Source organism: Asticcacaulis sp. P2_C5 (assembly GCF_056404555.1).
Genome location: NZ_JBFUDU010000009.1, coordinates 1 through 115,343, shown reverse-complemented (window position 1 = coordinate 115,343; position 115,343 = coordinate 1). Strand labels below are relative to the sequence as shown.

Annotated in this window: 95 protein-coding genes and 8 tRNA genes (1 of these 103 running past the window's edge); 70 read left to right on the top strand and 33 right to left on the bottom strand. The window is 59.5% G+C overall.

The features are described from left to right. The 8 genes from parE to AC1DXO_RS16695 form a co-directional block, all read right to left on the bottom strand. Positions 1-367, bottom strand: the 5' end (the start) of a protein-coding gene (gene parE / locus AC1DXO_RS16730) for a DNA topoisomerase IV subunit B (RefSeq protein WP_476979306.1). The gene continues 1,718 nt to the left of window position 1, outside the view; only the first 367 of its 2,085 coding nucleotides appear in the window; its start codon is at positions 365-367; its stop codon lies off the left edge, out of view. Between the two features lie 131 nt (positions 368-498). Next, a complete protein-coding gene (locus AC1DXO_RS16725; RefSeq protein ID WP_476979305.1) occupies positions 499-1,149 on the bottom strand; it encodes a TorF family putative porin in 651 nt (216 codons plus the stop codon). A gap of 394 nt (positions 1,150-1,543) precedes the next feature. Then, complete coding sequence (locus AC1DXO_RS16720) at positions 1,544-2,188, bottom strand: TorF family putative porin (RefSeq protein WP_476979304.1); 645 nt, start codon at positions 2,186-2,188, stop codon at positions 1,544-1,546. Positions 2,189-2,469: 281 nt separating this feature from the next. After that, complete coding sequence (locus AC1DXO_RS16715) at positions 2,470-3,918, bottom strand: ammonium transporter (RefSeq protein ID WP_476979303.1); 1,449 nt, start codon at positions 3,916-3,918, stop codon at positions 2,470-2,472. Positions 3,919-4,310: 392 nt separating this feature from the next. Further along, on the bottom strand, positions 4,311-5,717 hold the full coding sequence (gene glnA, locus AC1DXO_RS16710; protein ID WP_476979302.1) for a type I glutamate--ammonia ligase: 1,407 nt from the start codon (positions 5,715-5,717) through the stop codon (positions 4,311-4,313). A gap of 40 nt (positions 5,718-5,757) precedes the next feature. Then, positions 5,758-6,096 carry a P-II family nitrogen regulator gene (locus AC1DXO_RS16705; RefSeq protein WP_476979301.1) on the bottom strand — a complete coding sequence of 113 codons (339 nt, stop codon included), beginning with the start codon at positions 6,094-6,096 and terminating at the stop codon, positions 5,758-5,760. Between the two features lie 738 nt (positions 6,097-6,834). Beyond that, positions 6,835-7,095 carry a hypothetical protein gene (locus AC1DXO_RS16700; protein ID WP_476979300.1) on the bottom strand — a complete coding sequence of 87 codons (261 nt, stop codon included), beginning with the start codon at positions 7,093-7,095 and terminating at the stop codon, positions 6,835-6,837. Positions 7,096-7,288: 193 nt separating this feature from the next. Then, a tRNA-Leu gene (locus AC1DXO_RS16695) sits at positions 7,289-7,373 on the bottom strand. A 213-nt stretch (positions 7,374-7,586) separates the two neighbouring features. On the opposite strand from AC1DXO_RS16695, the gene AC1DXO_RS16690 reads away from it, so the two are divergent. Then, the gene (locus tag AC1DXO_RS16690) at positions 7,587-8,810 is read left to right on the top strand and encodes a hypothetical protein (RefSeq protein ID WP_476979299.1); all 1,224 of its coding nucleotides are present in this window, start codon (positions 7,587-7,589) and stop codon (positions 8,808-8,810) included. Positions 8,811-9,241: 431 nt separating this feature from the next. Here AC1DXO_RS16690 and AC1DXO_RS16685 read toward each other — a convergent pair whose 3' ends face one another. Beyond that, positions 9,242-11,401 (bottom strand): KAP family P-loop NTPase fold protein, encoded by a 2,160-nt coding sequence (locus tag AC1DXO_RS16685; protein WP_476979298.1) that lies wholly within the window; start codon positions 11,399-11,401, stop codon positions 9,242-9,244. A 426-nt stretch (positions 11,402-11,827) separates the two neighbouring features. On the opposite strand from AC1DXO_RS16685, the gene AC1DXO_RS16680 reads away from it, so the two are divergent. The 7 genes from AC1DXO_RS16680 to AC1DXO_RS16650 all read left to right on the top strand — a co-directional run bounded on the left by AC1DXO_RS16680 (position 11,828) and on the right by AC1DXO_RS16650 (position 21,078). Continuing rightward, the gene (locus AC1DXO_RS16680) at positions 11,828-12,385 is read left to right on the top strand and encodes a DUF1579 domain-containing protein (protein WP_476979297.1); all 558 of its coding nucleotides are present in this window, start codon (positions 11,828-11,830) and stop codon (positions 12,383-12,385) included. Positions 12,386-12,563: 178 nt separating this feature from the next. After that, entirely contained in the window at positions 12,564-13,685 is a 1,122-nt protein-coding gene (locus AC1DXO_RS16675) for an NAD(P)-dependent alcohol dehydrogenase (RefSeq protein ID WP_476979296.1), read from the top strand. Between the two features lie 9 nt (positions 13,686-13,694). Then, complete coding sequence (locus tag AC1DXO_RS16670; protein WP_476979295.1) at positions 13,695-14,582, top strand: alpha/beta hydrolase; 888 nt, start codon at positions 13,695-13,697, stop codon at positions 14,580-14,582. A 236-nt stretch (positions 14,583-14,818) separates the two neighbouring features. Further along, positions 14,819-17,263 carry a TonB-dependent receptor gene (locus tag AC1DXO_RS16665; protein WP_476979294.1) on the top strand — a complete coding sequence of 815 codons (2,445 nt, stop codon included), beginning with the start codon at positions 14,819-14,821 and terminating at the stop codon, positions 17,261-17,263. Positions 17,264-17,350: 87 nt separating this feature from the next. Further along, entirely contained in the window at positions 17,351-18,814 is a 1,464-nt protein-coding gene (locus AC1DXO_RS16660; RefSeq protein ID WP_476979293.1) for an aldehyde dehydrogenase family protein, read from the top strand. 60 nt (positions 18,815-18,874) lie between these two features. Then, positions 18,875-20,026, top strand: coding sequence for an NAD(P)-dependent alcohol dehydrogenase (locus AC1DXO_RS16655; RefSeq protein WP_476979292.1), 1,152 nt, complete (start codon positions 18,875-18,877; stop codon positions 20,024-20,026). 80 nt (positions 20,027-20,106) lie between these two features. Next, the gene (locus AC1DXO_RS16650) at positions 20,107-21,078 is read left to right on the top strand and encodes an AraC-like ligand-binding domain-containing protein (protein ID WP_476979291.1); all 972 of its coding nucleotides are present in this window, start codon (positions 20,107-20,109) and stop codon (positions 21,076-21,078) included. 30 nt (positions 21,079-21,108) lie between these two features. Here AC1DXO_RS16650 and AC1DXO_RS16645 read toward each other — a convergent pair whose 3' ends face one another. Continuing rightward, positions 21,109-21,513 carry a helix-turn-helix domain-containing protein gene (locus AC1DXO_RS16645; protein WP_476979290.1) on the bottom strand — a complete coding sequence of 135 codons (405 nt, stop codon included), beginning with the start codon at positions 21,511-21,513 and terminating at the stop codon, positions 21,109-21,111. A 153-nt stretch (positions 21,514-21,666) separates the two neighbouring features. On the opposite strand from AC1DXO_RS16645, the gene AC1DXO_RS16640 reads away from it, so the two are divergent. From AC1DXO_RS16640 to AC1DXO_RS16620, 5 genes are all read left to right on the top strand, one after another. Next, positions 21,667-22,857, top strand: coding sequence for a serine hydrolase domain-containing protein (locus tag AC1DXO_RS16640; RefSeq protein ID WP_476979289.1), 1,191 nt, complete (start codon positions 21,667-21,669; stop codon positions 22,855-22,857). 41 nt (positions 22,858-22,898) lie between these two features. Next, on the top strand, positions 22,899-23,855 hold the full coding sequence (locus AC1DXO_RS16635) for a GyrI-like domain-containing protein (protein ID WP_476979288.1): 957 nt from the start codon (positions 22,899-22,901) through the stop codon (positions 23,853-23,855). A gap of 62 nt (positions 23,856-23,917) precedes the next feature. Then, entirely contained in the window at positions 23,918-25,144 is a 1,227-nt protein-coding gene (locus tag AC1DXO_RS16630; protein WP_476979287.1) for an SMP-30/gluconolactonase/LRE family protein, read from the top strand. A gap of 40 nt (positions 25,145-25,184) precedes the next feature. Continuing rightward, positions 25,185-25,973 carry a DoxX family membrane protein gene (locus AC1DXO_RS16625; protein WP_476979286.1) on the top strand — a complete coding sequence of 263 codons (789 nt, stop codon included), beginning with the start codon at positions 25,185-25,187 and terminating at the stop codon, positions 25,971-25,973. A gap of 228 nt (positions 25,974-26,201) precedes the next feature. Next, positions 26,202-27,458 carry a dicarboxylate/amino acid:cation symporter gene (locus tag AC1DXO_RS16620; protein ID WP_476979285.1) on the top strand — a complete coding sequence of 419 codons (1,257 nt, stop codon included), beginning with the start codon at positions 26,202-26,204 and terminating at the stop codon, positions 27,456-27,458. Here AC1DXO_RS16620 and AC1DXO_RS16615 read toward each other — a convergent pair. Then, on the bottom strand, positions 27,445-28,038 hold the full coding sequence (locus AC1DXO_RS16615) for a hypothetical protein (RefSeq protein WP_476979284.1): 594 nt from the start codon (positions 28,036-28,038) through the stop codon (positions 27,445-27,447). The two genes, AC1DXO_RS16620 and AC1DXO_RS16615, sit on opposite strands and share 14 nt — an antisense overlap. Before the next feature lie 123 nt (positions 28,039-28,161). Here AC1DXO_RS16615 and tig point away from each other — a divergent pair, with 123 nt between their 5' ends. Together tig and AC1DXO_RS16605 are read left to right on the top strand one after the other, a co-directional pair. Continuing rightward, positions 28,162-29,505, top strand: a complete 1,344-nt coding sequence (tig, locus tag AC1DXO_RS16610; RefSeq protein ID WP_476979283.1) for a trigger factor — start codon at positions 28,162-28,164, stop codon at positions 29,503-29,505. A gap of 124 nt (positions 29,506-29,629) precedes the next feature. Then, complete coding sequence (locus AC1DXO_RS16605; protein ID WP_476979282.1) at positions 29,630-30,748, top strand: alpha/beta hydrolase; 1,119 nt, start codon at positions 29,630-29,632, stop codon at positions 30,746-30,748. Here the strand turns inward: AC1DXO_RS16605 and AC1DXO_RS16600 are convergent. From AC1DXO_RS16600 to AC1DXO_RS16585, 4 genes are read right to left on the bottom strand one after another with little or no spacing between them, the layout of a single operon-like run. Beyond that, positions 30,745-31,236, bottom strand: a complete 492-nt coding sequence (locus AC1DXO_RS16600; protein ID WP_476979281.1) for an SRPBCC family protein — start codon at positions 31,234-31,236, stop codon at positions 30,745-30,747. The genes AC1DXO_RS16605 and AC1DXO_RS16600 overlap by 4 nt on opposite strands. A gap of 10 nt (positions 31,237-31,246) precedes the next feature. After that, the gene (locus AC1DXO_RS16595; RefSeq protein ID WP_476979280.1) at positions 31,247-31,708 is read right to left on the bottom strand and encodes a GyrI-like domain-containing protein; all 462 of its coding nucleotides are present in this window, start codon (positions 31,706-31,708) and stop codon (positions 31,247-31,249) included. An 11-nt stretch (positions 31,709-31,719) separates the two neighbouring features. After that, positions 31,720-32,202 carry an SRPBCC family protein gene (locus AC1DXO_RS16590; RefSeq protein WP_476979279.1) on the bottom strand — a complete coding sequence of 161 codons (483 nt, stop codon included), beginning with the start codon at positions 32,200-32,202 and terminating at the stop codon, positions 31,720-31,722. A gap of 12 nt (positions 32,203-32,214) precedes the next feature. Further along, the gene (locus AC1DXO_RS16585) at positions 32,215-32,571 is read right to left on the bottom strand and encodes an ArsR/SmtB family transcription factor (protein WP_476979278.1); all 357 of its coding nucleotides are present in this window, start codon (positions 32,569-32,571) and stop codon (positions 32,215-32,217) included. 177 nt (positions 32,572-32,748) lie between these two features. Between AC1DXO_RS16585 and AC1DXO_RS16580 the strand changes: the two genes are divergently transcribed. Together AC1DXO_RS16580 and AC1DXO_RS16575 are read left to right on the top strand one after the other, a co-directional pair. Beyond that, complete coding sequence (locus tag AC1DXO_RS16580; RefSeq protein WP_476979277.1) at positions 32,749-33,114, top strand: hypothetical protein; 366 nt, start codon at positions 32,749-32,751, stop codon at positions 33,112-33,114. A 146-nt stretch (positions 33,115-33,260) separates the two neighbouring features. Continuing rightward, the gene (locus tag AC1DXO_RS16575; protein ID WP_476979276.1) at positions 33,261-33,893 is read left to right on the top strand and encodes an ATP-dependent Clp protease proteolytic subunit; all 633 of its coding nucleotides are present in this window, start codon (positions 33,261-33,263) and stop codon (positions 33,891-33,893) included. 215 nt (positions 33,894-34,108) lie between these two features. On the opposite strand, the gene AC1DXO_RS16570 is transcribed toward AC1DXO_RS16575, so the two are convergent. Continuing rightward, positions 34,109-34,756 carry an HAD-IB family hydrolase gene (locus AC1DXO_RS16570; RefSeq protein WP_476979275.1) on the bottom strand — a complete coding sequence of 216 codons (648 nt, stop codon included), beginning with the start codon at positions 34,754-34,756 and terminating at the stop codon, positions 34,109-34,111. A gap of 274 nt (positions 34,757-35,030) precedes the next feature. On the opposite strand from AC1DXO_RS16570, the gene clpX reads away from it, so the two are divergent. From clpX to AC1DXO_RS16545, 5 genes are all read left to right on the top strand, one after another. Then, positions 35,031-36,293, top strand: coding sequence for an ATP-dependent Clp protease ATP-binding subunit ClpX (clpX, locus tag AC1DXO_RS16565; RefSeq protein WP_476979274.1), 1,263 nt, complete (start codon positions 35,031-35,033; stop codon positions 36,291-36,293). A gap of 83 nt (positions 36,294-36,376) precedes the next feature. Further along, a complete protein-coding gene (locus tag AC1DXO_RS16560) occupies positions 36,377-37,444 on the top strand; it encodes a class I SAM-dependent methyltransferase (protein WP_476979273.1) in 1,068 nt (355 codons plus the stop codon). Between the two features lie 214 nt (positions 37,445-37,658). Beyond that, positions 37,659-40,052 (top strand): endopeptidase La, encoded by a 2,394-nt coding sequence (lon, locus tag AC1DXO_RS16555; protein ID WP_476979272.1) that lies wholly within the window; start codon positions 37,659-37,661, stop codon positions 40,050-40,052. A 381-nt stretch (positions 40,053-40,433) separates the two neighbouring features. Then, on the top strand, positions 40,434-40,709 hold the full coding sequence (locus AC1DXO_RS16550; protein WP_476979461.1) for an HU family DNA-binding protein: 276 nt from the start codon (positions 40,434-40,436) through the stop codon (positions 40,707-40,709). 103 nt (positions 40,710-40,812) lie between these two features. Beyond that, positions 40,813-40,888, top strand: a tRNA-Val gene (locus tag AC1DXO_RS16545). Positions 40,889-41,376: 488 nt separating this feature from the next. Here AC1DXO_RS16545 and AC1DXO_RS16540 read toward each other — a convergent pair. From AC1DXO_RS16540 to AC1DXO_RS16530, 3 genes are all read right to left on the bottom strand, one after another. Beyond that, on the bottom strand, positions 41,377-42,288 hold the full coding sequence (locus AC1DXO_RS16540) for an endonuclease/exonuclease/phosphatase family protein (protein ID WP_476979271.1): 912 nt from the start codon (positions 42,286-42,288) through the stop codon (positions 41,377-41,379). Positions 42,289-42,370: 82 nt separating this feature from the next. After that, a complete protein-coding gene (locus AC1DXO_RS16535; protein ID WP_476979270.1) occupies positions 42,371-45,625 on the bottom strand; it encodes an autotransporter outer membrane beta-barrel domain-containing protein in 3,255 nt (1,084 codons plus the stop codon). A gap of 349 nt (positions 45,626-45,974) precedes the next feature. Next, positions 45,975-46,051: transfer RNA gene (locus AC1DXO_RS16530), tRNA-Asp, on the bottom strand. A gap of 364 nt (positions 46,052-46,415) precedes the next feature. On the opposite strand from AC1DXO_RS16530, the gene ndhC reads away from it, so the two are divergent. The 19 genes from ndhC (at position 46,416) to AC1DXO_RS16435 (ending at position 65,124) form a co-directional block, all read left to right on the top strand. Continuing rightward, entirely contained in the window at positions 46,416-46,793 is a 378-nt protein-coding gene (gene ndhC, locus AC1DXO_RS16525; protein ID WP_476979460.1) for an NADH-quinone oxidoreductase subunit A, read from the top strand. Next, entirely contained in the window at positions 46,763-47,344 is a 582-nt protein-coding gene (locus tag AC1DXO_RS16520; protein WP_476979269.1) for a NuoB/complex I 20 kDa subunit family protein, read from the top strand. Before ndhC ends, AC1DXO_RS16520 begins: the two co-directional genes overlap by 31 nt. Positions 47,345-47,359: 15 nt before the next feature. Further along, positions 47,360-47,962, top strand: coding sequence for an NADH-quinone oxidoreductase subunit C (locus tag AC1DXO_RS16515; protein ID WP_476979268.1), 603 nt, complete (start codon positions 47,360-47,362; stop codon positions 47,960-47,962). A gap of 88 nt (positions 47,963-48,050) precedes the next feature. Beyond that, on the top strand, positions 48,051-49,265 hold the full coding sequence (locus AC1DXO_RS16510) for an NADH-quinone oxidoreductase subunit D (RefSeq protein ID WP_476979267.1): 1,215 nt from the start codon (positions 48,051-48,053) through the stop codon (positions 49,263-49,265). Further along, the gene (locus AC1DXO_RS16505) at positions 49,262-49,672 is read left to right on the top strand and encodes a hypothetical protein (protein ID WP_476979266.1); all 411 of its coding nucleotides are present in this window, start codon (positions 49,262-49,264) and stop codon (positions 49,670-49,672) included. The genes AC1DXO_RS16510 and AC1DXO_RS16505 overlap by 4 nt, the downstream gene beginning before the upstream one ends. 85 nt (positions 49,673-49,757) lie before the next feature. Next, positions 49,758-50,423 carry an NADH-quinone oxidoreductase subunit NuoE gene (gene nuoE / locus AC1DXO_RS16500; protein ID WP_476979265.1) on the top strand — a complete coding sequence of 222 codons (666 nt, stop codon included), beginning with the start codon at positions 49,758-49,760 and terminating at the stop codon, positions 50,421-50,423. Then, positions 50,423-51,736, top strand: a complete 1,314-nt coding sequence (gene nuoF / locus AC1DXO_RS16495) for an NADH-quinone oxidoreductase subunit NuoF (protein ID WP_476979264.1) — start codon at positions 50,423-50,425, stop codon at positions 51,734-51,736. Before nuoE ends, nuoF begins: the two co-directional genes overlap by 1 nt. A gap of 8 nt (positions 51,737-51,744) precedes the next feature. After that, positions 51,745-52,167 carry a TM2 domain-containing protein gene (locus tag AC1DXO_RS16490; protein WP_476979263.1) on the top strand — a complete coding sequence of 141 codons (423 nt, stop codon included), beginning with the start codon at positions 51,745-51,747 and terminating at the stop codon, positions 52,165-52,167. A 73-nt stretch (positions 52,168-52,240) separates the two neighbouring features. Further along, positions 52,241-54,301, top strand: coding sequence for an NADH-quinone oxidoreductase subunit NuoG (gene nuoG / locus AC1DXO_RS16485; RefSeq protein WP_476979262.1), 2,061 nt, complete (start codon positions 52,241-52,243; stop codon positions 54,299-54,301). A gap of 11 nt (positions 54,302-54,312) precedes the next feature. Continuing rightward, positions 54,313-55,386, top strand: coding sequence for an NADH-quinone oxidoreductase subunit NuoH (gene nuoH / locus AC1DXO_RS16480; RefSeq protein ID WP_476979261.1), 1,074 nt, complete (start codon positions 54,313-54,315; stop codon positions 55,384-55,386). Next, entirely contained in the window at positions 55,383-55,874 is a 492-nt protein-coding gene (gene nuoI / locus AC1DXO_RS16475; protein WP_476979260.1) for an NADH-quinone oxidoreductase subunit NuoI, read from the top strand. The genes nuoH and nuoI overlap by 4 nt, the downstream gene beginning before the upstream one ends. A gap of 16 nt (positions 55,875-55,890) precedes the next feature. After that, entirely contained in the window at positions 55,891-56,505 is a 615-nt protein-coding gene (locus tag AC1DXO_RS16470) for an NADH-quinone oxidoreductase subunit J (protein ID WP_476979259.1), read from the top strand. Beyond that, entirely contained in the window at positions 56,502-56,810 is a 309-nt protein-coding gene (gene nuoK, locus AC1DXO_RS16465; RefSeq protein ID WP_476979258.1) for an NADH-quinone oxidoreductase subunit NuoK, read from the top strand. The genes AC1DXO_RS16470 and nuoK overlap by 4 nt, the downstream gene beginning before the upstream one ends. 69 nt (positions 56,811-56,879) lie before the next feature. Then, on the top strand, positions 56,880-58,940 hold the full coding sequence (gene nuoL, locus AC1DXO_RS16460; protein WP_476979459.1) for an NADH-quinone oxidoreductase subunit L: 2,061 nt from the start codon (positions 56,880-56,882) through the stop codon (positions 58,938-58,940). Between the two features lie 17 nt (positions 58,941-58,957). Further along, a complete protein-coding gene (locus tag AC1DXO_RS16455; RefSeq protein WP_476979257.1) occupies positions 58,958-60,472 on the top strand; it encodes an NADH-quinone oxidoreductase subunit M in 1,515 nt (504 codons plus the stop codon). A gap of 14 nt (positions 60,473-60,486) precedes the next feature. Continuing rightward, on the top strand, positions 60,487-61,920 hold the full coding sequence (gene nuoN, locus AC1DXO_RS16450) for an NADH-quinone oxidoreductase subunit NuoN (protein ID WP_476979256.1): 1,434 nt from the start codon (positions 60,487-60,489) through the stop codon (positions 61,918-61,920). 12 nt (positions 61,921-61,932) lie between these two features. Beyond that, positions 61,933-62,694 (top strand): biotin--[acetyl-CoA-carboxylase] ligase, encoded by a 762-nt coding sequence (locus AC1DXO_RS16445; protein WP_476979255.1) that lies wholly within the window; start codon positions 61,933-61,935, stop codon positions 62,692-62,694. Continuing rightward, positions 62,678-63,451 carry a type III pantothenate kinase gene (locus tag AC1DXO_RS16440; RefSeq protein WP_476979254.1) on the top strand — a complete coding sequence of 258 codons (774 nt, stop codon included), beginning with the start codon at positions 62,678-62,680 and terminating at the stop codon, positions 63,449-63,451. The genes AC1DXO_RS16445 and AC1DXO_RS16440 overlap by 17 nt, the downstream gene beginning before the upstream one ends. Positions 63,452-63,453: 2 nt before the next feature. After that, entirely contained in the window at positions 63,454-65,124 is a 1,671-nt protein-coding gene (locus AC1DXO_RS16435) for a ribonuclease J (protein ID WP_476979253.1), read from the top strand. Between the two features lie 379 nt (positions 65,125-65,503). On the opposite strand, the gene phaC is transcribed toward AC1DXO_RS16435, so the two are convergent. Further along, the gene (gene phaC / locus AC1DXO_RS16430; protein WP_476979252.1) at positions 65,504-67,252 is read right to left on the bottom strand and encodes a class I poly(R)-hydroxyalkanoic acid synthase; all 1,749 of its coding nucleotides are present in this window, start codon (positions 67,250-67,252) and stop codon (positions 65,504-65,506) included. Between phaC and AC1DXO_RS16425 the strand changes: the two genes are divergently transcribed. The 11 genes from AC1DXO_RS16425 (at position 67,233) to AC1DXO_RS16375 (ending at position 74,283) form a co-directional block, all read left to right on the top strand. Beyond that, positions 67,233-67,619 (top strand): hypothetical protein, encoded by a 387-nt coding sequence (locus AC1DXO_RS16425; protein WP_476979251.1) that lies wholly within the window; start codon positions 67,233-67,235, stop codon positions 67,617-67,619. The two genes, phaC and AC1DXO_RS16425, sit on opposite strands and share 20 nt — an antisense overlap. 174 nt (positions 67,620-67,793) lie before the next feature. Then, positions 67,794-68,249: a hypothetical protein gene (locus AC1DXO_RS16420; protein WP_476979250.1), complete on the top strand. Its 456-nt coding sequence runs from the start codon at positions 67,794-67,796 to the stop codon at positions 68,247-68,249. 178 nt (positions 68,250-68,427) lie between these two features. Further along, a complete protein-coding gene (gene glpX / locus AC1DXO_RS16415) occupies positions 68,428-69,402 on the top strand; it encodes a class II fructose-bisphosphatase (RefSeq protein WP_476979458.1) in 975 nt (324 codons plus the stop codon). 36 nt (positions 69,403-69,438) lie between these two features. Further along, positions 69,439-71,301 (top strand): single-stranded-DNA-specific exonuclease RecJ, encoded by a 1,863-nt coding sequence (gene recJ / locus AC1DXO_RS16410; protein WP_476979249.1) that lies wholly within the window; start codon positions 69,439-69,441, stop codon positions 71,299-71,301. Between the two features lie 74 nt (positions 71,302-71,375). Then, a tRNA-Glu gene (locus AC1DXO_RS16405) sits at positions 71,376-71,450 on the top strand. Between the two features lie 258 nt (positions 71,451-71,708). Next, positions 71,709-72,281: a cold-shock protein gene (locus AC1DXO_RS16400; protein WP_476979248.1), complete on the top strand. Its 573-nt coding sequence runs from the start codon at positions 71,709-71,711 to the stop codon at positions 72,279-72,281. A gap of 140 nt (positions 72,282-72,421) precedes the next feature. Continuing rightward, positions 72,422-72,928, top strand: coding sequence for a DUF192 domain-containing protein (locus AC1DXO_RS16395; RefSeq protein WP_476979247.1), 507 nt, complete (start codon positions 72,422-72,424; stop codon positions 72,926-72,928). 114 nt (positions 72,929-73,042) lie between these two features. Then, positions 73,043-73,119: transfer RNA gene (locus AC1DXO_RS16390), tRNA-Pro, on the top strand. A gap of 338 nt (positions 73,120-73,457) precedes the next feature. Then, positions 73,458-73,534 (top strand) — tRNA-Pro (locus AC1DXO_RS16385). A gap of 351 nt (positions 73,535-73,885) precedes the next feature. Next, complete coding sequence (locus AC1DXO_RS16380; protein WP_476979246.1) at positions 73,886-74,191, top strand: ETC complex I subunit; 306 nt, start codon at positions 73,886-73,888, stop codon at positions 74,189-74,191. Between the two features lie 15 nt (positions 74,192-74,206). Next, positions 74,207-74,283: transfer RNA gene (locus tag AC1DXO_RS16375), tRNA-Arg, on the top strand. A 45-nt stretch (positions 74,284-74,328) separates the two neighbouring features. On the opposite strand, the gene sseA is transcribed toward AC1DXO_RS16375, so the two are convergent. Together sseA and AC1DXO_RS16365 are read right to left on the bottom strand one after the other, a co-directional pair. Then, complete coding sequence (sseA, locus tag AC1DXO_RS16370) at positions 74,329-75,192, bottom strand: 3-mercaptopyruvate sulfurtransferase (RefSeq protein WP_476979245.1); 864 nt, start codon at positions 75,190-75,192, stop codon at positions 74,329-74,331. Continuing rightward, entirely contained in the window at positions 75,167-76,591 is a 1,425-nt protein-coding gene (locus tag AC1DXO_RS16365; protein WP_476979457.1) for a cryptochrome/photolyase family protein, read from the bottom strand. Before AC1DXO_RS16365 ends, sseA begins: the two co-directional genes overlap by 26 nt. 62 nt (positions 76,592-76,653) lie before the next feature. On the opposite strand from AC1DXO_RS16365, the gene AC1DXO_RS16360 reads away from it, so the two are divergent. From AC1DXO_RS16360 to AC1DXO_RS16350, 3 genes are all read left to right on the top strand, one after another. Further along, positions 76,654-77,430, top strand: coding sequence for a glycosyltransferase family 2 protein (locus AC1DXO_RS16360; RefSeq protein WP_476979244.1), 777 nt, complete (start codon positions 76,654-76,656; stop codon positions 77,428-77,430). Positions 77,431-77,434: 4 nt separating this feature from the next. Next, on the top strand, positions 77,435-78,352 hold the full coding sequence (locus tag AC1DXO_RS16355; RefSeq protein WP_476979243.1) for a lysophospholipid acyltransferase family protein: 918 nt from the start codon (positions 77,435-77,437) through the stop codon (positions 78,350-78,352). An 86-nt stretch (positions 78,353-78,438) separates the two neighbouring features. Further along, complete coding sequence (locus AC1DXO_RS16350) at positions 78,439-79,578, top strand: DUF3089 domain-containing protein (RefSeq protein ID WP_476979242.1); 1,140 nt, start codon at positions 78,439-78,441, stop codon at positions 79,576-79,578. Between the two features lie 688 nt (positions 79,579-80,266). Here the strand turns inward: AC1DXO_RS16350 and recG are convergent. Continuing rightward, positions 80,267-82,333, bottom strand: coding sequence for an ATP-dependent DNA helicase RecG (recG, locus tag AC1DXO_RS16345; protein WP_476979241.1), 2,067 nt, complete (start codon positions 82,331-82,333; stop codon positions 80,267-80,269). A 68-nt stretch (positions 82,334-82,401) separates the two neighbouring features. On the opposite strand from recG, the gene AC1DXO_RS16340 reads away from it, so the two are divergent. Then, positions 82,402-82,677, top strand: a complete 276-nt coding sequence (locus tag AC1DXO_RS16340; protein ID WP_476979240.1) for an FAD assembly factor SdhE — start codon at positions 82,402-82,404, stop codon at positions 82,675-82,677. Positions 82,678-82,688: 11 nt separating this feature from the next. Continuing rightward, positions 82,689-86,180, top strand: coding sequence for a transcription-repair coupling factor (gene mfd, locus AC1DXO_RS16335; RefSeq protein WP_476979239.1), 3,492 nt, complete (start codon positions 82,689-82,691; stop codon positions 86,178-86,180). A 267-nt stretch (positions 86,181-86,447) separates the two neighbouring features. Here the strand turns inward: mfd and AC1DXO_RS16330 are convergent, their stop codons facing one another. Then, a complete protein-coding gene (locus AC1DXO_RS16330; protein ID WP_476979238.1) occupies positions 86,448-87,776 on the bottom strand; it encodes a GGDEF domain-containing protein in 1,329 nt (442 codons plus the stop codon). 37 nt (positions 87,777-87,813) lie between these two features. Next, positions 87,814-88,068 carry a sulfurtransferase TusA family protein gene (locus AC1DXO_RS16325; protein ID WP_476979237.1) on the bottom strand — a complete coding sequence of 85 codons (255 nt, stop codon included), beginning with the start codon at positions 88,066-88,068 and terminating at the stop codon, positions 87,814-87,816. A 79-nt stretch (positions 88,069-88,147) separates the two neighbouring features. On the opposite strand from AC1DXO_RS16325, the gene AC1DXO_RS16320 reads away from it, so the two are divergent. Continuing rightward, a complete protein-coding gene (locus tag AC1DXO_RS16320; RefSeq protein ID WP_476979236.1) occupies positions 88,148-88,756 on the top strand; it encodes a hypothetical protein in 609 nt (202 codons plus the stop codon). Here AC1DXO_RS16320 and AC1DXO_RS16315 read toward each other — a convergent pair. After that, on the bottom strand, positions 88,737-89,642 hold the full coding sequence (locus AC1DXO_RS16315) for a LysR family transcriptional regulator (RefSeq protein ID WP_476979235.1): 906 nt from the start codon (positions 89,640-89,642) through the stop codon (positions 88,737-88,739). The genes AC1DXO_RS16320 and AC1DXO_RS16315 overlap by 20 nt on opposite strands. Before the next feature lie 104 nt (positions 89,643-89,746). Here AC1DXO_RS16315 and AC1DXO_RS16310 point away from each other — a divergent pair, with 104 nt between their 5' ends. Further along, positions 89,747-90,607, top strand: a complete 861-nt coding sequence (locus AC1DXO_RS16310) for a pirin family protein (protein WP_476979234.1) — start codon at positions 89,747-89,749, stop codon at positions 90,605-90,607. A gap of 105 nt (positions 90,608-90,712) precedes the next feature. Here the strand turns inward: AC1DXO_RS16310 and AC1DXO_RS16305 are convergent, their stop codons facing one another. From AC1DXO_RS16305 to AC1DXO_RS16290, 4 genes are all read right to left on the bottom strand, one after another. Beyond that, positions 90,713-92,086, bottom strand: coding sequence for a glycoside hydrolase 5 family protein (locus AC1DXO_RS16305; protein ID WP_476979233.1), 1,374 nt, complete (start codon positions 92,084-92,086; stop codon positions 90,713-90,715). A gap of 299 nt (positions 92,087-92,385) precedes the next feature. Next, on the bottom strand, positions 92,386-92,988 hold the full coding sequence (locus tag AC1DXO_RS16300; RefSeq protein ID WP_476979232.1) for a TfoX/Sxy family protein: 603 nt from the start codon (positions 92,986-92,988) through the stop codon (positions 92,386-92,388). Positions 92,989-93,056: 68 nt separating this feature from the next. Continuing rightward, complete coding sequence (locus AC1DXO_RS16295; RefSeq protein WP_476979231.1) at positions 93,057-93,944, bottom strand: class I SAM-dependent methyltransferase; 888 nt, start codon at positions 93,942-93,944, stop codon at positions 93,057-93,059. After that, positions 93,941-95,203, bottom strand: coding sequence for a solute carrier family 23 protein (locus AC1DXO_RS16290; RefSeq protein WP_476979230.1), 1,263 nt, complete (start codon positions 95,201-95,203; stop codon positions 93,941-93,943). Before AC1DXO_RS16290 ends, AC1DXO_RS16295 begins: the two co-directional genes overlap by 4 nt. 153 nt (positions 95,204-95,356) lie before the next feature. Between AC1DXO_RS16290 and AC1DXO_RS16285 the strand changes: the two genes are divergently transcribed. From AC1DXO_RS16285 to AC1DXO_RS16250, 8 genes are all read left to right on the top strand, one after another. Then, a tRNA-Ser gene (locus tag AC1DXO_RS16285) sits at positions 95,357-95,446 on the top strand. Between the two features lie 216 nt (positions 95,447-95,662). Further along, positions 95,663-96,232, top strand: coding sequence for a hypothetical protein (locus tag AC1DXO_RS16280; RefSeq protein WP_476979229.1), 570 nt, complete (start codon positions 95,663-95,665; stop codon positions 96,230-96,232). A gap of 2 nt (positions 96,233-96,234) precedes the next feature. Continuing rightward, positions 96,235-96,996 carry a hypothetical protein gene (locus AC1DXO_RS16275; RefSeq protein WP_476979228.1) on the top strand — a complete coding sequence of 254 codons (762 nt, stop codon included), beginning with the start codon at positions 96,235-96,237 and terminating at the stop codon, positions 96,994-96,996. 433 nt (positions 96,997-97,429) lie between these two features. After that, positions 97,430-98,242 (top strand): septal ring lytic transglycosylase RlpA family protein, encoded by an 813-nt coding sequence (locus tag AC1DXO_RS16270; RefSeq protein WP_476979227.1) that lies wholly within the window; start codon positions 97,430-97,432, stop codon positions 98,240-98,242. A 141-nt stretch (positions 98,243-98,383) separates the two neighbouring features. After that, entirely contained in the window at positions 98,384-99,040 is a 657-nt protein-coding gene (tmk, locus tag AC1DXO_RS16265; RefSeq protein ID WP_476979226.1) for a dTMP kinase, read from the top strand. Further along, entirely contained in the window at positions 99,037-100,029 is a 993-nt protein-coding gene (locus AC1DXO_RS16260) for a DNA polymerase III subunit delta' (RefSeq protein ID WP_476979225.1), read from the top strand. The genes tmk and AC1DXO_RS16260 overlap by 4 nt, the downstream gene beginning before the upstream one ends. An 18-nt stretch (positions 100,030-100,047) precedes the next feature. Further along, a complete protein-coding gene (locus AC1DXO_RS16255) occupies positions 100,048-100,836 on the top strand; it encodes a TatD family hydrolase (protein ID WP_476979224.1) in 789 nt (262 codons plus the stop codon). Then, complete coding sequence (locus AC1DXO_RS16250; protein ID WP_476979223.1) at positions 100,833-101,657, top strand: MBL fold metallo-hydrolase; 825 nt, start codon at positions 100,833-100,835, stop codon at positions 101,655-101,657. The genes AC1DXO_RS16255 and AC1DXO_RS16250 overlap by 4 nt, the downstream gene beginning before the upstream one ends. Here the strand turns inward: AC1DXO_RS16250 and AC1DXO_RS16245 are convergent. Next, positions 101,638-102,714, bottom strand: a complete 1,077-nt coding sequence (locus tag AC1DXO_RS16245) for a flagellin N-terminal helical domain-containing protein (RefSeq protein ID WP_476979222.1) — start codon at positions 102,712-102,714, stop codon at positions 101,638-101,640. The genes AC1DXO_RS16250 and AC1DXO_RS16245 overlap by 20 nt on opposite strands. A gap of 148 nt (positions 102,715-102,862) precedes the next feature. Next, on the bottom strand, positions 102,863-104,845 hold the full coding sequence (locus tag AC1DXO_RS16240; RefSeq protein ID WP_476979221.1) for an O-linked N-acetylglucosamine transferase, SPINDLY family protein: 1,983 nt from the start codon (positions 104,843-104,845) through the stop codon (positions 102,863-102,865). 370 nt (positions 104,846-105,215) lie between these two features. On the opposite strand from AC1DXO_RS16240, the gene AC1DXO_RS16235 reads away from it, so the two are divergent. Continuing rightward, a complete protein-coding gene (locus AC1DXO_RS16235; protein WP_476979220.1) occupies positions 105,216-106,223 on the top strand; it encodes a UDP-glucuronic acid decarboxylase family protein in 1,008 nt (335 codons plus the stop codon). 70 nt (positions 106,224-106,293) lie between these two features. Further along, positions 106,294-114,426: a beta strand repeat-containing protein gene (locus AC1DXO_RS16230; protein WP_476979219.1), complete on the top strand. Its 8,133-nt coding sequence runs from the start codon at positions 106,294-106,296 to the stop codon at positions 114,424-114,426. A gap of 196 nt (positions 114,427-114,622) precedes the next feature. On the opposite strand, the gene AC1DXO_RS16225 is transcribed toward AC1DXO_RS16230, so the two are convergent. Further along, positions 114,623-114,907: a hypothetical protein gene (locus tag AC1DXO_RS16225; RefSeq protein WP_476979218.1), complete on the bottom strand. Its 285-nt coding sequence runs from the start codon at positions 114,905-114,907 to the stop codon at positions 114,623-114,625. 281 nt (positions 114,908-115,188) lie between these two features. On the opposite strand from AC1DXO_RS16225, the gene AC1DXO_RS16220 reads away from it, so the two are divergent. Beyond that, positions 115,189-115,343, top strand: a 155-nt coding sequence (locus AC1DXO_RS16220) for a helix-turn-helix domain-containing protein (RefSeq protein WP_476979456.1), incomplete at its 3' end; no start/stop codon positions are given.

Genomic DNA, 115,343 nt, shown 5'->3' with positions numbered 1-115,343 from the left:
CGTCACGGACGCTGAGATAACCATCGGCGTCGTACTCAACCCAGATCGACTTAGCGTGATTGGCCACCGCCTCATCCATCGCATTGTCGAGGACTTCGGCAAACAGGTGGTGCAGCGCCTTTTCATCCGTGCCGCCGATATACATGCCGGGGCGCAGGCGGACGGGCTCCAGACCCTCCAGCACCTCGATGCTGGACGCGCTGTAGTTCGAATCGGTCGTGTGCGGTACGGGTTCGGGCGGTTTCACGGGATTGGATGCGACCAGTTTGGGCTCGGAACGTTTAGGCGCCGGTGTTTCGGCCGGCGGTGCACTTGGCGATTCTGGGCCCGGATTGAACAGATTGGGTTGGGGAGTCGTGGACGTCATAAACTCTACAATGCAGTGATTCGTTTCAGATCAAGTAGATCAAACACAGAACTTCGCAAGGGTATAAACAAGAAAAAGGCCGCAGATCCCGGGGACCTGCGGCCGATTATTTTCAGCAGAAGCTGAGTGGCTTAGAAAGCGGCCTTCAGCGTGGCGTACAGGTTGTTCGGCAGCTTGGAGGCTTCCGAATAACGCACGTCCAGCGACAGGTGCTCGTTGATGGCGTAAGCAACACCGGCGTTCCAGGTCGTGTAACCAGCGGCTTCATAGTTGCCCATGGCGCCCGAGACGGACCACTTGTCGGTGATCGGATAAGCAGCGTTCACTTCGTAGTACGGATCTTCCAGGGTTTCGCTGGGGAGATAGAAGGCGGCGCCGATCGTGCCCTTGCCCATCGGGTGGCTAACGGCGGCCTTCAGTTCGCCGACGTTGAAGTCGCACGCGTCGCACTGGCCGGGATAGGTGTAGTAGATGATGCCGAAGTCGAAGGCGAAATCGCCGGCCGAAGGGGTCAGGCCCATATACAGGTCGAGTTCCGTGTTGGCCGTATCCGGACCGAAGTCAACGTTCGAACCCCAGGCGCCGGCATAGAAGATACCCTTTTTGTAGTCGACGCCGCCTTGCAGCGCGCCACCGTCACCGTTTTGCGAAACGCCGCGCCAAACGTAGTTGTTGGTCAGTTCGATGTTGTAGCTCAGGCTGCCGGCATCATCTTGGGCCATAGCAGCCCCGGCAAACAAAGCGCTGATGGCAACAGCGGCGACAAGAAGAGTCTTTTTCATGGTTAGAATCCCAGTTCCTTGGTTACAGCCGGCTTAACACGGATCCGGCATTTGTTCAGTTTAGGCGTGTTGGTAAAACCCAGATTAATGTAGCAAAAAAACCGGCCCGGTATAGTCCCCACTGGTCGTTTCGCAACGCTTTGATGCAAATTTACCACGTCTAATTCAAGGGTTTACGGCGATTCTATCGCCCGGCCAAAACACACCTGACAGGTGAAAGCCGATCTCCGTGTAACCGTCCGGAGCCGGAGGTTTTTCAGCCTCGGCAAATATTGTCATATAAAATTCAATAAAAACAACACCATTTTGGTGCGCCGCGGTATCGCAGGCGCGAAAAGGCCCAGCCCGTCCCAAAACGCGGGACGGGCTGGGCCGGAACAAAAGGGCCCAAAAATTAGAATGCGGCCTTAAGCGTCACAGCAATCCGTGGCTTCGAAGGCGTGATCCATTCCGGAATATTTGTGTCCGAGAATCGGCCATCGATCGAAAACTTGGAGGAGATTGCGTAGGTCAGGCCGATATTGCCGGTCGAGTACTTGGCGCCGCCCAGATTCTGTTCACCCAGGGCGCCCGAAACGCTGAGCTTGTCGGTGATCGGATACGAGCCGTTCACTTCGTAATAGGTGGTCGAGCCATAGTCGAGGTTGTCGTAGAAGGCGGCGCCGATCGTGCCCTTGGGCAGGGCGTAGGTGACAGCGGCCTTGGCTTCGGTCGAGTTCAGACCATCGACGCCGTACTGGTAGGTGATGACACCGACATCGAACGTGAACTTGTCGACGACCGGCTTGATGCCGGCATAGAGGTCGACTTCATAGGTGTGGCCGAACGAGACGTTCGACGCCCAGGTGCCAGCGTAGAACATGCCGTTGGAATAGTCGATGCCGCCCGAAATGGCGCCGTCGCCATCGGTTTGGCTGATGCCGCGGAAGACGTAATCATTGGTGGCAGCCAGGTTGTAGCTGACGGTGCCTTCGGCCGAAGCGGAACCGGCGACGGCAATGGCGGCCACCGCAGCGACGGCCAACAGGAACTTTTTCATTTTTTCATCCTCAGATGGGAGTTGTGTGCCAAACCCGATCCGAAGCGCTTCCCCTGCGTCGTCTTATGTAATCTTTTGCAGTGCAGCGAGATTTACATAAATATGACAGTCTTCCAAGGGGTGTGGCCAACTAACCCATAACTGTGCCCAAAAGTACACACGCCTTGTGACTAACTCGCCGCATCGGTGAGCTGACCGCTTATCCACAAACAAAAACAGGGCGCTTCCGAAGAAGCGCCCTATCTCTTTTGTGCAACAGTTTATGATTGGGTTAAGTAGGCTTAGTGATCCATGACTTCGTCGTGTTGCGACGCGTCCAGACCCGCTTCTTCGTCCGCTTCCGAAACCCGCAGGCCGGTCGTGAACTTGCAGATGATCAGGATGAGGAGCGTACCGACGGCAGACCACAGGATGGTGACGCCGAGGCCGAAGAGTTGCTTCATGACCTGTTCCATGCCGTGGCTGCCGAGCGAGTTGACAGCCGGATCAGCCAGGAAGCCGGTCAGGACAGCGCCCAGGAAACCGCCGGCGCCGTGGATGCCGAAAGCGTCGAGCGAGTCGTCATAGCCCAGCAGCTTCTTGATCCAGGTAGCCGAGATGTAGCAAACCGGACCAGCCAGCAGACCACAGATCATGGCGCCCATCGGATTGACGAAACCGCAGGCCGGGGTGATGACGACGAGGCCAGCGACCATGCCCGACAGAATGCCGACCAGCGAAGGCTTGCCGCGGAAGATCCATTCGACGACCTTCCAGGAGATACCGGCCAGGCAGGTGCAGAGGATGGTGTTCAGCAGAGCGGCCGAAGCGATACCGTCACCCGACCATTCCGAACCGGCGTTGAAGCCGATCCAGCCGACGAACAGCAGCGAAGCGCCGACCATGATGAAGATGACGTTGTTCGGCGCCATGTTTTCCGAGCCGTAACCCTTGCGGCGGCCGAGGAACAGAGCAGCGACGAGACCAGCCACACCTGAGTTGCAGTGAACGACGGCGCCACCGGCGAAGTCGAGGACACCCTTTTGAGCGAGATAACCACCGCCCCAGACCATGTGACAGATCGGCGCGTAAACGATGATCGACCACAGAACCATGAACAGCAGCAGGCCCGAGAACTTCACACGTTCGGCGAAGGCGCCGGTGATCAGGGCAGGGGTGATGATGGCGAAGGTCAGCTGATAGGCGATCCAGGTATATTCCGGGATCGTCGGCGTGACACTGTAGGCCGTTGTCGGCGTGACCGCTTTCAGCAACAGATTGTCGAAGCCGCCCATAAACAGGTTCACGGTCTCAGCCGAGAACGGACCGATTGCAGAGGCGTTGACACCGAAAGCCATCGAATACGAAATGGCCCACCACACAACCGCGACCACACAGGTCACAGCCACGGACTGGGTCACCGTCGCAACGATGTTCTTACGACGCACCATACCGCCGTAGAACAGCGCCAGACCCGGGAGGGTCATCATCAGCACCATGGCGGTACAGAAGATCAGATAGGTCGTATTGGACGTATCCAGCGCGAGTTCTTTTTGGGATCCCAGCAAAGCGGGCGCTTCGACAGCAGCAGGAGCAACCGCTTCCTCAACCGACGCAGCGGCTTCGGAAACGGCAGCTTCGGCCGAGGCGGGCGCCGCGTCCTGGGCAAAAGTAACACTGGCAGCGGGGGCCACCAGAAGAAGAGCAGCGACCGCAGCGGCTACTCTGGAGAATTTGGTCCACGTTTTCAAAGTATCCCCCTTGGATAAGTGGATATTGCACGTGCTCACAGTGCCGTGACTTCGGGGGATCGCAAAGAAGTTTGTGAGGTTAACAAAGCATCAAGCCGGAACGCAGGGAGCTTTGCGTCATTTATGTGTCAAAATGTGGCCTGTGAGGCCGTAAACCCCACATTTTGATGTCGTTGAAAATGAAACTATTTTAGTTGCCGCGGAAACTTAAAATCGCATATCGTTTGGGAAACGATTACGCTGCGCTGCAATATGAAAACAGGCCGCCCTTATATGGGGCGGCCTGTAGCAGATAGGAACCGAAGTGGCAAGCCGCAAGGGCCGGCCGGTGATTCGGAAACTTTATATTCGTCCGGAAGACCAAGGCATGGTGCCCGGTCTTCCGGCCGAACCTAGCACTTGTAGTACATCTCGAATTCGATCGGATGCGGACGCAGTTCGAGGTTCATGACTTCTTCCATCTTCAGGTCGATGTAGGAATCGATGAAGTCGTCGTCCATGACGCCGCCCTTTTTCAGGAAGGCGCGGTCCTTGTCCAGGTTTTCCAGGGCTTCACGCAGGCTGCCGCAGACTTCCGGGATGTTCTTTTGCTCTTGCGGGGGCAGGTGGTACAGGTCCTTGTCCGCCGGTGCGCCCGGATCGATACGGTTTTCGATACCGTCGAGACCGGCCATCAGCAGGGCGGTGAAGGTCAGGTACGGATTGCCCATCGGATCGGGGAAGCGGGCTTCCAGGCGCTTGCCCTTCGGCGACGACACCCACGGAATACGGATCGAGGCGGAACGGTTGCGGGACGAATAGGCCAGCTTGACCGGGGCTTCGTAACCCGGGACCAGGCGCTTGTAGGAGTTGGTCGTCGAGTTCGAGAAGGCGTTGATCGCCTTGGCGTGCTTGATGATGCCGCCGATGTACCACAGGCACATGTCGGACAGGCCGGCATACTTGTCGCCGGCGAACAGGGGCTTGCCGTCTTTCCAGATCGACTGGTGAACGTGCATGCCCGAACCGTTGTCACCGAACAAGGGCTTGGCCATGAAGGTGGCCGTCTTGCCATAGGCATGAGCGACGTTCTGCACGACGTACTTGTAGAGCTGCAGGCGGTCGGCCATGGTCAGCAGGTCGGAGAACTTCAGACCCAGTTCGTGCTGGGCGGGCGCCACTTCGTGGTGGTGCTTTTCCGGCTCCATGCCCATTTCGCCCATGACGGCCAGCATTTCGCCGCGCAGATCCTGGCACGAATCGATCGGATTGACGGGGAAGTAGCCGCCCTTCGGGCCAGGGCGGTGGCCCATATTGCCTTCAGGATAGACCTTGGCCGAGTTGTGCGGGAATTCGGTCGAGTCGAAAGCGTAGCCGGTATTGTCCGGGGTGATCGACCAGCGCACGTCGTCGAAGATGAAGAATTCGGCTTCAGGACCGAAATAGGCGATATCGCCCACGCCGGCCGACTTGAGGTACGACAGGGCCTTCTTCGAGATCGAGCGCGGATCGCGGTTATAGGGATCGTTGGTGTCGGGATTCACGACGTCGCAGAACAGGAACAGGGTCGTCTGCTGATAGAAGGGGTCGATATAGGCCGTCTTCAGGTCGGGACGCAGCTTCATGTCCGAATCGTTGATCGCCTTCCAGCCGGCGATCGACGAACCGTCGAACATGGTGCCGTCATCGAGGAAGTCGGTATCGACCAGGTCGATATCGAAGGTCACGTGTTGCAGTTTGCCGCGCACGTCGGAGAAGCGAACGTCGACATACTTGACGTCCTTGTCCTTGATGAGCTTGAGAATGTCGGCAGATGTCATATTTTGACGCCCCATGAAGCCAGTGAATTATTGAAGAGGTCTAGACCGCCTGCGGCCCGGACTCTCCGGTTCGGATGCGAACGACGTCGGTAACGTCGCTCACGAAGATTTTGCCGTCGCCGATCTTGCCCGTGCGCGCCGCGGTCTGGATGGCCTCCAGGGCGGCGGGAGCAAGGTCGTCGGCCACGACCAGTTCGATCTTGATCTTCGGCAGAAAATCAACAACGTATTCGGCGCCTCGGTAAAGCTCCGAGTGACCTTTCTGGCGGCCGTAGCCCTTGGCCTCCAGTACAGTCATCCCTTGCACCCCGATTTCCTGAAGGGCTTCCTTCACTTCATCGAGCTTGAAGGGTTTAATGACGGCTTCTATCTTTTTCATGAGCTATCCATAAAACTTTTAGACCGTTCAACGTCGTAACTTGTTTGCATTGCGCAAGATTGCAAGCCGTTTCGATAAGGAAAGGCTCACATGGCTGTAAAAAACGATTACGATGCGTGAACGCACGGGCTCCGGCTTTAGACCCGGCAGGGCCTAATTTCAAAGGGAAATTGCGTTTTAACTCAGATTCGCCGTGCACAAAGGGAAAATTTACCCGAATCGCTCCGCGCCGCACCTCACAACGGGATATCCGGTCTCAATTGCAATTATCCTGGCGCCCTGTGGCCCTACAGTCGCGCCATCAACGGCGATCTCCGCGGCATTGCTGCGCTGCGGTGGAGTGTCGACGCCATATTGAATTGCCTCTTCCCGTCACTTTACGGGGAGAGGCCGGCGCGGCGCGCCGGGTGAGGGGCATTCTACTACAGGTGCAACTGTCTAGTCAGCGGGCCGGTTGCCCCGCCCCACCCACCGAGTGGTATAGGTCTTTGTTTTTCTTATACTCCACCGCCACGCGGGGGAGCGGGGCGCCCCGTGGCGTGGCGCGGCGCTCGCGCCTCTTCGGCGCGTAAGCCGTGACGGTGGGGGGCTTATCGTCTGCGCATCCTGTCTGGACAGTTTCAACTAGCCAGTCCTCCACCGTAGCGAAGCGTTACGGGGGAGGTGTCGCCGCTTGTCGGCGACGGAGGGGGGCAACTCCGCTACATAGGCAACGGTTCGGTCGACGGCCTCCAATGCTCAACGCCGCTTGGACTCCGGCGGATCATTAAATACCGGCCCGTAATCACTGCGAAGACCGGCCTTACGCACCGCTTCCAAACTGAGAATCGACAGAATCTTCGGCACGTCACCATGGCCGGGGAGGGGGCGGGCGTCGATGTCGTAACGATGCTCTCCGACGTTAAAGGCGGCTAGGTTCTGCGGATCCTTATGGGCCTGAAGCGGCTGGTCTATGCCCTCGACCTGGACCCAGGCACTTTCGTAGAGACGGAAACTCATGACAACTCCACCAATGTAAAGGGCGCCTTGAACGTCATCGGTGACCGTTTCAAAGACGGACTGCAGCCCACTGTATCAGGAAAACTGCGGCGCGGGCGCATTAAGCGCCAATGCGTATCTTATGGGGTGCGCGTGACGATTCGGTAAGCCCGCCGGCGCCCGGCAATTTTATTTATTCCTGGCTCTGAAAAGATGGTGCGGATGAGAGGACTCGAACCTCCACGCCTTGCGGCGCTGGAACCTAAACCCAGTGCGTCTACCAGTTCCGCCACATCCGCAGGTCCAAGCCGCGGTTCTTGGCTGAAAGTGGCAAAGAGGTCAAGGGAATGATACGGTGGGAGGTGCCAATAGCGGGGAATAAGTACGGAAGTCCAACAAACTGTCACCGTAATTCCATTCGCAATTCCGATACCGGAAAGGCGATTCAATGCATATACTTGGACTGGTCGCTGTGATCAGTTTCCTGTTTTACTCAGCCATTTGAGAGTGCGATGAATCTCCTAGAATCCCTCGGCGCAACGCAGGTCGATCTATCCGAACTGAGCGATTTGCTGTTGCGGTTCTACGGCCACGCGTCCTACCCATCGGACAGACAAGTGACCTTTGGGCGCGACCACGACGCCTGCGCGCTACAACTCATTTTCTCCAAGAGGGGTGCGTTGACGGGCCTTACGAGGGGACCCGATTTGCGTGATGGTGATTTAGACGCCATCCGCCAACTTATTGCCGACGAACTCCTCGCACCGGGGCCAACGCTTGTGGCACGAATAATCGGATTTTCTGCCTTCCCAACCACTGGCTATTTCCGGTGGGGTGATGATTTTCAGATTGTCCCCGTGCCTTCCGAGGCCCCGAAACCCGATCAGTTTATTGCCGAGCATCCGTTCATCTTTGAAGCCAAGATTTCCGGCCCCCTGCAAATGCTTGTAACCATGAAGCGCGGTTCAAAACGGCTGCGCAAGCTGGAACTTGCCCTCACACCGCTTATGGCTCTTGGCTTCCATTTTCAGAGCGCCAGCGGCCATAAAAATTGGGTGTACGGTTCCACCGAGCACGGCGTCGGCCCCAGCCAATATCGACAAGCGGGTTACTGGTATGAAGGCTTCTCAGGCATGTCCAATGACTTCACGCCCCTCGACGGGTTAGAACCAATGCCTGCGCGGCCATTCCAGGACTTCTACACAGGAAACTATATCACCGTTGGCGACGTGCATCATATTTCGGATTCTTTGGAAATTGCTCTCCATCAACTCAGCATGTTGCCCGAACTGGCTTGGGAAAAATATGAGCGGGCCGCATTCTGGTATCAGAACGCGCGGGACAGTTGGAAGCGATCACGATCAGCTAGTTACAACGCCTTTGTATGCGCGATAGAGGCGCTGATGCCGCCTGGCATGGATGAGCGCTGCGGAACCTGTAATCAACGAACCGGCAAGGGACCGACCGCTCGTTTCCGTGAGTTTTTAGACGAATACGTCCCGCCGCATCCAAGCGACGCACGCACCCGATCCGAATTCTACCGCGTACGCTCGCTCCTGGCTCACGGCAGCATTGTCCTTGAAGACGATCTCAATACGTTTTCGATGTCCGTTCGTGGCGCCGACGAACAAACCCGCCTTCGCGACCTCAGTTGCCTAGTGCGTATCGCTATCTACAACTGGCTGATGCACCAGCCATATGTAGCGGCACCGTCTGCTGCGGGAACGAATCAGTAACGATTTCCGCCCGCCATTCAGCAGGCGCTGCTTTGTCTGACATAAAGGGCGGCGATGGCCAGTGCATCTTATTCGGTCCGTTGTGGCAGAGAGAACGCGACTCAGGCATAAACTTTCGGAACTTACGGAGGATACCCATGCGTAAAACGTTGGCCCAACGAATGAAGCCGGACGCTTTTGAACGAAAGCATAGCTCCGAAATTCAGCATACTGAGAAGGCATTAGAGGTTTTACGGTCTGAGATCGTTCTTTGGGGGGAAAGCAACGCCAGAATCCTAAGTTACATTGACGGATTGCTTGACGATGTCGAAAATGGACACGGGTCTCTCCAAGAAGTTAAGGACGAGGTTAAAACTCTCGCTCATTACGTCCAAAATCAAAACCGACAGTTAGCTGAGATCAATTGAACGGTAACAAGAGTGGCATTTGCGCTAATCATGGTCTCTGCTACGGCTTTCGAGTGCATCGAGAAACACTTGAACAGCATGGACATCTTCCTCAGAGTGCTGTTTTTCTCGCACGATCCTCTCTAATCCAGCTTTGAATAAGGCTTGGTCAAAAAGTTCGGTGTCGCCTGGTAGTGTCGCGCGAATGTTCCTTTTCGCTACCCGATCATTTAGGCCGCCGCTAAATCCACCCATACCCTGAGACCAAGATTCGCTTGTTAACGCCTTCGCTATGGCAATAAGCGCAGCATCCTCTTTCATGGCCTCTGAAAGCCATGCTTTCATTTCTGTGCCGTTGTCATCGCTAAACTCGCGCCAGCGGTAGATGTTTGAAAACAGGTTGTTGCTTTGGATAAGAGCGCCGCCGGTCGCTGCTTCCCGCAACCTTGCCAAAGCCCGTTGCTTTAAATCCGCGATAGCATCAGGCGAAACCAGACATTTTTCGTGGGGATTGTTAGCCGGTTCGCCATCACGCTTAACGTAATCACAAACGGCTGAATCAACGAAGTCCACTAACCAATCAAGTGATGCACGCCCGAGAGCAGCTTGATAAAGGGTAGTGCGCTCTTCAATGGAAAAACGATCTTCCGTCAGTCGCCTCATGAGCCAGTGAACCCTAAGCGGCGTATTTCCGAACGAGAATCCTTTCTCTGAATCTTGATCGTGACTTATTTCATCAACGATGGCGAACACTCCAGCCAGAAAAGGCGTGACTTTGTCCTTTTCAATCTGCCTGGCGTGCGAAGTGAGTTCATCAAGAAGCACAGGCACCATAGTTTTTCCGCTTTTACGTAAGCGATGGCTCGCCCCACGAAATGCCCCTTTGACAAATTCGATGTCGTCCGCCTTATCAATAATTTCCTGCAATTCCTTTGTCGGAATAGCTTCTTCGCTCAGTGACAGCCTGAAATAAGTGTCAAAATGCTTACCGACACAAACGCGTCGCGCTGCATCCCACTGCCGGGTGAACCCGCCGTCATAAATGACTTCCTCTAAGGCTGGGAACAAGCGTAGGAGAACAACCCTGGCCGTGTCTCTATGTGTTGGATCAAGTTGCTCAATAAAGCGGTTAAACCTCGCTTCGTTTCGATAATCCTGGCGATTGAAACCTGTCGATCCTGTGACGATTTCTTTGCTCAATTTGATCGCATTGTAAAGCTTCGGCTCATATAGCCGTAGAGTTTCCAGCGCCACAAAATCGGCCTTGTCGATCTCATTGTTCACAGCCGCCCAAGTCACGGTCATAGCATTTATCAGCCTCGTAACGTGCCTCGGCGTCAGAAGGAACGGCGCTACAGCATCATAAAAGACATTCATAAAGCGTACGATTTCGATATCGGCAACCGGCCCGCAAATGCGCTCTACCCCCGCCAATAACGCATTGTTTAGATCAGTCTGTATGGGTGATGGCAGTTCAAAGCTGGCCTGTATTATCTTCTCTAGGAAATGCGGGCCTTCAGACGGATAACGCTGCTGAACGGCGGCATCCGCCAGTTCACGGTCGAAAACGAGTAGGTACATCACATTCGGCAAACGTCCTGCCGACTTTACCAATCGAAAGATGGCAAGTGCTTCGTCGGCTGAGAGTCGGTCTATATCATCAATTATGACCAGAAAACGCTGCTGCTGCTCCTGCAATACTTTCGATAATTTCGCAAAGGTCTTTTCTAAAGGATCTTCCTCAGGGAAAAACCGCTTAGTAAAATCAGCGCCTCCGCTGACAAGTGGCCCTAACAGGCCTCCTCCGGGTGCGAAGGATACCGCGGCTCCCAATACCGGACCTGCCTGCAGCATGTGCTTACCCAGCGCCGGGATCAAATTTTTGAACTTCTCGCCGAGGGTCACTTTTAGCGTGCTGTTGAGTTCCTGAAAAAACGCCAGCGTCAGCGCTTCTTCGCCCCGGTACCACCAGCATTTGAAATCCAGGATAGATAGCTTTGAACCGCTCTGCGCATCCAGTTCATTGCGAATAAGATTAATCGCGCTGCTTTTCCCAGCCCCCCATGCACCGTTGATCGCTATTGTTGTCCCGATGGGGGCCGATATATCTTGGATGCTTTTAGCGATTGCTCGGGCAAATGGCAAAATGCCGTATTGATCGTCGTTCGCGGTTTCAATCGGACTGTCGTTAAAGAATCGAGACATCGCACAGCTCCCGTTTTTTTCTTTGTGATACCTGTCCGCCGAAGCGACAAGAGTAAGTGTAAAAGATTTGCGCACTATTAGGGCGTGTCCATTCTCAATCGCCTTGATATCTCGGCTATGGCGCTTAGCCCCTTGCGCCCGCGGGGAGCTGGAATGAACGATGCACGACCGTCGTTGGCTATAAAATGGCAGCAACGGATTACATGACAGGTTATCAATTGCACAATTAGTGGTGATCAAACAGGTTTCGCCGCGCCCCGCATCTGGTGCGGGTCGGCACATTCCTGACGTACCTTGACAGGTATCCCATGCCATAACGGCCAGATGAGCAGGCCGAAGGTGAAACCTTGCCTCGCCATCAGCTCTCGGCGTCGATTTGGCGACTGTGTTCGCGCTCGCCTTCGCTGTTGCAGATAAGGACGTTAAATGAAGTTTGCTCTCACACCGCTCGCGCTTTCGGCGCTTCTCGTCGGAGTCACTACGACCTCGACAAAGGCGGAGTCGCCGCCCGCTCCGCCGGTTGCGCAAACGGCTTCGCATGATTTCGACTTCGAGGTCGGGCGGTGGCGCGTCCACCATCGCATCCTCCGAAACGGCCAGTGGATTGCATTCGATGGCGTTTGCAGCGACCGACTCGCCGTCGACGGCAGTGTGAATATCGAAGAACACACCTTCAATCGGCCCGCCGGCGTGACCTATGGCGTGGCCGTGCGAGCGTATGACCCACAGACCGGCACCTGGGCGATCTGGTGGATCGACTCGCGACAACCGCATTCGCCCATGGATCCGCCCGTCATCGGCCGCTTTGAAAATGGCGTCGGACGTTTTTATTCCGAAAGCACTGTCGACGGACATACGACGCGAACACGCTACACATGGTCCGACATCACACATGAGACTGCGCGCTGGGAACAGGCCACGTCCGAGGACGACGGGCAGACCTGGGCGACCAACTGGATCATGGACTTCGAGCGAATTTCTTGAGCGGACCGACCTCCACGGGGTTGCACCGCCATCCAACCTTTCCGGACTGCGAAATGTTTGAATAGATTTCGTATTTGACCAAATGATTTTCGCATTTGGCCAAGATGATTCTGCTGCCACAGGATAAAACATGACCTGAAACGCGACGTGCAGACGATCGCGGTCAGGGAGCCTTTTCATGCAGATCACGGCCGCTGTCGCTCGCGTTCAGGGCGGACCTCTATCCCTTGAAACCCTGACGCTCGAGGCACCGAGGGACAACGAGATCCTGGTCAAGGTCACGGCGACCGGCGTGTGCCATACCGATCTGGTCGTCCGCGATGGCAAGTTGCCGACGCCCTTGCCGGTTGTGCTGGGTCATGAAGGGGCGGGTGTCGTCGCCGCAGTTGGCCGCACCATCACCAAGGTGAAGGTCGGCGATCCCGTTGTCATGACCTTCAATGCCTGCGGCCGTTGCCCCAGTTGCCAGGACCATCACGTCAGCTACTGCCACGAATTTTTCCCACGCAATTTCTTTGCGATGCGCAGCGATGGCACCAGCGCCTTGTCGAAAAATGGCGAGACCGTCCACGGCAATTTCTTCGGCCAGTCGTCCTTTGCCACCTTCGCCATCTGCCATGAGATCAATGTCGTCAAGGTGCCGGACGACGTGCCGCTGGACCTGCTGGGCCCATTGGCCTGCGGTATCCAGACCGGCGCAGGCGCCGTGATGAACGCCTTGAAGGTCGGCGCAGGCAAGTCGTTCGTCGTGTTCGGCACCGGGTCGGTGGGGCTTTCGGCGGTAATGGCAGCAAGGGTCGTGGGCGCGGCGACCATCATCGCTGTCGATATGAACGACGACCGGCTGGCCCTGGCGAGAGATCTTGGGGCGACGCATGTCATTAATCCCGGCCAGAATCCCGGCAAGTCCGATGCCGTCGAAGAGGTGATGAAGATCACCGGCTACGGTGTCAATTTCGCGCTCGACACGACCGGGCTGCCCACCGTCATCCGCTCAGCGGTGTTGAGTCTCGCCCCCATGGGCGCTTGTGGCATATTGGGCGCTTCGCCGCCCGACTGGGATATCAGCCTCAACGAGACCCACTTCATGAGCGGCGGGCGCCGGCTGCAGGGCATTGTCGAGGGCGAGTCCGATCCGGACATCTTCATTCCCATGCTGATCGATCTGTATAAGCAGGGGCGTTTCCCCTTCGACCGCCTGGTGACCTTCTACGGGCTCGACGAGATCAATGACGCCATCCACGACTCGGAAAGCGGCAAGACCATAAAACCCATCGTGCGCATGGCGGCGGCGGAGTAGGCGGAACCCATGTCCAGGCAACAACTCGACTTCATTCTGCGCATTGCCGCGGAAAACCCACCGCCGGAGGGCGCGACGCCCGACCAATTGCGCGCCTGGTTCGAAGCCAGCAATGCCCAAACGCCCGTCGCCGGCCATTGCCATATCGAGCGCGTGCCATGCGGACCCGTGGGTGGCGACCTGATTCATCCTTTCGGCGGCGATGAAACGAAACTGATTATCTATTATCACGGTGGCGGCTTCGTCTTTGGCTCCAGCCGTTCGCACCGGGTGATCGCGACGCACCTGGCCAGGGCAGCCGGTTGTCCCGTCCTGGCGCCGGACTATCGGCTGGCGCCGGAATATCCGGCGCCTGTCGCCCATGACGACGCCTATGTCGCCTATCAGTGGGCGTTGAACAAGGCCGGCGCGCCGGTGAAGGTCGCCTTGGCCGGGGATTCCGCCGGCGGCAACCTGGCCCTTGCGACAGCTGTCCGGGCGAAAGCGGCCGGAGATCGCCTGCCCGAGGCGCTTGTACTGATGTCGCCGGCGCTCGACCTGGCGGGGGAAGGCCAATCGCATCGCTCGGTGACGGATGCCCCGCTGCTCACCCCGCAACTGATGGCGATATTCAATGCCTGCTATATCGGCGACGGCGACCGCAAATCAGCGGCCGTGACGCCATTTTATGCCGACTTCAGCGGCCTGCCGCCCGCCCTGGTCCACGTCGGCAGCCGCGAGATCCTACGGGACGATTCCGTCACCGTCGTCGAGCGCCTGAAAAAGGCCGGGGTGCCCGCCGAGCTCAAGATCTGGGACGGCATGTGCCATTCCTGGCAGTTGTTCGCACCTATGCTCGATGAGGGTATGGCGTCAATCGACGAGGCCGGCGACTTTATCAAGGCCCGGTTGGCGTAACCCCAAGGGGTGTGGCCGGCGGCCATTGTGACAATCACGCATACACGTTTCGTTGCCCCGGGGCTCAATCATGAGCCCCGGGGCAACCCGTGCGCGCGCGGCGCCACCATCGCTGCCCTGGTAAATTCCATTCCCGAATTTCGTTTTTGACCAAGTCATTTTCGCATTTGCCCAAGACGACTGCGTGGTCGGAGAATAAATATAACTCATAACTAATAAGCACAGGGAAAAACACAATGCTCGTCCATTTGTCATGGAAGCGCCGGCTTCTTCTCACCTCGACCATTCTGGCGGCGCTGGCCGCTTCGCCCTATCTTGCGCATGCCCAAGACACTACCCAAGCTTCTGGCCAAAACGCGATGCAATCCAGTTCGGACGACCAGGTCATCGAGGTCGTCGTCACCGCGCAGAAGCGCAAGGAAAACGTCCAGTCGGTGCCGATTGCCATCACCGCCCTTAGCGCAATGGCGTTGCAGGACCGCGGCCTGACCAATGTCACCCAGATTTCCGACCTGTCGCCCAATATCCATATCGACAACGCGTCGCCCTTCGCCGGTTCGTCGCAGATCGTCAGCGCCTATGTTCGCGGCATCGGCCAGAACGATTTCGCGTTTAATATGGAGCCCGGCGTCGGACTCTATGTCGATGGCGTCTATTTCGCCCGCACGGTCGGCGCCGCCCAGGACCTGCTCGATATCGACCACGTCGAAATCCTCAAAGGGCCGCAAGGCACGCTTTTCGGCCGCAATACGATCGGCGGCGCCGTCAGCGTCGTCACTGCGGATCCGAAAAACAGTTTCGACTTCAAGTCCGAAGTCACAGCCGGCGCCTTCAGCCGTCTCGACGCGCGCGTCACGGTCGATATACCTCTGATCGACAACAAGCTCCTGTCGTCGGTGTCATTTTCGTCGAAGACCCGGGACGGTTACCAGAAACGCATCGCGTTTCCGGGTGCCTCGGCCTATGACACGGATCTCGGCAGATTCTACACCTCGGAGGCGCCAGGCGGCGACGACCGTCAGGGCAATGAAAATGCCCAGACCCTGCGCGCCAAGCTGTTATGGATCGTGTCCGACTCTTTCCGGCTGAACCTGTCGGTCGACGGCACCCGCGCCCGGGAAGAAGCGGCGCCGGAATCGCTGCTCGATGTCCAGGTCAACTATTCTGCGCCCGGTCCGCAACAGACCATCGCCACAATCTATAACGAATGCCTGATGGGCGCGCCCATTCCGATGTGTCAGAACATCGCCACCACAGGCTCGAACCTGGTTGGCGCCAACCGTTTGCCTTATGACAATCGCTTTGTGACGGGCGATATCGATACGACCTACGCCAAGGGCAGCAACTATTCGGACATCGACACCGGTGGGGCGGCGCTGACAGCGGACTGGACCTTGTCGGACACGCTCAAATTGCGTTCGATCAGCGGGTATCGCAGCCTTGTCGGGCGTTTCGGCACCGATCTCGGAGGCGCACCGTTCGTCGTCGGCGACACCTCCTTTACGATGAAGCAAAAGCAGGTTTCGGAAGAACTGCAATTGAACCTCACCGCTTTCGGCGGGCGCCTGAGATCCCTGGTCGGCGCCTATTATTTCCACGAAAGCGGCAGCCTGCTCGATACGGTGCCCTTCCTCGAAGGCCTGATCCAGGTTTACGGCCCGAACGATTTCCGCAATGAGTCCATTGCCGTCTTCACCCATAATAATTTCGACATCACCGACAAACTGTCGGTCACGGTGGGCGTGCGCTACACCCAGGAAGACAAGTGGTTCGACGGACGCCAGCAAGACCTCAATATGTTCGCGCTCAAGGCCGGCTATCCACAAGTCTTCTATCCCGACCAAAACGACCTGACGCTGATCTATCCGAAGGGGCCGCATTCAGTTCAGTTCAACAATGTGTCGTCGCGCCTGGGCGTCAATTACAGGTTCACGCCACGGGTCATGGCCTATGTGTCCTATGCCCAGGGGTTCAAGTCGGGTGGTTGGACGACGCGCCTGACCGCACCGACGATGGACAATATCGCGCCCGGCTTCACACCGGAGCTGGCCGATACCTACGAGTTGGGGATCAAGTCGGAACTGTTCGATCGCCATCTGCGCCTGAATGTCGCGGCCTTCGACACCGACTACCAGAATATGCAAGTCACAGTCACCCAGGGCGTGTCGCCGACCTTCTTCAACGGCGGTTCAGCGAAAATTCGCGGCGTAGAAATCGAAGCGACCGCCAGGCCGACAAGCGGGCTGACCGTCGATGCCTCGGTCGGCTATATCGATGCGCACTACACATCGATCACGGCGCCTTCCACCGGAACGGTCCTGTTGAACCTGAAGGACAAGCTGGTCAATACTCCGGACTGGACGGCCAATCTTGGTATCGCCTACCGTCAGGAAATCGGCAGCGCCGGCTGGCTGAAGTACCGGGTGGACTACAGCTTCAAGAGCGGTATGGCGAAAGACACGATCAACACGCCCATGCTGATGCAAAAGAGCGTCAGCCTGTGGAACCCGACCGTGACCTGGCAACCTGCCAACGCCAACTGGGAAATCGCGGCGGGCGTCTCCAATGCCACCGACCAACGCTATCTCGTCACCGGCAATGCCAATGCCGCCATCGGCCTGACCGCCGGAACCTATAGCCGCCCGCGCGAATACTTCGTCACCCTGCGTTTCCGCTCGTAGCGGTATGGGGTGACTGCGCGGCGCTGGAGCCTCCCATCGCATTTCTGGCGCCGCGTTTTTTTCTTTGTTCCCACTGGAGATATATCCATGTTCGACCAACCGTTGCTTTCCGAAACCGTGTGGAACGACCGCATTTTTTCCAAGGGTTGGCGAACGGCCAAGGGGGGCACCCTGCGGGTCGAGGAACCTGCCACCGGCCGGGTCCTGACCCGCGTAGGCCTCGCCAATGCCGCGGACGTCGCCGAAGCGGCCGCAATCGCCGCGGAGGCGCAAGTGGTCTGGGCGGCCCGCCCGGCGACAGAACGCGCGGCTATCCTGTACAAGGCGGCGCGTATCCTGGCCGGCCAGGGCAAGGAAACGCTCGACTGGATGATTCGGGAATCGGGATCGATCGAGGCCAAGAGTCAGATTGAGCTCGAACACGGTGCGGGCTTCGTCGAACATGCCGCCGCCATGGCCAGCGAAGGGCAGGGGATCGCCCTGCCGAGTACGCCGGGCCGGTTGAGCCTGGCCATGCGGGTGCCCCATGGCGTCGTGGCGGTGATCTCCCCGTTCAACTTCCCGCTGGTCTTGTCCATTCGCGCCGTCGCCCCCGCCCTAGCGACCGGCAATGCCGTCATCCTTAAGCCGGATCCGCGCACACCCATCACCGGCGGACTTCTGATCGCCCGCGTGTTCGAGGAGGCGGGATTGCCCGAGGGTTTACTGCACGTTCTGCCGGGCGGCGTCGAAGCCGGTGAAGCCATGTGCACCGATCCGAATATCCATATGATCACCTTCACGGGTTCGACGGCGGTCGGACGGCGTATCGGCGCCCTGGCAGGGGGGCATCTGAAAAAGGTCAGCCTGGAACTCGGTGGCAAGAACGCGCTGATCATTCTCGATGACGCCGACCTGGACGCGGCGGCCTCGAACGCCGCCTGGGGTGCGTGGCTGCACCAGGGGCAGATTTGCATGACAACGGGGCGCATCCTGGTGCAAAAATCGATCGCCGAGGCCCTTATCGAGCGCCTGGTGACCAAGGCGACGCATCTGCCGGTCGGCGATCCGATGTCGCGCCAGGTCGCACTGGGTCCGTTGATTTCCGAAAGCCAGCGCAACCGGGTTCACAGCCTGGTCCAGGGTTCGGTCGCGGCCGGCGCCAAACTGGCGGCGGGCGGCACCTTTGAAGGGCTGTTCTACAAGCCGACCGTGTTGACCGGGGTTTGGCCCGGCATGCCGATCTTCGACAACGAAACCTTCGGGCCGGTGGCCGCTATCACCACGTTCGAAACCGAGGACGAGGCGGTCAAGCTGGCCCATCTGGGCGAGGCCGGCCTGGTCGGGGCGGTCATCGGCAGCTATGGGCGGGCTATGACCCTGGGTGAGCGCCTGAATGTCGGGCATCTGCATATCAACGACCAGACGGTGCTGGCGGAACCGGGCGCTCCGTTTGGCGGGCGCCGCGCGTCCGGCAATGGCAGCCGCATATCCGGGCCGGCGAACTGGGACGAATTCACCACGTGGAAATGGATGACGGCCAAGGCGCAAGCCACGCCCTATCCATTTTAGTTATTATCTGTAACCGCGGCTTGTGAAACGGCCGCAAGCCTTTGGGGGCATAGCGTCAAAATGGAGATCAAAGCGGCTGTTGTACGCGCCAAGTCGGGCCCGTTCACACTGGAGACCTGCCAGATAGAGGATCCGCGCGCCGGCGAAATTCTGGTCCGCGTCGTGGCCTGCGGAGTCTGCCACACCGACATGGTCATGCGCGACCAGCATTTACCGACACCGCAACCGGTCGTACTCGGCCACGAAGGCTCAGGCTATGTCGAAAAGGTCGGGGCGGGGGTCAAAGGTCTTAAGCGCGGGGACCGCGTGGTGATGAGCTTCAATTCATGCGGCCGCTGTCCTTCCTGCCACGACCATGCACCGGCCTATTGCCACGAATTCTTTCCGCGCAATTTCGTCGGTGTGCGCGAGGATGGCTCGAGCGGTCTGTCGCAGGACGGCCATGTCATCCATGGCAATATATTCGGTCAGTCATCCTTCGCCACCTACGCCCTGTGTCACGAACGCAACGCCGTGAAGGTGAGCCGCAAAGTCCCGATCGAGCGTTTGGGACCGCTCGGGTGCGGTGTTTTGACCGGTGCCGGGGCGGTGATAAACGCCTTGAAGGTCACGCCGGGCAAAACGCTCGCCGTGTTCGGCTCGGGCGCGGTCGGTTTGTCGGCGATCATGGCGGCGGTGGCCGTTGGCGCCGGCCAGGTCATTGCCGTCGACCTGAACGAGCAGCGCCTGTCGCTTGCCCGGGAACTCGGCGCGGGCGAAACGCTGAATCCATTGAAGGAGAACGTTGTCGAACGCATTATGGCGTTGACCGGCACAGGCGTCGACTTCTCCATCGATACGACGGCCAACCTCGGGGTCATGCGCCAGGCGGTCGACGTCCTGGCGCCGCGCGGCACGGCAGGCCTGGTCGGCGCGTCGAAAATGGGCGATCAATTGGGGCTTGATGCCGTCGCCCTGATGAGTGCCGGCCGCTCGGTTCGCGGCATAGTCGAAGGCGACGCCGACCCGCACATTTTCATCCCGAAACTGATCGAGCTGCATCTGGCCGGCAAGTTTCCGTTCGACAGGCTGATCACCTACTATCCCATGGATCGTATCAATGAGGCGGTCCGCGACGCCGAATATGGCGACGCCATCAAACCGATTGTTATGATGGCCGATCCGCGCGCCGCCAGACCCAGGGCATGGCCTTTTTCGGCTCTCTTGCGCTGACGCCAATTCAGGTATAGCTTATAACTTAATTGACGAGGTTCGCGGCAAGCGAACCCGCGGGAGTGACGTTAGGAGAGAGTATGATCGCCAGCGCCGAGAGCCGGGTTTCGACATCCGGCGTTGCGCCCGCAGGCCGTCTGGCCTTCTGGAATCAGGTCGTTGCCGAAGCATTCGATGACATTGTCGTCGATGCCAGGCCTGGGTTCGAAGGCGCGGTGGCGATGCGCAGGATCGGCAATATCGAATTTGCCCGCATCGAATCCGGAGCGGCGCAGGTGCGCCGTCTGCGTCCGTTGTCTGGTGCCAACGGCGCTTTGTTCAAGATCCATTTGCAGGAGCGCGGGAGCGGAGTCAGCCGCCAGGGTCGCCATGAAGCGGTTTTGCAGCCCGGGGCGTTCACCCTTTGCGACGCATCTCAGCCCTATTCGCTCGAATTCGCCGGCTTCAATCAGATGATGGTTCTGCGTTTTCCGGCCGAGCAACTGATGGCGCGAATGGACGACCCCGGACGCTTTATTGGACGGGCCATGGATGCGCATCTTGGCGCCAACAGGATATTGACGGCCTTCCTGCGTTCGGTGTGGGAAAATGAAGACGCCGGTGCGGACTTCGAAGAAGCAATAGCCGGCATCATTATGGATATGATGGCTGGCGTCTTCAAGGCCGGCTCCAATTCCGATGGCGTTTCCGACGGCGACGGCGACAAGTCTGGCGACCGGTCGAAATCCATCCGAGCCTATATCGACGCCCATATCAGCGACCCTTCATTGCGCGCCTCGACGGTGGCCAAGGCCATGGGGGTCTCCAGCCGTTCGATGCAAATGGTGTTTGCCCGGTCCGGCATGACGGCGACGGAATATATCGTCAGGCAGCGCCTCAAACTGGCCGCGACCCGGCTGATGGACGGCGCGACCAATATTACGGAATTGGCCTACGATCTCGGCTTCAGCGACCTGACCTACTTCAGCAAGAGCTTCAGGCGCCGATTTGGCGTGTCGCCGCGCGGCTATTGTGGCGCCGCTCCGACTTGTGATCCGAAAACCGGAAACTAATCCGGAAACTAATAACGAGTTGCGCGGTCATTACGCATCTCCGAGTCGCGAAGACAGGCCCCGGTCGCGAATGTCGCGCGGTCGCACCCCGAAGTGCTTCTGAAAACAGCGATTAAAGTAGGACAGGTCGCGAAACCCCGTGTCGAAGGCGACAGCCGTGATGCTCGTCCCCGCATTGCTGCGGTCGCTCAGCAGCCGATGCGCCCATTCGAGCCGTCTTTGAGTCACATAGTGCGACAGGGTCCAGCCTTCACCCTCGAAAAGACGGCGCAGATGGCGCTGCGTTATGCCCTGGCGCTTCGACAACCAAAGCGCGCCGAGATCGTGCCGCGCCAGATGTGTCTCGATATCCGCCTTGACCTGCAACAATCTGACCGCGCCCGTGGCTTTGCGGCCATTGTCAGGAAACCCATACGAAAAGCCCGTTTGTGTCATGGTCGCACCCTGTCCCGCCTGTGCAGGAGGCATTGGGGAAGGCGCGGCATAAAGAATCAATAATGTCCCCATAGTCCAAGAGCGCGAGGCTTTTCTTTGCTAGAAATCCCGCGCCCTCAGCCTGGAGCCCCGCCCTTAATCTGGAGACGTCCCATGAAACCGCGTATCCCAGTTTTGCGTAACACCCTTTCGCGTATCACCCTGGCCCTCGCCGTGGCGTGCCTGTGCACGGCCGGTTCCGTCGCCCCGGCCGGCGCGGAGTTGGCGCCCAAACCCGGCACGGTGTTCAATGCCGACAAGATGGCGGCGGTAATTAAAACCACCATGGATCCGATCGTCACCGGCTATGCCTACACCATCGCCCGCAACGGCCAGGTGGTGAAGGAAAAGGGCGGTGGCTGGGCCCGGGCGCCCGGCGACGGGTCGATCGCCTTCGACCCCAACCAGCGCAACAACATCGCCAGCGTGTCGAAAACCTTTACCGCCGTCGCGATCATGCAGCTGATCGAACGCAACAAAAGCAAGGGCGTAACGGTGAATTCGCAGATTTCACCTTATCTTCCCGTGGGCTGGACCATGGGGCCGTATGTCAACGATCTGACCTTTGCCGACCTGTTGACCCACAGGTCGGGCTTCGATGTCGAAAACTTCAACGGCAACAGCTATCTCGGCTACGAAGCCGTACGCGGGGTTATCGCCGGAGGAACGACTCAGCGGCCTGCCGAAGGCAAGCGGCCGCGCGCCTACAAGAATCTCAACTACGCCCTGCTGCGCGTCCTCATGGCCGGCTTGTGGGCCAAGACCGGCGATATCAAGCTGGCCAAGGAGGGCGATCTCGGCATCTACAAGACCATGGGCGACTACAATTCCGCCCTCTATATCAGCTACATGCAAAGCCACGTTTTCGATCCCATCTCGATCAGCAATGTCAAATGCTACGACGAAGGCACCAAGGCGACCCTCTACTACAAGCCCGGCGGCGGCACGCCCGGCGTGGTCGCGGTAGATCAGTCGAAATATTGCGGCAGCGGCGGGCTCTATCTGTCGTCGCACGAGCTGGCCAAGTTCTTCGTCTATTTCTTCAACACCGAAACCCTGGTCTCAAAAGACGTTCGCCAGCAGATGATCGACAATCGCTTTGGCCTGGACGGTGGCAATACGGATAAGGGCCTGTCCCTGTCGCGGAACGGCGATGTCGGGATGGGTGGCGGCGCCGGGACACGGGCCTGCATGATGCACTTCCCGGACAATGTCGACGCCGCCATCGTCGAGAACTCGGCCACCGTCGCGCCGCAGGACATGTGCTCGCTCTTGACGAGCGCCTATAATGCGGGCTGGAAGTAAGGCGGCTGTTCAAGGCGGTCAGCAATCGTCCGGAGAGGCTCTTGAGCGATCAGTCCGAAACACCAGAGGTCTATCCTGTGACCTACCGGCCATGGACCCTGATCGTCCTGGCCGGTATCGCCCTGGTGGTCGATATCAGCTTCATCGCCCGGCTTGTCTACTCGGCCATGATCGGCGCCACCGGCTGGTCCAATGTGCGGCTGGCCTTTCCGGCGGTGATCGTCGGCGCCCTGGTCGCCTGGATCATGACCAACCGGCTGAGCGTTTATCCCGATCGCCTGGACAGCCGGTATCTGTGGCAGCGCCGGGTTGTGCGTCGCGACGAGATTGACCATATCCACGATATCCGGCCGCTGGGCGGCGCCACCTCGGCCGCCCTGGTGCTGAAGGATGGGCGTGTCGTCGCCCTGACCTGGTCCGGCGCGGCTGCTGCTGCCATGATTGTGTGGCTGAAGGATGTACCGCGACGGCCGGAGCCCGACTCCACCACCGATTTTCAGGAGGCCAATGCCATGAACCCAACTGTCGATACGGATAAACCCTACGAACTGCGCAACAACGATGCCCTGGTCGTTGCCGGGCTCAGCGAGTCCTATACACCTGCCACCTCGGTCAATATTCCCGCCCTGTGGCAGAAATTCGTACCCTATCTCGGCACTATAGAAGGCCGTATCGGGGAGCCCTACACGACCTATGGTGTCTGTTACAACCGCCATGAAGGCGGCATGGATTATCTGTGCGCGGTCGAGGTCGATCCCGATGCCAACCTGCCTCCAGAGTTTACCAGGCTGCATATCCCGCCCCAGACCTATGCTGTGTTCACGCATAGCGGCCACCTCTCGGAACTGCGATCGACCTGGGGCAAGATCTGGGAAAAATGGCTACCTGAGTCGGGCCTGAAGGTGCTGCCGGATCCGATCTTCGAAAAATACGGTCCTGAATTCAACGGTATGACAGGTGAGGGCGGGCTGACCATCTGGATCGCCGTGGACGCCTGAACGTTTTGTAACTGGTGACCGTCGCAGCGTCGTGCCACCCTCCCGGTCGGGAGGACGCAGGCATGCGACACAATTGGATTTTGGCCCTGGCCCTGATCGGTTCAGGGGCTGCGGCGCAGGATTTCCGCGTTGGCGAATTTCGCCAGCACCGGGCCGCCGCGGTCAAGGCCGTCAATGCCGGTGATTTTGCCACGGCGGAAACGGAAGCGGGCGCTGCGCGCGCCATGCTGCCATCGGCGCCGACCGTCCTGCTTCTGGGGGCGCAGATCGAGGTCGCTGCCGGCAAGCCAGATGCAGCAAAGCCCTGGCTCAAGGACTATCTGCGCCGTGGCCTGTGGTTCGATGCAACGCGCTATCCCGATCTGGCCGTCCTGCTGGACGATAATGACCGCAACCAATTGGCTGCTAATGGTGCGCCGGCGGGCAGTTTCGAGACCGTGGCTCAGATTGCAGGCCCAAGGCTCGTCGAAGGCATTGCGCTCGATCCGACAGGCCGGATCTATCTTAGTTCGGTTCATGATGGCGGCCTGGCGACATTGGACGGTGACAGCTTGCGCGTAGTGCACGACCTGCCGGATGGGCTTGGCGGCTACGGACTGGGATTGCGAAATGGCCAGGCGTGGCTGGCAATGTCGCCGGGCGCCATTTCCGGAACGGCCGCGGGTCCGCAGACGGCAGAGGTTGTTCGCATCGACCTGGCCGATGGTGTGGTCACGGCGCGATGGCGCGACACGCGCCCGGACCGGTCGTTTGGCGATCTCAGTCTCGGGCGGACCGATCTCTATGTCAGTGACAGCCAGCACGGCGAGGTGCTGCGCCTGAAGGACATGAATGGGCCGTTCGACATCCTTGTGCCGGAAGGGCAACTGGGCTCGCCGCAGGGATTGGTCGAAACGCCTGATGGTGCGGCGGTCATCGTCGCTGACTATACCTCCGGCCTGTGGCGGATCGATCTGGCCACCGGCGCCGTGCGGCAGCTCGCCGTGCCGGAGGACGCATCACTGGTTGGAATCGATGGCTTGACGCGCGACGGTGACGACCTGATCGCGGTCCAAAACGGCTTAAAACCCCAGCGAATCCTCAGGCTGCATATGCGTTCCGATTGGCAGGTACTTCAGAGTGCAGAAATTTTACTAAAAAGCGATCTAGCCGAAGAATCTACAAGCGGAGCCGTTTTCGACGGCAGATACTGGTTTGTTGCGCGCAGTCAGTGGTCGGATTTCAACGACGACGGCAGCGAAAAACCGGACGCCAAACCGGCGATCATCGGCGTAATGAATCTGCATTGACCGCTGGCCGTGGCCGCAAGCGGCATCACGGGAGGGCAAGATGGGTAAGGGATATCGCTATTTACTGGCGCTGGGCTTTGCGGGCCTCGGCGTCCTTGGGCTTGTTTATCAATCGTTCGATCTGCAATGGCAGCCGGTGCCGAAAGGCCTGCCGCCCGCCGCAGCCCTCATATCGGGCGCCCTGATGCTGGTCCTGGCCATCGGGACCCTGATTCCTTCGATTCGTACGCCCAGCGCCTTGCTGCTGACTATCTACTGGTTGTTTTGGGCCCTGCTGCACATTCCGGGCGGTATCGCCGGTACCAATATCGAGAGCCTGCGCAATCTGCAGGCTTCGGGCGCCTGGCTGGGCCTGGCCGAAACCTCGGCCATGACCTGCGGTGCGTGGCTGCTGTATGCCCAGGTTGCCGAAGGCCGGTTTCGCGTCGCGGCGCTGGCCGACGCGCGCTGGCCGCGGCTGGTCTTCGGCGTCGCCTGCCTGATTTTCGGCCTGGCGCACTTCGCCTTTGCCGACTTTACCTCGACCATGATTCCGGCCTGGATACCCTCTCGCCTGCCCCTGGCCTATATCACCGGCGTTGGCCATTTCGCTGCCGGCCTGGCGATCCTGAGCGGCGTGTTGAGCCGGCTGGCGGCCGCGCTGGAGGCGGTAATGATGGGCCTGTTCGTCCTGCTCGTCCATATTTCCATGGTCGCGGCCCCACATGGCGTGGCTCAGTTGCCGCTGGTCCTGTTGTTCGTCGCTATGACCCTGACCGCTTCGGCCTGGGCCGTATACAGTTCGCTCGAGGACCGGCCATGGGGGCTCAAAACCAACCTGCGCAGATGAGGATTCGTAAGGTGCAGGTTGGTATTCGCATTTTTTCAGCTCAAGCGCCGCATGGCTCGCGCAAACGTGCGCGGCGGGCGGTCGCCCTTGCCAGGCGCGATGAGTCAACGTCATCGCGCCTGGAATAGGACCTGATCGCGGACACAAAAAGAAGACGTTGCGTTCTGGCGGAGTCCAGTCGATAGTCGCGGGAGAAACATCTCCCAGGTCACCTGACGGATCCCGCGCATGAAGTCGAAACTCGCCCTGTTCATCCTGTTCGCCATGGTGGCGGGTGTCGCGGCCGGCTGGGCCAGCCATGAATATCTTGACCCGGCCAGCCTGAAGACGGCGGTCATGATCTTCGGTCTGCTGACCAAGATCTTCATCACCCTGATCAAGATGATCATTGCGCCCTTGGTCCTGTGCACCCTGATCGCCGGCATCGGCCATATGGAAGATGCGGCAACTGTCGGACGGGTCGGCGCCAAGGCGCTGGGCTGGTTCATCGTCATGTCGGTGATTTCCCTGGTCCTGGGCGTCGTCATGGTCGAATGGCTGCAGCCCGGCGTCGGCGTGAACCTGAATATTGCCGGGGAGGCGACAGCGGTCCCGTCGACCGATGGCTTTACCCTTGAAAAGTTCATCGAGCACCTGATCCCGAGCTCGATCATTCAGGCCATGGCCGAGAACAATATCCTGCAGATTGTCGTTTTCGCCGTGTTTGTCGGCACGGCGATCTCGATGCTGGAGAAGAAATCGCCGCGCGTCATGGAACTGGCAGAAGAGGGCGCCGCCATCATGCTGAAGGTGACTGCCATCATCATGGGCTTTGCGCCTTTTGCGATTTTTGGAGCCTTGGCCAAGACGGTGGCCATGGAGGGGCTGGGTATTCTGGGGACCTATGCCAAATTCATGGGTGAATTCTACGCCGCCATGGGCATTTTGTGGATATTCCTCATCGTCGTCGGCTTCATGTTCCTCGGCGGACGGATGCTGAAACTGCTGGGCGTGATCCGCGAACCGGCTCTGCTGGCTTTTGCGACGGCCAGTTCCGAAGCCGCCTATCCCAAGCTGCTGGCCGGGCTGCCGACCATTGGCATCTCACGCAAGGTCGTGTCCTTCGTCCTGCCGCTGGGCTATTCGTTCAATCTCGACGGCTCCATGATCTACTGTACCTTTGCGACCCTGTTTATCGCCCAGGCGCACGGCATCCACTTTACCACCAGCCAGCTGATCATGATGCTGTTCCTGCTGCTGATCACGTCAAAGGGTATAGCCGGTGTGCCGCGCGCCAGCCTGGTCGTTATCATGGCGACACTGACCTATTTCGGCTTGCCGGCGGAATGGATCGCCCTGGTCCTGGGTGTCGATCACCTGCTCGATATGGGCCGGTCGGCGACCAATGTCCTGGGCAACTCGGTCGCTTCGGCGGTCGTGGCCAAGTGGGAAGGCAAGCTCGACCAGGACGAGATAGCAGCCCTGGATAAAGCTAACGCGCCTTGAACACCGCACGCAAACTGGCTTTCAGTTTGTTTGCCGAGGTCCAGAAACCGAAATTGGTGAGGGCGACACCAAAGCACAGCATGCCAGCTGGAATCGCAACCAAGGTGATGTCGCCCCGGCCGGTCGTGACGAGATCCTGCAGGCCCTGCAGGCTTAATCCCATGAAGCCAGCCACACCTGACAGCCAGACGGTCATGAAGGCATAGATAAAGATCAGCATGCGAAGGTGAACGCGAATCCGGCAGCCGCCGGGGGCCGGGTCGATTTCACCAATCGCCTGGGCGTTAAACGAATTGCGCCCGCGTGGAATGCGATTAGCGCGAAAGCCATGGACGGTCATGACACCTTCCAGCTCGCCGCCATCCTGGCTGAACAGGCGAAGATATTTCTTGGGCTGCATGACCGCGGCAAGGCGCTCTCTCGCCTCCTGTGCCGACAGCGGGCTGTCGATGACGAAGCTGTCGAACGGAATAAGATATTTTAAGATCACAACCTCTCCCCCCTTGGAAGTGTAAGACTTAACACGAAAATGCCGGCAAACCACAAATTTACCACGACGTACCGTTGACCTGCCGCCCAATCATGCCATAAGGGCTCATCTTTTGGCGCGCCCGTATCCGCGGGGGCGCTTTGTCTCTTTCAGCCGCCGCCGCTGGCCCGATCAGGGATCGGATTCCAGCTTCGGCACAAGGTAATAAAGCCGATGCAAGTCGTTGAAAAACTGAACGAAGGTCTTAGCCGCGTCCTCGAAGTCACGGTCGCACGTGACCAGCTCAATCAAAAGCTGGACGCCAAGATCGCCGAAATCACCCCCAAGATGAACATCAAGGGCTTCCGCCCCGGCAAGGTGCCGCAAGGCCATGTCCGCAAGATGTACGGCAAGGAGCTGATGGGTGAAATCGTTCAGGAAACCCTGAATGAAACGACTCAAAAGGCGCTGGACCAGGCCTCGATCCGTCCGGCCAGCCAACCCGAATTGACGCCGATCGGCGATATCGAAAGCGTCATCAAGGGACAGGCCGATCTGGCCTACCAGATCGCCGTCGAAATGATGCCGGTCTTCACGCCGGTCGAGCCATCTTCGCTGGAACTGAAGCGTCCGGTCTATGAGCCCAGCGACGCCGATATCGACGAAGCCCTGAAGACCGTCGTATCGCAAACCAAGCAGTTCGAAGCCAAGAAGGGCAAGTCCGTCAAGGCAGCCGACGGCGACAAGCTGATCATCGATTTCGTCGGCAAGATCGGCGACGAAGCCTTCGAAGGCGGTTCGGCCGAAGGTTCCGAGCTGATCATCGGTTCGGGCCAGTTCATCCCGGGCTTCGAAGAACAACTGGTTGGCGTCAAGAAGGGCGAGACCAAGACGCTTAACGTCACCTTCCCCGCAGATTACGGCGCGAAGAACCTGGCCGGCAAGGAAGCGACCTTCGAGACCACCGTTCAGGACATCCTGGCCCCCAAGGAAGGCGAGGCCGATGACGAACTGGCCAAGCAACTGGGCCTGGAAAGCCTCGAAGCCCTGAAGGGCATTCTGAAGACCCAACTCGAGCAGCAATACAAGGGCGCTTCGCGTTTCAAGATGAAGCGCGCCCTGCTGGATGTCCTCGACGAAAAGCACAGCTTCGACCTGCCCAAGCGCATGCTCGAAGCCGAATTCCAGGGCATCTGGCAACAGGTCCAGCAGGACAAGGCTGCCGGCCAGCTGTCGGATGAAGATGCCGGCAAGTCCGAGGACGAGCTGAAGCAGGAATATATGAAGATCGCCGAGCGCCGCGTGCGTCTGGGTCTGGTCCTCGCCGAAATCGGCACGCGCCAGAACGTCCAGGTCACCGACCAGGAAGTTAACCAGGCGATCATGGCCGAAGCTCGCAACTATCCGGGCCAGGAGCGCCAGGTGTTCGACTTCTACCGTCAGAACCCCGCCGCGGCCGCGCAGATTCGCGCGCCCATCTACGAAGAAAAGGTCTGCGACCTGATCTTCACCCTGGCAACGGTGACCGATGAGCCGATCAGCAAGGAAGACCTGCTGAAGGAAGAAGAAGAGGCGTAAGCCTTATTCCATCGCCAAGATATAAGAAGGCTCGCTTCGGCGGGCCTTTTTTTGCGTCAGCCTTCCTGATTGACCACCATGCCCGGCGGACCTACAGTTCCGGAAAGACATCAGGGAGCTATCCATGAATATCGGCAAACGGCTGGCCTGGACGGCTTGGCTTAGCGTCACGACGTTTATGGCAACCGGTGCCGTCGCCGACGATCGACCACCGCCACCGACGCGTGATCCCCATACCCCCGGCTATGTCACGGCGACAGAACTTCCCGACGGCACAATTCCCCGGCCTGATCAGGACGGCAATTTCATTATCGGTCCGTCGCATCCGGCGGCGCCGGAAATGACCGTGCAGCCGGGCGTGCCGCAGGGCACGGTCTACAGCTTCACCATGAACTCGGCCGACAGCAAGATTTATCCGGGTATTGCGCGTGAAGCCGGGACCTTCGGGACGCCAGATCCCACCGATCCGGCTAAGCTGATCGTGACAACCAGCCACCCGGCGCCCTATGCCCGCACCGTAACCGTCTATGTTCCGCAGCAATATGTGCCCGGCACGGCCGCACCGTTTATCGTTGGCCAGGACGGCCCCGACCGCGATCTGTTCGTCGCGCTCGACAATCTGATCGCCCAGAAGCGCGTGCCGGTTATGATCGCCATCTCGATCAGCAATGGCAGCGGTGATGCCCAGGGCAGCCAGCGCGGGCTGGAATACGACACCATGTCGGGCCTCTATGCCCAATTCGTCGAGACGGAAGTCCTGCCGTTGGTCGAAAAGCAATATGGCGTCACACTGACGCACGATGCTGACGGCCGCGCGGCCATGGGCGGCAGTTCAGGCGGTTCATGCGCCCTGATCATGGCCTGGTACCGGCCGGACCTGTATCACCGGGTGCTGAACTATTCCGGCACCTATATCAACCAGCAATGGCCCAGCAATACTGAGACGCCGCATGGCGCCTGGGAATTTCCCGAACACCTGATCATGGAGCAGCCGGTCAAGCCGATCCGCCTGTGGATGGAAGTCGGGGATGCCGATCTGTACAATCCCAATATCATGCGCGACGGCATGCATGACTGGGTATTGGCTAATGAAAATATGGCGCGCGTGCTGGCGGCGAGGGGGTACCATTATCAATTCACCTTTGCCCGCAACGCGCGCCACGTCGATCATGACGTCAAACGACAAACCCTGCCCGAAGCCCTGGAATGGGTCTGGCAGGGCTATAGGGCGACAGGCAATTAGGCGGGCGTGAGCGCGTCCATGCGTTCGTAGCCGGCTTCCATGCCTTCGAGCATCGGAGTGGCGGCGGCGATGTCGCGCGATTCCTTCGACGCATAGATGATGTCGAGCGTCAGTTCAGTTTGGCCGTCTTTTTCGACAAGAATGAGGGTCGTGTCATAGGGGCCCTTGGTCCAGTCGTCGTCGAAAGCCTGGGTGTCGGCAATGCGCGCCGGCGCTTCGATCTCGCGGTAGGTCCCGAACAATGCCATGGCCAGGCCTTTTTCGCTGTGCCATTCGTAGCGGTACTTGCCGCCGACGCGCAGGTCGATATTGCATACCGGCATGGTCCAGCCCGGCGGTCCCAGCAGCCAGCGGCGCAACAGGGCGGGCTGGGTATGGGCGTCCCAGACCAGTTGCCGTGGCGCCTTGAAATGGCGCAGGATGCGGATGGTCCGGTCATCGGGCAGGGTGGCGGTGAGCCCGCCGACGGTCTTGTAAATGGCGTGCATCCTGATTTCCTCAATTAAGCGGACGGTTAAGCTGTGTCTGGTACTGGCTTGAATCAGCGCCGGATTCCGGGCCCTTGGCGTAAACCTCCCAGAGGTCGGGCGCATAGTCGAGGCCCTCTCGCTTGATCCAGCCCATGAATTCGCCCCAGCCATTGCCCAGGCCTTCGTAGCCGCCGGTATAGACCGTCCGGGCCACCTTCATGGCCCGGATTTCGCCGTTGTCGACGCGCCCCGTCGGTGTGACGTCCCGGTCGACCGGCAGACAGATCTCGAAATCAAAGCTGTCGTCTGGCTGCTTGAAGTGATGGGTGAACCACGGTCCGGTCGGCGTAATATCCTGGGCGGCCAGGGTGGCGTTCAGTTCCTGGATGCCGGGGCCCATCCGGGTCATGATCTCGGACGACGGGCATGTGATATGGATTTTGGCGACCTTCTGCGCCGGCAGGTCGAGGATTTCGGGCGTTGCGATCATTGTGGCCTCCTTCAGGCTTTTACGGTTTCAGCCAGCAGCCTGGCCAGGTTGTCGTAGGTTTCGCCGGCGCCGTCGGCCATGCCGGTGGCCACGACGGCGTCGCGAATCTGCTGGGATTCGAAGCGGATGGTGCAGGTGAAGTCGGTCTCACCGTCGCGTTCGACAAACTCGCCGGTAACCACGGACTGGCCCGGGAAGTCGTCGAAGGCTTCGGTATGGACCGAACGTGCCGGGGCCTGGATTTCGAGATATTCGCCACCCATGCCCATGTCGGGACGCGTGGCGTGGCTGAGGACATAGCGCCAGCGACCGCCGACGCGCAGGTCGACCTCGCATAGCGACAGCGTGAAGCCACGCACCATGAACCAGCGCTTCAACAGCTCCGGCTTGGTGAAACAATCGAAGACCAGGTCGCGCGGCGCCTTGAAGGTGCGTTGCAGCCGGACTTCGGTATCGGAAGGCATGGTGACTTTTAAGTGGCTGATATCGAACATCGGTTTGTTCCTTCAGTTGATCGGATCGTTGGCTTTTGGCCCGGACTGCAGTTCGACCAGCAGATCGTCCAGGCGCTGATAACTGGCCTCCAGGGCACGGCAATAGTCTTCCATCCAGGAGGTCGCGGCCTTGAGCGGTTCGGTCTGGGCGCGGACAGGGCGCTTTTGACCATCGCGGCCGCGGGTAACCAGCCCGGCATGTTCCAACACCTTCAGATGCTTGGAAATGGCCGGCTGACTCATGGCGAAGGGGGCGGCCAGCTCCATGACCGTGGCGTCGCCCGAAGCCAGCCGTGCCAGGATGGCGCGGCGGGTCGGATCGGCGAGGGCAATAAAGGTGGCGTCAAGGTTGGAGGGGGACACGTTCATAACTCCAAGGTTATATAACTATTTGGTTATAGACATGAGCGGCTTTTGTGGTCAAGTGGCATGTAAGAAATTTCACGGAATCGTGTCGTGCCCCTTGCTGTATGCCATTGCTGACGGAACGTGCAGTTGAAGGTTTCTTCAGCGCTTGGTGGTAGTGTGGCGCGTAGAGGTGACAAGATGGGTATATTGGTATTGGCGATTTTGCCCTATCTGGCGGTCACGGGTCTTGCCACCTGGCTGTTCTTCGAATGGCGGTGCAGCCGAAGTTACTCGCCGATTCTGGGGCTCATCGTCTTTGGCGCCCTGACCCTTGCCCTCGCGGCCTATATCTACATCTTGAACTACGGTCAGATGGCGTGGAACCACAACCTTCCGGACGATTTTAAACCTTCGCCCGCCGCCAACACCTTGATTGGTGCCGGAACGATCGCCATGATGATGGCCATCTTTGTCCTGCCTGCCCTGGCCGGCGCTCTGACCGGTCAGATTCTGTCCGTCTTTGTCGCCGCATCATGGGAACCGCGCCACAGGCGTCGCCGATAGCGGCCGCAACTGAGCGATGCCCCTTGAAAAGGCGTGCGCAAATTGCCAAGTTGCTGAAGACGGGGCGGCGCTCACTTAGGGTTAAGATTTAAGCCCTACAAAAAGCACACGGAACGCCCGAAATTTATAAGCCAAAGGATTCGTGAATGCGCGACCCCATCGACAACCTGACCATGAACCTCGTGCCCATGGTCGTGGAGCAATCCAGCCGCGGCGAACGCGCCTACGACATCTTCTCGCGTATGCTGAAGGAACGGATCATCTTCCTGACCGGCCCGTTCGAGGACGGCATGGCGACGCTGATCTGCGCTCAGCTTTTGTTTCTCGAATCGGAAAACCCGAAGAAGGAAATCGCCATGTATATCAATAGCCCCGGCGGTCAGGTGACCTCGGCGCTGGCGATCTACGACACCATGCAATATATCAAATCGCCGGTTTCGACCGTCTGTATGGGCATGGCGGCTTCGGCCGGTTCGCTGATTCTGCAGGCCGGCGAAAAGGGCCAGCGCATCTCGCTGCCCAATTCGAAGATCATGGTCCACCAGCCTTCCGGCGGGGCACGCGGCATGGCCTCGGATATCGAAATCCAGGCCGAAGACATGCGCAAGACTAAGAAGCTGCTCAACGAAATCTACGTTAAGCACACGGGTCAAACCTATGACGTCATTGAGAAAACGCTGGATCGCGACCGCTATATGACGGCGGACGAGGCCAAGGAATTCGGCCTGATCGATCATGTGTATGAGAAGCGTTCGGACGCCGAAAACGCGGCCGCTTAGGGCATTCTGACGGGCTGCAAATCGTCATTTCCCATCAATGCGTCTTCGCATTGTTTTCACAATGCTCGGGATACGGTGCTCACGTACTTGAGTACGCTCCGCTCCGTTTCTCGCGCTCTAACGATTTTGGCTTCGCCGAACGTTGTTTCGCCGCGTCATAACGCCCTAAGATTATGTGAAAAAATTAGCGCGGCGCCTCATCAGCGCCGCGTTTTTTACGGTCTCTGCCTGAAGACGCGATAATGGCCTTCGCGGGCGGCGGCGATCATCGCCGAATCACCATCGGTGTCGCCATAGGCCTGATCCAGTATGAAATCGTCGCCGAAAACGGTGCGAAGACGGCACATTTTTTCATCCCCGCGGCAGTTCAGACCGTCGAGACTGGCCGTCAATCGGCCACCCGCATCGAATTTCAGCTTCGAGCCGATCACCCGATCGGCGCCGATCATCGCGCCAAAGGGCGCCACAACCAGTTCAGGCGAGGCCGTGACGATGACGCGAGTCAGGCCCGAATCAGCCAGGCTGTTCCAGCGGGCCAGGGCATCCGGCCGGAACAGTTTGCGGCCGGTTGCCGCGGCAAAAGCCTTGATCAGGATTTCAAGCTCGTCCTGAGGAATGGCCCCCAACAGATTGAAAAGAAATTGTGATTTCAGCGCGCCGCGGTCACGGGTTCGCAGGTAGTCGACGAAAATGCCCGGTCGGGAGAGGGCGGTAACGCCCAGTTTCAGCGGCCCTCCGGCGAACTCCAGAAAAGTGTTGAAGCTGTCTTTCCAGGTCAGGGTGCCATCGAAGTCGAAAGCGGCCACGGCTGCGGCATCATTCTTGCTTGTCTGTTGGCGGGCAATAGGGGCTTTGGCGGGCATGGGATGACACGATTTCTCTTAACTTAGGCCGACTGTGGCTTTTCTTCCACGCTTTTCACCCCATATGGGTGGCATCAGCGACATATTGATCGGACGGCGCGGTTGAGGCATGCTCTAAACTGTGCATAAATGGGGATCAATCGGGGCGATTGGTATTTGTGATGGTACGGCATTAGGCTTTATTAAGGGATAAAGGCCTATGGTACCGAAAATTGTGCGGCGAACGGTGACCGAAAAACATCGCCTTTTCCGCAACTTGAGGTGAAAAAAGCATATGACGAAAGCCGCGACAGGCGACAGCAAAAGCACCCTCTACTGCTCTTTCTGCGGAAAGAGCCAGCACGAGGTGCGCAAACTCATCGCCGGGCCGACCGTGTTCATCTGCGATGAATGCGTTGAGTTGTGTATGGATATCATTCGCGAAGAGCACAAGATCGCCTTCGTCAAGTCCAAGGATGGTGTGCCGACGCCCAAGGAAATCCGCGAAGTCCTGGATGACTATGTCATCGGCCAGGGCCAGGCGAAGAAGGTCCTGTCGGTCGCGGTGCACAACCACTACAAGCGCCTGAACCATGCCCAGAAGGGCAACGATGTCGAACTGGCCAAGTCGAACATCCTGCTGATCGGGCCGACCGGCTCCGGCAAGACACTTCTGGCCCAGACTCTGGCGCGTATCATCGACGTGCCCTTCACCATGGCGGACGCCACGACCCTGACCGAAGCCGGTTATGTCGGTGAAGACGTCGAAAACATCATTCTGAAGCTGCTCCAGGCCGCCGACTATAATGTCGAACGCGCCCAGCGCGGCATCGTCTATATCGACGAAGTCGACAAGATTTCGCGCAAGTCCGACAATCCGTCGATCACCCGCGACGTGTCGGGTGAAGGCGTGCAGCAGGCCCTGCTGAAGATCATGGAAGGCACGGTTGCCTCAGTTCCGCCCCAGGGCGGCCGCAAGCATCCGCAGCAGGAATTCCTGCAGGTCGACACGACCAACATCCTGTTCATCTGCGGCGGCGCTTTCGCCGGCCTGGAAAAGATCATTTCCGGCCGCGGCAAGGGCACGAGCATCGGTTTCGGCGCCTCGGTAAAGGACCCGGAAGAACGTCGTACCGGTGAAATCCTGCGTAATGTCGAGCCCGACGATCTGATGAAGTTCGGCCTGATTCCGGAATTCATCGGCCGTCTGCCGGTCCTGGCGACCCTGGAAGACCTCGATGAAGTGACCCTGGTCAAGATTCTGACCGAGCCGAAGAACGCCCTGATCAAGCAGTATCAGCGCCTGTTCGAGATGGAAAACGTGTCGCTGAACTTCACGCCGGAAGCCCTGATGAGCGTTGCCAAACGGGCGATCATTCGCAAGACCGGCGCCCGCGGCTTGCGTTCGATCCTGGAAGGCATCCTGCTCGACACGATGTACGAACTGCCCAATATGCAGGGCGTCGAAGAAGTCGTGATCAATGCGGAAGTCGTCGAGGAACGCGCCTCGCCACTGCTTATCTACAGCGAAAAGCGTTCGGGTGGCGGCGCAGCTTGACCTGCAGGCTATAAACGGCCAGTTTGCGGTCAAGATGCCCTCGAATTGTGAGCCTAGCCTTGCCCGATAAGACAGAAAACAAAGTGCGCCCTTCACGTCTGAAGGGCGCACTTTCGCGTTTGTACTGGGGTGTCGGCCGCCGGCTGGGCTTGCCCAATCCACCGCCTTCAATGCCGATGGCGAAAACCATGGCCATGCTGTCGACCATCGAGGCGGGGACGTGGTTGCCAGACGATGTGCCGTGTTACGACAAGACGGAGCTGGTCGACCTCGCGGTCACCCTCAACAGGCTTATCTATTCGCCATCCAGCCTGCGCAAGGCGTTGCAGGATCGCGGCGTGACGGTGACGCGCGCCGACTTTTATTCGGAGGTGCCGACGGTTGCCGAAATTGAAGCCAGTTTCGCGACGCCATCGAAGCTCAAGCTCGACAAGGTTTTTCCAGACCCTGAGTTCATGAAAGCCTGCCTGGCGGAACTCGAAGCGTTCGCGGGGGAGTTTACGGCGCCTGTGACCGCGCCCGACGCTTCGACCTATTCCTGGGAAGGCGTCGCTTTCGGTTTCTCCGATGCGCCGGCCTATTATTCCATGATCCGACTCAAAAAGCCGAAAACCATCATCGAGATCGGCAGCGGCGCCTCGACCCTTGTCGCGCGCATGGCCGTGGCGAAGAATGGTTTCGGCCGAATTATTGCCGTCGAGCCCTATCCGCTGGACTACCTGCCGGGCCTTAGCGATATCGACCTGGTCCGGAAACGGGCGCAGGACCTGGACAGCGCCTTCTTCAATGACCGGATGGAAGACGGCGATATGCTGTTTATCGATTCGACCCATACGGTGAAGCACGACTCGGATGTTCTGCACATCTACCTGCGTATCCTGCCGGAAATCCGCAAATCGATTACCGTCCACGCCCATGACATATATCTTCCCGGCACCTTGCCGGTGAACATGTTGCGCGAACACCAGGCCTATTGGAACGAACAGTATCTGCTATACGCCTATATGCTCGAAAATCCGCGTGTACGCACCCTGTTCAGCAGCCGCTATCATATGCAGTACAATCACGCGGCCTTGACCGCCTTCATGCATGAACAGTATGCACCGGGCGGTGCCAGCTTCTGGTTTGAACAAAGCGGACTTGTGAGGTAAGGCTATATTATGCAGCCGTCAGGCTGCCTGTTCCGAACCCTGTCTTGAACTTTTCGACGCGCCGCACCACATCAGTCTCGAAGCGATAAACCGTGACCTATTTGTCCCCATGTCACTGGCGAGGCGCCCTGATTGTTAAGACTCTGTTGAGTACGCGCGCGTAGGCTTTTAAACTATCGTTAAGCGGCGGCTGAGTCTTGTGCGAGGAGTACACATGCTAGAAACCCTGACCATTCCTGTCCTGCCGCTGCGCGACATTGTCGTCTTCCCGCATATGGTGGTGCCGCTGTTCGTCGGCCGCGAGAAGTCCGTGCATGCGCTGGACGAGGTCATGCGTGGCAACAAGCAGATCCTGCTGGCCACCCAGAAGAATTCGTCCGATGACGATCCCGACACCGATGCCATCTATGAAATCGGCGTGCTGGCCAATGTGCTGCAATTACTGAAACTGCCCGACGGGACCGTCAAGGTCCTGGTCGAGGGCAAGGCGCGGGCGCGCATCAAGCGCTTTGTCGCCACCGAACGCTATTACGAAGCCGAAGCCTATGTCCTGGAAGCCGCCCTGTCGGAAGGTCCGGACTTGGAAGCCCTGGTTCGCGCCGTTTCGGAACAGTTTGAAAACTACATCAAGCTGAACAAGAAGATTCCGCCGGAGGCCCTTCAGGCCATTGCGGAAATTTCCGACCCCGGCACCCTGGCCGACTCGATTTCGGCGCATCTGGTCGTCAAGATCGGCGACAAGCAGAACCTGCTGGAACAGCTTTCGGTCACCAAGCGTCTGGAGAAGATCTACGCCCTGATGGAGGGCGAGATTTCCGTGCTGCAGGTCGAGAAGAAGATCCGCTCGCGCGTCAAGCGCCAGATGGAGAAGACCCAGCGCGAATATTATCTCAACGAGCAGATGAAGGCCATTCAGCGCGAACTCGGCGAACAGGACGAGGGCAAGGATGAACTGGCCGAGCTCGAAAAGAAGATCAAGGGTACCAAGCTGTCCAAGGAAGCCCGCACCAAGGCGATGGCCGAGCTGAACAAGCTGCGCCACATGTCGCCCATGTCGGCCGAGAGCACGGTTGTTCGTAACTATCTCGACTGGCTGCTGTCGATTCCCTGGGGCGCTACCAAGCCCAAGGCCATCGACCTGAAGAAGGCCGAAGATATTCTCGAAGGCGATCACTACGGTCTCGACAAGGTCAAGGAGCGAATCCTCGAGCACCTGGCCGTCCAGGCGCGTATGGGCGCTTTGAAAGGCCCGATCCTGTGCCTCGTCGGTCCTCCGGGCGTCGGCAAGACGTCGCTCGGCAAGTCGATCGCCAAGGCGACCGGCCGTGAATTCGTGCGTATTTCGCTGGGCGGCGTGCGTGACGAATCGGAAATCCGCGGTCACCGCCGAACCTATATCGGCTCCATGCCTGGCAAGATCGTCCAGTCGATGAAGAAGGTGAAGACCACCAACGCCTTCTTCCTGCTCGACGAAATCGACAAGATGGGCGCCGACTGGCGTGGCGATCCAGCATCGGCTCTGCTCGAAGTCCTGGATCCGGCGCAGAACTCGACCTTCAACGACCACTATCTCGAAGTCGATTACGACCTGTCGAAGATCATGTTCGTCACCACGGCCAACAGCCTGAACATGTCGCAGCCTTTGCTCGACCGGATGGAGATCATCCGCATCCCCGGCTATACCGAGGATGAAAAGGTCGAGATCGCCAAGCGCCACGTCCTGCCGAATCTGATGAAGGATCACGGCCTGACCGAAGCAGAATTCGTGGTGCCGGAAAAGGCCATTCGCGACCTGATCCGCTACTATACCCGCGAAGCCGGCGTCCGTTCCCTGGAGCGCGAGCTGGGCAATCTGGCGCGCAAGGTCATCCGTGACCTCGTCCGTGAGAGCGTTACCTCGATCACCATCGACGATGAACGCCTGGCCAAATATGCCGGCGTCAAGAAGTATCACTATGGCGCAACCGACGAGACCGACCAGGTCGGTATCGTCACGGGTCTGGCCTGGACGGAATTCGGCGGCGATATCCTGACCATCGAAGCCATCCGCATGCCGGGCAAGGGCCTGATGAAGGTGACGGGCAACCTCAAGGAAGTGATGAAGGAGTCCGTTTCGGCGGCCAATTCCTACGTCAAGGCTTTGGGACCGCGCTTCGGCATCATCCCGCCTGTGTTCGACAAGACCGACGTCCACGTCCACGTGCCGGAAGGTGCGACCCCCAAGGACGGTCCGTCCGCCGGCGTCGCCATGGTCACGGCCATGGTTTCGGTTCTGACCGGCATTCCGGTGCGCAAGGATATCGCCATGACCGGCGAAATTACCCTGCGCGGCCGCGTCCTGCCGATCGGCGGATTGAAGGAAAAGCTGCTGGCGGCGCTGCGCTCAGGTATCAAGACCGTGCTTATTCCGAAAGAGAATGAGAAGGACCTGATCGACCTGCCGGCCAACGTCAAGTCGGGGCTCGAGATCATCCCCGTCGGCCAGGTCGAGGACGTTCTGAAACACGCCCTGACCAAGCCGCTGACGCCGGTGGAATGGATCGAACCGGTCATCGTCGCGACGGCTACGCCGTCGGTCGACGACGGTGAAGCTGCCACCGCGCACTGATCGATGCCGGCCTCCAACGCTCTGGCGTTGGCAAGGGCGACCGCCCGTCGCCGGTGATTCGGCGAGCCAAGCGGCGCTTGAGCGGAAAAAGAATCAGTTCCCTTGCCTGTAAGGCTTTGGGCCGGAATTGGGTCGTCCTGACTGTACAGGACGGTTCAGTTCCGGCCCTTTTGCTGTAAGGGATCGGTAAAAACGACGTGAAAACGCGCAAACCCTTAAAAAAACACGGTTTGCAGTGCAATAAACGGCATTTATTGCTTTGACGGGCGTTAAATTTTGTAGTCTCTATCGGCCTCACCCGTGGGCGACTCAAAGCCTTGCCTGGCAACGTGCTGCGGGGATGCTCGAGCTAACCGCCCTAAAATGGGTAAGGGAGAAAATATAATGACAAAAGCTGAACTCGTGGCCGCCATCGCCGATCAGGCCGGTCTGACCAAGGATCAAGCCAAGAAGGCGCTCGACGCCTTTACCGACAGCGTTGTGGGCGCCCTGAAGAAGGGCGACGACGTCCGCCTCGTGGGCTTTGGTACCTTCCTCGCCGTCAAGCGCGAAGCCGGCACGGCGCGTAACCCGCGCACGGGCGAAACCGTCCAGCGTCCGGCCAGCGTCACTGCGCGTTTCCGCGTTGGTGAAGGCTTGAAGGGCGCCCTGAACTAAGGTTCAGGTCCAGGCCTAGAAGTTTGGGGACGTTTCCACCTGGTGTGGAAACGTCTCTTGACTTTTATGGGGGTAGTTGGCAAAGCCTGACCTCCCTTGATAGGGGCGATTAGCTCAGCTGGTAGAGCGGCTCGTTTACACCGAGTAGGTCGGCGGTTCGAACCCGTCATCGCCCACCACCCTCCGCCTTCATAGGTTTCGCCAAGGCTTCGGGTGGCAGGCCACGCACAGACATCTTCGGATAGAAAGCAAAAGAATCTGCCAAGCGCAGAAGTGCCACACGAAGGCTTCCTTCGGCGAAGGCATGTCGCCCGAAGCTCTTTCCTGAGCTTAGCAAAGGAAATGAGAGCGAAGGGGGACGTTGCAGCGCGCCTCTTACTTACCTACATATGTTTGTATACGTTCAGGCGGGGCAGGCTCATATGTACTACGTCTACCTCCTTCGCAGCATACCCTTCCCCGAACAAACCTATATCGGTCAGACCGAAGACCTGAAAACCCGCCTCAGTACCCACATGCCGGCGGCAGCCCTTACACGGCAAAATTCAAGCCTTGGGCGCTCATAACGTACATCGCCTTCGACACCCACCAGAAGGCGCTGGATTTCGAGACCTATCTCAAATCCGGCTCTGGCCAAGCTTTTGCCAAAAAGCGCCTCTGGTAATTTTCAAAACTGCAAATCCGCCCTCACCGGGAAATGATCCGATCCCACATCGCCAAGCGTGCGATAGGTTCCGGCTTTAAAGCCATGTGTCAGGACCTGGTCGATCTGAATGGCCATCAAGGGACGCTGGGTGGGCCAGCTATAGGCCATGCCGGAGCCGAGCGGCCACTGCCAGCGATCTTCGATCAACGGCGCCATATTACGCGACCACAGGGTTGTGTTGAAATCGCCCGCCAGGACGACGGGCTTGGTCTCCTGTCCGGCCATATCTGCCAGTTGTCGCAGATACAGTCGGTTGTCGGCCTCGAGCCGGAGCCGGGCTGGCGGCATGGTGTGGACGACATACAGGATGTAGGTGGCGAACTCTGCCCGGATCAGCGGCATGCCGCGGTTTCCGACATGCAGTAGTCTGGCGTCAAAAGGGGCCTTGGCATAAAGGCTGAGTCCGAAAACCCCGAGTTCGGCCGGCGTAAAACGGTAAGGATAGTCGACGCCCAGCGTGTCCAGGCGCGTAATCCAGTCGGGCGTGGTCTCAATCCCGACGAAGACATCGGGCTGCTCACGGTGGACCATGGCCAGGACGCGATCATAGGCCGTGCTGTCGCACAGCACATTCGCGGAGACGAGGCTGAGGGACGCAGAGGCGGGGGCGGGCAGGGTAGCGCGTCCGATGAGGCGGAAGGTCATGGGCGTGGCGTCCAGGGCCGCTACAGCTGCCGCAACGAGGGCAAGCCTAGGGAACCTCAGCCCGGCGGCAAATGCCGCGAGGGTGACCGTGGCGAGGAACAGTTGCAGGCGGAACGGCGCCAGCATTTCCCCCTGCCAGTCCACGAAGGTGCCGGAGACGGCGAGGAACAGGCCGACCAGGATGAGGATGAGCGTGAGCGTGAGCGTGAGTCTATGCGCCTGGTGCATATTCGCCTGCGGCCATCAAAATTGAAAAAGCCGTTGCGACTGGAATCGCAGCGGCTTTTTACGATGAATAAAAAATCAACGATTAGAACTGGAAGCGTGTCCGCAAGGCAACCGAGTAGTTGCTATAGTTATCCTGCTTTTCGTAGTCGCCTTCCAGGCCGAAATAGCTCCATTCATTGTCGGCTGACAGGCGGAAGCCGGCGATGGGGCCACCACCTTCGAGATTGCCGCCTGTCAGTGTGAAGGGCGTGCCCGCCGCACCGAAATGCGAGGTCGTGTTGGCCAGCTCGACGGAGATGTTCTGCTTGTAGCCAACCCACAGTTCCGGCTTGATGAACCCCTTGCCGTAGCTGAAGTTGACCATGGCGGTCGAGGACAGCAGATGGCTGGTTCGCTCGTCGACCGTCAGGTCGAACAGCGAACCGCCGCCGGTTTCCGTGCGGGCATTTTCCTTCAGCGAATAGTAGTCGGCGAGCAAGGTCGGCGTCACACCCAGGCCGCCCAGCTTGTAATCCACCGAAGCGCCCGCGCCGGCGCTGGTCGAGTAGCCGTTCCACTTGGCCTTGGACATGTGGACGAGGTCAGCGCTCTGGCGGGTCGATTCGAAGTTGGTATAGCCGACACCGGCGTGGGCCCAGCCCTTGAAAGCGCCGGTATACAGGCGCCAGTAGCCGCCGACCGTGACGTCAGAATTGACCATCTCTTCCTGGGCAATGGCGAACGTGTCCGCCGGGGTCGCCGAGGTATAGGAGAGGTAAACACCGATCGTCTGATTGCCGTAGATTTCGGATTCGCGGCCGCCGGCGAAGCTGAAGCCGGTCGACTTGAATCCTGCGGTATCGGAATAGCCGCGTTCGGTGTGGTAACCGTATTCCTGGATCCAGTATTGGCCGCCGACCCGCGGAACCAGGGTCAGTGAACCCAGCGACCGGGTGAGCGAGCTGGAACCCAGCGACAGGTCGAGCAGGTTTTCACCGGAATAATCGGGCAGGTATTGGTTGAAAATCCGGTCGAAGCCTTCCTTGTTGGTTTGCGACAGGAGTTGCGACGTCGCACCGGCGTCGCCGGCGAGGACCGACAGGACAGGTGTCAAGGCCGCGTACTGGTTGTCCGAGAACAGGGCTTCCGACTGGCTCTTCAGGCGGAAATTGGCCGACAGCTCCGTGCTGCCGGTGTTCTTGGTCAGGTCCGCATGGTAGAGGTAGGGAATGAAGCCGTCCAGCGTACCTGTCGCCATATTGCCGAGATCGATGCTGCTGCCGGTGAGAATCTTGAACGTGGTTGGCGCGGTGACCAGCTTGTTCGTGGTCAGGTTCAGCTTGGCGCCGTTGGCAAACACCACAGCGCCGGTTCCGGTCAGGACCGGGACGGTTGGATGGTCGGTGTCGAGTGAGATGGCCAGGGTGCTGGTCGCGCCGACATTGACCGTTGTCGTGTTCAGCTTGGAGCCCGACAGCAGCACCATGGTGCCTTCGGAAACATTCAACGCAACGGTGCCGGCGCCGGTCATCTTGCCGATATAGCCCGACTTGCCCGACAGGGCGAAGCTGTTGACGCCCGCGCCGAAATCGACAGCGCCGGTAACGCTGCCGCCCTGGACCGAGATGACGTCGTCGCCGGAACCCAGCAGGATGTCGCCGGTGATATTAGGCGGCGAAATCGCCTTGTCGGCATCGCTGTCGGTCGGCGCAACATCGATCTGCGTCAGGGTCAGCCCGTGCGTGTTGGTCCGGGTATCGATGGCGATGCCGGGGTTGGTGATCGCTTCTGCGACGCCGTCGCCGTCATTGTCGCTGGCCGAGACCGATGCCGTGATAACGTTGCGGTTGGTGATGCTGGTCAGGGTATCCGACTTGTCGCGGATAGCAATGGTCGTCGGATTGGTCGATCCGACCGATGTGGCATAGATAGCCGAGCTCTTGTTGACATTGATGATCGGCAGGGTGGCGCCGCTCGCGATATCAACGGTGACAACCGACACGGGGCCGACGGTATAGGTCGTCGTGGTGCCCGACGTTACCGGCGTGAGCGATACGGTGCCCGTTGCCTGGACGACACCGTCAACATCAAGCCGCGGGGTCGTGGCGCCGGAAGCGAACAAAACGGCGGTCGCCGTGGTCGGGGTGGTGGCACCGACAGCCTTGGCCGAAACCGTGCCCGAAATCTGCACGCCATTCGCCAGGTTCACGGCGTGACCGAGGCCACCAAGTTGCACGGCCAGGGCATTGCGGCCCGAATAGACGCCGTTACCGCTGACATTGCCGCGAATCGACAGGGCATAGTTGTAGGCCGGCGGCGTGACGGCCGTGCTGGCATATTCGAGGCCGCCGATCGTCAGGTCCTGAGTCGACGATGCGACGCGCAGGGCAGCGGCTTCGCCATAGTTGGCGAGGTTGGCTACCGACTGGGACGAATCGAGCGTGCCGTCGCCGTCTTCGTCCGGATTGCTGTCGATGTTGGCGTCGGTATTGGTGTCGACATTATTGGCCTGGGTGGTGCCGATCAGGATGCCCTTTGAGACATTGCCGGATATATCGACCAAGACACCGGTTTGCAGCAGGTCGGCTGGCGTGGCGAGCACCTTGGCCAGGGCGTCGGCGTTGAGCGCATCGACCGTGGCGTAGCCGGTGCCCGTATAGGTGCCGTCGATCAGGACATTGCTGCCGAAGTCGCCTTTCAGCGACACAGCTGACCCGCCGGTGCCGTGAGTGCCGATGGAGCCCGACAGATAGACCTTGCCGGTTGCGCCGTTTTCAAGAGAGACACCTTTATTGTTGTCGCCTTCCATTGCGATGGCGCCGTCCATGGTAAAAGCGCCCTGGACGTTGTTCTCGAAGCGGACGCCGTAAGAGTTCTGGCCCGAGACGGTAACGGTGCTGCCGCTCTTTATCTCGACATTGCCGATAAACGGCGTCGTTCCCGTCGAGTGGATGCCGTAACGCTGCTTGTCGTCGGCGAACGGGCCATCGAGGATCGTATCCGTGTTGACCGAATCGGTCGCCGTGAAATCATCCGTCACCGTGATAGCGGCGTTGATGGTCAGATCCGCCGTACGCCCGCCGTCGACCAGGATACCGGTCGAACCGGCGGCCGACTTGGCCATGTCGATCTTGCCGTTGAGCGTGACGTCGTTGTCGGAGTCCACCGTGACGGCGGTCCCCGTCGTCAGGGTGATCGAGCCCGCGCTGTCGACCGTCAGGTCACCGGTCACCGACGTCTTTACCGGCGCCGTCGTGGCGGTCGAAATAGTCGTGGCGGCCAGGGCATGACCTGTCAGGCTAAAGGCCGCAAGCGTCATGCTGAGGGCGGTTGCGGTCAGAAGTCGGTTTTTGCGCATTTGGTTAAGCTTCCCTGGGGTGCTCTTGTCTCGATGAGTAGTCGGCGGGACATGTATGTCGCCGCTGTCGTATGGCAGCGTCTCTCTTAGCCTTAAATATCCGCCGCGAAAAGGGTTCCGGCACGGTTTGCGGCACAGTTGCGGCGGTATTGCCGTTAGGCATGCCGGTTTTGTGGCAAATTTGAAAATAAAGAGGGCTTAATTAAGGCCGCACGCGCGAAGAGCGCCATGATTCCCGGCCGCGAGTCACGGATATTCCATGCCCCGCAAGGGCAGAATTTTAGTTTCCGGATATGAAAGAAGGATTGGGAATGCGATTGCCACCGTGTGCCTGATATTCAGGCAGGGGTGGCGCGAGTGACGGGACTCGAACCCGCGACCCTCGGCGTGACAGGCCGATACTCTAACCAACTGAGCTACACCCGCATTCCCTGGTTCCGGACGCTTTCGAATGCCGTAGTCAGCGGCGGCGTCTGGAGGTGCGGTTGATAGTTCGGGCGTCTTCGGGTGTCAAGCGCGTTGTCGCGAATATTCTGACAAAATTTGGGATGGTTTGAATTAATTGCGAGTGATTTTCATAAGCAATTCAAGGCACGGGCATTTTGCCGCAGAGGGCATCTAAAAAAGCAATAATTTCGCTAAAACCCGTTTTTTTTGCACTGCAAAGGTTTGAAGCGTGGCACAGACTGGTCTAATAGGCTGTTGAATCGAGTCCTGCTGACGGTTAACGGCGGCCCCGAACGACATATAAAGCGTCGGCTGCGTAGAGGTGCCCTTCATGAATGACGAACTGGCCAAGTTTCTGCTGAACTACCTGCCGATCATCATCTTTTTCGTCATCGCCACCGCACTTGGCTGCGGGTTTCTGATCGCCGCCTTCGTCATGGCGCCCAAGGCGCCCGACACGGAAAAGCTGTCGGCCTATGAATGCGGCTTCAACGCCTTTGATTCGGCGCGGCAGAAGTTCGATGTTCGCTTCTATCTGGTGTCGATCCTCTTCATCGTCTTCGATATCGAAGCGTCGTTCCTGTTTCCGTGGGCCGTGTCGCTGTTCGACATGACGGCGGACAAGATGCATTACGCCTTCTGGACGATGGTCATCTTCCTGGTCGAACTGGCGCTCGGCTATATCTATGTGTGGAAAAAAGGAGCCCTCGAATGGGAGTGATTTTACCTGCGGGTTCGGCGGGGCGGTCTTCCGTCGAGGGGTATGATCCGGCCGTTCACGACAAGTTCTTCGAAAGCGTATCGACGGAATTGAACGAGAAGGGCTTTCTGGTCGCTTCGGCCGACGATGTTATCACCTGGGCGCGCACCGGCTCGCTGATGTGGATGACGTTTGGCCTGGCGTGCTGCGCCGTCGAGATGATGCAGGCGTCGATGCCGCGCTACGACATGGAACGCTTCGGCATGGCGCCGCGCGCCAGTCCGCGCCAGTCAGACCTGATGATCGTCGCCGGCACCCTGACCAACAAGATGGCGCCGGCTCTGCGCAAGGTCTATGACCAGATGCCCGATCCGCGTTACGTCCTGTCGATGGGCAGCTGCGCCAATGGCGGTGGCTACTACCACTATAGTTATAGTGTCGTGCGCGGTTGCGACCGGATTGTTCCGGTCGATGTCTATGTTCCGGGCTGCCCGCCATCGGCCGAGGCCCTGTTGTACGGCCTTCTGCAATTGCAGAAGAAGATTCGCCGTACCGGCAATATTCGGCGCTAGGGGAGGGTATTGACAATGAGCATCGAAAAACTGCAGTCCCTGGCCGACAAGGCAAAGGCTGAATTCAAGGAAGCCATCGTCGACACCAAACTGGCGTTTGGCGAACTGACCCTGACGATCGAGCGCGAGCGCATTGTCGAGGTTCTGACCAAGCTGAAGCAGGAGCCGTACCGTTTCCACCAACTGATCGATATCTGCGGCGCCGACTATCCCAAGCGGGCGCGCCGGTTCGACATCGTTTATCACCTGCTGTCACTCAATCATAATGTGCGCCTGCGCCTGAAGGTCATGACCGACGAGGTCGTGCCGGTGCCCAGCGTCCGCAGCGTCTATCCAAACGCTGACTGGTACGAGCGCGAAGCCTTCGACATGTATGGGATTCTGTTTTCGAACCATCCCGATCTGCGCCGCCTGCTGACGGACTACGGCTTCGAAGGCCATCCGCTACGCAAGGACTTCCCGATGACAGGCCATGTCGAGGTCCGTTACGACGAAGAACAGAAGCGTGTGGTTTATGAGCCGGTGAAGCTGGTTCAGGAGTATCGCAAGTTCGACTTCCTGTCGCCGTGGGAGGGTGCGCAATACGTGCTGCCCGGTGACGAAAAGGCTAAGACCTGAACGGCGCAGGCCGGACGGGGCACGATCGCCGGCGCCTGTCGCGCGGTGGGGCAAACGAATATAGTATTGAAGGATAAGGGCATTATCCATGGCAGATGATGTAACATCACAGGTCGGGCACAAGGCGGAAGACGATCGTAAGTTCACGATCAACTTCGGCCCGCAGCATCCGGCTGCCCACGGGGTTCTGCGCCTTGTCCTGGATCTCGACGGTGAAGTCGTCGAACGCGTCGATCCGCATATCGGCCTGTTGCATCGTGGCACCGAGAAGCTGATGGAGGCGCGGACCTATCTGCAGAACATCCCCTATTTCGACCGTCTCGACTATGTCGCGCCGATGAACCAGGAACACGCCTTCGTCCTGGCGATCGAAAAGCTGCTGGGAATCGATGTCCCCAAGCGCGCGCAATATATCCGCGTCATCTTCTCTGAAATCGGCCGCATCCTGTCGCACATCCTCAACGTCACCACCCAGGCCATGGATGTCGGCGCCCTGACGCCGCCGCTGTGGGGCTTTGAGGAACGCGAAAAGTTGATGGTGTTCTATGAGCGGGCCTGCGGCGCGCGTCTTCACGCCAACTATTTCCGTCCCGGCGGTGTCCACCAGGACCTGACGCCGGAACTGATCGAGGACATGATCGTCTGGTGCAAGCAGTTCGGTCCGGCCTTGAAGGATATCGAGTCCCTGGTTACCGAAAACCGCATCTTCAAGCAGCGCAATGTCGATATCGGCGTGGTCAGCAAGCAGCAGGCCTTCGACTGGGGTTTTACCGGTGTGCTGATTCGCGGTTCGGGCGTCGCCTGGGACCTGCGCAAGTCGCAGCCCTATGAATGCTACGCCGAGCTCGATTTCGATATCGTCCTCGGCAAGAACGGCGACTGCTGGGATCGCTATTTGTGCCGCATCGAAGAGATGAAGCAGTCCGTCAAGATTATGCAGCAATGCCTTGACAAGCTTAAGGTAACGCCAGGCGAAGTCCTGTCACAGGATCACAAGGTGACGCCGCCGCGCCGGGCTGAAATGAAGAATTCGATGGAAGCCCTGATCCATCACTTCAAGCTCTACACGGAAGGCTTCAAGACACCGGAAGGCGAGGTCTATGCCTGTGTCGAAGCACCCAAGGGCGAGTTCGGTGTCTATCTGGTGTCGGATGGCACCAATAAGCCCTATCGCTGCAAGATTCGCGCGCCGGGCTTCCCGCACCTCCAGGCCATGGACTGGATGAACCGGGGCCACCTGCTGGCGGACGTTTCGGCCATTCTGGGCTCGCTCGACATCGTGTTCGGGGAGATCGACCGATGACCGCAGCCGACCAGGCCACCTGGCGTCACCACCATCCGCTCTATATTCTGGCCATTTCGACGGCAATCACGGCGGTCATTATCTCGCTGGTCGTTCTTATTCGCTGGTGGCTGAGCCGTGCGGCCTGGCAATATCATCCTGGCGGCGCCAAAGGTTTTCTGAAGGACGAGTTCGCGCGCTGGGGCGTAGCAATCGGGCCGATCATCCTGGTCGGGCTGTTCCTGAAATATTACATCTATGCCTATCGCCCGGATCTCGACAACACGACGACCTGGATGATCTATGGCCTGTCGATGGTTACCATCCGCATGGTGGTGCGCCGGCTGCCCTATGTGAAGGCCGTCGCCCGCCATATCGACGCCGCCCGGGACAAGGCGCGCGCCGCCAAGTTGGGGCAGCAGCCATGAATCCTGTGCAATCCCGTTATTTTTCCATGTACATGCGGGCATTCGGGTGTACAGCCCTGCCTGATTTCGTTTGTAGAGGGGCCTGATGTCTTTACGTCGTCTTGCCAAGGAACAGCCTGCCAGTTTTACCTTTTCTCCCGCGACCCTGGAGAAGGCCAACTGGTGGATCAATAAATATCCCGAAAGCCGCCGCCAGAGTGCGGTGATCCCGCTTCTGTGGCTGGTGCAGAAGCAGGAGGGCTGGGTGTCCGAACCCGCCATCACCGCCGTTGCGCGCCTGCTTGCCATGCCGCAGATTCGCGTCTTCGAAGTCGCCACCTTCTACACCATGTTCATGCTGGAGCCGGTCGGTTCGGCGGCCCTGATTCAGGTGTGCGGCACCACGCCGTGCATGCTGCGCGGCTCGGACGCCTTGATCGCGGTGTGCAAGGCCAAGATCGGCCCCAAGGACAAACTGTCGGCCGACGGCAAGTTCACCTGGCAGGAAGTCGAATGCCTGGGCGCGTGCTGCAACGCGCCGATGGCCCAGATCAACGACTATTTCTATGAAGACCTGACGCCGGAGAACATGGCGCAGATCATCGACGATTTCGCAGCCGGCAAGTCGCCTGCCGCCGGCCCCTATAACGGCCGCAAGACGTCAGAGCCGCTGGGCGGCGTCACGTCCCTGACCGATCCGAAGCTGTATGACGGTTCGGCGGCCAAGAAGATCAAGATTCCCAATGCTCCGGTTCCAGAGGTGAAGGCGTAATGGTCGGAATTCTCGAAGACAAGGACCGTATCTTCACCAACCTGTATGGCTTCCATGACTGGGGCCTGGAAGGTGCGAAGCAGCGCGGGTGCTGGAATGCGACGAAGGACATCCTGTCCTATGGCGCGCCGTGGATTATCGACAATGTCAAGAATTCGGGCCTGCGCGGACGCGGCGGCGCCGGTTTCTCGACCGGCCTGAAGTGGAGCTTCATGCCGAAGGAGGTCAAGGACCGGCCGCATTACCTGGTGGTCAATGCCGACGAATCCGAGCCCGGCACCTGCAAGGACCGCGAGATCATGCGCCATGATCCGCACCTGCTGATCGAGGGCTGCCTGATCGCTTCCTTCGCCATGCAGGCCCATGCCTGCTACGTCTATATCCGCGGCGAATACGTGCTGGAGCGCGAACGCCTCGAGGCCGCCGTCAAGCAGGCCTATGAAGCCAAGCTGATCGGCAAGAATAACGTCCATGGCTGGGATTTCGATCTCTACGTCCACCACGGCGCCGGTGCCTATATCTGTGGTGAGGAAACCGCCCTGCTGGAAAGCCTGGAAGGCAAGAAGGGCCAGCCGCGCCTGAAGCCGCCGTTCCCGGCCGGTTCGGGTCTGTACGGTTGCCCGACCACGGTGAACAACGTCGAATCGATCGCGGTTGTCGGCACCATCCTGCGCCGCGGCGCCGCCTGGTTCGCTTCGTTCGGTGCGCCTAACAATACCGGCACCAAGCTGTTCTGCATTTCCGGCCACGTCGAGCGGCCGTGCAATGTCGAAGAAGCCATGTCGATCCCGTTCCGCCAACTGGTCGAAGACCATTGCGGCGGTATCCGCGGCGGCTGGGGCAATCTGAAAGCGGTTATCCCCGGTGGATCGTCGGTGCCGATGATCCCTGCCGAACAATGCGAAAACCTGGCCATGGATTTCGACACCCTGCGCAATCTCAGGTCCGGCCTTGGTACGGCAGCGGTCATCGTCATGGACAAGTCGACCGACCTGATCCGCGCCATTGCCCGTCTCAGCTATTTCTACAAGCACGAGTCCTGCGGCCAATGCACGCCGTGCCGTGAAGGCACCGGCTGGATGTGGCGCGTCATGGAACGCATGGTCAAGGGCGACGCCGAACCGTCCGAGATCGACACCTTGCTGGAAGTCACCACCCAGATCGAAGGCCACACTATCTGCGCGCTGGGCGACGCGGCAGCCTGGCCGATCCAGGGCCTGATCCGCCACTTCCGGCCCGAGATCGAGGCGCGAATCGCCGCCTATCGTTCGCGTCGCGCCATCCACACCGGCCACGTCATAGCGGCGGAGTAGGGAACACGATGCGGGGCAAGGTTCTGACATTCAACGGTTCGACCGGACTGATCAGCGGCGATGACGGGCGGCGTTACAGCTTCTCCGCATCCGACCTGGCGGGCGACACATCCTATGTGCCGGCCGGTTCGACCGTGGATTTCGAACCGGAGGGCGACACGGCCAGCAGCGTCTATCTCATTGCGACGGCCATGGGCGAAAAGAACAAGTGGGTGGCCGCCATCCTCTGTTTCTTCTTCGGTCCAATCGGCATCCACAAGTTCTATCTGGGCAAGAATGGCGCCGGCATCATCATGCTGGTCGGTTCGCTCATCGTCATCGGACTGCCTTTCACCATGTTCATCTCATTCATCGAGCTGATCATCTATCTGGTGAAAAGCGACCAGAGTTTCTACGAAGACTATGTCGCGGGGGACAAATCGTGGTTCTAGCGACAAACAAAGTAAAGTTCGGAGACGTGATGCGTTTCTGCGGCTTGTCTCAACAAGTTGAGGTATAGGTCAAATGGCCAAGGCTAAAGTCAACGGTGTGGAGGTCGAGTTCGACCTCGGCATGACCGTTCTCCAGGTGGCGGAACTGGCAGGCGAGGAGATTCCGCGCTTCTGCTATCACGAACGGCTGTCAATCGCCGGCAACTGCCGCATGTGCCTGGTCGAGGTGAAGCCGGGGCCGCCGAAGCCGCAGGCGTCGTGCGCCCTGCCGGCGTCCGAGGGCCAGGAAATCTTCACGAACACCCCGATGGTCAAGAAGGCCCGCGAAGGTGTGATGGAGTTCCTGCTCATCAACCACCCGCTGGATTGTCCGATCTGCGACCAGGGCGGCGAATGCGACCTGCAGGACCAGTCGGTCGCCTATGGCAAGGGGGATTCGCGCTATTCTGAGAACAAGCGCGCGGTCGAGGAAAAGTACCTCGGGCCGACGATCAAGACCTTTATGACGCGCTGCATCCAATGCACGCGCTGCGTCCGCTTCACCACAGAAGTGGCCGGCGTGACCGAGATGGGCATGATCAGCCGCGGTGAAAACGCTGAGATCACCAGCTATCTGGAACAGGCCGTGACGTCCGAACTGTCCGGCAATGTCAACGACCTGTGCCCGGTCGGCGCCCTGACCCACCGCCCGTGGTCGTTCAACTACCGTCCGTGGGAACTGACCAAGACCGAGACGATCGACGTCCACGACGCCCTGGGTGCCCATATCCGTATCGACAATCGCGGTCCGGCCGTTTTGCGCGCCCTGCCGCGCCTCAAGGAAGAGATCAACGAAGAGTGGCTGACCGACAAGTCGCGCTACGCCGTTGACGGTCTGTCGCGCCAGCGTCTCGACAAGCCCTATGTCCGCAAGGCCGGCAAACTTCAGGCTGCGTCGTGGGACGAGGCCCTGTCGCTGGTCGCGGCCAAGGTGAGGGGCGCCGCGCCGTCGAAAATCGGCGTGATCGCCGGAGACCTGTGCGACGCCGAGACCATGAAGGCCGCCAAGGACCTGTTCTACGGCATGGGCGTGACCAATCTCGACTGCCGCCAGGACGGCGCCAAGATCGGACCGGTAAGCCAATCGACGCCGCGTGAAGCCTGGTTGTTCAATTCGGGTATCGCCGGAATCGAACAGGCCGACGCCATCCTGATTATCGGCAGCGACCTGCGCCACGAAGCCAGCCTGATCAACGTCCGCATCCGCAAGCAGTGGCTGCAGAACCGGGTTCAGGTTGGTCTGATCGGCCAGGCCGTCGATCTGACCTATGACTATACCCATGTCGGTGTCGGACCCAAGGCCCTCAAGGACTTCAAGAAGAACGCCTTCCGCGACGTCCTGAAGAACGCCAAGCGCCCGGCCATCCTGATCGGCAGCGGCGCGCTGTCCGGCGATGACGGCGCGGCGGTGCTCAAGGAAGCGGCGGATATCGCCGACAGCTGCGGCGTCATCAAGGACGGCTGGAACGGTTTCAACATCGTCCATACGGCGGCGTCTCGCGTTGCGGGTCTCGATCTCGGCTTCGTACCGGTGGGCGAGGCGGTCGATGCGACGGCCATGCTGAAGGGCGCTGTCGACGTGCTCGTGCTGCTGGGCGCCGACGAAATCGACGCCACGGGCCTGGACAAGACCTTTGTCGTCTATATCGGCAGCCACGGCGATGCCGGCGCTGCGGCGGCGGATGTTATCCTCCCGGGCGCAGCCTATACTGAAAAGTCGGGCATCTATACCAACCTGGAAGGCCGGGTGCAGATCGCCGAACGCTGCGTCTTCCCGAAGGGCGAGGCCAAGGAAGACTGGGCTATTCTGCGGGCGCTGTCGGGCTACCTCGACCGGACTTTGCCCTACGATACGCTGGCCGCCCTGCGCGAAAAACTGATTACCGATCACCCGGTGTTCGGCCGCATCGACGTCAGGCCCGCCGGCAAGGCCTTTGATATCAAGGCCATCGGCGCCAAGGGCGACATCAAGGATCGCGTCTTTGTGTCGCCGATCATTGATTACTACCTGACCAACCCCATCGCCCGGGCGTCCGTCGCCATGGCGGAGTGCTCGGCGGCGCGCGGCGCTCATCTCAAGGCCGCGGCCGAGTAAGGAAACGGATTATGGATTCTTCTTTCTGGTCATCTTCGATCGGCTGGACGATCATCACGGTGCTGGAGGCGCTGGCCGTCATCATGGGTGTCATGGTGTCCCTGGCCTTCCTGCTGTGGGGCGACCGCAAGGTGTGGGCCGGCGTGCAGATGCGCAAGGGCCCCAATGTCGTCGGTCCCTTCGGCCTGTTCCAGTCTTTCGCCGACTTCTTCAAGTTCGTCTTCAAGGAAGTGATCATTCCGGCCGGCGCGGACAAGTTTGTCTTTATCCTGGCGCCGCTGATCTCCTTCGTCCTGGCCTTTGCAGCCTGGGCAGTCATTCCCTTCGGCCCGGGCTGGGTCGTGTCGAACATCAATGTCGGCGTGCTGTACCTGCTCGGGATTTCGTCGCTGGGCGTCTATGGCATCATCATGGGTGGCTGGGCGTCGAACTCGAAATATCCGTTCTTGGGCGCGTTGCGCTCGGCGGCGCAGATGGTGTCCTACGAAGTTTCGATCGGCTTCATCCTGGTGACCGTCATCCTGCTGACGGGGTCGATGAACCTGACCGATATTGTCGTCCACCAGAGCGGCGGCATCCTGAACTGGAACTTCCTGGGCGGCGGTGGAATTCTGGGCAAGGGCGTCATCAAGCTGTTCATCATGTTCCCCATGATGGTTATCTTCTACATCTCGGCCCTGGCGGAAACCAACCGTCCGCCGTTCGATCTGCCGGAAGCGGAATCGGAACTGGTCGCCGGCTATCAGGTCGAATATTCCTCGACACCCTACCTTTTGTTCATGATCGGCGAATACGCCAACATCGTCTTGATGTGCGCCATGATCACCATCCTGTTCTTCGGCGGCTGGGACTTCCCGTGGCCGCTGGGTATGGATCCGAAGAGCGGCTGGTTCATCGCCATCAGCGTCCTGACCTTCATCGTCAAGGTCGTCTTCTGGTTCATCATGTTCGCGCTGGCCAAGGCGATTGTCCCGCGCTACCGCTACGACCAGCTGATGCGCCTGGGCTGGAAGGTCTTCCTGCCGATCTCGCTGACCGCCGTCATCCTCATCGCCGCATACCGCGTTTACGGAGGCGCCCTGTGATCAATCGCATCTTCCAAGGTATCAAAGGCGCCATGCTGCTTGACTTCTGGGGGGCCACGTTCCTCGCCGTGAAGTACATGTTCAAGCACAAGGCGACCATCAACTACCCGTTCGAAAAGGGGCCGATTTCGCCACGTTTTCGCGGTGAACACGCCCTGCGCCGCTATGCCAACGGCGAAGAACGCTGCATCGCCTGCAAGCTTTGCGAAGCGATCTGTCCTGCCCAGGCCATCACCATCGAGGCTGAGCCGCGCGATGACGGTTCGCGCCGCACGACACGCTACGATATCGACATGGTGAAGTGCATCTACTGCGGCCTGTGCCAGGAGGCCTGCCCGGTCGACGCCATCGTCGAGGGACCCAATTTCGAATTCGCGACGGACACGCGCGAGGAACTTCTGTACGACAAGCAACGACTTCTGGACAATGGCGACCGCTGGGAACGCGAAATCGCCAAGGCCCTGGAACTTGACGCGCCGTATCGCTGAGTGAGGATGTGAAGATATGACCTTGATGGCAATAGCCTTTTACCTCATGGCCGCGGTGACGTGCATCGCCGGCATGCTGGTGATTACGGCGCGCAACCCCGTGCACTCGGTGCTGTTCCTGATTCTCGCCTTCTTCTCGGCGGCTGGATTGTTCGTCCTGATCGGGGCGGAATTCCTCGCCATGCTTTTGATCGTCGTCTATGTCGGCGCCGTCGCCGTCCTGTTCCTGTTCGTGGTGATGATGCTCGACGTCGACTTCGTCAAGCTGCGCCAGGGCTTCGCCAACTACCTGGCGCCGGGTGCGGTGATTGCCCTGGTCATGATGGGCGAGCTGTTCTTCGTCGGCCAGGCCATCGCCGAGCGCGGGGCGGCGGCCGGTAACGGACCGCAGGCGGCAATGCCCGGCGTGACCAATATTCAGACGATCGGCAACGAACTGTATACGACCTACGCCTATCTGTTCGAAGCCGCCGGTTTCGTTCTGCTGGTTGCCATGGTCGGCGCCATCGTCCTGACCCTGCGCCATCGCGTCTATGTCAAGCGCCAGGATATTTTCAAGCAGGTTACGCGTCGCCGCAAGGACTCGGTCGAAGTTGTACCGGCCAAGACCGGAGAAGGAATTCAGGAATGACCATTGGTCTCGCCCACTATCTGACGGTCTCGGCTATCCTGTTCACCATCGGGGTGTTCGGTATCTTCGTGAACCGCCGCAACATCATCATCATCCTGATGTCGATCGAACTGATCCTGCTGGCCGTCAATATCAACTTCGTCGCCTTTTCCTGCTTCCTGCACAATGTCCAGGGCCAGATCATGGCGATGTTCGTCCTCACCGTCGCCGCGGCCGAAGCCGCCGTCGGCCTGGCCATTCTCGTGACCTTCTTCCGTAATCGCGGCGATATCGCTGTCGATGACGCCAGCATGATGAAAGGATAAATCGTCGTGCTCACTGTTTCCGCCGCTCACGCCGCCACCGAAGCCGCTGCCGGCCTGCCTACGTCGGGCATGGCCGCTGTCGTCACCGTCTGTGTGTTTGCGCCGATCATCGGCGCGGCCATTGCCGGTTTCTTCGGCCGCCGCATCGGCAATATTCCGTCCCAGACGGTGACGACCGGCCTGTTGTTCCTGTCATGCGCGCTCGGCTGGTACACCTTTATCCAGCACACCTGGGGAGGGATGGCTGACTTTACCGTCGCCCTGCTGCCGTTCATCGATATCGGCACCTTCCACTCGGCATGGTCGGTCCGCATCGATGCCCTGTCGTCGACCATGCTGGTCGTCGTCACGACGGTGTCATCCTTAGTCCACCTCTATAGCTGGGGCTATATGTCGGAAGACGACAGCCGCCCGCGCTTCTTCGCCTACCTGTCCCTGTTCACCTTCGCCATGCTGGCCCTGGTCACGGCGGCCGACTTCATGCAGCTGTTCTTTGGCTGGGAAGGGGTGGGGCTGGCGTCCTACCTGTTGATCGGCTTCTGGTACCACAAGGAAAGCGCGTCTGCGGCCGCTATCAAAGCCTTCGTCGTCAACCGCGTCGGCGATTTCGGGTTCGCGCTCGGCATCATGACCGTCTACTGGCAATTCGGTACGATCAATTTCCACGAGCTGTTCCCGATGATCGCCGCCCACCAGGGCCAGGCGTGGGACTTCTGCGGATTCACCTTCTCGGCGCTCGACTTGGCGGCCTTCTTCCTGTTCATCGGCGCCATGGGTAAGTCGGCGCAGTTCTTCCTGCACACCTGGCTGCCCGACGCCATGGAAGGTCCGACCCCCGTGTCGGCGCTGATCCACGCCGCCACCATGGTCACCGCCGGCGTCTATATGGTCTGCCTGCTGTCGCCCTTGTTCGAATACGCGCCCCAGGCCAAGATGATCGTCGCCTATGTCGGCGCCATCACCGCCATCTTCGCCGCCAGCATCGGTTTCACGCAGAACGACATCAAGCGCGTCATCGCCTATTCAACCTGTTCGCAGCTCGGCTACATGTTCTTTGCCGCAGGTGTTGGGGCCTATCAGGCGGCGATGTTCCACCTGTTTACCCACGCCTTCTTCAAGGCCCTGCTGTTTCTTGGCGCCGGTTCGGTGATCCACGGCATGCATCATGAGCAGGACATGCGCAAGATGGGCGGCCTGGCCAAGTATCTGCCGGTCACCTACGGCGTCATGACGATCGGCACCATCGCCATTACCGGCCTGGGCATTCCCTATACGCAGTTCGGTTTTGCCGGCTTCTTCTCGAAAGACGCTATCATCGAGTCGGCCTGGGTCATGCACACGACGCCGCAGGGCATGTTCGCCTTCTGCATGGGCATCTTCGCCGCGCTGCTTACTTCTTTCTATAGCTGGCGCCTGATCGCCATGACGTTCTGGGGTAAAAAGACCTGGGAACATGGGCATGATGACCACGCTCATGGCCACGACCATCATCATGAAGTCGTTGACGGTCATGATGCTGCAGAGCCTGCGCATGATGATCACGGACATGGCCATGCTCACACGCCGCACGAAAGCCCGTGGATCATGCTGGCCCCGCTGGTCGTCCTGGCGGTTGGCGCGGTGGCGTCCGGTTTCGTCTTCGCGCCCTATTTCATCGGCGAGCAAGCCCACGAATTCTGGGGCCACGCCATCTTCACGGCACCTGACAACCACGTCATGCACGAAGCCCACCATATCACCGAAGTCTGGGTAAAGCTGGCGCCGCTGGTCGTGACCCTGCTGGGCATGGCGATGGCCTGGTACTACTACATCCTCAAGCCGTCCTTGCCGAAGAAGATGGCGGCGAACGAAGGCCCGGTCTACACCTTCCTGTATAACAAGTGGTTCTTCGACGAAATCTATCAGGCCACCTTCGTCAAGCTGACCAAGCTTCTGGGCGACTTCTTCTGGAAGGTCGGTGACGTCAAGATCATCGATGGCCTGGGCCCCAACGGCGCCGCCTGGTCGGCCCTGGCCTCGGCCAAGAAGCTGGTCAAGACTCAGACCGGCTACGTCTATCACTACGCCTTCGTCATGTTCCTCGGTGTCGTCGGGTTGCTGACCTACGTCATCGTCCTGGCGCACCACTAAGGGGAAACGGAAACCAAATGCTGCCTGCCATCCCCAATCTTCTCAGCATCATTACCTTCGCGCCGTTGTTCGGCGCGGCGGTGATCATGATCGTACGCGCCATGGCGCGGAAGGACGACGAAGCTGTCATCGCCCGCAACGCCAAATGGATCAGCCTGTGGACGACGCTCGCCACCCTGGTCTTGACCGCAATCCTGGCCCTGCAATTCAAAGGCGGCGTTGCCGGATATCAGTTCGAAGAACATTATCAATGGTTTGGACCAATTTCCTACCATATGGGTGTTGACGGTATCTCGATCCTGTTCGTCGTTCTGACCGCCTTCCTGATGCCGATCTGCATCGCGGCGTCGTGGACTTCGGTCAAGAACCGCGTCACCGAATACATGATCGCCTTCCTGCTGCTGGAAACCCTGGTCATCGGCGTCTTCACGTCGCTGGACCTGTTCCTGTTCTATATCTTCTTTGAAGGCGGCCTGGTGCCGATGTTCCTGATCATCGGGATCTGGGGCGGCAAGAACAAGATCTACGCTGCCTATAAGTTCTTCCTCTATACACTGCTGGGATCGGTCCTGATGCTGGCGGCCATGCTGTATATGGTCAATGCCCTGGGTACGGCCGACATCCCGGTGATGACGGAGATGCTGACCAGGACGCCGTTCCCCGTCGTGGTCCAGGGCTGCCTGTGGTTCGCCTTCTTCGCCTCGTTCGCCGTCAAGATGCCGATGTGGCCGGTCCACACATGGTTGCCAGACGCCCACGTTGAAGCGCCGACCGCCGGCTCGGTCATGCTGGCCGGTATCCTGCTGAAACTGGGCGGCTACGGTTTCATCCGCTTCAACCTGCCCATGTTCCCCAATGCCAGCGAGATGTTCGCGCCTTTGGTCATGGCTCTGTCGGTCATCGCCGTGGTCTATACGTCGCTGGTTGCCTTCCGCCAGACCGACATCAAGAAGCTGATCGCCTATTCGTCGGTCGCCCACATGGGCTTCGTCACCATGGGCATCTTCGCCGGCAACCAGCTGGGTGTCCAGGGCGCCATCTACCAGATGATCAGCCACGGCGTCATCTCGGGCGCGCTGTTCCTCTGTGTCGGCGTTGTCTATGATCGTTGGCATACGCGTGAGATCGCTTTCTACGGCGGTCTGACCAAGCTCCTGCCGCACTATGCCTTCGTCTTCCTGCTGTTCACCATGGCCAATGTCGGCCTGCCGGGCACGTCGGGCTTCGTCGGTGAAATCACCACCATGACCGGCGCCTACCAATGGGGCACTTGGGTGGCCCTGGTTTCGGCTTCGGGCGTCATCTTCTCGGCGGTCTACGCCCTGAACCTGTACAAGCGGGTGATGTTCGGTGTCGTCATCAACGACGAACTCAAGAAATATCCCGACCTGAGCGTGCGTGAAATCGCTATCTTCACGCCTCTGGTCATCAGTACGCTGCTGCTGGGCGTCTATCCGGCCTTTGTTTTTAACTTCACCACTGCCAGTGTCGACGGGCTTGTAGCTGCCTATCGCGCTGTCATCGGCGGATGAGGATGGACCTCGCGATGAACTTTCCCGCTTTCACCCTGGCGCTTCCCGAAACCATCCTCGGGGTCAGCGCACTTCTGATCCTGGTCTTCGGCGGTTTCCGCGGCGACAAGGGCATGACCTCCATCAGCGCCCTATGCGGCGTCGCCCTGATCGCTGCGGCCTTCGCGGCGGCTTATCCTTCGACGCCGTTGGGGCAGGGCTTCAATGGTTCCTTCCTGTCCGACGGGGTTTCGGTCTTCGCCAAGGTCGCCATCTATATCGCCGGCGTCTTCGTTATTGTTCTGGGGCAAGGGTATTTCGACCGCCTGAAGAACCGCCGCTTCGAATTCCCCATCCTGGTCCTACTGGCCACGCTGGGCATGAGCATGATGGTCTCGGCAGGAGACCTGATCGCGCTGTATATCGGCATCGAACTTCAGTCCCTGGCCATGTATGTCCTGGCCGCCTTCCGCCGCGACGACCCCAAGTCGTCCGAAGCCGGCCTGAAATACTTTGTCCTTGGCGCCCTGGCGTCGGGCCTGCTGCTGTACGGCGCCTCGTTGGTCTATGGCTTTGCCGGGTCGATGAATTTCCACGATATCGCCCGCGCTTCGGAAACCAACCTTAATGTCGGCCTGATCTTCGGTCTGGTCTTCCTGATTTGCGGTCTCGCCTTCAAGGTTTCGGCGGCGCCCTTCCATATGTGGACGCCCGACGTCTACGAAGGCGCACCGACCCCGGTCGTTGCCTTTGCCGCCGGCGCGCCCAAGTTCGCCGCCATGGTGCTGTTTGCCCGTCTGCTGCAGACCGGCTTCCCGCACCAGGTCGATCAGTGGCGCCAGGTCATACTGGTCATCAGCGTCCTGTCCTTTGTCATCGGCGGCCTGGGCGGCCTGATGCAGAAGGATTTCAAGCGCCTTCTGGCCTATTCGTCGATCGCCAATATGGGTTATGCCCTGCTGGCCGTCGCGGCCGGCACGTCGGGTATCCCGGCGCTGCTGATGTTCTTCTGCCTCTATATGGTCGACAATCTCGGCCTGTTCTCGGTCGCGATCTCGCTCAACAAGAAGGGCGGCGAGCCGGTGTCACGGATCGATCAGTTCGCCGGCCTGTCGAAGAGCAATATGCCGCTGGCCATTGTCCTGACCATGCTGTCCCTGTCCGTACTGGGCATGCCGCCCTTCGGCGGTTTCTGGGGCAAGTTCTACATCTTCGGCGCGGCCATCGGTGCCGGCCTGTGGTGGTTTGCGGCGGCCGGCCTGGTCGCTTCGGTAATCGCGGCCTTCTACTATCTGCGCATCATCAAGCTGGTTTGGTTTGATGCTCCCGTGGTTGAACTGGAACCGGCGCCGGCCGAATCGAAGTGGATCGCCTTTGCGGCGGCTGCCTTCTCCTTCCCGGGCGTGATCGTCTTCCTGATCTTCGTCTCCGGCATAGCCACGGCCGCGGCCGTCGGCTTCGGCGTCTAGGGGCCAGGGACGGTGGCCGATTTCGAGATCTTCGAGACCCTGCCGTCCACCCAGGAACTGAGTCTGGCCCGGCTTCGCGCCGGTCGTAAGGGGCCAGGCTGGATTCTGGCCAAGGAACAGACCAAGGGGGCAGGGCGCCATGGTCGCATATGGATCGGCACCAAGGGCAATTTCATGGCGTCGCGCTGGGAAACCATGGCGATCGATGTTCGCCGTGCGCCGCAGCTGTCCTTTGTCACCGCCCTGGCCGTCTATGAGATGCTGCGACCGCTGATCGCCGATACGGATCAGGCGATGCGTATCAAGTGGCCGAACGATATTTTGCATAAAGGCCGCAAGCTATGCGGAATCCTGGTCCAGACCGAGGCGTCCAATGAGCCGGACCATCTGGGTGTGGTTATCGGCATCGGCATGAACCTGCGCGTAGCACCGATCATCGAAGGCGCCCTGACGGTCGCCCTTCGTGACATCAATCCGGCCGCCGTCAAGTCGCTCGATGCGGTCGGGCTGTTGCATAAGCTGAACGGCCATCTCGATGGCGTGCTGGATCTGTGGCGCAGCAAGGACTTCAGCGATATTGCCAAGGCGTGGATGAAGCGCGCCTATGGCCGCGATCGCATGGCCAGTGTCACGGTTGACGGCCTGGCCGTCTCAGGAACGATCGTCGGCCTCGATGAATTCGGCGCACTTCAGATCAAGGCAACGGATGGTCAGGTCTATACCGTGACCGGTGGCGACGTCGAATACGGAGCCCTGCATGCTGCTGGCCATTGAACAGGGCAATACCAATACCCTGTTTGCCATTCACAACGGCACGGAGTGGGTGGCGCAGTGGCGCGTGGCGACCGACACGCGGCGTACCGCCGATGAATATGCCGCCTGGCTGTATCAGCTGATGCAGATGCACGACCTGGATTTCAAGGGCATTTCCGACTGCATCATCTCGTCCGTCGTGCCGCAATCCCTGTTCAACCTGCGCAAGCTGGCGCAACGCTACTTCAACAAGCCGCCGTATGTTGTTGGCGAAAATACGGTTTTGAACCTCGATATCCGCATCGACAAGCCGCGTGAAGCTGGCGCTGACCGTCTGGTCAATGCCATCGGCGGTCACATTACCTATGCGGGCCCGCTGCTGATCATCGATTCCGGAACGGCCACGACCTTTGACGTCGTGGCGGCGGATGGTGGCTACGAAGGCGGGGCCATTGCGCCGGGTATCAATCTGTCGCTTCAGGCGCTGCACGCCGCTGCCGCCAAGCTGCCGCGTGTGGCCATTGAGAGACCGGCGCGAAAAATCGGCAAGGATACGGTCAGCGCCATGCAATCCGGTATTTTTTGGGGCTATGTCGGCTTGATTGAATACCTCATCGCCGCTATGCAGGCCGAATACGGCCAGAAGATGAGCGTCATTGCCACCGGCGGGGTAGCGTCCTTGTTTGAAGGCGCCACGCAGAAGATTGATCATTTCGACCATGATCTGACTTTGCGCGGCTTGCTTGAAATCTATAAGCGTACCTTGTCGCAAAGTTGAGAATGAAAAGTCACAAAGACGAACTCGTGTTCCTGCCGCTCGGTGGGTCCAATGAAATTGGTATGAACCTGAACCTGTACGGGTTCGGGCCAGCCGATAACCGCCAATGGATCATCGTCGATGTCGGCGTGACCTTCGGTGATCTCACCACGCCGGGTATCGAGGTGATTGCGCCCGACCCGGAATTCCTCGTGGGTGAAACCATCCTGGGGATCGTGCTGACCCACGCCCATGAAGACCATATCGGCGCCCTGGGCTGGTTGTGGGACAAGATCAAGGCGCCGGTCTATGCGACTCCCTTCACCGCCTTCCTGGTACGCGAGAAACTGCGCGAAGCCGGCGTGCTGGATGACGTCGACCTGACCGAAATTCCGTTGAATGGCAACGTCAAGTTGGGCCCGTTCGACATTGATTATATTACGATAACCCACTCCATTCCTGAGCCCAACGGTCTGGCGATCAAGACACCGCTGGGCACCATATTGCACACCGGCGACTGGAAGATCGATGACGAGCCGATCACCGGCAAGCCGACCGACGTCAGCGCGCTTACGCGTTATGGTGACGAGGGCGTGCTGGCCATGGTCTGCGATTCGACCAATGTCTTTGTCGAAGGTCGCGCCGGGTCGGAAGCCGATGTACGGGGCGAACTCGAAAAGCTGATTCGCACGATGAAGAAGCGTGTCGCGGTCGCCTGTTTCGCGTCGAACGTGGCGCGGATGGATTCGGTGATGCGCGCCGCCATGGCCTGCAAGCGCCAGGTTTGCCTGGTCGGCCGGTCGATGCACCGCATGCTGGCTGCGTCGCGTCACGTCGGTCTGATGCAGGGGATTCCCGATCCGATCAGCGAAGGCGAGGCGGCCAATCTGAAGCCGCATCAGGTGCTTTATCTGTGCACTGGGTCGCAGGGCGAACCGCGCGCCGCACTGTCGCGCATAGCCGATGGCAATCATCCGCTGGTCAAGCTGAAGGAAGGCGACGCCTGTGTCTTCTCGTCGCGCGTCATTCCGGGCAATGAGATCGCCATCCGCTCCTTGCAGAATCGCCTGTCGGATCTGGGTGTCGAAATTCATACCGAACGCGACCATCCCGGCATTCACGTCTCCGGCCACCCGTGCCGTGACGAACTGAAGGACATGTATGGTTGGGTGCGGCCGAAGATTGCCGTGCCGACGCACGGCGAACGCCGGCATCTCCTGAAGCACGCCAGCCTGGCGGCCGAACTGGGTATCAAATATCAGATGACGCCGCGCAATGGCGACATGGTGCGCCTGGCGCCCGGCCTGCCCGAGATTATCGATGAGGTTCCCGCCGGCCGCCTGTTCGTCGACGGCGGCATATTGGTGCCGGAAGCCAGCGAGGCGCTGCGCGAACGCCGCCATGCCGCGCACAATGGCATGATCTTCGTCGCATTTGCCCTCGATGGCAAGAATCGCCTGGCTTCGATCGTCGACGTCCGTGGTCTGGGGCTGGCGTTTGAAAACGATGACACCATCTCTGATCAGTTGGAGAAGATGTGCAATATCGTCGAAAAAGCGGTCAAGGGCCTGAGCCCCGAAGCGCGCGAAGACGATGAGACGGTTGAGATTGCGGTCGCGCGCGTCGTTAAAAAGGCGGCCCAGACGATCTGGGATCGCCGGCCGATCGTCGAAACCATTATCCTGCGCACCTGATTTTTCGCGCTTTTCACAAAACTGTAACCGCCGAAAGTTATCTTTCGGCGGTTTTACGTTTCGCGCGCAGGCCGAATTCATCAAACCAGCGAGTGCTGTAATATTGTGCCGAAAACAGGTGGCAAAGAACGCCGATATCAATGTTGATTGCTGCATTTTGCGCGATATTGGTTAAGTTAATTCGTTAATAAATATTAACCATATATGTATTTGTATAATAACAAATATATATGAAGTGTCCACTACAAATCAATATTGACGATATAGGGTGACGGCAAAACGGCTTCTCAAGTGGTTAACCCGAGAAGCCGTTGTAAGCCGATGGAATCGCTGGATTCTTCGGGGACGCGAATATAACGCGCGCCCAGTCGAGATTTGGTCAGGATTTAACCATGACGTAGCTGCCCGGCGCGTCCTGAAGCGGCTTGAACTTGCCCTTGGCCGGATCGCGGGCGGGAACCATGTCACCGGACAGCTTGCTCAGCCAGTCGCTCCAGTGCGGCCACCATGAACCGGCATGTTCGGATGCGCCTTCCAGCCATAGTTCGAAGGTGTCGGGGTGGGAGTCGTTCAGCCAATGCATGTACTTTTGTGCCGCCGGCGGGTTGACGACACCGGCGATGTGGCCGGAACCGGCCAGGGTAAAGGTCACAGGTCCACCGAACAGTTTTGAGCCCTTATAAACGGAGAGGGGGGGGGCGATGTGATCTTCGCGGCCGGCCTGTTCATAGATCGGGATCGTGACCTTCTTCGGATCGATCCGCACACCGCCCAGCACCAGGTGTCCTCGCGCCAGGGCGTTTTCACCATAGAACCGGCGCAGATAGAAGAGATGCAGCGCCTTGGGCATCCGTGTCTGGTCGGCATTCCAGCACAGCAGGTCGAAGGGAGTCAGATCCTTGCCCATCAGGTAGTTGCTGACGAAGAAGGACCAGATCAGGTCGTTGGCGCGCAGGGCGTTGAAGGTGTCGGCCATGGCCGCGCCGGGCAAAACCCCGCCGGCGGCATCCATCTGGCGTTCCAGTTCCTTCAGCCAGGTTTCGGACGTAAACAAAAGCAGGTCACCCGCTTCGGTAAAGTCGTGCTGGGCGGTGAAGAAGGTCGCCGAGGCGATCGATGTATCGCCTTTTTCCGCCATATGCGCCAGGGCGCATCCCAGCAGGGTGCCACCGATGCAATAGCCGACCGCATTGACCTGCTTGGCGCCGGTCTGTTCCAGCACCTTTTGCGTCGCTTCGTAGATTCCGCCGAACATATAGTCTTCGAAGCTGGTGTCCTTCATCGATTTGTCCGGATTGACCCAGGACGTCACGAAGACGGTGAAGCCCTGGCCGACCAGCCATTTTATCAACGAATTCTTGGCTTGAAGGTCGAGGATATAGAATTTGTTGATCCACGGCGGGAAGATAAGAAGCGGGATCTCATGAACCTGTTCGGTCGTCGGGCTGTATTGCAGCAGCTCGAAATAGATGCTGCGGTAAACGACCTTGCCCGGAGTCGTGGCGACGTTTTCGCCGACCTTGAACCGGCTGTAATCGGCCTGGCTGATCATCAGCTTGCCGTCGCCGCGCGCCAGGTCGTCGGCGAAGCGTTCCATACCCTTGACCAGGGTCTCACCCTTGGATTCAAGCAGGGCGTCGATGGCGACGGGATTGGTCAACAGGAAATTGGCCGGCGACATGGCGTCGGTCAGGAGCTTGGTGAAAAACTCGGCGCGTCGCTTGACCAGGGGATCGATGTCGTCGACGCTGCCGATCAGCTTGTTCAGCCAGTTGGACGACAGAAGATACGACTGGCGCATCATGTCGTACATCAGGTTCTGCTCCCAGCGCGGATCATTGAAGCGTTTGTCACGAACAGGCTTGGTGGCCGTCTGTTCGGTACCCAGGGTACGGCGGGCCATCTGACCCCACAGTTCAAGATAGCCGTTAAGCAAATCGCTCTGAGCCTCGACGACCTTGTCGGGTTTTGCCGCCAACGAGGTCATGACCTGGGTCATGGCCGGCCCGACTTGGAACGGATCGACCGGACCACCAGCCTCCGCGTCGGGTGTTTTCATGACGGTCTTGGCCAGTACGCTTTGCGCTGTCATGGCGGCCTTGGCGATATTGACCGACAGTTCTTCCATCCGACGCACGCTGTCGGCGTCGAACAATTGCACATCGGGCGTGGCCGCAGCGGGACTGGCCTTTGGCTCCGCAGGCGCTGGCTTGGGCGCGGGGGCGGGCTTTGCCTCCGAAAGCTTAGCCTGGGAAACCTTTGGTGACCCAACCTTAGGCGCGATGGTCTTTTTTGCTGCCGCCTTTGGTTTTGCCGATATTTTGGCGGTCGGTTTTGCAGCATCCACTTTCGCCGCCGGTGTTTTTTTCGGGGTCTTGCTCATCCAAATCCTCACAGCTTTCCCGCCTGAAGCGCTTCCCGATAAAGTGGCCACCACTTTTCGGATAAGAAGCGCGACAACACAAAAGCTAGAGCATTTCCACCGATCAGTATGATCGGGAAATGCTCTAGATCGATTGCAGTGCGGTAAATCTCGCCGTAAAATCAACTCAATTTTTATTTTTATTGATGTAAGCCTATTCACGGGCGTAAAATTTTGCTCTTGATGCGCCGCCGTGCGCGGGGTGCAGACTGCGCGGACGGTGAGTGATTTTGCGGAGACGGTTGTCATGACGATCATGCCGGTGGGAATGCGCACGCTGGCCGGCCTTTTGGCCGGGGCCGCCGTCTGTCTGACGGCCGGCGCAGCCGTTGCACAGGAAGACGCCGTTTCGGCCGCGCAACGCCCGGTCGTCCACGCGCCGACCGTCGTAGCGCCGGTCCGGCCGACAGTCGATACCCTGCCCAAATGGTCGGAATTTCCGGTTCCGCCTTCGGACGTGCCCACGGTAGCCGAGTTCGCCCAGCGCGTTAATAGTCAAACCAAGGCGTCCGCGCAGTTGAAGACCGAGGTTTCCGCCCTGACCTGGGACAAGGAAAAGCCGGAGCCGTACGCCGATGCGACACTCAGCCGGCTTAATCCGATCTATATCAAGCGTCTGGATGCGACGCTCAGCCGTCAGGAAATTGAGGCCCTGGCCGCCGAATTGCGCCGCCGTGCGGCGCCGCCACCGCCAGCGGATTAACCTGAAGGACGCTGTTCGTCCTGTTCAAGCGGGTGGCAGTCTGGTAACAGAATTCGAGGATCCGCGTAACGCACGCGATCCCGGTGTAGCACGCATAAAATAAGAAACGGCTGCATATCCCGCCAACTTCCAGCCAGAAGTCTCCAATATGCCAGAAACTCTTGATATTCATAACACAATGACCAATTCCGCTGCCGGCTTCGACCTCAGTCTCGACATTGTTCGCGTCGCTGAAGAAGCGGCCATTGCCTGCTACGCGCAGGTTGGGGGCGGCGACGAAAAAGCGGCCGATCAGGCGGCAGTCGACGCCATGCGCAAGGCGCTCAACGCCATCGACATGGACGGCCGTATCGTCATAGGCGAGGGCGAGCGCGACGAAGCGCCCATGCTGTATATCGGCGAAAAGGTCGGTACCGGCAAAGGCCCGGCCATCGATATCGCGCTCGATCCGCTGGAAGGCACCACCCTGGCGGCCAAGGCCATGGCCAATGCATTGGCGGTTATAGCGTTTGCGCCGCGCGGCGGCATGCTGCACGCCCCGGACACCTATATGGACAAGCTGGCCATCGGGCCGGGCTATGCCAAGGGCGTCGTCGATCTCGATGCATCCCCCGAAGAAAACGTCCGTTCGCTGGCCAAGGCCAAGGGCGTGCCGGTGTCGGAAATCGTCGCCTGTGTGCTGGACCGCCCGCGCCACGACGGCATCATCACCGGTTTGCGCAAGGCCGGCGCCCGGGTTCACCTGATCACTGACGGCGATGTCGCCGGCGTCATCCATACCGCCCAGCCGGAAACCGGCATCGACATCTATATAGGGCAGGGCGGCGCGCCGGAAGGCGTCCTGGCATGCGCCGCATTGAAATGCGTCGGCGGCCAGTTCCAGGGTCGCCTGGTTTTCCGTAATGCCGACGAGCGTCAGCGCGCCGAACGGTTGGGCCTGACCGATTTCGAACGCAAATACGATCTCGACGACTTGGTCAGCACGGATGCTGTTTTTATCGCCACCGGCGTGACGCATGGCGCGTTGTTACGCGGCGTGCATAAAGAAGTCTCTGCCCGTGGCGAGGTTTTCGTAACCACGGAAAGCCTGGTCATGATCTCCAAGACCGGTACGGTGCGCCGCCTGTCGATGCGCCGCCCCTGGAAGGGTTAACTTGTAAACGCGATGGCGGCGTGACAGACTCCTATAATGAGTCCAGACGCCGCCACAGCCGTTCGCCCCGTTTCCGCCGTCGCGCCCTATCTGGGTGTCGCATCCTCCCTCAGCGGCCGGGTCTGGCGTGAGCGCCTGGCATCGGCGAGCATATGCCCGGAAACCTTACGCGACATCACGCACCGGCTGGCGCTGATGAAGGTCGCGGACCCCGGCTTTATTGAACCGATTGCGCGCTTTATCGCCGGCCGCGGCATAACGCCCGACGGCCTCGAACACTTTATATATCCCACCCTCAAATCGCTGTTTCCCGACCCATCGTCCTTCATGGATATGGACAAGGCGGTCGCCGCCATGCTCGACGCCCTGGAATCCAAGGCGAAGATCAGTGTCTTTGCCGATTATGATGTCGATGGCGCGACCAGCGCCGCCCAACTGGTACGCTGGTTCCGCCATATGGGGCACGATCTGAATGTCTATGTCCCCGATCGCGTGACCGAAGGCTACGGCCCATCCAACGCTGCTTTCGACAGCCTGAAACGTCAGGGCGCCGACCTGGTCATTACGGTCGATTGCGGCGCCATGGCCCACCGCGCGCTCGACCACGCCGCCGATATCGGCCTTTCGGTCGTCGTCATCGACCACCATCTGATGCGCGAAGATCCGCCCCATGCCCTGGCGGTCGTCAACCCCAACCGGCCGGGCTGCACCTCGGCCCAGGGCAATCTGGCGGCGGCGGGTGTGATCTTTGTCGTCTTGGCCGCGCTGAACCGTGACGCCGAAAAGCGCGGCCTGTTCAAGGACCGTGTGCGTCCGGATCTGAAGCAATGGCTCGATCTCTCGGCACTGGGCGCCATCTGCGATGTCACCGCCCTGACTGGCTTCAACCGCGCCCTGACGGCGCAGGGACTGAAAGTCATGTCGCAACGGCGCAATCCGGGTATCAAGGCCCTGATGGAGGTGGCTGGATCTACCGACGCCGCCAGCCTGATGAGCACGTTTCACTCGGGCTTCGTCATCGGTCCGCGGATCAATGCCGGTGGGCGGGTAGGGCGCTCGGATCTCGGCGTGCGGCTGCTGTCGACCGACGATGCCGAGGAAGCGGGTTCCCTGGCGCAGGAACTGGACGAACTGAACCGCCTGCGCCGCGACGTCGAGGCGCAGGTCCTGGAGCAGGCCGTCAAGGTCGCCGAGACCCAGGGGTTGTGGCCCAGCGACGACGCGGTCATCGTCATCGCCCACGAAGACTGGCATCCCGGCGTCATCGGTATCGTGGCGGGACGATTGCGTGAACGCTGGCATCGGCCCGTCATTATTGTAGGTATCGATCCGATCAGCGGCATGGGTAAGGGTTCCGGTCGTTCCCAGGCCGGCGTCAATCTGGGTGAAGCCGTGGGGGCAGCTTTCGAATCGGGCCTGCTACTGTCCGGCGGCGGTCACGCCATGGCGGCCGGGCTCAGCGTAGAACGTGAACGAATCGGCGAACTGCGTCGCTTCATCAACGACTATGTCCATGCGCATGTCAGTGAGGCAGACCAGACCGACGCCATCCTGATCGACGCGGCCATCAGCCTGCGGGCTGCATCACGCGCCCTATTCAACAGCTTCGAACTGCTGGCGCCCTTCGGTCAGGGCAATCCGGAACCGATTCTGGCCTTTACCGACGTCCGCATCGGTTATGCCCAGGTCATGAAGGGGGGGCATATACGCTGTGAGATCACCGACGAAAGCGGCACCAAGCTGAAGGGCATTATATGGCGCGCCGAAGGCACGCCGGTCGGCGACGCTTTGCTGCGCCCGGCGGGTCGTGTGCATGTTTTGGGGCGCCTGAAAGGCGATGATTATATGGGTCGCAATGGAATTCAACTCGAAATAGAGGACATTGCGCAGGCCTTGTAACGGACCTGTGAAAAACTTCAAAATAGCGCTTGCGTCCCGAAATCATAACGGCTAACTAGCGCACCTCTTGACGCGGTCCCTTCGTCTATCGGTTAGGACGTCAGGTTTTCAACCTGAAGAGAGGGGTTCGACTCCCCTAGGGACTGCCACAAGACCGCCGACCTTTCCTTCCCAAATTGTGGTATTTTTAAGCTGGACAGACAGGTCCGGCAAAGTTATCCACATGTTTGTTTGGTATGATAGCGGTCTCACCCCATAATTCACGCAAGAATCTACTCGCTATAAGTGAGTTATTGCCGTAAAATTCGCAATTAGTGCGAAATATCTCTCTTTTTCAGTGCCAAGTTGAGATATCCGTGTTATGGTAGCGTATGTCACTTGAGTTTCATGCGGCATGGTGAGGATAGATGAGTTTGTTTGATTATAATAACAAAAACGAAGCCGACGAGTTAGTAACGATCTCAGGTCATGTTAAATGGTTTGATGCTGCTAAAGGTTACGGTTTTATCGTTCCCCAGGATTCCACGCTGACAAGTATGCGGGACGTCCTGCTTCACATCTCCAGTCTTCGCGACCTCGGCCGTGATAGCGCTCATGAAGGCGCAAAGATCACGTGCAAGATCGCTAAGCGTTCCAAAGGCTGGCAAGTTATCGAAATCGATCAACTGGAACAGGCCGCGGAAACGCCGCACGTTCACGCGCGCAGCGACAGCGCCGTTCAGGCCCGGTCCAGTCGTAGCCTGCCGGAAGGCATGCGCGTCGGCGACCTCGAAACGGCGACGATCAAGTGGTTCAACCGCACCAAAGGCTACGGCTTTGTGGTCCGCGGCAATGATCCCACGGATATTTTCATTCACATTGAGACCCTCCGCCGCTACGGCCTTGAGGATGTTCAACAGGGCGACACCATCATGGTTCGCTTTGGTGAAGGCCCCAAAGGACTGGTGGTTACGGAAGTGCATCCCAAAGCCCTGGTCTAGAGCGCCGGAAGACTTATCCGGACACGCATAAAAAGCGCGGGCAGGCCACTGTCCGCGCTTTTTGCCGTCTTTTTTGCCTTGAAAACGCCACTGCGGGCCGCCATTGTCCGGACTTCGGGCACATGATGGGGTTATAGCCGATGTTGAAATCCATAACCGTTCTGGCGGCGATCACCGCGGTAACCCTCAGCACGGCGGCCTGCGCGGCGCCGCAGTCGGCAACGGTGCCGATTCCTGCCGAATGTCTGAACATGAATCTGGCGCCCTATTCGGCGCCCGAAAATCTCGACATCGCAGCGGCCGGCAAGAAAGTGCATTTTTCGGTCGAGATCGCGTCGAATTACAATACGCGTGAACAGGGCCTGATGTGTCGGCCGGCCCTGGCGGACAGCCAGGGCATGTTGTTCGAATTCCAGGACCTGGACGAGCGTACCTTCTGGATGAAGGACACGCTGATTGGCCTCGACATCATCTATATCGCGCCGGATGGCCATATCGTATCGATTCAAAAGAACGCCAAACCGCTCGATCGTACGCCGCTGCCGTCCTATGGTGCGGCCAACGGTGTTCTGGAAGTCCGCGCGGGCCTCAGCGATGAATTGGGTTTGAAGCCTGGCGATGAGGTTATCCACCCGTTTTTTCAATAACTTCGCGGGCGCGGCAATAAAAAGCGCTTTGGTTTGAATTTTCGTCAAGCTGGGGCTTGCGGTGTCAGGACGAAAGTGGCAATAAGCGCGCCTCTCAAGTTTCGGCTGAGGGTTCGGGGTGTAGCGCAGCCTGGTAGCGCAGCTGTTTTGGGTGCAGCAGGTCGGAGGTTCGAATCCTCTCGCCCCGACCAGCTCGACGATCTTGGCGTAATGTCCGTGATCGTGGAGAGGGAAAAAAATAAGTGTCGGGGCGTAGCGCGGCTTTGGTTGTGCGTTTTGCTTCGGGGCAGAAGGACCAAGGTTCGAAACGCGGCATGTGCGTTAGCGCATGACAAGTTCGGCGGAGCGCAGCGGAGCCAATCCTCTCGCCAGCGCTGTAAGTTTAGTGTCGGGGCGTAGCGCAGCCTGGTGGTGCGTAGGCTTCGGGCGTAGAGGACCAAGGTTCGAAACGCGGCATGTGCGTTAGCACATGACAAGTTCGGTGGAGCGCAGCGGAGCCAATCCTCTCGCAGCGCTGTAAGTTTAGTGTCGGGGCGTAGCGCAGCCTGGTAGCGCGCCTGCTTCGGGAGCAGGAGGCCGGAGGTTCGAATCCTCTCGCCCCGACCATTTAAAAAGGACGGCCCCACTTTCGGGGCCGTCCTTTTTAAATGTCTGGGTCGAGGCGGCTGAGAACCTCCTGGTTCGAAACGAGCGCGGTTGCATCGCAACCCGCGAGTTCGGCGGAGCGTAGCGAAGCCCGGAGACCCGAAAGGGCGACGGACGCCGAAGGCGCCCCGAAGGGGTAAGCCGCGTACAGCGCGGCGCATCTATCCTCTCGCCCCGCGGTGCACAGACCTGCTTCTCTCTCAATCCGCTCGCCGCTTGTTGCACGGACTTATTGCATATGCGTCGGATTTTGTAGTAACGCTTTTCAGGTTGAATACGCCGGATTCTCAGGCGGTTCTGACGGAGACGGCCATGTTCGCGCGCATTTTCAAACCTTCCAAGACCTCCATGCAATCGGGTCGCGCCAAGACCCATGAATGGATCATGGAATTCGAGCCGAAATCCGCTCGCACGCCGGATCCGCTCATGGGTTGGTCGTCGTCGGCCGATACGGACGCCCAAGTGCGCCTGACGTTTGAGACGCGCGACCAGGCCATGGCCTATGCTGAACATCACGGCATTCCATTCCGCCTGATTGAGCCTGAATTGCCGCCGAAGATCATCAAGACCTATGCCGACAATTTCGCTTTCACGCGCAGACAAAGCTGGACGCATTAATCCGCCTTTTCCAGAGGCTCCGTAGCTCAACTGGATAGAGCATCCGCCTTCTAAGCGGACGGTTACAGGTTCGAGCCCTGTCGGAGTCGCCACGGCGGCTGTTAAGCTTTCGTAGATGAATATTCCCTAAAACTGAATTACGCCGCGCCCGTTACAACGGGTGTGTCCAGCGTTGCCTGACCCCATTCCGCCCAGGAGCCATCGTAAAGTATGGCCTGGGTATGGCCAACTTCATCCAGGGCCATACTTATGATCGCGGCGGTCACACCGGAGCCGCACGACGTCACGACCGTGGTCTGTCGATCGATCCCAAAACCCGCAAACAGGGCTGCCAGTTCGTCGCGTGGCTTGAGCGCACCGTCACGGATCAGGTCGCCGAACGGCAGGCTGCGGCTGCCCGGCATGTGGCCCGATCGCAGGCCGGCGCGCGGCTCCGGCGCCGTGCCTTCAAAGCGTGCCCCCGACCGCGCGTCCAGAACCAGATAACGATCAAGGCCCGCCCTTAAGTCCTCGCGCGATATGATCTTGCCGGCCTGGAAATCCGGTATGTAGACACTCTCGACCACGAGCGGGACCACGGCTTCGACCGGTAATCCGGCGGCTTTCCACGCTGGCAGGCCGCCGCTCAGGACCTGGACATTCCGATGCCCCATGAGCCTGAAAGTCCACCAGGCGCGCGCGGCCGAAAACAGACCCTGGCGATCATAGACGACGACGCGATCCCCGGCCGAGATGCCGAGTCCGCCCATGGCCAAGGCAAATTGTTGCGGCGACGGCGCCATATGGGGCAGGGGCGTACTGTGATCGCTGATTGCCTCGATGTCGAAGAACTGCGCGCCCGGAATATGTTCCGCCAGATAGAGGGCGCGCATGTCCGTCCCGTCGAGCGCCCAACTGGCATCGACAATCTTGACTGCCGGTTCAAGACTGCTGTCGAGCACCTTCACCGCCTGCTGCCCGATCAGGGCGTTCAGTTCAGTCGCCGTAATTTGCGTCGTCATCGCTAGTGTCTCCACGTGATTTATAGGCGGTCAGTGCCCGATCGCGCGCAAAGGCGTGATCGACGATCGGCCGGGGATAGGTCTCCGTATCGCCCAGAAATCGGCGCTGGTAGAGTCCGTCCGGATCAAATTTTTCGGCCTGGGTGATGGGGTTGAAAATGCGAAAATACGGGGCGGCGTCGGCGCCGCTTCCGGCGACCCATTGCCAGTTGCCCGGGTTGCTGGCCGGGTCGGCGTCGACCAGGCAATCCCAGAACCATTGCTCGCCGCGCCGCCAGTCGATCAAAAGGTGTTTGATCAGGAAGGACGCCGTAACCATGCGGACGCGATTGTGCATGAAGCCGGTCTGCCACAGCTGACGCATGCCGGCGTCGACCAGCGGATAGCCGGTCTCGCCGCGCGTCCAGGCCTTGAAATCCGCATCGGCGTCGCGCCACGGAAAGCCGTCAAAGTCGGCGCGAAAATTGCGCCTGTGCAGGTCGGGTTGCTGGTGCAGGATATTGTAATTGAACTCTCGCCAGATCAGTTCGGCACGAAACTTGGCAGCGTCCGCCGCCAATTGCGGACGATTGGCCACGGCCTTGTCGAGTTCCAGCAGAATCCGTTTCGGGCTGATCTCGCCAAAGCGCAGATGCGCTGACAGGAAGGAGGTGACATGGCGATCCGGACGATCGCGACCATCGGCATAGTCCGCCAGGCCATGACCGAGGAAGCGACGCAGGGCTTTTCGGGCGCCGCGCTCGCCGGGCGTGAAGATGGCAAAGCCCTGGGCCCAGTCGTTGCCGCTGGGCGTGAGGGTCGCGTCCAGCCCCAACCCGTCAATGCCATCATTGTCGGGCCATGCGACCGGCGACGGCCACGAATCAGTTGATAGGCCTGGCAGGGAATCAACGTCGGCCAATCCGGCGGCCTGAAGTGCACGACTGAACGGTGTGAAGACGCGGAAAGGCTTATCTTCTTTGGTTTTTACCGAACCCGGCCGGCTTAGATAACCCGTATTGAAGCGCTTCAGCTCCGCACCGACATCGCCCAACGCTGCACCGAGCCGATCGTCGAACTCCTCGGTCACTGGGTCAAATGTATGCGAGCAAATGACTGTTTTGGCGGATGTTTCCTGGACCAGTGAGGCCAAAACCACCTGGGTGGCACCACGCATAACAATCAATCTTGAATTCAGCTTGCGCAACTCTTCGTCCAGGACATGAAGAGAGCGGTGCAGCCACCACCGCGATGCGGCGCCCAGGGGACGCGTCAACGGTACCTCGTCCCATATAAAGACAGGCAAAACCGGCCTTTGTGTGGCAAGCGCCGCAGCAACGCCGGCATGATCATGCAGGCGCAGGTCGAAACGGAACCACAGGATGACCGGCGACAGGCCGGGCTCGACATTTTCGCCCATGTTCACAATAAAGTTGTTAAAAAATCTTGCTTGACCCAAACGTCTTGGGCACAAGGGGTAGCATGGACGCCCGGTCTCCGACACCCTTAAGCTGCTGTATTATCGCCAAGAATGAGGCCGATCGTATCGGCGACTGCATTCGTGCGGTGGCAGGTCTGGTCGACGAAATCGTGGTGATCGACAGCGGATCGACCGACGGCACCATCGAGGTAGCCCAGGGTCTGGGCGCGCGCGTCATCCACCACGACTGGCCGGGCTACGGTCCGCAGAAGCGGTTCAGCGAAGAGGCGGCAACCCATGACTGGTTGCTCAATCTCGACGCCGATGAGGTGGTAACCCCTGAACTGTGCGACGAGATCCGTGCCTTGATGCAGTCGGGTCCGAAGCTGAACGCCTATCGGTTCCGCATCCGCAATGTTTATCCGCATAAACCCAAGCCGCGTCTTTGGGCCGATTTTCATAACTATGTCCGGCTCTATGACCGCCGTGTCGTGCGCTTCCGCGAAAGTCTGGTTCACGACACGGTCGATACCAGGGACGAGACCGTCGGTCAGTTGCAGGGATCGGTCACCCATTTTTCGGCACGGTCGTACGAGCATATCCGCCAGAAGCTCGACTCCTACACCAACCTGCAGGCCAAGGTGCTGAACAAGCCGACCTGGTCGATCTGGGCGCGCCTGCCGTTCGAATACCCGATGGTGTATCTGCGCTACTATCTCATGCGCTGCCATTTTACCGGCGGATGGGACGGCATCTATACCAGCCATCTGGCGGCCGAGGCGCGCGTCAAACGACTCCTCAAGATTTTGGCGGCACAAAAAGCCGCTCGTGAAAGCTAAGGCCATGTCCGATACCAAGGTCTCTTTCTGGCAGGATATGGCGTGGCGCCTGGAGGCCATGATCTTCGATGCGGCGGTCGGTTTTCTGCGCCTGTTCCCGGTCGATGTCGCATCCGACCTGGGCGCCGGCTTGCTGAAAACACTGGGGCCGATCTCATCCGTCCAAAAGGTCGTAAAGACCAATCTCGACCTGGCCTTTCCGGATAAGGACGAGGCGTGGAAGACGCAGGTCTCGAAGGCGCAATGGGACAATCTCGGGCGCACCTTCGCCGAGATCGCCATGATGGACCGCATCACAATCGCCAATGGCCGCATCGTTGTCGACCATATCGAGCGGCTGCAGGAGATCGCAGCTTCGGGTCAGCCGGTCGTCTTTATCTCCGGCCACTTCGCCAACTGGGAGATCATGCCGGCGACGATCGTCGAGGCCGGGGTGATTTGCCAGATGACCTATCGCGCGGCCAACAACCCCTATGTCGATGCGCGCTGGCGCAAGGCGCGTGCACGCTACGGCACGCGGCTGTTCGCACCCAAGGGCGGGGACGGCGCCAAGGAACTACTTATCGGTATGGCCCGCGGAGAATCGGCGGCCTTGATGAACGACCAGAAGTTCAACCGCGGCGTATCCACGCCCTTCTTCGGCCATGCGGTCGATACGGCGCCCGGCCCGACGCGCCTTGCCCTGCGCTTCGGCACGGTGTTGCAGCCGATGACGGTCGAGCGTACGCAAAAGGCGCGGTTTCGTGTTCTCGTCCACGACCCGATCGAAGTTGAAAAAACTGGCCACAAGGCGGACGATATCGACGCCACCGTGGCCAAGATCAGCCGCTTCGTCGAAGATGCCGTGCGCAAGAGGCCGCAGGAATGGTTCTGGGTGCATAAGCGCTGGCCCAACGAGGTCTATAAGAACCCGCGCGGTTAATGCAGACTCACAAAAAGTGAAGCTGCACGGCTAGGCTTTTGCGCTATGTCAGCATAGGCTGCTGTGTCAAGGATTCTCACCGGCCCATGTGGAAACAGGTACTTCAAAGGCGCAAACTCAGCCTGCTTATTGGCGGGCTTATCGGTGCTTTTTTGGCGCTCGCCTTTATCTACCTGCAAAACGATATTCATCGTAATTACCTCGATCCCAAGATACCGTTCCAGATCTATCACCCGCCGGCAGAGCCCGACTATGCCAAGGCCGACGCCTGGTACCTTAACCCAGCTATCGCCAAATATTATGCCGACCCTCGCAAGGTCGACGTCTTCTTTATCCATGCCACCAGTTTCGACGGCGGCAAGGACTGGCTGGGTTCCACGGACAGCAACGCTATCTCCGCAGAGGTGCACCGCGTGCAACTGCCGAACTATGCTGCGCCATTCGCCGTCATGGGCAATATCTACGCGCCGCGCTACCGCCAGGCCAGCCTCTATACGCAGTTGACGTTGCGCGACGAAGCTCTCGAAGCGCGGCAATTCGCCTATCGTGATGTCGAGGCGGCGTTTCGCACCTTCTTGCGCCAACGCAAGGGGGGGCGAGGGTTTGTCATGGTCGGGGTCGAGCAGGGTGGGGTGATGGCGGAACGCCTGCTGCGAGACGTGGTCAACAGTGACCCAGACCTGAAGTCACAACTGGTCGCGGCCTATCTGCTGGAAACCCTGGCGCCGGAAAGCCAGTTTGGAAACCCCAGCGCGATCACCCCTGCCTGCATGTCGCGCACCCAGATCGGCTGCGTCACCGCCTATATCTCGGTCGAAGCCGGCCGGCCGGATCAGGCGCTGCAGATGTTGCAAAAGGCCGTCTACTGGGATGGCGATGTGCTGAACGCCATTGGGTCGCAAAAGGCAGTGTGCGTCAATCCGTTGCTGGGTGCCGCACTGGCGGATGAGGCCGATGCCAAGCGCTCGCTGGGCGCCACCAACGCCACAGGACTGGAATGGGGCACCGAGCCGCCACTGATGACGCGCAAGGTTTCGGCGCGTTGCCTCGGCGGATTGCTGTTCGTCGACAAACCGCAGTCGCCGTCCTTTAAGGATACCGGCACCTGGGAACAGAAGCGAAAGGTTAATGCCTACAATCTGTTCTATGGCGATCTTGAGGCCGATATGCAGACGCGCTGGCAGGCATTCCAGGCCCAGAGTCAGACCGAACCGAGCAAATCTTAGCCGCCTGCCAAACCTATTTAGAAATGATATTCCGTGAGAGACGAGAGAGTTCGGCCTAGTCCGTCGTACATAGGTCTCATAGTCCGCATATAAAAGCCAGTCCTCCACCGCATGCGGCTAGGGTATGCACATATCTGCTTGGTTTGAGTGACTGAACGACCGAAGGCCCCCACCACCACCCTTCGCCAAAGCTGCGCTACGCTTCGCAATGTCTCGGGCGGTCCCCCGCCCCGCTCACGGGGCGGTATAAGTATTTGTTTTTCTTATACTCCACCGCCACGCGGGGGAGCGGGGCGCCCCGTGGCGCGGCGCTCGCGCGTCTTCGGCGTGTAAGCCGTGACGGTGGGGGGCCTTAGCTACTGCGTAAACATGGCTTCGGATTTTAGCGTCAAAGCCCCGACATCTTACGCGCAATCTTATTGAGTTTACTTGCCTTTTTGAGATGTGTGAATCGCCTAGCCGCATGCGGGGGAGGTGGCGCGGAGCGCCGGAGGGGGCACTTCCGCACCTTCGCGCGGCGTTGACGCCGCCCACAAATACACGATCATGCGTCAAGACGTCTTCAATTATGGCTGGGCTCCCCCCTCCGTCGGCTTCGCCGCCACCTCCCCCGCAAGCGGTGGAGGACTGGCTTTATTTGGCCTGACGAACCCAGCACGACGTATGAGTTTCGTGAGCAAAATAACTCCTAATCCTGTTTGTCGGCCTGATCCGGGCGCCAGTCGAAGAGCTGTTTCAAAACCTCTATCGCCTTGCGTCGTGGCTCGGGCAAGGCGTCGCCCTGCTGCAGGATATAGACGGCATCGCGCGCGGCGGTGGCGATCAGGGCTGTATGGCGCGTTGGATCGACAAAGCGATAGTCGGGAAAGCCCGACTGCTTGGCGCCCAGGATGTCGCCTTCACCACGCAGCTGCCAGTCCATCTCGGCGATCTTGAACCCGTCTTCGGTATCGCGCAGCAGTTCCAGCCGCGCCTTGGCCGTCGCCGATAACGGCATGTCATACAAAAGGATGCAGGCGCTTTTTGCCGCACCCCGGCCAACACGGCCGCGTAGCTGGTGCAGTTGCGCCAGGCCAAAGCGCTCAGCCTGTTCGATGATGATGATCGAGGCGGTCGGCACGTCGATCCCGACCTCGACCACCGTTGTGGCGCACAGGACGCGCAGTTCGCCCGACGCAAAACGCGTCACGACAGCGTCCTTCATTTCGGATGGCATGCGTCCGTGAACCAGACCGATTTCGATACCCAGGGCCTCGATCAGTTCGACATGGCGCTTTTCAGCGGCGATCAGGTCGGATTCGGCCGTGTCTTCGACCAGAGGACATATCCAGTAGGCTTGGGAACCCGAATCGAGCGCCGCTTTCAGTCGCGCCATGACGTCATGCAGACGGGCGCGCGGCACCACGGCGGTGTGGATCGGCTGGCGGCCGGCGGGCTTTTCATCGAGAATGCTGAGATCGGCCTCGCCATATTGCGTCAGGGCCAGGGTGCGCGGAATGGGTGTCGCGGACATCGACAGATAATGGACAGCGTCGCCCTTGGAAAACAGGCGCTGCCGCTGACCGACGCCGAAGCGGTGCTGCTCGTCGATGACGGCCAGTTGCAGGCTGTGGAAATCGACGCCTTCCTGGAAGACGGCGTGTGTGCCGAAAATCATCGTGGCTTCACCGGCCGCCACGGCGGCGCGTTTGCGCTCGCGGCCTGCGCCCTTGTCACGACCCGTCATCAACATGGAAGAAATACCGAGAGAGTCCAGAACAGGTTGGCTTTTTTCGAAATGCTGGCGCGCCAGGATTTCGGTCGGCGCCATCATGACGCTCTGTTGCCCATCCTCGGCCAGGTCGATCATGGCCAGCAACGCAACCAGGGTCTTGCCGGCGCCGACATCCCCCTGGATCAGCCTGTTCATTCGGTGGCCTGATTTGAGGTCGCCGCGGATATCGGCGATCGCGCGCACCTGGGCATGGGTGAGACCGAAGGGCAGGGTGGCCAGGGCGCGATCGGCCCATTCGTGGCGGTCGACGATGCGAGCCGGTGTGTTCTGGCGGAATTGCTTGCGCGCCTTCAACGCCAACTGATGCGCCAGGGCTTCGTCATAGGCCAGGCGCTGGCGTGGCTTGGCGTCGGCATCGAGGTCCATCTCGCTTTGCGGATTGTGCGCCGACTCCAGGGCCGCATGAAAAGACGGCCATAGGTGTTTGACGACAATGGCTTCGTCGTGCCATTCGGGTAACGGCGGCAGGGCCTGGACCGCGCCCAGGGCCAGCTTGCGCAGGGTACGCGAACCCAGGTCGAGCGTTGCCGGATAAACGGGCTCGCAGGCCGGAATTTCCGCCGCCCGCGCTTCTTCGACGATGTAGTCGGGATGCGCCATTTGCAGATTGTGATTGAAGCTTTCCAGCTTGCCGCTGATCAGCCGTCGCGAGCCGACCGGGTGCTGGTTCTCAAAACCGCGAATACGATGGAAATAGGTCAGGCTCAGACGATTGGGCCCATCGAAGGTCTCGATTCGCTGTGGCCCCTTGGGCGGCGCCGGCGGGTAACCGCCGATCGTCACGGCGATGGTCTGGACTTCTCCGACCCGGGCATTGACCAGAGCTACCAAGGGCCGCTTGATGACGCCCGTCGGCAGGAAAAAGGCCAGGTCGCGGACATGGGTTCCCACGTGCTGAGACAGGATCGGCGCCAATTTCGGCCCGACACCTTTCAAGCTGGTGACAGGGGCATAGTAGGGAAACAAAATTTCTGGTCGCATGGGCTTATCAAGCACCAAAAATGCTTTATGAGAAGGGCCCTTCACTCGCCAGCCTGGGGACGACCATTATGAGCGATCACGAGGCGCGCCTGAAAAAGTTGTCCTTCCGTGCCTGGCGGCGCGGTTTCAAGGAGGCTGACATCATTCTGGGCCACTTTGCGGATGAGCGACTGAGCACAATGAGCGACGCGGACCTGGACTGTTTCGAAGTGCTGCTGGAGGTGCCCGATCAGGACCTTTATGGCTGGATCATCGAGCGCGATCCGACGCCTGAGCCCTTCAACACCGAAATCATGAAGCAGCTCAACCAGTTCTATAAAACAGCTTATAAACACATACAGTGATGGCAAATCCAGTGACGACCGGGCTTTCCGACATAACCGGCCCTGCTTCCGCCCTGACCCTGAGCGGTTGCCCGGAAGGCTATGAAAGCCTGGTGGCGGCCGATCTGGTAAAGGCGGATGGCGTCAGCGTCTATATCGCCCGCGATTTCGGCCGCATGAATGCCGTCGCCGAAGCTCTGCGCTTTTTCGCGCCTGATCTGGATATCCTGACCTTCCCGGCGTGGGACTGCCTGCCCTACGACCGGATGAGCCCGACCCCCGGTATTGTTGCACAACGCATGTACGCCCTGTCGCGCCTGTCGGCCTATAAGGCCAAGGCACCGGCAAAGCCCGTACTGCTGCTGACGACGGCTTCGGCCACGGCCCAGCGCGTGCCACCCTTGACCGTTATCAGCGAAGGCCGGCTGAGCTTGAAACCCGGCGCGTCGATCGATATCGCCGAACTCGACGCCTATTTTGTCAATCACGGCTATACACGTGTTTCGACCGTGGCCGAACGCGGTGAGTTCGCCGTACGCGGCGGCTTGCTCGACGTGTTTTCACCATCCGGCACCGAGCCGGTGCGTCTCGACTTCTTCGGCGACAGTCTCGAATCGATTCGCACCTTCGATCCCGAAACCCAGCGCTCGCTGAAACAGATTCAGTCGCTCGACTTTACCGCCGTGTCGGAAATTCGGATGGATCCGGACAGCATCCGGCGTTTCCGCCAAGGCTATCTGGAGACGTTCGGGGCCGCCGGCGACGATCCGCTCTATGCCGCCCTGTCGTCCGGTATCCGCCGCCAGGGCATCGAGCATATGTTGCCGCTGTTCTACGACCATCTCGACAGCCTTTTCGACTATCTGGCGCCGCGCAGCCTGATCATGATGGACGCCTTGGCCGACAACGCCTTTGCGGAACGCGCGGCAACCGTCGAGGATGCCTTTGCCCTGCGCGCCGCGGCGATGAAGGATAAGGGGGGATCCGCCTATCGCGCCCTGTCGCCCAAACGTCTCTATCTTGATGATGCGCAATGGGCCCAGGCCCTGGCCGCCCAGCGCGTGCGCCGCTTCGAGCCTTTCGAAAAGGAAGGCAATGATGCCATAGACCTGGGCGGACGGCCGGGGCGTAACTTCGCCGAAGCGCGGCGTCTCGACAGCGTCAACCTGTTCACCACGGTTGCCGATCACGCCCAGACCCTGGCCAAACGGGGCAAACGCGTCATCTTCGCCTCATGGACCGACGGCTCGTCCGACCGGCTGGGCGTCATGCTGGCCGACCATGGCCTGGGCAATCTGAAGCTGGCGCCCTCCTGGGCCGAGGCGCAGAGCTACGGCGTGGCCGGAACCAAGGTCAAGCCTATCCAGCGCGCCGTCCTGCCGCTCGATCACGGCTTCGAAACCGAATCCCTGGCGGTGATTTCCGAAACCGATATCCTGGGTGACCGGCTGGCGCGGCCGCGCAAACGCCGGCGGGCGCAGAACTTCCTCGCCGAAGCCTCGTCCCTGACGCCAGGCGATCTGGTCGTCCATATTGAGCACGGAATCGGGCGCTATGAGGGACTGAAGACGCTCAGCGTCAACGACGCGCCGCACGACTGTCTGGAACTGCACTACGGCAATGATGCCAAGCTGTATCTGCCGGTGGAAAATATCGACCTGCTGACGCGTTACGGCGCCGATAGCGACAGCGCACAGTTGGACCGGCTGGGATCGGCCAACTGGCAGGCCCGCAAGGCGAAGGCGAAACAGAAGCTGCGCGAAATGGCCGACGGCCTGATCAAGCTGGCGGCCGCGCGCGCCCTGCGCGAAGGCGTTCAGATCGATCCTCCTGCCGGGCTGTACGATGAGTTCTGCGCCCAGTTTCCTTATGAGGAGACGGACGACCAGCTCAATGCCATCCAGGATGTGCTCGAGGACCTGGCCAAGGGGCAGCCGATGGATCGCCTGATCTGCGGCGATGTCGGCTTCGGCAAGACGGAAGTGGCCCTGCGCGCTGCCTTCGTCGTTGCCATGTCCGGCCAGCAGGTCGCCATTGTCTGCCCGACGACCTTGCTGGCGCGCCAGCATTTCAAGACCTTCAGCCAGCGCTTCCAGGGATGGCCAATCCGCATTCGGCAGTTGTCACGCATGGTGGCACGCAAGGAAGCCGATGAGACCCGCGAGGGGCTGAAAAAAGGTGAGATCGAGGTCATCATCGGCACCCATGCCCTGTTGTCGGAGCAGGTCGGCTTCAAGGATCTGGGTCTGGTGATCGTCGATGAAGAACAGCATTTCGGCGTCAAGCATAAGGAAAAGCTGAAAACTTTCCGCGCCGACGTCCATATGCTGGCCCTGTCGGCCACGCCGATTCCGCGCACCCTGCAGATGGCCCTTTCCGGAATTCGCGATATGTCGATCATCGCGACGCCCCCGGTCGATCGCATCGCCGTTCGTACCTATGTGCTGCCCTACGACCCCGTAGCGTTGCGCGAAGCCCTGCTGCGTGAAAAATACCGTGGCGGCCAGGCCTATTACGTCGTGCCACGGCTTAGCGATCTGCCGGATGTGGCTGATTTCCTTCGTGTTCAGGTACCGGAGATCAGGTTCGTTATCGGCCATGGCCAGTTGGCGCCGACCGCCCTGGAAGACGTCATGACAGCCTTTTACGAAGGGCAGTATGACGTCCTGCTGTCGACCACCATCGTCGAGTCGGGTCTCGATGTCCCAACCGCCAATACCCTGATCGTCCACCGCGCCGATATGTTCGGCCTGGCGCAGCTGTATCAGATCCGTGGTCGGGTCGGCCGGTCGAAGACACGTGCCTTTGCCTACCTGACGACGCCGCAGCACAAGACCCTAAGCGTTGCCTCAGAAAAACGGCTGAAGGTCCTGCAATCTTTGGATAATCTGGGCGCCGGTTTCCAGTTGGCCAGCCACGACCTCGACATTCGTGGCGGCGGCAACCTGCTGGGCCACGAACAATCGGGCCATATTCGCGAGATCGGCGTCGAGCTGTACCAACAGATGTTGGAGGATGCCGTTGCCGAACTGCGCCAGAAATCGCAGGAAAACCTTTCCGATCATCGCAGTTGGTCGCCACAGATCAATGCCGGCGCCGCCGTCATGCTGCCGGAAAGCTATATCTCCGATCTCAACATTCGCCTCGCCCTGTATCGCCGCGTTTCCGAGGCCGAAAAGCTGGCCGATCGTGAAGCCCTGGCGTCGGAACTGATCGACCGTTTCGGTCCTATACCGGAAGAGGCTGAGCAGTTGCTGAAAGTCGTCGGAATCAAGGGCTTGTGCCGCGAAGCCAATGTCGCCAAGCTGGATATCGGGCCGAAAGGTGCGGTCGTCACTTTCCGCAATGACAGTTTCAACAACCCGATGGGGCTGATCAAGCTGATCCAGGGGCGGCCGAATGACTGGAGACTGCGACCAGACCAGAAGTTGATGGTCAAGGGCGAATGGCCCGACGCAGCGCATCGCCTGGCGGCCGCCGAATATATCATGAAGGATCTGGCGCGACTGGCAGCTGCGGGTTAAATCATCACGGCAATAATGTCAGCAGCAAGGTCTCCCTCCTCCCTGTGCGCAGCATGGGGAGGTGTCGGCGCAGCCGACGGAGGGGCCAATTTATAGAAGCGATCAAACTTTTCGAGCTTGGGACGCCCAAATGGACATTCCCATATATCGAAGGGCCTGAGAAAACTTCCCCTTAGGCCAATACCCCTCCGTCGGCTTCGCCGCCACCTCCCCATGCTTCGCACAGGGAGGAGGGTGATAGCGCTCAGGAACCACTCCTATGGGTAATCAAACAGCTTGGCGGTCACTGTTGCTCACCGCGTCGGCGGCGCGCATCAGGACGTCGGCAGCCGGTTCGCCATCGCGCATTTCCGCTGTGCCGACATCGAATTCAACGACGAAGGGCGGGCGGCCATGTCCCGAATCAAATGCCGTGCAGCCGATCACAGCCGAGATGCGTTCACCGACATTGCGCGCCGATTGTAGCGACGTGGCGGGCAGGGCCAGGGCGAATACGTCGTTGGACAGGCGCCCACCCGTGTCTTCGGCGCGGACCAGGCGCGCGATCATCGAGCCGATTTGCGGCACGGCGCGGTCGAACATGCGCTTTTGCCGGGCGCGCGTAATGTCGGGTGTTTCGGCGATCTTGAGCACGCATATGCTCAGCGAGCGTTGCCGTTCGCTGGCTGCCCGCGCCAGCCGCGCCAGGTGCGACGCGAACAGGTCGCGGCCGAACAGGCCCGTGCCCTTGTCCATCTGCGAATCGTGGCGCATCCCTTCGAGAGTCTTGCGGATGGTCATATGACGGCGATGAATGCGCGCCAATCTGATCAGCCGGTCGGCAATTTCCCCAATGGTAGCCTGGGGATTGGCGATATCGCTGGCGCCGCGCATAAAGGCGTCGCCCAGATCAAGTTCGACCGTCTGGCTGAGGCGGAGCAAAACCGGGGTGTGATAAAGCCGGGTATTGCGTCGCATGCCCGAAGCGATCGATAAAGCTTCGGACGGCTGGCCGGCGCCCCACAGCAGGACGGCGTCGAAGCTCTTGTCGTGCAGATAGTCGAAGGCGCTGTAGCTCGAAAGGGCGGCGATGACCTCGATATCCTGGGCTTTAAGGACATGGCTGAGTGCGAGAAACTCCGGATCGGGCTGACCGATCGAGAGGATGCTCAAAGGAGGTTGATTTTGCACAAGCTTATCAAGGCTTTGCATATCGCTTTTGAAAGTCAGGCAGCGACTGTCATATTCTTCCTCAGCGACGCAAGCGCGTACCATATGTTCGACACAGAGGGCGATCTGCTGCGGGTGGGCGTCTTTTGTGAACACCATGTCCCAGCCGGCCGGCACAACATAGTTGTCGTCATGGCGCATCATGATCGCGGGAATGCGGCGCGGCCATGCGGCGGCGCGCAGCTCTTCGACCAGGGTGGGCCAGGCGGCCTGGCAGGTTTCATCGACCAGGACGGCCTCGATGCCCAGGTCAGACAAGGCGGCACAGGCCGAATCGAGCGCAGTGGAAGCGAGGGTCCGGACACCCAGTCGATCCAGGTCGCGACTCAGTCCTTGCAGCCAGCCGTCGTCACGGCTCAACAGCAACAGACGCGCGTGTAGGGCCAAACTGTACGCTCCTATGACCAAAAACCGATTCTCTGTCTTAAGATGGAACCGTAAACAGACTTGTAACACTTGTGCGGCGGATTTCAAAGCGCCACGCGGTCTCGATGCTTTCAACAGAGACAAGCAAGTAATTGTTCTGATTGCAGAAATGTGGCACATCGATCTGTGCCATGGGGTCGTCGGCAAGCAAAATAACCACCGTATCGGCCGGTGCATCAGCCATAAAACGACGCAATTTGAGTGTAGGGACCGGACAGTGATGGCCTCGGGCGTCGATGACGATAGGTTTCATAGCCGAATCCTGACATGTTTCGGATGCGTTTTGGAGCGAAAAAGTGCGTGCTTGGCTTGGGTTTTGGGTGGTATTGGGCTTGTCGGGAGCCACTGTCGCGGCGTCGGCGCAGACCCACGCCGAATTTCATGCCAGGTTGAAGGTCGCGGGCTTCGTGACACTTGTCGATCTGCGTCAGTCGGGCGCAAAAATGCGCGTCGATGTCAACAACCAGACCTATATTACCGACCGCGACAAGGGCATTCTGATCAGCCTGACGACGAATGGTCCCTCCAAGATCGCCCTGGTCTTTCCGCTGGATCGTGGCGACGCCATAGTGCCGCTGCCGCTGGATCTGTCGGTCATGACGGCCAGTGCGGTCGTCAAGCCGGTCGGCGCATCGTTGGTCGGTGGCAAGTCGTGCCGCTTGATGGAATTTTCGGGCTATCTGAACCAGTCAGGCATGATCTGCGTCAACAGCGACAATGTCATCCTGCAGATGACCAAACAGGGGCGTAACGAGCCACTGTTTCAGGTCACCGACCTGACCATGGGGCCGCAGGACGCGCAATGGTTTCGCACGCCTCCCGACTACCAGGTGGCGGTCGTGCCTGGCATCGGCGGAGCGTCTGCGCCACAAACGGCGCTGCCCGATATGAGCCAGCCCATGCCCGGCAACAGCCCGCCGCTCAAATCACAAGGGCACTGAAGCGCACCGTCAGGAAGTCGATCAGCACGCGCAGGCGGCGGCTGACGGCGCTGCCGTTGGGCAACAGCATGGTCACCGGTGTATGCCCCCAATCCTGCTCGGTCAGGACAGCTTCAAGTTCGCCCGATTGAAGGCCGGCGCCGACGACATAGACCGGCATCAGGGTGAGGCCCATGCCCGCATGCGCTGCCGCCAACAGCATGGCGGCGCTGTTGGAACGGAAGCGTGGCCGGATATGTAGCGCCTTTGATTCGCCGTCGGCTTCGTAGCGCCAGATTTCCTGCGTGTTGACGCTGTTATAATGGACGATATCGTGCTGTTCGAGGTCCTGGGGCTTCAGAATAGGCGGGTGGCGCTCCAGATAGTCCGGACTGGCCACGACCATGCGACGCGAGCGGCAGAGCAGGCGCTGGATCAGGCTCGAGTCGGGGAGGCGGCCCAGACGTACAGCCAGATCGTAGCCTTCATTGGCAATATCGACCTTGTCGTCGCTGAAATCGACTTCGAGATCGATCTTGGGATAGAGGACGGCGAACTCGGCCAGAACAGGCGCCAGATACTGGCTGCCGAAAAAGATTGGGCCCGTAATGCGCAGTCGGCCGGAAACATCGGTCAGGGCGCCGGACAGGTTTTCGGCGGCGCATTCCAGTTGCTGAATGGCGGCGCGGGCCTCGTCGTAATAGGATTGCCCGGCTTCGGTCAGGTGCGTGCCGCGTGCCGTGCGTTGCAGGAGTTGCGCAGACAAGGTGGCCTCAAGACGGGCAACCCGGCGCGAGACGATGGACTTCGACGAGTCGAGGCGCTGCGCCGCGCGTATGAAGCTACCGGTCTCGGCCACCAGGAAGAAGGCCTGAAGATCGTCGAAATCGATCCTAGACTGTTCCATTTCGTGCAACTCCGTAATGCGCGCTGGCGCTCTACCGGAAACCATCTTAACGCACTATATGATTGCAGCAAGAGGTACTACCCTCATTCCGCTGAGGTCTTTCCATGTTTATGGCTCCGCAACCCCAGGCTCACCGTGCACGACGCATTACGCGTCTGCTGCGCGCTCTGCCTGTTTCCGTCGGACCGGATATGCGGCTTAACCGCATTATCGGTACCGAGACTCTGCTGCAGATAGATCCTTTCCTGCAACTCGACGAAGTGCGCGCCGACAAGGCCCATCGTCCGTTGCCGGCGTTTCCGCCCCAGCCTTTGCGTGGCTTCGATATCCTGACCTATATGACGGCCGGGTGGGTTCACCATGTCAACAGCCGCGGCGTTGCAAATGATATTGGTCCCTCCCAGGCGCAATGGGTCACCGCGGGCAAGGGCGTCATACAGTCCGAAACACCGATCGCCGACAACGGTCACCTTCATGGATTTCAACTGTGGCTGAACCTGCCCGAAGCCGAAAAGGATCGCGAACCCGAACTGCGCAGGATACCTGCCGAGGACATTCCGGCGATGATCTTTGCGACGGGTGAAATCCGTTTGCTGGCCGGGCGCTATCGTGGGCTGATGGGGCCAGTTTCCACGGCGTCGCAGCCGTTTATCGCCGACGTCGTTCTGAACAACGAAGGCGATATCGCCTTGGCGATTCCTGAGGATCATCAGGGCTTTATCTATGTTTATGAAGGTGGTGTCGCCGTCGAGCAGACCCTGGTCAATCCAGGCCAGATCGGTGTGCTGGACGTGGGCACCGTATTGAACCTGACGGCCGGCGCCTATGGTGCGCGCGTCTTGGTGGCCACGGCCAGACCGTTGAATGAGCCGATCGTCCGCCATGGTCCGTTTATCATGACCAGCCAGCAGGCGATCAAGGCGGCGTTTGACGACTACCGCAACGGCCTGTTCGGGTCGTTGTAAGCTGTTATCGCGATGGCCAGTTGTGGCTGTCGCGAAGAAGCCGCGCCGTTTCCCCTCCCGGTGGCGCGGCTTCCCATTTTTTTTCAATTGGTTAAGGGTTGAAGCTCAGGTCTTGGCCAAGGCTTTTATGTGGGCGGCATGGGCCTTGATCAGGGCCTGGGTCGAGGTGTCGGTATTGAACACGCTGTACCAACCCTGGGGCTCATGCGGCGGGTCACCAACATAGGCGGTTTCACCGCGCAACATATGGTGATCGGCGTGCAGGGCGCGGCCAGCGCCGCCCCAGGCCCAGAAGTTGGAACCGGCGCACGGTGTGTCACTCTTGATGGCGTCTTCGACCGCGGCGTAGATCAGGCCATAGAACTTGTCCTTGTAGGTGGTCGGCGTGCCCGGATCGTAGACGACATTGTCGCGCGGGAAGCCGAATTCCTCGAAAACCAACGGCTTGTCGAGGCTGCGCGCGATACGGATATGGGCCTGGATATAATCCTGGACCTTGGCCGCGCCGGCATCGAACGTGCCACCCAGATCCTTGGGGTCGACCCAGCTCCAGTTTTGCGGCCAGATATGCGCCGTCAGATAATCTATGTGTTCATGGGCCTTTACAACGATATCTTCATGCCCGTTGGCACCCATCAGTCCTTCGTGGCCCAATGACACCAGGTGATTGCCGTCCAGTGAACGGATCAGGGCGGCAGTATCGTTGATCCAGCCGTAATAGTCGGGCGCGTTCTTCAGCACGGCCGCATCGCTGCCGCCCGGGCGGGGTTCGTTGGATAACTGCCACGCCATGATGGCCGTATCGTCCTTATAGACCTGCCCGGTGATCGAATTTGTGCGTTCGACCAGCATCTTGACGTAGTCGTAATAGGCCTGTTTAGCGGCGCCGCTGCTGTAGAACTGGGCTGAGAAATCGGCAAATTGCGGCCATGGATGGGCCGGGTCGCCCATATTGATGTAATTACCGCCGTTGGTCCAATACTGGTAGGTGACCATGCCGCCCGACCATTCCCAGAAGTTGGTCAGGTACAGGACGGCCTTCATATCGCGCTTGCCCATTTCGGCCAACAGGAAGTCGAGACCGGTCAGCAGTTGCGTATTGTAATCGCCGGGTTTGTTGGAAAAGGCCGGGTCGAGTGAATTGATCAGCGGTGACAGTTCGGACGAGCCCAGGACGCGCAGATTGGCGACGCCCAGGGCCTTCAGGTCATCCAGTTCCTTGACCAGGCGGGCGCGGTCGCCAAAGGCCGCTGTAGCGCCGAGATAGGCGCCGTACCAGATATTGGCACCGACATAGCGATAGGTTTCGCCGTTGAGCTTAAAGTGGATGCCTTCGCGGGAGACGAATCCTGATTTGGGGGCCGACTCGGCGTCTGGTGCGGTACCGGTCTTTAGGGCGGGCAGGGCGCAACCGGCCAGCCCGGCGGCTATGGTGCCTAGCGCTGTACCGAGCGCCGTGCGGCGTGTGAAATCCGACATGATGTGATCTCCCTGTTTATATGCCTTTGGCTTTGGCTGGCAGCTAATCTAGGCGAGTCCGCGCATTAAATAAATACGAAATAATTATGTGAAGGCACACTGTTTTAAAGCTCATGCACCATACCGTTTAAATGGCGCTGTATATATTTGAAATTATTGAATTATATCACCCTGTTCTCGGTGTTTTCCGGCGTTGGAAAAGCCAAAAGGCGGTTTTTTAAAGTGTTACATAAATTCTAGCATTCCAGATATATAGAATAATACTGGCATGACTCAGTAGGGCGCGTAGGTACGGCCGGTCAAACCCGGGCAGACTTCAGGAGTTGCTTGAGATGATCCTTTAGATCAGGTGTGATATCGGACAGGCTGATATGGTTCACCTGCGCGTACAGCCCCCACAGCATGTTGAGGCTTATGTCCTTGGGATATTTGGCCTTCAGCAGGCAGTAGGTGGCGATAGCGCCATTGGCTTCCAAATCGGCTTGAGACGTAATGCCAACGGATTTCAGCCAGGCGGCCGATTTCGGCCCCAAGGCATTGGATTTTTTAGTTTTTGAAGCCTTTTTCGGCTTGGATCGCGCCACATCCCAGGCCTTCTGCGCCCAGGCGATCAGGGTATCGCCATCCTCCAGAACCTCATCCGGAATGCGCCATAAGCCATCGATTATCTTGATGTTTTTCTCACTACCCTTGGTGACGGTATAGGAAAACGGCTCGGATTGAGCGGCGACATAGTCGGGGCGGTTTGTCTCGTCGACCTTGAAATAGATGAGATCATCGACGATCAGAGCAAAGAAAAGGCCGTCACGCCACGCGCCCAGACCGCCGAACATGCGCTTGATCTCGATCCTGGCCCAGGGGGCGAGGAGCTCTTCGAGATAATGGGACGCAATCTTGGGCACGCAACGGATTCCTGTATGGAATCAAAACGTCGCAGGGAAATGTTGAGAAAGTGTTGTCAGCCGGGCGCCTAATCCAAAGCGATGACGTCCGTTCCCTTGATCAGCAGGGCATAGCCGTTCATACGCCTGTAGGGCTTGAGACGCTCTTCCTTGGCGAAACGCATCAGCATGCGGAAGATCCACGGCGCCGGCAGGTCGCGGCCAAGCGTGCGACCGACTTCGCCGATATAACGCATCTCGCCGATCTGCCAGCCCTGGGCAGCAAAGAAGCGCGGCCAATCGTTGTTATTATCACCGGCATCAAAACGGAACGGGGCATTGGCGGCCAGACGCTTTTTGATCGGGCCGCGCTGCGAGACATTTTTGAAAAACGGTGAAAAATAATCAGTAAGCCAATAGGTTATATGATCCTGCTGATGCAGATCCTGGGCTAGCTCCGCCACGGCCTCATTGGTCAGATATGGCACAACGCCTTCCGTCAGGACCAAAGCCTTGGTGCATCCCTGGTTCAGTTGCGCCAGCAGCGCTTTACGCGCCGTGTCGTCACTGAGGTCGCAGGCGATGCGTTGCAGGCGACAGCGCGGCTTATCGTCAGCAAGCGTCGCGTTCTTGTAGTCGATGACGTGGGAAAAATCGACTTCAATCCATTGAAAGTCTTCAGCTAAATCCAGGCGATAGGGGCGGGTGTCGAGGCCCGCGCCAAGATTGATGACGCAATCGACACCGCCGGCAATGGCCTCACGGATATAGGCGTCGATAATGTAGGTGCGCAAGGACATGGACCATGCCATGGCACGCTGGATCCCCATATGTCGGGCCAGTTTCTCACCGCGTGGGCCGACCAGCTTCATGGCCAGCGGATCGTGGAAAAGCGCGTCCTTACGCTTCGATTCGAGCGCGCGATAATAGGCAACCCAGAAGGCGGTGTCAGAGACGTGCTCGATCGATTCGGTCATTGTGACGCTGGCCTTCTCAGGTTCAGGATATGGTACAGGCCAAGGGCGAAAAAGGTCGCCAGGGCTATGCCGCCAAGGGAGAAGCCGCCGATATCGAGGCTGAGATTGCCGGCGCTGATCACTGCGGCGACGCCGACGACAATCAGATTTTTCGGATCGGTGAAGTCGACCTTGTTATCTACCCAGATGCGCCCGGCCGTCGAGGTAATCAAGCCGAAAACGACAAAGGACAGGCCGCCGATCAGCGGCAAGGGAATGGTTTGGATCAGGGCGCCGAACTTTGGCGACAGCCCCAGTAGAATAGCAAAAATGCCAGCCACAACAAAGGTTAAGGCGGAAAAGTTCTTGGTTATGGCCATGACGCCCATATTCTCGGCATAGGTGGTAACACCCGTTCCACCCAAGGCGCCGGCGAACATGGTGGCGATACCGTCCCCTAAGAAGGCGCGGCCCAGTTGCGGGTCGAGATCGCGTCCGGTCATGGCGGCGATGGCGCGGACATGGCCGAGGTTTTCCGCCACCAGGATAATGGCTACCGGGGCAATCAACAACATGGCATTGGGGTTGAAAACCGGTGTGGAAAAGTGCGGCAGGCCGATCCATGCGGCGTTGATAACACCCGTAAAATCAATGGGTTTGCCCATGGCGTTGAGATTGCACAGGGCGTAATAGGTAAGATAGGCCACGCCGCCGCCGATCAGGATGGGTAGACGCGACAGGAAGCGCGGCAGATAGACGGCGCTCAACGCCACCAGCAGGACGGTATACAGGCCAAACAGGACGGTAAATTGCGAGCCCTTGGCCTGATCGACCGCCACGGGCGCCAGGTTGAGACCGATGGTGGCCACAATGGCACCTGTCAGGACCGGCGGCATGACCTTTTCGATCCATTTATGGCCCAGCCAAATAACAATCAGGCCAATCAGGGCATAGACAGCGCCGGCGGCAATAATTCCGCCCAGAGCCAGGCCGATATTGGGGTTGGGGCCTGTGCCGCTATAGCCGGTGACGGCGATGATGGCAGCGATAAAGGAGAAGCTGGAGCCGAGATAACTCGGGATCTTGCCGCCGACGACAAAGAAAAACAGGATGGTCGCCAGGCCGGAAAAGAAGATGGTGGTGTTGGCATCGAAACCGATCAGCAGAGGACACAGGACGGTGCCTCCGAACATGGCGACGACGTGCTGCAGCCCGGCGATAAGGTTCTGGCCAACCGGCAGTCGGTCTTCGGGATATATAACCTTGGAGTTATGCGCCATTGTGAGCCCCTGGATGTGATTTTCGGGGCAAGAGTGTAGGCGAATGGGTAATTTGGCAAGTGACGGTGGATTATCCCGGAAACGCGTGATTAGGTGAAGTTTGTGGTTGGCAGGGCGAGAGTGTCACGTTAAAAGCCCGCTTCCCACTCAGACGGACAGATGGCCGAGTGGTTTAAGGCAGCGGTCTTGAAAACCGCCGTAGGTGGAAGCCTACCGTGAGTTCGAATCTCACTCTGTCCGCCAATTTCTCTAAAATTACAGATAGATATTTATGCCTTTCCTTAAAGGCATTGAATATGGCGCCGCAGTTAACTCTGAAATTCTGCAGCCTGTAAAAGGGGAAAGGGCGAACATGGTGTGTTCAGTGCAACTCTAGACAATTTGAAAGTTAGGCTTACAAAATAAGAAAGTAGTAAGTTCCTGATTCGCAACTCTTCCAATTAGTCCGCAGAGGCTTTAATGACCGTCAAGCTCAAAATCGATCTTTCCCAAGGCCAACTTGAGCTAGAGGGAAGCGACGACGCCGTCCTTAGGATCTACGAAGACTTCATGAGCAAAGTTGATGGGTTTGTGCAAAGCAGGGTTCCATTGACGGCTAGGGGCGAGGATATCACCAAACCGGTTCTCATTGAGACTGCAAATGAACCATCCACGAGCACGCCTGAGGCGGGTGGCTCTAAAAAGAAGAAGGCATCATCGGCTAAAAAGACTTCATATAGTAAAGTCGATGAAATCTATAAAGGGGAAAATGCTGTAAAGATTAAAGAATTTTATGAAAAATACGAGGCCAAGGGGCATTCTCAAAAGGCTGTTATATTTATTTATTGCATGCAAAATGAGCTGGATATAAAGGGCATAACCATAAATCACATATATACATGCTATCTTATCACAAATACTCAGACTCCAAAAATACTTCCGCAAGCAATACGTGATGCAAAGACAGCGCTAGATTATGATGATTGGAGCGATCTAAAGGTTACTTCAATAGGCGAGAACGCCGTCTTACACCAATATACTAAGAAGTAGGTATGGGCTCGATGACTTTGGAAGCATATGTAAATGCCGTGCCTAATTTTGACGTTTTAAGCGCGTCTCAAAAGATAGATTATTTCGCATACTACCTCATGGTGGAAGAAAAGGCCGAATCCTTTTCTCCGAGCCAGATTAGGAAGTGTTTTGATGGGGTTCACGCGCACCCTTACAGCAATATACCGGAATATCTCGGAAAAAAATCGGGCGGAAAAGGGTCGCCATTTATTAAGACGAAGGCCGGCTACAAGCTGGAGCGCTCCAGGCTACGGGAGATAGAAAAAGAGATCGGCACAGAACCACATGTGTCGGCCACCACGTCCAGTCTGAGGGGGCACATCAAGGAAGGGATGTCACCAACCGCTGAAGCATTTATTACTGAAGCGGTGTCATGTTACGAGCACAAGCTCTATAGGAGCGCTATTATTATGACCTGGCTTTTCGCTTTAGATTCAATATACGAATACGTCTTAGCGAGCAAATTGGCAGTGTTTAATACCTCTTATCACGCAGATGGATCTAACAAGAAGGCTTTGCAGATATCTTCGAAAGATGATTTCTCGGAGCTAAAAGAGTCAAAATTTATTGAATTGTGCCGAGCGTCTAACATTATAACTAACGACGTTAGGAAGATTTTAGATACAAAGCTTGGCATCCGAAATACTTGCGCTCACCCCTCGTCGGTCACAATATCTGATATGAAATGTGCCGAGTTTATCACCGACTTGCTCGACAATGTGACGGCCAAATATTTCGTTTAGGCCGTCAGGTGCTCCAAAGCAGGGTGCAGCGTGGGTTCAAGTGCAAAGCACTCCTGTCGGGTGCATGGTTTCCTGCAGAGGCTGGCCGCTAAGGTCCGATGGCGAAGTAAGGAAGGGAAGCTCCGGCCGAGCATCTGCGGTTAGGGGACTAGAGGGCGCGCTTATTTCTAATGCCCTACATTCGTTGTGGTGCAGCGCCGGACTTTCTCGGTAGGCGCAAACGCACCCGGTAAGCCTATGGCGTCGGCCGTGCAGCGGTGGCGGGCCTTGCGGGCGGACCTCGGCAACGGATTTATCAATTTCGTATAGGGCCTCCACGACGCCTCTATCCTGATATGGATGAGAGCGCGTAGCGTATGGATTAAAATATCTTAACCAAGATTTTTCTTATGGCGCTGTAGGATGCTTGCCAAGCAGGGCGGGAAAACGTCGCATGAGCCGTGAACAGCATCAAGATTCAGTTGTGGACGCAGTTCGCTCAGGCAACCAAAAGCGTGTCAGCTTTCTGATCCTGAGCCTTGTTTCTGCTATGGTTTTGACGGGATGCGCATCGACGTCGCAAGGCGTAAATCTGACGAAATTGGGTGGGCCAAAGGTCGCTGACACGGCACGCTATAACAACGGCAATATGCGGCCCTACAGCGTACGCGGTCACACCTATACGCCGAAAATCCCCGACCGTGGCGATGACGAGACCGGGCTGGCGTCCTGGTACGGACCGGAATCGGGCGGACGCACCGCCGATGGCGAGCGCTTCGACCCAGATGGTCTGTCTGCGGCGCATAAAACCTACCCTTTGCCCAGCATTGCCGAGGTAACTAATCTGGAAAACGGAAAAACACTCCGTGTACGGATTAATGACCGCGGCCCATTCACCGAAGGACGGATTATTGACCTGTCGCGCGGCGCCGCCAAGGTGCTAGGCGTGACGGGCACGTCGAAAGTCCGCGTGGTGTGGCTGGGGCCCGCCGACCCGATCAACGCATCAGCGCCGGTCTATATCGCACCCGCGGTTTCGGTACCCAACGGTGATGGGCAGGCGTATATCGTGCAACTGGGCGCATTTTCCGACAAAAACAACGCCAAACGCGTGCAGGATCAGATGGACGGTGCGCAGGTCGATCAGCGCAACGGACTCTATATAGTGTATCTCGGGCCCTATGAAGGCGCGGCTGCGGCCGAGACACATCGCCAGGATGCGATCGACGCCGGTTTCCCGGGCGCGATCTTGAAGAAAGCGCAGTAAAGTTACCCCACGCCCCTTCGCCAAGGCTTCGGGTCGCAGGCCGCCGGCTGCGCCGGCACCTCCCCACGCAAGTGCGCAGGGAGGAGGGAGATAGTCAGAAAAACGCTTGAGACATACCGTAAAAACGGTCTATTTCAGCGCGTGAGCCAGATATCCCAAAACAGAGGCCGGTTCATCGTCTTCGAAGGCGGTGAAGGGGCCGGAAAGTCCACCCAGGTCCAGGCGCTGGTTAAACGGTTGCGCGCCCATGGGCTGGAAGTCGTCCAGACCCGTGAACCCGGCGGATCGCCCGGCGCGGAATCGTTACGCGACCTGTTGGTGCGTGGCGAGGCCGGTCGCTGGTCGCCCATGTCCGAAAGCCTGATGATGTACGCGGCGCGTTGCGACCACCTGGAAAAGGTGATCCGGCCCGCCCTGGCGCGCGGCGCCTGGGTGGTGTGCGACCGTTTCGCCGATTCCTCGCGCGCCTATCAAGGCGCCGGCGGCGGCGTGGCGCCAGAATTTCTCGAGATGATCGACGCAGCCGTCGTCGCCGATACGCAACCCGACCTGGTCCTGGTGATGGATATGCCCGTCGAGGCCGGATTGCTTCGGGCGTCGTCGCGCGGCGATGCCGAGAATCGCTTCGAGTCCAAGGGGATGGCGTTTCATGAACGGCTGCGCCAGGGATTTCTAACGCGCGCCGCCCTGGTGCCCGAACGCTACCGCGTTCTGGACGCCGACCAGGCGATTGCGCCCTTGAGCGAAGCAATCTGGAACACCGTGACAACAGCCTTTGGCGAGTTGAAGGGATCATGAGCGAGCTGGTTCCGCCGCGCGAGAGTTTCGCCTTCGAAGGCGGAGAAGCGGCGGATGTCGCATTTCTTAACGCCTTCCAGCGCGACAAGCTGCACCATGCGTGGCTGCTATGTGGACCTCAGGGACTGGGCAAGGCCAGTTTCGCTTTTCGTTGCGCGCGATTTTTGATGGGCCATGAACGCGACGGTACCTACGGGCCGCTGGGTATGTCGCCCGAAGATCCCGATGTCCGACTTATCACCGCCCAATCCCATCCCGACCTGCTGGTGCTGGAACGCGAGATGGGCGACACCAAGCTGAAGAAGAATATCAGTGTCGATGCCGTGCGCGAGATCGGCGAGTTCTTTTCCAAGGCGCCATCGCGTTCGGCCTATCGCGTGTGCATTATCGACAGCGTTGACGACCTGAATATCAATTCCGCCAATGCCTTGCTGAAAATTCTTGAAGAGCCGCCTTACAAGGGCATCATCTTCCTGATCTCGCATTCACCGGGCAAATTGCTGGCGACCATCCGCTCACGGTGCCGGCGGCTGAACTTCCTGCCATGGACCGATCAGGCGGTGGCCGGCTTTGTGCGGCAGCGGATCGAGGTTGAGGACGACGCCCTGGCGCGGCTGGTGCGGTTGGCCCATGGAGCGCCCGGACGCGCGCTAAGCCTTATGGAAGAAGGGGCTCTGGAGATGGACGCCCTGGCTGGGCGGATGTTGGAACGGCCACCACCGCCACGTCCCGAGCTGATGCAGGCCGCGGCGCAGTTCAAGGCGTCGAATGCCAAGAACGACGGTGCTAAGAAATTCGCCACCTTCATGATGTGCCTGACCGATCGCCTACACGAACGTGCGCTAAGCGCGGAGACATCGCAAAAGGGCCAGTCTGTTGCACAGCTGTGGTCGAAACTGCAAAATGCGCCGGCGGAGGTCGAATCCGTCAATCTTGATCGCACTGATTATTTCTGGTCTGTTTACAATGATGTATCGGCCGTTAACTAAGGTTAATAGTGAGTTCTGATGGTTGATTGCCGATACATTGATTCCCACGTCAATTTGCACGCCCCGCAGTTCGATGAGGATCGCGCCGAGGTCATCGAACGCGCCCGGGCCGCTGGGGTCGACCTGATGATCAATATCTGCGACCGGGTATCGAACTTCGAAGCGGTCTACGGAATCGCGGCCACCCATGACGATATCTGGGCGACCGTCGGCACGCATCCGCACGAGTCGAAGGAGAACCCGGAACTGCGCGTCGACACTCTGCTGGAGCTGGCGCAACGGCCCAAGGTGGTCGGCATCGGCGAGTGCGGTCTCGATTTCCACTACGATCTAAGCCCGCGCGATGTGCAGGCGTGCGTCTTTCGCGTCCACGCCGACGCGGCACGGCAAAGCGGCCTGCCACTGGTCGTCCATACGCGTGAGGCGGACGACGTCATGCGCCAGATCCTGGAGGAGGAGATGGCGAAAGGCGCGTTCAAGCTGTTGCTGCATTGCTATACGTCAGGCCCTGAACTGGCGCGCGTTGCGGCGGAAATGGGTGCCTGGTTTTCAGTGTCGGGGATTGCCACCTTCCGCGCGGCCCAGGCGGTGCGCGACATCATCATGGACATGCCTGCGGACAAGATCATCATCGAGACCGATTGCCCTTACCTGGCGCCAATACCGATGCGCGGGCGGCGTTGCGAGCCGGCCTATGTGACCCATGTCTATGACAAGGTCGCTGAAATTCGCGGCTGGGATCTGGCCGAGACGCGGGCGCGGACGCATGATGCGCTGTTCAAACTGTTCGATCGGATTGCGCTGTGAAGACTTTGAGCGTCACGATCCTGGGTTCGGGCTGCTCGACGGGTGTGCCGCGGATCGACGGCTTTTGGGGCGCCTGCGATCCGAACGAGCCGAAAAACCGCCGGTCGCGCTGTTCGGCGTGGTTCTCGCTCTATGATAACGCAACGCCCGATCTGAACACATCGGTCCTCGTCGACACGTCGCCGGAACTGCGCGAACAGGCGGTACGCGCCAGGATGGGACATATAGACGCTATACTGTGGACGCATGACCACGCCGACCAGGTGCATGGCCTGGATGACATGCGCGCCTTTACCTTTGCGCGCAACCGGCCAATAGACGGCTACACGGATGCAGCCACACTCGCCACTCTTCGCCGGCGCTTCGATTACGTGTTTAGCGGTAAGTTCGGCTATCCCCCGGTGTGCATCGAACATGAAATCCCGTCGCACGGTACGCCATGGAGCGTTGAGGGGGAGGGTGGGACCATGCCCGTCGTTACTTTCGACCAGGTGCACGGCCCCATACACTCGGTCGGCTACCGTATCGGCGATGTCGCCTATTCGAGTGACGTATCGGATATCCCCGACGAAAGCTGGCCGGCACTTCAGGGGCTGAAACTGTGGATCGTCGACGCTATGCGCCGCAAGCCACACCCGACGCATGCCCACCTCGAAAAGACCCTTGGCTGGGTCGAGAAGATAAAGCCCGAGCGGACTATTCTGACCAATCTGCATCAGGATATGGACTATGCGACGCTGAAAGCCGAACTGCCCGACGGCGTCGAACCGGCCTACGACCAGATGCGCATAGAGGTGCCGCTTATTGGCGGAACAGGCTGAGCAGGATTTTCGGCGTTTCGTTGGCGATACTCAGCGACTGCGCCGACAGGGCCATCTTGGTCTGCTGGGCCTGCCAGTTGGCCGATTCCCTGGCCATGTCGGCGTCAACCATCTCGCCATAGCCTTTTTCGAAGGCATCGCTCATCTTTTCAGTCAGGGCCAGGGCGCGCTGCGCCGCCGACTGCTTGCCGGCAAAATAGGTGGCATAGGCCGAACTGACCGAGATGGCGTTATCGACGGCGGCGACGGCCTCGGATGGCGTTAGATTGGCCAGGTTATCGACGCTGAGCGAGGCGGCCGACATGGATTTGTGCGTGATGTTCAGCGTCGTGCCGTCGCTGTAGGCGGCAACGCGGGTTTTTTCCGGATCGGGCGTGAAGGTCAGCCACGGAATGTGAAAGCCCTTCGGGTTGATGATGCCTGAAGTCGTGGTGGCGATATTGTAGGTCATCGTCCGGCTGGATGTATCGTCATCATAGATATGCGAGATGACGGTGGAACCCGTGTAGGGTGACCCATATGTGTCGTTGGCGGTATAGGTCGAGCCGTCACCCCAGTCGATGCTGACATTGCTGGCCGTCACCTTGGCCAGGTCGAGCGCCACATCGAGGCGGCCCGATCCGGCGCCGACCGAATAGGTCGTCGTCGAGGTCCCGCTGGCGTGATAGCCGGAAAACGGCGCCGACCAGTTGTTGGGGCTGATGTTTGCGACCTCAAGCAAATTCTTGCCATTGAAGGTGCTGTTGCTGACGACCTGGTCGATCTGTTTGGCCAGCATGGCGACTTCGGTGTTGAGTGCGCTTACCGACACTGTGTCCAGAGATGTGTCGGACGCGGCCAGCGCCTTTTCCTTCATCTGGACCAGGATGTCGCTGATGCTGCTGACAGCGGACTGGGTGACATCGAGCAGGCTGATGGCGCGGAGCTGGTTCTGGCGACGGACGTTTTCACCGGCCAGATTGCTCTTGATCTGGGTCGCCATGGCGAAGGCGGCGCCGTCATCCTTGGCCGAATTGACCCGGCGACCGGTGCTGATCCTGGCCTGGGAGGCGGACATGGCTGAGCCCGCCGCGGCCATGGACCGCAGGGACGATGTCACACTCGAAGGCGTCAGGCTTAGGGTCAAGCCTCCTCGCGGGGTGAAAAGCTGAACGATAACGCGGTACTATCGCGAATCAGCCTAGCACACAGGCTTTAAATCCTGCTTAAGGCTTGCCTTGCCCATCCGGGGCTCGCCATAGCCTGTTGTCCCACGGTATGGGCCGGTAGGCGTGGCGTTTTTGCAGACGCTCACGCCAGAAGGCCGGATAGTCGGCGATGGTCTGGATCTCGGTGCCTTCGTGGTCGAACTTTAGGCCAAGGTCGAGATAGGTTTCGAGATTGCTGAGGTCGGGCTGGGGCAGGGCGTTGTCCTGATGGGCCTGCCACATGTCCTTGTAGAGGGTCTCGAGTTGACCGACCAGAAGCGGCATGTCGAACAGGATACTGCGCGCCCGATTGTCGGCCAGGCGGACTCGATAACCTTCGACCAATGTCCGGCTGCGGCCCAGGGCTACCGCCTGATCAATGAAGTCCTCGGCGCGTGTGCAGACCAGTTCAGGCAGGCCGGCTGAGCGGACCAGCGATCCGCAAACGCGCGAGGCAAAGGTGCGGCCGCTCAGCGTCAGGACCGGCACACCCATCCACAGGGCATCGGAACAGGTGGTGTGCGCGCCGTAGGGCGTCGTGTCGAGGAACAGGTCGGCTAAGGGGTAACGCGCCAGATGGTGCGGATTGGCCAGTTTCTGCGCGAAGATGATGCGGTCGGGCGAGATGCCCTTGGCCTCGGCATAGGCCTTGAGGCGGCCGTGCGAGGTTTCGGCGCCGCTGAGCAGCCACAAGACGCTGTCGGGCACGCGGGCCAGGATCTCCAACCAGCGATCGAAGGTGAACTTGGTGATCTTGTGCGTGCCGTTGAAGCAGCAAAAGACAAAGGCATCTTCCGGCAGACCGGCCTCAGCGCGCGTCGGTCTGTTTTCCGCAACCACACGGTTGCGGTTGTTGGGCTGGTAACAGGGCAGGCGGGTGACCGCCTCGGTGTAGTAGATTTCGTCACCTGGCGGGATGATCCAGTCGTCGGCGATGATATAGTTATGGTACGGGCTGCCCATACTGCCCGGGAAGCCCAGCCAGTTGACGATAACCGGGGCGGGGCGCAGAGCCAGCAGCTTGACGCGCCCGTCGCGGGTATAGCCATTGACGTCAACAAGGATCTGGATGCCGTCGTCGGCCATGCGGCGCGCCGCCGTGGCGTCGTCCATGCCGGTGATGTCGATAAAGTGGTCGGCATCCTCGCGGTAGTGGAGCTGGAACGGGTCCTTGGCCGCCGGAATACCGCAATAATAGGCGAAAACCTCGACCTTGCTGCGGTCGTGCAGCCCAAAAACGTCGTACATCAGGTGACCGATGGCGTGTTCGCGCAGGTCGGAGGACAGGTAGCCGATACGCAGCGGCTGGCCTTCCTTCCAGTTGTTGGCGGCCCAGTGACGGCCGATCATTTCGGACGCCGGCGGGCCGACATCGCGCAGATTGTAGTGGTAGCTGACAGCCAGCTGAAACATGGGGTCGTCGGTATAGGCGTCGATCGACAGGGGTGAGATGCCGCTGAGCAGATTGTCACGCGTCATGTTCTCGAAGGTGGTGATGATCGGCCAGGCACACTGGCGCTGGCGCAGGGCGATAAAGTGCTGCATGGCCTCGCGCTGATGCGGATCGACCTCGAGGCTGAGGCGCAAGGCGTGTTCGGCCGTCTCGTCCTGATGAGCTGCTTCCAGCACGCGCGCCGACTGGTTCAGCGCCATGGTCTTATGCTTCAGCGCCGAGCCGCTGAGCGTCCCCAGGCGATTGGCGAGATTGTTCCACGTCGTGACCGCCATGGCGGTATTGCCCATGGTTTCATAGACGCGGCCAAGATTGATATAGACGCTGTGAAAGTCCGGATTGACCTCCAGGCAGCGCTCCAGGACCTGGCGTGCGCCTTCAAGGTCACCTTCGTCGGTCAGTATGACGCCCTGGTTGAACAGCAGGGCGTAGAGGAGGGGCGTTTCCGGGTTCTGCGCGATGAAGGACTCGTACAGAGTCGCCGCCGCCCGGCCCTGGCGTGCCTGTTTGAGCTGCTCCGCCGCCTGGATAAGTTCCATGACGCTCATAGGCTGTTCATTTCGGGATTGCTCCTTCGGGGCCTGGTCCTGTTGGGGCTGATCCTCAACGCGTACGGCAGTTTGGGTCTTTGGCATGCTGTCCTCGATTCGCCTGGCGGAAACCTTATCGGGCGGGGCGCATTTGTAAAGGTTAACGGCTGGGTGGCCGGTCTCCAAGGTCGCAAATCGTTGCGCAGGCACATTTAATTTATCCCGCAAGTCGCTGATAAATTTAAAAAATAAAGTCAATCAAGGAACCTGTTGGGTACAACCCCGACTCATGGCACGGTTGCGCTCCAATCTGTTGCCCGCCGGAACTCCGGATGGGGCCGCGGAGCGTGACAGTATCGACATCAAGACGACCGGGGAGTTCCGCATCGTGAAAAAAATACTCGTGACCGGCGGTGCCGGCTTTCTCGGCTCCCATCTGTGCGAGCGTTTGCTGGACCGCGGTGACGACGTGATCTGCGCCGACAACTTCTTTACCGGACAGAGGTCGAACATCGTCCATCTGATGGGCCACCCCTATTTCGAAGTGCTGCGCCACGACGTTACGCAGCCGCTGTATGTCGAGGTCGACGAAATCTACAATCTGGCCTGTCCGGCGTCACCCATCCACTATCAGTTCGATCCGGTGCAGACGACCAAGACCAGTGTTTTGGGCGCCATCAACATGCTGGAACTGGCGCGACGCACCAAGGCCAAGATCCTGCAGGCCTCGACCAGTGAAATCTACGGCGATCCGGAAATCCATCCGCAGCCCGAAGACTACTGGGGCCGCGTCAATGTCGTCGGGCCGCGCGCCTGCTACGATGAGGGCAAGCGCTGCGCCGAGACGCTGTTCTTCGATTATTTCCGCCAGTACCGCTTGCAGATCAAGGTGGCGCGGATTTTCAACACCTATGGCCCGCGCATGCGTCCGGATGATGGCCGCGTGGTCAGCAACTTCATCGTCCAGGCGCTGGGTGGCGAACCCATCACCCTGTACGGCACGGGCGAGCAGACGCGCAGCTTCTGTTATGTCGACGATCTGATCGACGGCCTGATCCGGCTGATGGACACCGAAGACAATATTACCGGACCGATCAATATCGGCAATCCGTGCGAATTCTCGATGAAGGAACTGGCCGATCAGGTGATCGCCCAGATCGGCGGCAGCAGTGAAATCGTCCACCGGCCGTTGCCGCACGATGACCCGCGCCAACGCCAGCCCGACATCACCCGCGCCCGCGCCGTCCTGGGTTGGGAGCCGAAGGTGGCGCTCGCCGAGGGCCTGCAACGCACCATCGAATACTTCAAGTCCTTGCCGCACGAACAGCGGGGAGGGGGGATCAATCCCCGCATTATAGCAGCTCAGGCCCAAAGGGCCGGCGCTACGGTTAATTAAACGTTTACCTGATCAGCCGGAACATCGCCGTTAATTGATTCTCTGGGCTGGAACACAAAGGGGTTGAGTCGTGTCTGCAATTACAGGCCTGTCGGCTGCGCAAATATCGAAGCTAAGCAATACGTTCATTCAGAACCTGTCGACCACTCAGTTGCAGGAACTGAAAACGACTCAAGTCAGCGCGCTGTCGACGTCTGGGGTGGCCGTGCTCAGCACGACCCAGATCGGCGCGCTCAGTACAACCCAGCTCAAATCGCTGACGACCAGCCAGGTCAAGGCGCTTACGACCGACCAGATTGGTTTTCTGGCGACGGGCGCGCTGGCCTTCACCAGTTCGCAGCTCTCCGTCCTGCTGACCGCCCAGCTCGAAGCCCTGTCGACCACGGCGATTTCCAGCCTCGACACGACCCAGCTCAGCGGCCTGACCTCCGGTGAAATCAGCACCCTGACGACGACCCAGTTTGCTGCCCTGACATCCACCCAGGTTTCCAAGTTCTCGGCGGCGCAGATCCGCGGCCTGACGACGACGGAAATCGGCTCGCTCGACACAACGCAACTGAGCGGCCTGACGGCATCGCAACTGGGGGCCTTTACCTCGACCGCGGTTGGCGCCCTGACAACGACCAATGTTCTGGCTCTCACCAGCACTCAGGTCCAGGGCATCAGTACCAATGCCATTTCCAGCCTGACGACAACGCAGTTCGACGCCGTTTCGACCACCCTGCTGGGTGAACTGACGACGACGCAGTTGAAGTCGCTGTCGACGACCAATCTCAACAGCCTGACCACGACCGAAGTCGGTGCCCTGTCGACGACGACGATCAGCAACCTGACCACGGCGCAGATCGGCGGGTTGAATTCGACCAGCGTTTCCGGCCTGACGACCACCCAGGTCGGTGTGCTGAGCACGGCTCAGGTTGCCGCCTTCTCGACGGGGGCCCTGGCGGGCCTGTCGACGACCGATGTCGGCGCCCTGGCCGCCACGCAACTGGCGTCGCTGACCGCTGCCCAATTGGGCGCGCTGGACACCAACCAACTGACTACGCTCAGCAGCACCCAGGTCAATTCGCTGTCGACCACATCCTTCTCGGCGCTCAAGGCCGGTCAGGTGACGGGTTTGAACACCACTCAGGTCGCAGGCCTTGACGCCACCCGTCTCGGCGCGCTGAGCACGACCATTCTCGGCGCGCTCGATACGACTCAGTCCGAAGCCCTGACCTCGACCCAGGTCGCGCTGCTCAAGACGACGCAACTCAACGCCTTGAGCGCCACCACCTTTACCGATCTGTCGACAACCGATGTCCTGGCCCTGACCACGACCCAGGTCGCCGGGTTGAACGCGACCCAGGCGGAACGCCTGACCTCGACCCAGGTCGGTTCGCTCAGCACCACCCAGATCGCCAACCTGACCGCAACCAATCTCGCGACCTTCTCGACGACCGATCTCGGCACGCTGGACACCACCCAGATCGGCGCCCTGACCTCGGCCCAGGTTTCGCGCCTGAACACGGCCCAACTGACCAACCTGACCTCGACGCAGTTCGCCGCCATCAGCTCGACGGCCATTGCCGGCCTGGTCGCCACGCAGGTCAGCAGCATCCCGACAGCCTCGATTTCAGCTCTGTCGACCACCAGCCTGAATGCCCTGACGGCTTCGGCGCTGGGCGCGGTAACCTCGACCCAGGTTGCCAATCTTAGCACGACGCAACTGTCGGGCCTGACGGCGACCAAGTTCGCCAGCCTGTCGACCACAGCGCTCGGCGGCCTGACCACGACCGACGTCGACAACCTGACGACGACCCAGGTCCAGGCGCTGAGCTCGGCCCAGATCACCGCCCTGGGCGCCACCAATCTCGCCGAACTGACGAGCACGACGCTGGATGCCCTGAGCACCACACAACTGGGCGGCGTGAGCGCAGCGGAGTTGACGGCCTTGTCCTCGACCCAGGTCGGATCGCTGTCCTCGACCCAGTTGAACGCCCTGACGACGGCGGCCATCGCCGCCATCGACAACACCAAGGCCTCGGCCATCAGCAGCACGGAACTGTCCGGCCTGGCCGTGACGCGTATTGCTTCGCTCAGCACAGGCGCCATTACCGGCCTGACCACGACCGCGCTTAGTGGCCTGACCTCGACCCAGGCGCTCGGCTTGACCTCGGGCCAGGTCAGCAATCTGTCGACGACGCAACTGGTGTCGCTGTCGACCGATCAGTTGAACAAGCTGACGACGGCGGCCGTCGCCGGCATCAACGCGACCCTGGCCGCATCCTTGACCACGACCCAGGTTTCGGGCCTGGCCTCGACCATCCTGAGCGCCCTGTCCACGGCCGCGACCGCGGCACTCGACTCGACACAAGTCGCTGTGCTGACCACGACCCAGGTCCAGTCGCTGAAGACAACCCAATTGAACGCCCTGACCTCGACGGCGGTCGGCGGCTTCACCACGACCGAGCTCGATGCCCTGACGACGACGCAGATTTCCGGCCTGTCGACGGCGCAAATCGGTAATCTCGACACCACCAATGTCGCCAATCTCGAAACGACCCAACTGGCCGCCTTGACCGGTACGCAGTTGGGTTCGCTGACCACGACGCAGCTTGGCACCTTCACCAGCACGCAGTTCAACGCCCTGTCGTCGGCTTCGCTGGCTTCACTGAAGAGCACCCAGGTCACTGGCCTGACGACAACGCAAGTCGGTAATCTTGACGCCACCCGTCTCGGCGCACTCAGCACGACCATTCTCGGCGCGCTGGATACCACCCAGTCCGAAGCCCTGACCTCGACCCAGGTCGCGCTGCTCAAGACGACGCAGTTGAATGCGCTGAGTGCCACCACCTTTACCGATCTGTCGACGACCGATGTCGCCGCCTTTACAACGGCGCAGGTCGCTGGCTTGACCGCCACCCAGGCAGAGCGCCTGACCTCCGACCAGGTTGGCGCGCTTGAGACGACGCAGATCGCCAACCTGACCGCCACAAATCTGGCGACCTTCTCGACGACCGATCTCGGCACATTGAACACGACCCAAATCGGTGCCCTGACCTCGGCCCAGGTTTCGCGCCTGAACACGGCCCAACTGACCAACCTGACCTCGACGCAGTTCGCCGCCATCAGCTCGACCGCCATTGCCGGCCTGGTCGCCACCCAAATCGCCGGTGTGCCAACAGCTTCGCTCGCGGCCTTGTCGACGACCAATCTGAATGCCCTGACGGCCTCGGCCCTGGGCGGCGTGACCTCGACCCAGGTGGCAAATCTGAGCACGACGCAACTGTCGGGCCTGACGGCGACCAAGTTCGCCAGCCTGTCGACCACAGCGCTCGGCGGCCTGACTACGACTGATGTCGACAACCTGACCACGACCCAGGTCCAGGCCCTGAGCTCGGCGCAAATCACCGCCCTGGGCGCCACAAACCTTGCTGAACTGACGAGCACAACGCTGGATGCCCTGAGCACGACGCAACTGGGCGGCGTGAGCGCGGCGGAGTTGACGGCCTTGTCCTCGACCCAGGTCGGATCGCTGTCCTCGACGCAGTTGAATGCCCTGACGACGGCGGCCATCGCTGCCATCGACAACACCAAGGCCTCGGCGATCAGCAGCACCGAACTGTCCGGCCTAGCCGTGACGCGGATTGCGTCGCTCAGCACCGGCGCCATCACCGGCCTGACGACAACGGCCCTGACCGGCCTGACCTCGACCCAGGCGCTCGGCCTGACATCGGGCCAGGTCAGCAATCTGAGCACGACGCAACTGGTGTCGCTGTCGACCGACCAACTGAACAAGCTGACCACGGCCGCTGTCGCCGGCATCAACGCCACCCTGGCCGCATCCTTGACCACGACCCAGGTTTCGGGCCTGGCCGCGACCATACTGAGCGCGCTGTCTACGGCCGCGACCGCTGCACTCGACTCGACACAAGTCGCCGTGCTGACCACGACCCAGATCCAGTCGCTGAAGACAACCCAATTGAACGCCCTGACCTCGACGGCGGTCGGTGGCTTCACCACGACCGAACTCGACGCCCTGACGACGACGCAGATTTCCGGCCTGTCGACGGCGCAAATCGGTAATCTCGACACCACCAATGTCGCCAATCTCGAAACGACCCAGTTGGCGGCCCTTACCGGCACGCAGCTGGGTTCGCTGACGACGACGCAGCTTGGCACCTTTACCAGCACGCAGTTCAATGCCCTGTCGTCAGCTTCTCTGGCCTCGTTGAAGAGCACCCAGGTCACCGGCCTGACGACAACGCAAGTCGGTAATCTCGATGCGACACGTCTGGGCGCGCTGAGCACGACCATCTTGGGGGCGCTCGACACCACCCAGTCCGAAGCCCTGACCTCGACCCAGGTCGCTCTGCTCAAGACGACGCAGTTGAATGCGCTCAGCGCCACCACCTTTACCGACCTGTCGACGACCGATGTCGCCGCCTTTACAACGGCACAGGTCGCCGGCTTGACCGCCACCCAGGCCGAGCGCCTGACCTCCGACCAGGTTGGCGCGCTTGACACCACACAGATATCCAACCTGACCGCCACGAACCTGGCGACCTTCTCGACGACCGATCTCGGCACATTAAACACGACCCAGATCGGCGCCCTGACCTCGGCTCAGGTTTCGCGACTGAACACGGCCCAACTGACCAATCTGACCTCGACACAGTTCGCCGCCATCAGCTCGACCGCCATTGCCGGTCTGGTCGCCACGCAAATCGCCGGTGTGCCAACTGCTTCGCTCGCGGCCTTGTCGACGACCAGTCTGAATGCCCTGACGGCCTCGGCCCTGGGCGGTGTGACCTCGACCCAGGTCGCCAATCTGAGCACGACGCAACTGTCGGGCCTGACCGCCACCAAGTTCGCCAGCCTGTCGACCACAGCCCTGGGCGGCCTGACCACAACCGACGTCGACAACCTGACCACGACCCAGGTCCAGGCGCTGAGTTCGGCGCAGATCACGGCGCTGGGCGCGACCAACCTGGCGGAACTGACCACAACGACGCTCAGTTCCTTGAGCACCACGCAGTTGGGCGGCGTCAGCGCCACTGAACTGACGGCTCTGTCATCCACCCAGATCGGCTCGCTGTCCTCGACTCAGTTGAACGCCCTGACGACGGCCGCCATCGGCGCCATCGACAATGACAAGGCGTCGGCGATCAGCAGTACGGAACTGTCCGGCCTAGCCGTGACGCGGATTGCGTCGCTCAGCACCGGCGCCATCACCGGCCTGACGACAACGGCCCTGACCGGCCTGACCTCGACCCAAGCCCTGGGCCTGACCTCCAGCCACGTCGCCAACCTGTCGACGACGCAACTGGTGTCGCTGTCGACCGACCAGTTGAACAAGCTGACCACGGCAGCCGTCGCCGGCATCAACGCCACCCTGGCTGGCGCCCTGACGACGACCCAGGTCTCGGGCCTGGCCTCGACGGTCCTGAGTTCACTGTCCAACACAGCGGTAGCGGCGTTGGACGCCACTCAGATCGCGACCCTGAACACGACCCAGGTCCAGTCGCTGAAGACTGCGCAACTGAATGCCATCTCCGGCACGACCTTCGACGGTCTCAGCACGACGGAACTGGACGCCTTGACCACGACCCAGATCGCCGGCCTGTCGACGACACAGTTGGGCAATTTCGATACGACGGACATCGCCAATCTCGAAACGACGCAGCTGGCGGCCTTGACCGGTACGCAACTCGGCGCGCTTGATACGACCCAATTGACGACCTTGACCAGCACGCAGGTCAATTCGCTCTCCGCAACCGCGTTTGCGGCGCTGAAGAGCACGCAGGTGGCGGGCCTGAATACGACCCAGGTCGCAGGCCTCGATGCGACACGTTTGGGCGCACTCAGCACGACCGTCCTTGGCGCACTCGACACGACCCAGTCCGAAGCCCTGACCTCCACCCAGGTCGCGCTGCTCAAGACGACACAACTCAACGCGCTCAGCGCCACGACCTTTACCGACCTGTCGACAACCGATATCGCCGCCTTCACGACGGCTCAGGTCGCCGGCTTGACCGCTACCCAGGCCGAGCGTCTGACTTCCGACCAGGTTGGTGCGCTTGACACGACGCAGATATCCAACCTGACAGCGACCAACCTGGCGACCTTCTCGACGACCGATCTCGGCACGTTGAATACCACCCAGATCGGCGCCCTGACATCGGCTCAGGTTTCGCGGCTGAACACGGCGCAACTGACCAATCTGACCTCGACACAGTTCGCCGCCATCAGTTCTACTGCCATAGCCGGCCTGGTAGCGACGCAGGTCGCCAGTGTGCCGACGGCCTCGATAACGGCGCTGTCCACGACCAGCCTGAATGCCCTGACGGCTGCGGCCCTGGGAGGGGTGACCTCGACCCAGGTCGCCAATCTGACAACGACGCAACTGTCGGGCTTGACCGCTACCAAGTTCGCCAGCCTGTCCACAGGAGCGCTGGGTGGCCTGACGACGACCGATGTCGACGCCCTGACCACGACCCAGGTCCAGGCCCTGAGCTCGGCGCAAATTACAGCTCTCGGCGCCACAAACCTCGCCGAACTGACAACCTCGACGCTCAGTGCGCTCAGCACCACGCAATTGGGAGGCGTCAGCGCCGCCGAACTGACGGCTCTGTCCTCGACCCAGGTCGGCGCCTTCTCCTCGGCGCAGTTGAACGCCCTGACGACGGCCGCCATTGCCGCCATTGACAATGACCAGGCCTCGGCGATCAGCAGTACGGAACTGTCGGGCCTTGCCACGACGCGCATCGCGGCGTTGAGTACGACAGCCATAACCGGCCTGACGACGACGACCCTGACCGGATTGAGCTCGACCCAGGCCACCGGCCTGACTTCGACCCAGGTCGGAACACTGGACACCACGCAACTGGTGTCGCTGTCGACCGATCAGTTGAACAAGCTGACCACGGCAGCCGTCGCCGGCATCAACGCCACCCTGTCCGGCGCCCTGACCACGACCCAGGTATCTGGTCTGGCCGCCACCGTACTGGGCGCCCTGTCGACCGGAGCCGTAGCGGCTCTGGACCAGACGCAGATCGCTACCCTGAACACGACCCAGGTCCAGGCCTTCAAGACGGCGCAGCTCAACGCGCTGACCTCGACCACACTGGGCGGATTGACGACGACCGAGGTCGGTTCGTTTACCACCAGCCAGATCGCCGGACTGTCGACGACGCAGGTCAGCAACCTGACGGAAACCCAGTTCGCGGCCTTCAGTTCGACCCAGATCAGCAGCCTGACCACGCAAGGCGTCACGGCGCTCGACTCCGACAAGCTGGCGGCCCTGACCACGACGCAACTGTCGGGCCTGGGCGCCATCCAGATCCGCAGCCTGACCAGCACGGCATTTACGGGCCTCGATACGACCCAGATCGCCGGATTGTCGGGAGGGCAGGTGGCCGGGATCACGGCTTCCGACCTGATCGCCATCACGACAACACAGCTTGGGGCCCTGACCTCCACCCAGGTCGGTTCGATTGCCACAGGCAGCCTGTCGTCGCTGACTTCCACCGTATTGGGCGATCTGACAACCACGCAGTTGGGCGGCCTGACGGTCACCCAGGTCGGGGTACTGACCACGACCGCCCTGGATGGACTGGATTCGACTGACGTCTCAGAATTGAGCACCACGCAACTGACGGGACTGAAGACAACCCAACTGGCAGCACTCGGAACGGATCAGATATCGGGCTTCGACTCGACGCAGTTCGGTTCGCTGGCGTCAACCCAATTGGCCAGCCTGACGGCCACCCAGGCCGCCAGCCTGACAACGACCCAGGTCGATGGGCTGTCGACGACGAAACTGGCTGGGCTCAACACGACGGTTGTGGCCGGATTGTCGACCACGGTCATTGCCGGACTGGATACGACCCAGATGGGCGTGCTGACCTCGACCGAGGTCAAGGCCTTGTCGACGACCCAGGTGGTCCAGTTCAACTCGACGCAGCTCGGCGCGCTGACGACCCTGGCCATAGCCGGCCTGACGTCGTCGGATATCGCCGCAATCGATACGACCCAGCTCGATGGTTTGAATTCGACCCAGATCGGCTCACTGACGACGACGGCTTTCTCGGGCCTGACGACGACGCAGATTGCAAATCTGAGCACGACGCAGATCACCGGCATCACGCCGGACCAGCTGGCGACGTTCACCCAGGCGCAAAACGAAGCCTTTACCGACACCGGCCAGCTCTATCTCTAAAGAAGAGCTCTTCCTGGTCACTGAAAAGGCCAAAGAAAAGGGATGTACCGTCGCCGGTGCATCCCTTTTTCTTTGTCACGTTCGGATTTCGTGTCGAGAATTATGTGAAATTTTAATTTCCACATAAAATACAGTAGCTTACCTAAATTTGTTAACAAATTCTCAGGGCAGGGGGTGCATGCTTGATTTTTGGGACTCAGTCGTAATCAAGCGGAACGCCGCCATAATAGGTCTGGCTGGCCGTGTCTTGTTTGGCGGTGAACATAGACTGATCCACTATGGCGATTCCGGCCAGGAAGGTTACAAACGCCAGGACGAACGCAATGCCGCTCAGCAGATTGATAAGGCTGCGACGATCGACGCCGGACCGAACGCCGGTCCAGTCGGCGGTCAGGAAGCGCGCGCCGAGACGACGGGCATGAAAGGTCAGTTCGCCGAACGTATCGGTGGTCGGCTGGAAATGTGTCGCAGACTTGGCCATGGTCGAAATTCCCGAGAAGCTGTTACAGATACGCCGGTTGCGGCGCTGAAGATCAATCTACGGCACTGAACGTAAAAGGTATGTGGCGAAGCCCGGTGGCCTGAGTAAGGAACGCGTAAGCCAAGACGGTTTTCAGGCGCTAACCATACACATAATTTCCCATAATATCTATTATGCGAGAAAGCTATGTAGCCGCCATTTAGTAATGTCGCACCCGTGCCAGTTAGAGATGGCACCCTCCTGCATTTTCGTGGGAGGCCCTCTAAGTGACGTTACATATCATGAGCGACAAAGAGCTGGCGCGGCTTGAAGTCCTGCGCGATCTGACGAACGGCCGACTGACGGTATTGGCGGCTGCCGAGCTTCTGGGATTGGAGCGGCGGCAGGTCCAGCGTTTGGTCAAGGCCTATCAGGACCAAGGCGCAACCGCCCTCAT

Coding starts and splice junctions, on each gene's coding strand:
- AC1DXO_RS16725 (WP_476979305.1), bottom strand. CDS start 1,149: ATGAAAAAGACTCTTCTTGTCGCCGCTGTTGCCATCAGCGCTTTGTTT.
- AC1DXO_RS16720 (WP_476979304.1), bottom strand. CDS start 2,188: ATGAAAAAGTTCCTGTTGGCCGTCGCTGCGGTGGCCGCCATTGCCGTC.
- glnA (WP_476979302.1), bottom strand. CDS start 5,717: ATGACATCTGCCGACATTCTCAAGCTCATCAAGGACAAGGACGTCAAG.
- AC1DXO_RS16705 (WP_476979301.1), bottom strand. CDS start 6,096: ATGAAAAAGATAGAAGCCGTCATTAAACCCTTCAAGCTCGATGAAGTG.
- AC1DXO_RS16700 (WP_476979300.1), bottom strand. CDS start 7,095: ATGAGTTTCCGTCTCTACGAAAGTGCCTGGGTCCAGGTCGAGGGCATA.
- AC1DXO_RS16690 (WP_476979299.1), top strand. CDS start 7,587: ATGAATCTCCTAGAATCCCTCGGCGCAACGCAGGTCGATCTATCCGAA.
- AC1DXO_RS16685 (WP_476979298.1), bottom strand. CDS start 11,401: ATGTCTCGATTCTTTAACGACAGTCCGATTGAAACCGCGAACGACGAT.
- AC1DXO_RS16680 (WP_476979297.1), top strand. CDS start 11,828: ATGAAGTTTGCTCTCACACCGCTCGCGCTTTCGGCGCTTCTCGTCGGA.
- AC1DXO_RS16675 (WP_476979296.1), top strand. CDS start 12,564: ATGCAGATCACGGCCGCTGTCGCTCGCGTTCAGGGCGGACCTCTATCC.
- AC1DXO_RS16670 (WP_476979295.1), top strand. CDS start 13,695: ATGTCCAGGCAACAACTCGACTTCATTCTGCGCATTGCCGCGGAAAAC.
- AC1DXO_RS16665 (WP_476979294.1), top strand. CDS start 14,819: ATGCTCGTCCATTTGTCATGGAAGCGCCGGCTTCTTCTCACCTCGACC.
- AC1DXO_RS16660 (WP_476979293.1), top strand. CDS start 17,351: ATGTTCGACCAACCGTTGCTTTCCGAAACCGTGTGGAACGACCGCATT.
- AC1DXO_RS16655 (WP_476979292.1), top strand. CDS start 18,875: ATGGAGATCAAAGCGGCTGTTGTACGCGCCAAGTCGGGCCCGTTCACA.
- AC1DXO_RS16650 (WP_476979291.1), top strand. CDS start 20,107: ATGATCGCCAGCGCCGAGAGCCGGGTTTCGACATCCGGCGTTGCGCCC.
- AC1DXO_RS16645 (WP_476979290.1), bottom strand. CDS start 21,513: ATGACACAAACGGGCTTTTCGTATGGGTTTCCTGACAATGGCCGCAAA.
- AC1DXO_RS16640 (WP_476979289.1), top strand. CDS start 21,667: ATGAAACCGCGTATCCCAGTTTTGCGTAACACCCTTTCGCGTATCACC.
- AC1DXO_RS16630 (WP_476979287.1), top strand. CDS start 23,918: ATGCGACACAATTGGATTTTGGCCCTGGCCCTGATCGGTTCAGGGGCT.
- AC1DXO_RS16625 (WP_476979286.1), top strand. CDS start 25,185: ATGGGTAAGGGATATCGCTATTTACTGGCGCTGGGCTTTGCGGGCCTC.
- AC1DXO_RS16620 (WP_476979285.1), top strand. CDS start 26,202: ATGAAGTCGAAACTCGCCCTGTTCATCCTGTTCGCCATGGTGGCGGGT.
- tig (WP_476979283.1), top strand. CDS start 28,162: ATGCAAGTCGTTGAAAAACTGAACGAAGGTCTTAGCCGCGTCCTCGAA.
- AC1DXO_RS16605 (WP_476979282.1), top strand. CDS start 29,630: ATGAATATCGGCAAACGGCTGGCCTGGACGGCTTGGCTTAGCGTCACG.
- AC1DXO_RS16600 (WP_476979281.1), bottom strand. CDS start 31,236: ATGCACGCCATTTACAAGACCGTCGGCGGGCTCACCGCCACCCTGCCC.
- AC1DXO_RS16595 (WP_476979280.1), bottom strand. CDS start 31,708: ATGATCGCAACGCCCGAAATCCTCGACCTGCCGGCGCAGAAGGTCGCC.
- AC1DXO_RS16590 (WP_476979279.1), bottom strand. CDS start 32,202: ATGTTCGATATCAGCCACTTAAAAGTCACCATGCCTTCCGATACCGAA.
- AC1DXO_RS16585 (WP_476979278.1), bottom strand. CDS start 32,571: ATGAACGTGTCCCCCTCCAACCTTGACGCCACCTTTATTGCCCTCGCC.
- AC1DXO_RS16580 (WP_476979277.1), top strand. CDS start 32,749: ATGGGTATATTGGTATTGGCGATTTTGCCCTATCTGGCGGTCACGGGT.
- AC1DXO_RS16575 (WP_476979276.1), top strand. CDS start 33,261: ATGCGCGACCCCATCGACAACCTGACCATGAACCTCGTGCCCATGGTC.
- AC1DXO_RS16570 (WP_476979275.1), bottom strand. CDS start 34,756: ATGCCCGCCAAAGCCCCTATTGCCCGCCAACAGACAAGCAAGAATGAT.
- clpX (WP_476979274.1), top strand. CDS start 35,031: ATGACGAAAGCCGCGACAGGCGACAGCAAAAGCACCCTCTACTGCTCT.
- lon (WP_476979272.1), top strand. CDS start 37,659: ATGCTAGAAACCCTGACCATTCCTGTCCTGCCGCTGCGCGACATTGTC.
- AC1DXO_RS16540 (WP_476979271.1), bottom strand. CDS start 42,288: ATGCACCAGGCGCATAGACTCACGCTCACGCTCACGCTCATCCTCATC.
- AC1DXO_RS16535 (WP_476979270.1), bottom strand. CDS start 45,625: ATGCGCAAAAACCGACTTCTGACCGCAACCGCCCTCAGCATGACGCTT.
- AC1DXO_RS16515 (WP_476979268.1), top strand. CDS start 47,360: ATGAGCATCGAAAAACTGCAGTCCCTGGCCGACAAGGCAAAGGCTGAA.
- AC1DXO_RS16510 (WP_476979267.1), top strand. CDS start 48,051: ATGGCAGATGATGTAACATCACAGGTCGGGCACAAGGCGGAAGACGAT.
- AC1DXO_RS16505 (WP_476979266.1), top strand. CDS start 49,262: ATGACCGCAGCCGACCAGGCCACCTGGCGTCACCACCATCCGCTCTAT.
- nuoE (WP_476979265.1), top strand. CDS start 49,758: ATGTCTTTACGTCGTCTTGCCAAGGAACAGCCTGCCAGTTTTACCTTT.
- nuoF (WP_476979264.1), top strand. CDS start 50,423: ATGGTCGGAATTCTCGAAGACAAGGACCGTATCTTCACCAACCTGTAT.
- AC1DXO_RS16490 (WP_476979263.1), top strand. CDS start 51,745: ATGCGGGGCAAGGTTCTGACATTCAACGGTTCGACCGGACTGATCAGC.
- nuoG (WP_476979262.1), top strand. CDS start 52,241: ATGGCCAAGGCTAAAGTCAACGGTGTGGAGGTCGAGTTCGACCTCGGC.
- nuoH (WP_476979261.1), top strand. CDS start 54,313: ATGGATTCTTCTTTCTGGTCATCTTCGATCGGCTGGACGATCATCACG.
- AC1DXO_RS16470 (WP_476979259.1), top strand. CDS start 55,891: ATGACCTTGATGGCAATAGCCTTTTACCTCATGGCCGCGGTGACGTGC.
- nuoK (WP_476979258.1), top strand. CDS start 56,502: ATGACCATTGGTCTCGCCCACTATCTGACGGTCTCGGCTATCCTGTTC.
- nuoL (WP_476979459.1), top strand. CDS start 56,880: ATGGCCGCTGTCGTCACCGTCTGTGTGTTTGCGCCGATCATCGGCGCG.
- AC1DXO_RS16455 (WP_476979257.1), top strand. CDS start 58,958: ATGCTGCCTGCCATCCCCAATCTTCTCAGCATCATTACCTTCGCGCCG.
- nuoN (WP_476979256.1), top strand. CDS start 60,487: ATGAACTTTCCCGCTTTCACCCTGGCGCTTCCCGAAACCATCCTCGGG.
- AC1DXO_RS16440 (WP_476979254.1), top strand. CDS start 62,678: ATGCTGCTGGCCATTGAACAGGGCAATACCAATACCCTGTTTGCCATT.
- AC1DXO_RS16435 (WP_476979253.1), top strand. CDS start 63,454: ATGAAAAGTCACAAAGACGAACTCGTGTTCCTGCCGCTCGGTGGGTCC.
- phaC (WP_476979252.1), bottom strand. CDS start 67,252: ATGGAAGAACTGTCGGTCAATATCGCCAAGGCCGCCATGACAGCGCAA.
- AC1DXO_RS16420 (WP_476979250.1), top strand. CDS start 67,794: ATGACGATCATGCCGGTGGGAATGCGCACGCTGGCCGGCCTTTTGGCC.
- glpX (WP_476979458.1), top strand. CDS start 68,428: ATGACCAATTCCGCTGCCGGCTTCGACCTCAGTCTCGACATTGTTCGC.
- recJ (WP_476979249.1), top strand. CDS start 69,439: ATGAGTCCAGACGCCGCCACAGCCGTTCGCCCCGTTTCCGCCGTCGCG.
- AC1DXO_RS16400 (WP_476979248.1), top strand. CDS start 71,709: ATGAGTTTGTTTGATTATAATAACAAAAACGAAGCCGACGAGTTAGTA.
- AC1DXO_RS16395 (WP_476979247.1), top strand. CDS start 72,422: ATGTTGAAATCCATAACCGTTCTGGCGGCGATCACCGCGGTAACCCTC.
- AC1DXO_RS16380 (WP_476979246.1), top strand. CDS start 73,886: ATGTTCGCGCGCATTTTCAAACCTTCCAAGACCTCCATGCAATCGGGT.
- sseA (WP_476979245.1), bottom strand. CDS start 75,192: ATGACGACGCAAATTACGGCGACTGAACTGAACGCCCTGATCGGGCAG.
- AC1DXO_RS16365 (WP_476979457.1), bottom strand. CDS start 76,591: ATGGGCGAAAATGTCGAGCCCGGCCTGTCGCCGGTCATCCTGTGGTTC.
- AC1DXO_RS16360 (WP_476979244.1), top strand. CDS start 76,654: ATGGACGCCCGGTCTCCGACACCCTTAAGCTGCTGTATTATCGCCAAG.
- AC1DXO_RS16355 (WP_476979243.1), top strand. CDS start 77,435: ATGTCCGATACCAAGGTCTCTTTCTGGCAGGATATGGCGTGGCGCCTG.
- AC1DXO_RS16350 (WP_476979242.1), top strand. CDS start 78,439: ATGTGGAAACAGGTACTTCAAAGGCGCAAACTCAGCCTGCTTATTGGC.
- recG (WP_476979241.1), bottom strand. CDS start 82,333: ATGCGACCAGAAATTTTGTTTCCCTACTATGCCCCTGTCACCAGCTTG.
- AC1DXO_RS16340 (WP_476979240.1), top strand. CDS start 82,402: ATGAGCGATCACGAGGCGCGCCTGAAAAAGTTGTCCTTCCGTGCCTGG.
- AC1DXO_RS16325 (WP_476979237.1), bottom strand. CDS start 88,068: ATGAAACCTATCGTCATCGACGCCCGAGGCCATCACTGTCCGGTCCCT.
- AC1DXO_RS16315 (WP_476979235.1), bottom strand. CDS start 89,642: ATGGAACAGTCTAGGATCGATTTCGACGATCTTCAGGCCTTCTTCCTG.
- AC1DXO_RS16310 (WP_476979234.1), top strand. CDS start 89,747: ATGTTTATGGCTCCGCAACCCCAGGCTCACCGTGCACGACGCATTACG.
- AC1DXO_RS16305 (WP_476979233.1), bottom strand. CDS start 92,086: ATGTCGGATTTCACACGCCGCACGGCGCTCGGTACAGCGCTAGGCACC.
- AC1DXO_RS16295 (WP_476979231.1), bottom strand. CDS start 93,944: ATGACCGAATCGATCGAGCACGTCTCTGACACCGCCTTCTGGGTTGCC.
- AC1DXO_RS16290 (WP_476979230.1), bottom strand. CDS start 95,203: ATGGCGCATAACTCCAAGGTTATATATCCCGAAGACCGACTGCCGGTT.
- AC1DXO_RS16280 (WP_476979229.1), top strand. CDS start 95,663: ATGACCGTCAAGCTCAAAATCGATCTTTCCCAAGGCCAACTTGAGCTA.
- AC1DXO_RS16275 (WP_476979228.1), top strand. CDS start 96,235: ATGGGCTCGATGACTTTGGAAGCATATGTAAATGCCGTGCCTAATTTT.
- AC1DXO_RS16270 (WP_476979227.1), top strand. CDS start 97,430: ATGAGCCGTGAACAGCATCAAGATTCAGTTGTGGACGCAGTTCGCTCA.
- AC1DXO_RS16260 (WP_476979225.1), top strand. CDS start 99,037: ATGAGCGAGCTGGTTCCGCCGCGCGAGAGTTTCGCCTTCGAAGGCGGA.
- AC1DXO_RS16255 (WP_476979224.1), top strand. CDS start 100,048: ATGGTTGATTGCCGATACATTGATTCCCACGTCAATTTGCACGCCCCG.
- AC1DXO_RS16245 (WP_476979222.1), bottom strand. CDS start 102,714: ATGTCCGCCTCCCAGGCCAGGATCAGCACCGGTCGCCGGGTCAATTCG.
- AC1DXO_RS16240 (WP_476979221.1), bottom strand. CDS start 104,845: ATGAGCGTCATGGAACTTATCCAGGCGGCGGAGCAGCTCAAACAGGCA.
- AC1DXO_RS16225 (WP_476979218.1), bottom strand. CDS start 114,907: ATGGCCAAGTCTGCGACACATTTCCAGCCGACCACCGATACGTTCGGC.